Consider the following 115,343-nt stretch of genomic DNA (forward strand, 5'->3'; position numbering starts at 1 on the left):
CTCTTCAAAATCATTTCTTTTTTTAGGAAAAAAACTCCACTCCCTTTTATTACTGTAAAATACTGGATGAGTAGATATTAAATTTGTAGGGTGAATGCCTAAACCAATTCTGCAGTCGGCGGCTATACTAGTAAAATGACCAATTTTCGCATTTTTAATAGAAGTACTTCCCCCAACATATGTAAAATTACCAATAGACACATTAAATAATCTAGCAAATGGAAAGATATGATTCTCTAAAGAAAAAACACAATCTTCTGCTTTTGCTAAATAACCAAATTTCAAAGTTTTATTCTTTTTTTTAAGTTTATACCTTAATAATAACCACTGAAACCATTTAGTCATTGGATTAACAGCTATTAATTTAAAAATTTCCATTTATTTTATTTTTAATAAGAAATTATTATATCTATTACCATATCCTTTCCAAGATAGTTCTTGTGCAATATTTTTAGAATAAGAACGTTTCCCTTTTTGAGTTTCGGACAACTTTAATGCTTGATTAATACAAGTGATTAATGTATCAATCGTCAATTCAGGCATTTCTATAATCCATTTAGGATCATCAATGTACTCTTTAAGATCACGACCTCCAGTAAACTTAGAGCAAACTATAGGAAGACCACATACAACCGCTTGTAATTGTACTAAAGCTAAACCTTCCTCTCTTGATGGTAAAACAAATATCTTTGACTTTTTATAATAATTAATTAGTTCTTTCTGATCGACAGAATCAATATGTTTCATATTATCACTTACTGGAAAACTCATATCTACAATTGGTCCTACATGTAAAAATTTTACAACATTCATTCTATTTATTGCCTCCGTAATAAAATCACAACCTTTGCGATGACACCATTGTCCAACCATAATAATATCATAAACATCTTCATCATCTTCTAATTTTGTAGCATTGAATTCTGACAAATTTACACCATAAGGATTAACAAATATTTTCTGAATACTAGTATTGTTTTTTACAAAACTCTGTAAAACATGGTTAGAGGCAATAGAAATATAATCGGCTAATTCGTATCCTGCTAAATCTCTTTTCATAAACATATTCGGCATAGGATTTTTACCCTTTAATGCTGGATTTCCTTTAAGTACTTTTACCTGTTCTATAACATGACTTGTTCCTCGTTCCAAAATAACAGTAGCGTTATACTTTTTTTTTACGTATTTCAAAACATAAACATGCATCGGACTTAATCCAATAAAAACATCACAAGGTTTCATAATCCAAGCCGTAATAATATCAAAACAATAATGATATAAAAAAAGTACCCAATGAGCACGATTTGTAATTTTCAAAAGGACCAAAAAAGGTAATGCTAAAATAAAATAAGACTTACTACATTTTCTTTTCAACCCATATTTTAAAGCTCTATTAGTAGGGACATAAGAATAAAAATTAACTTCATGACCATGCTTTTCTAATTCTATGGCCAAATCCATAACATGAGAGCGTCCACCTGAAGAGGCTATATTTATTTTCATATTGTATATTATTTTCTTCTTAAAAAATATTTGTTATTACCTAATATTTCTTTAAAATCATTAATTCCATTTAAAATTAATTCCTTATTCATTTTTAAACCTATTAATTTACAAGCATTTGGAAATATTAAAAATGCCATCATTACATCTAACAAAAGACTCCCAAAAGCTACACCATTCAAGTTAAAATACTTCCCTAAAATAAATGAAATAATTACAGATATCAAGGCTGAAATAGCCCCGATTTTCACTAAGAAAAAGGGTTTATTCAAAGCTCTATAAACCATTCCTGATGTCCACCAAAATGAATTAAACAATATGCTTATTATAAAAATATTCCACATAATGATAGGAACTACTAATTCATTTTTTGTCCAGATCTCATAAAACCACAACCCGAAGACAGAAAGAAATAAAACACCAATAATTGCAATTACGAAAACAACAAATATAGATATTCTAAAGAGTTTTTGAGCTTTTTGAATATTACCTTGTGCATACTCATATTGAAATTCAGGAAAGACACTATTATTAACAATACTAAATAACTGATTTATTGTTCTACTTAAAGTTCTTACTGTATTAAAAATAACAACTCCTGCCGGTCCTATCACTATTCTAACAACTAGTGTGCTTCCTTGAAAAAATAAAGCCTGCCAAATTGGAGATAATAAATACCCCATACCAATTTTTGTAATATCTTTTATATATACATATTTTAACTTACCTTTAAATTCTTTCTTTAAACCAAGAATATTTGTTCCTCTTAAAGCATAATAAATATTAAAAATAAGTGTCATAATAAGTTGAGAAAAAGCAAATGGAATTACACCGTAACCAAGTTCTAAAACTAATAAACCTGCAATAATATTAAGAAAAGCTAATATTGTTATTAAATTTATACTGATGGTTGCTTTTCTGGCAGCAATAAAATAAGCACCAAAAAGTTGATTGTAAAAATTAATAAATCTGGCCAATGTTAAAATAGATACGGCCCAAATTGCGTCATCTTTCTTTATTAATAATCCATCAAATACTTCATAATACTCTAATAAAAATAAAACAAAACAACTTATTATAATTGCGAATAAAATTGTAAAACTAATAATAACTAAACCTGTTTTAAAAATATCTGCTGCTTTTTGTTTTGAGCCATTAAGATATTGCAACACAAAACTATTTGCAGCCGCAGTACCAAAACCAAAATCAGAAAAAGCTAGCATAGTTGGTATTATAGTTAATGTTAACCATTCTCCATAATAATCAACCCCCCATGCAGAAATAAAAAAAGGAACCAAAAATAACTGTTCTAAAACTCGAATTCCTTTTTGCAATCCTGTAGCAAATCCATTTTTTATAATATTTATTTTAAGTGAAGTCAGATTACAAATTGTTTAGGTTCAGGAAGCTGAATAACTCCAATTTTTTTTAATGCCTTTTTAGATAATAACGCATATAATCTCCCATAATTATTATTTAATTCTTTTGCTGTATAACATTCAACTTTAATTTGAGGATCAATTATTTTAGCCCATACCATAGCCGTACTGTTATAACCAATTATATTAGTAACCATCCTAGTAAGAACAACTTCTTCCGCACAAATCCTTTCCTCTAAAGGAATTGTATTTCCATCTACAATAATTTCTTTATTTTTCGAAGTAGCCACATATTTCTCAATATTCAAGGATTTTACCATTTTATCTAAATCAAAACCAAAACCTGAAATAAGCAAAGGTCGTTTTACTCCGTCACTAAAACATAGCTGTAAAACTTCTTTATTTTTATTATAAATTATAGGAATACTTATTTTCTTTGTCTCTTTAACAAATGAATTTTTCATATGGTTGAAAAATGGAAAATAACAAATATCTGGTTTATGCAAAAGTGCATATACATAAGCAAACGGAATGGTTAACCACGATTTTAGATTTTTACCTCTAAATGCAACTCGATATAAAATAGGCCCAAAAGTATCTGGAATCACTTCAGTTAAATGCACCGTTATCGGTCTACTATCATAAATCAAACTCCATAAATTCCGATATCTAATATAAGGAGCTATTGCAATGTCTTTTTTAGATAATTGCCCCATTGCAATTTTAAAAGATGAAAACAACTTATTTTTATCTTTCTCAATACAAAATTGTAAACTTATTTCATTTGTCAATAATTCATCAAATATACTTTTCATTGATTGCTTATCATTTCTAGCGTTCTCTAGAAAAAAAACTTTTACTGTAGACAATTTATTTTTATACTCCATCAATGGAGAATAAACTTCAAGCCAATCAGAATACTTGTCAATAAAAATTATACACTTCATATTAATTCCTTTTGTTACTATATTTTATTCTAAAGAGCTTTAAACCGAGAATAACGACTAATCCATTTCATTTAAACCTCAGAGATACCATTTTCCACCAACCAATTTGCATAATGAAAATCGTCCTCAACATTTAATTCTATACCTTCCGTTTTTGAAGCATTAACGATTTAAGTTAGCATAATAATTTATCATTTTCTTCATACCATCTTTAAATATTGAATTAGCAGTCCATCCCAAGTCATTATATATTTTACTTGAATCACCATAAATCCCATTTTGATCACCTGGAGTACCACTACCATACTCAACAGAAATATCATATGGTAAATTTAATTTAATCGTATTTATTATTCTTTCAACAGTTACTTTTTCACCATTAGATACATTATAAAAATCATAAATATCTCCTTTTTTTCTACCAATCGATAAAATAACAGCCTCCACTACATCATCAATATAAACAAAATCCCTAAAACGGTCTTTAGCCCCCTTAACAAAAATATGATTATCTTTTAAGGCTTGAGCTAAAAAAATACTTGCCATACCTTGTTTTAAATTGTCTAAATTTTGGCCAATTCCATATACATTAAATAACCTTAATGCAGTGGTCTTTATACCAAAACCTGAGTAAATTCTCATATAATGTTCACTTGCCATTTTTCCAATTGCATAAAAAGATTTTGGCTTCGTAAAACTTAACTCATCGACATATGGGTCTTCATGATCTCCATAAACGGACATTGAGCTAGCGTATATAAACTCCTTGCAACCAGTCTTTTTTGCAAAATCTAACAACATCACAGTAGACTGTGTATTTGTCTTTAAATCGTAAACAGGATCTTCAAAACTAACTTCACCTGAGCTTTGACCAGCAAAATGAATAATTATGTCAAACTTATACTCAACAAGTTTATCAATTATACTTACATCATATACGTTACCTTCTATAAATTCACAACCTTCTGGAATTACTTCTCTTTTACCAGTAGATAAATTATCTATAGTAACAACTTCATTTCCTTCAGATAATAACTTCTTCGCTATAGCAGACCCAATAAAACCTGCAGCACCTGTTACTAAAATTTTTTTCATAATCATAAAAATTATACTGTAGCAATATTGTGTTTAATTAACCACTTTTGACTTCTTTCTATATCTTCTAAAGTATGAACATCAAATGCCTCATCAATTTCATAATGTTTAACTTTATCTCCCATAAATCTCCAGGGTTGCTGACCAATATTCCTTTTTATTGTATTCAAATTTAACACCCAGAAATTATGACATAAAAAGTAACATGGCTCAAGATCTTGTCGATTTGTACTTATATTTACTCCACTGAAATCAAAAAAAGGGGTTAAATTACCATCTTCACCTATTTTTTTCGCTCTATAAGGATGATGATCCATTTCACGATAAACTGGCACACATGCAGTCAAGCTCTCATCTTTTAAAAGAGCATCTATACAACCATTTATCCATTCCTCTTTAATAGTCACTGTATTTGCTAATAAAACAACAAGAATATCAGGAATGGTCTGGTTATCAGACATAACCTTAAGAGCGTGATCAATAACATCAATATGTTGTGCAGTAGATGATGCTAATTCTGCTGGTCTATCTATAACCTCGAATTCATAATCAGAAGCTGCTTTCAAAATTTTATCACAATCACTACTCACCCAATATGAGTCAATATAATCCGATTTTTTTGACGCTATGCAAGGATAAGACAGCAATGGTTTCCCCAAAACGTCATAAACATTTTTATCCTTCATTGTATTATTTCCTCTTCCTGTTAGAAGAGCTGCTATCTTTTTTTTCATTTTTATAATAATATTACAATTAATCAAATGTCATTCACAGTGATTATATATAAATTCTAACAGATTACTCAGCTTGTTTCAAAATTTCATGACCTGCTTTTAATAAATCTACATCCTTTTTCATTAAAGCAACATCGCCTTGCATCATATCCTTAACTAAAGAAGATAAATCATGTTCAGGTACCCATCCTAATTTTTCTTTTGCTTTTGTAGGGTCTCCAATTAATAAATCTACTTCGGTTGGACGGAAATAAGAAGGGTCTACAGACAATACTTCTTTCCCAATTTCTATTTGATAATCTTTATGATTACAAGCAGTCACAAAAGCTTTCTCATCTACTCCCTCTCCTTTAAATTCTAATTCAATCCCTACTTCTCCAAAAGCCATACGCACAAAATCACGTACTGTAGTAGTAACACCAGTAGCAATTACCCAATCTTCAGCCTTGCCTGCCTGTAAAATCATCCACATCATACGCACATAATCTTTGGCATGTCCCCAATCTCGTTTGGCTTCTAAATTCCCTAAAAACACTTTTTCTTGTAATCCTAAGGCAATTTTAGCTACCGCACGTGTAATTTTACGCGTCACAAAAGTTTCCCCTCTTCTTGGAGATTCATGATTGAATAAGATTCCGTTACAAGCATACATATCATATGCTTCACGATAATTCTTTGTAATCCAAAACCCATAAATCTTCGCAACTCCATAAGGAGAACGTGGGTAAAATGGAGAATTTTCATCATAAAAACCTCTTTCATTTTTATTCTCAGGCATCCCGCCATATAACTCTGAAGTAGAAGCTTGATAAATTCTTGTTTTCTTTTCTAAGCCTAAAATTCGAACTGCCTCTAAAATTCTTAAGGTACCCAATCCATCAACATTCCCTACATACTCAGGCGTATCAAAAGAAACAGCTACGTGTGACATAGCTCCTAAGTTATAAATCTCATCAGGCTGTGCTTCTTGAATAATACGAGTTAAATTCATAGAGTCTGTTAAATCTCCATAATGTAACTTTAAGCGCTGATCAGGATCGTGCGGATCTTGGTATAAATGATCTATCCTATCGGTATTAAATAAAGAAGATCTTCTTTTAATTCCATGTACAATATATCCTTTTTCTAATAATAACTCTGCTAGGTAAGATCCATCTTGTCCCGTAATTCCAGTAATTAATGCTACCTTTTGATTTTTCATATTTATATTGTTAGTTGTTCGATATCCGTTGTACGACTATCGGTTTTACATCTTTACTTTTTTTATGTGGTCTACATTTTTTAAAAACCACTGATACGTTTTTGAAACCCCTTCTTCCAAATCTACTTGATGCTTCCAGCCTAAGTCATGCATTTTTGAAACATCCATTAATTTTCGTGGTGTTCCGTCGGGCTTTGAACTATCCCAAATAATCTCTCCTTTATGCCCTACGGTACGCTGAATTGTTTCTGCCAATTCTTTAATACTTAAATCAACCCCTGTACCAATATTATATAGATGGTCAGGTAAGGTATTTTCTAAAGCAAACACCACAGACTCTGCCATATCATTTACAAACAAAAACTCACGCATAGGAGTTCCTGACCCCCATAATTTCACAGGAGTGTGCCCATTTATTTTTCCTTCATGAAATTTACGTAGCATTGCTGGCAACACATGTGAAGTTTCTAAATCAAAATTATCATGCGTTCCATATAAATTTGTAGGCATTAAGCTTACATAGTCTAAGCCATATTGTTTTCGAATAGCTTCACAAGCTTTTACACCTGAAATTTTTGCTACCGCATACCACTCATTCGTAGGTTCTAATTCTCCAGTTAATAAAGAAGCTTCTTTTAATGGTTGCGAAGCTAAACGAGGATAAATACAAGAACTTCCTAAAAAAATAAACTTTTTAATTCCTAACTCAAAAGCACCGTTGATTAAGTTGTTTTGAATTAACATATTCTCCATAATAAACTGATAAGGATAGGTATTATTTGCTAAAATACCTCCAACCCTTGCAGCGGCATCAATCACCACTTCAATTTTTTCATACTCCAAAAAATCAGAAACAGCTTTCTGTTTTCTTAAATCTAATTCTGCACTTGTACGTCCAATTAAATTGGTATAACCTTTCTCACTTAAACTTCTCCAAATAGCAGAACCCACCATACCACGATGCCCTGCAATAAATATTTTTGATTCTTTGTTCATTTTTAAATCTACGAGTAAATAATTTCAATAAACGCCTAACAATAATTAAGTGTTATACTTCTTTTTCGATGCGCAATATACAAAAATTAACAAATTTTTAAGTAAGTATTTTTAGATAATTTTTAAAACAGAAATGAATTAAAAAAAAGGTTAATTATAATAAACTATTAATATTAACAAATCGAAGATTTGTTAATAAAACCTTTCATCTAACTTAAAACAGCATACATGTATAAAACACTTCGACAAGCTAGCAAAACAATATAAAATACATCGTCAGTATGAGCTTGTCGAAAACTTTACTAAGTAAATTTATAATTACTTTTTCTTTCCTTCTTTAACAGCAATTTCTTTACGTAAACCGCTACTTGAAAAACGATGGTCTCGACCATTATAATACAGTTCAATTCCTTTTTCAATACAATAAGCTTTTCCTGTAAAATCTTTGAATTCATATTCATCACCAACAATACGCACATCAAGCTTAAAAGATTTTAAAATATCTTCTAAATCTTGTTCCATTGTATAAGGTACAATTTCATCAACAAACTTACACCCTTTTAATTGGATATAACGTTCTACCACTGTTTGGATTGGCTTGTTTTTTTCAGGTCTATTAATTGAAGGATCTGTTTGTAATCCACAAATTAAATAATCACATTGACTTTTTGCTTCTTCCAACATTTTAATATGACCTGCGTGTAACAAATCAAATGTACTAAAGGTAATTCCTATTCTCATTCTTTATTTTTTTTAACGATTATGAATACAGTTTTAAGCTTTTTAATAAACTAAAATCAAATATAATCTTTACAATTCAATTTTCATATAAATATTTATTTTTTGAATTTAAACTTTTCTTTTTTTAATAAAAACTATCAATAAAACTTTTAGTAATTCTACTACTTCGCTCAATGATCAATAAAGTAACCGATTGGGTTTATTATTATGAAACCTTTATTGACTTTTCCATTGATGAATAGAACAATAACAATTCAGTTTATTACGCTTAATAATATTCCACCTCCAAACCATCACTTCGACTCCGCTCAGTGACCAATTCAATATTAGCCGTATATAGTTTAAAACTTAATTTTCATTTATAAATTTACACTTTTAGACTCTTAAACCTATAAACTATTCTACTCAAGACCAACTATAGATTCTGAATTACCACCTAGATTCCGCTCAATAACCAATATAAAATATCCGATTGGGTTTATTCTTTTAAAACATTCATTAACTTTTCCATTGATGAAAAGTTACAAAAATCTAGGCTTACGATAAAAGCGTTAAATTTATGGGTCATAGGCTAAATTTTAAGAACTCGTATGTAGAAATTTCAAAAGTAGATGATTACACCAACTCAAACAGCTTAAAATTTTACGCCTATTTCTCTGCAAATTTCAAACGCTTTTCTCGATAGGCCGATTACCAGTTCAAAGTTTAATTTTAGTTGTTAATTTAAACCTCTAAACTCTTCAACCTTTAAACTATTAGACTTGTAACCTTCCAACTCAATACCAACTCATAGATTCTCAATTACCTCCTAGATTTCATTAAATAACCAATACAAACTAACATTTTATAAAAACAACGGCCTACTTTTCATTTCTGTATGAATACAAGAAATTTGAAACGGCAAGCATTCAAAGAACGAAGTGGTCTAAATGCGAAAGTGAAGCATTTGACGTATTCAAAGAAATTAAAATAAGCCTAGATTTTTGGTTCTTTTCATCTAAGGAAAAGAACAATAACAATTTAGGAATTTCTGATGACTCCTAGTTGTTAATAATATTTCACCTTCCAATCATCACTTCGACTCCACTCAGTGACCGATATGACTTCAACTATTCAACCTTTAAACTCCAAACCAACTCAGAAACACTGAACCATCACTTCGACTCCGCTCAGTGACCCTTTCACGATAGGTCGCATATAGTTTAAAACTTAATTTTCATTCATGAATTTACACATTTAAACTCTTAAACCTTTGAACCTATAAAACATAACACCTTTCAACATCACCAAACAATACAAAAAAACTCAATAAAAAAGCTTATCACTTTCAAATTGAGTTTTTATACTTAATTTATTTATTTCAAGTAATTGTTGATGCTATATTTATCTTAATAATTTAGCACTAACGCTTAACTTAAAGCAACGATTCAAAGTATGTAATTGTTTTACCAAGACCTTCTCTTAATTCAATCTTAGGCTCCCAACCATTTAATTTTTCTTTTGCCAAAGAAATATCTGGTTGACGTTGCTTAGGATCATCTTGAGGCAATGGCATATGTATAATCTTAGATTTTGAATTTGTTAAAGAAATAACCTCTTGCGCTAATTCTAACATCGTAAATTCATGTGGATTTCCTAGGTTTACAGGCCCTAAAAATGATGGATCTGATCCCATCATACGAACCATACCTTCAACTAAATCATCTACATATTGAAAAGAACGTGTTTGCATACCATCTCCAAAAATAGTAATGTCTTCTCCTTTTAATGCTTGCACAATAAAATTAGAAACAACTCTTCCATCTGAAGGGTTCATATGAGGGCCATAGGTATTAAAAATTCTAATAATTTTAATCGCAACATTATTTTGAATATGATAATCCATAAACAACGTTTCAGCACAACGTTTTCCTTCATCATAACAAGAACGAATTCCTATAGGATTTACATGTCCCCAATAACTCTCTGGTTGCGGATGTACTGCAGGATCTCCATACACCTCACTAGTACTAGCTTGTAAAACTTTAGCTCCTACACGCTTAGCTAATCCTAAGGTATTAATAGCACCCATGACAGATGTTTTAATTGTTTTTATAGGATTGTGTTGATAATGCACTGGAGAAGCAGGACAGGCCAAATTATAAATCTCATCCACTTCAGCATAGTACGACTCTGTTATATCATGACGCACCATTTCAAAATATGGATTATCTAATAACTTTATAACATTACTTTTTGCTCCTGTAAAATAATTATCTAAGCAAATCACTTCATTACCTTCATTCAACAAACGTTCACATAAATGAGAACCTACAAAACCAGCACCTCCTGTAATTAATATTTTCTTCATATTACTTTTACTATTTAATTATTAAATACTGTTAAACCTATTCTTTCCCTATTTGGAAATATTCAAAACCTTTATCTTCTAATTTGAAGATATTGTATTGATTTCTTCCATCAAAAATAATAGGAGTATTTAATTGTGCTTTGATTTCCTCAAAATCAGGAGAACGAAACTCTTTCCATTCTGTTAATAAAATTAAGGCATCTGCATTTTGCAACACTTCATATTTAGAATTGCAGTATGTTAGATTTTCAACATCTTTTAAATAACACTCTTTAGCTTCCTCAATTGCTTTTGGATCAAATGCTTGAATTTTAGCACCTCTTTTCACTAACTCATTGATAACATAAATAGCAGGAGACTCTCTCATATCATCAGTTCCTGGCTTAAATGCCAATCCCCAAATACCAAATATTTTACCAGTTAAATCTTCTCCAAAACGTTTTACTACTTTTTGAGCAATTACTAATTTTTGTGCATCATTTACATCTTCAACAGATGAAATTAATTTAGCCTTGTACCCGTATTCTTCAGCAATTTTCTTTAAAGCTTTAACATCTTTTGGAAAACAAGACCCACCGTACCCTGCACCAGGATAAATAAAGCTGTAACCAATACGAGAATCAGATCCAATTCCTACTCTTACTTTGTTTGCATCTGCACCAACTTTTTCACAAATATTTGCAATTTCATTCATAAATGAAATTTTTGTTGCCAACATTGCATTTGCAGCATATTTTGTCATTTCAGCAGAACGAATATCCATTGCAATTAAGCAATCATGCGACATAAAAAATGGGTGATATAATTGTTTCATTTTGTCAAAAGCATAATCTGAATCAGCGCCAATCACCACACGATCAGGCTTCATAAAATCACTAATAGCAGCACCTTCTTTTAAAAACTCTGGATTAGAAACTACATCAAATTCCAAAGAAGACCCTCTCTCATCTAAAACTCCTTGAATTGTAGCTTTCACTTTATCAGCAGTTCCCACAGGAACTGTTGATTTATCAACCACAACTACTCGTTTCTGCATAGTTTCTCCTATTGATTTAGCAACAGCCAATACATATTGTAAATCAGCCGATCCATCATCACCCATTGGCGTACCAACAGCAATAAAAACAACTTCTGCATCTTTAATGGCTTCACCTAAATTAGTTGTAAAAAACAGGTTTCCAGCTTTTACATTTTTAAGAATCATTGGTTCTAAACCTGGCTCATAAATTGGTATGATTCCATTTTTCAATTTTTCGATTTTGTTTTCATCAATATCTACGCAGGTAACCTTATTACCCATTTCAGAAAAACAAGTCCCAGATACCAAACCAACGTATCCTGAACCAATAACTACTACTTTCATATATTAAATTTTTATTAAAGATGAACTATCTTTAGGGTTTAACAAAAATGTTTCTACACAAATATAACGAAACTTTTAAATTGAATCATTTTAAATTAAGGAAATATTAAACATTTATTCTTCCATTTCTTACTGTATTTTCAATAAATTAATGAATTCCTATCATATATATCCAAATTCAATCTAACACTAAAGGGTAAAATACCACCTAAAAAACTTGTTTTCTGTTAAAATAGCACAGTAAAAAATCACTAAAAAACTTTACTTTAGTTTCTTCATTTAATTTATTCAGTAATTATGACTAGCACATACAATACTTGGTATCACCCTTATAAAGTTGCAAAAGAATACCAAAAGAAAGTTGCCTATTTTAGTATGGAATTTGGAATCCATCAAGCTTTAAAAATATATTCTGGAGGTCTTGGTTTTTTGGCCGGCTCTCATATGCGTTCTGCATTTGAGTTGAAACAAAATATGATTGGAATTGGAATTCTTTGGAAATATGGCTATTACGACCAAGCTAGAAATGAAGACCAAACGTTACGAACTGATTTTATAGAAAAAACATATAACTTTTTAGAAGACACAGGTATTGAAGTTGAAGTTCCTTTACACGACAATCCTGGTGTAAAAGTACGTGCTTATGTACTAAAACCTGAAATATTTGGATGTGTACCGATGTATTTGTTAAGTACCGATGTTGAAGGAAACGACCACCTTTCAAGAACCATCACCAATCATTTATACGATTCTAATGAACTTACACGAGTTTCACAAAGTATTATTTTAGGTATTGGTGGTGCTAAAGTTGTTGAAGCGTTAGGTGGAGCGGATATGTATCATTTAAACGAAGGACACGCACTACCAGCATTTTATTATTTACGTGACAAAGGTGTTCCTAAAAAACAGTTTGCGTTTACTACACATACGCCTGAAAAAGCCGGAAATGAAGAACGTGATGGCCGCCATTTAAATCGTTGTGGGTTCTTTGGAAGAACTTTAGCTGAAGAAGAATTAAGAAAAGAAATGGTGAATGATGGTATGATTAACTACACCGTCTCAGCATTAAGAATGGCTAATATATCCAATGCCGTTTCTAAATTACACGCTATTGTTTCAAATAATATGTGGAAAGGTTTTGAAGGTGTTTCAGAAATTATTCCTATTACCAATGCACAAAATCAAACCTTTTGGCAAGATACCGATATTAAAAAAGCTTGGAAAAAGAAAAATGTAAAAGCTTACCAGAAAAGAAAAACAACTTTAAAATCTGAACTTTTTGATGAAGTGTTGAATCAAACTGAAAAGATTTTTGATCCTAATGTATTAACCGTAGTTTGGGCAAGGCGTTTTGCAGGTTACAAAAGAGCAGATATGTTATTGTACGATATCGAACGTTTTAAAAAGTTAATTTCTAATGAGAAATATCCTATTCAAATTATTTGGGCAGGAAAACCATACCCAAAAGATTATCAAGCTATAGAAACATTCAATCATTTAATAAACTTCTCTAAAAACACCAAAAACCTAGCTGTATTAATTGGGTATGAAATGGACTTATCCCGTAAATTAAAAATGGGATCAGATGTTTGGCTAAATACACCAAGAATTACGCGTGAAGCTTCTGGAACAAGTGGTATGACAGCTGCTATGAATGGCTCTGTAAATCTTTCTATCAATGACGGTTGGATTCCTGAATTTCAAAAAAATGGTGAAAATTGTTTTGTACTTCCAGAACTAGATTACAAATCTCCTGTTTGGGAACAAGATGAAAAAGATTGTGCCAACTTGTTTGACATTCTAGAAAATGAAGTTTTACCAACCTATTACAACCAGCCTAAAAAATGGCAACAAATAGTTTGGAATGGTATAGATGATGTACTTCCTGAATTTGGTAGTCATAGAATGGCTGATCAATATTATAAAGAATTGTACAAGTAATTTTATTCACATAATACTTTAAACCTAACAGGTTTTGAAAACCTGTTAGGTTTAAAACTTCTAAGTCTTTCGAAAAGATAATAACTAAAAGTCGCAGACAAGCTCAGACTTACATTGATACAATTGAAAAACGATCCGATTGAATTGTAAGTTTAAGTCCCTCTAAAAAACAACACTGTACTAATGGTCTTGATTACTATTTTTAAATCCAAAATCAAATTTCTTTCTTTTATATAGTACAAATCAAACCATAATTTCTCTTGCTGATCTTTTACCGAACTCGCATAAGGATGCATTACCTGTGCCCAACCTGTTAACCCTGGTTTTACCACGTGACGTAATGCATAGTAAGGTATTTGTTGTTCTAACTTCTTAACAAATTCAGGACGTTCAGGTCTTGGTCCAATTAAACTCATTTCGCCTTTTAATACATTTATAAATTGAGGAACCTCATCAATACGCGTTTTCCTTAAAATTCTACCAAAAGGAGTAATACGTACATCACCTTTTTTAGACCAAACTGCACCATTTTCCTCGGCATTAGAAACCATGGTTCTAAACTTTATAATTTTAAACTCATTTCCTTTTTGACCTACCCTATTTTGAACATAAAAAAGGGAGCCTTTATTAGATATTAAATTCAGTAAAAAAACAATAGGTATTAAAAACAATAAATAACAAATTCCTATCAAACTAAAAAAGATATCTAATAATCTTCTAAAGGCAAGGTATAAATTGTTTTGATGACTTTTACTAAATGAAAAATAATTGTAAAAATTAGCAACCAATTGATTTTCTGAAATTTTAAATGTTTCTGTCTCCAAAAAACTATCTACACTTTTTATATTTACCCCTTTCTCAAATAAGGTAATTAATTGTGCATTTATATTTTTATTATTGAAATCATTTATTGTTGAGCAAATTACTATTTCATTAATTCCCAACTTCACCACTAATTCTTCAATATTTACATTTTCAACAGCAAAAAACTGCTTATCTGGATGATTTTTTAATGCCGTATTGGAGACATAGCCCACAAACCTATTACTTTCATATTGTTCTACTTTCTCTAAAAGCGATGCAATTGCACCATCATTTCCAATTAGCAGAAAGTTTTTTAAAAATCTTGGTGAAAAAATAAATTGAATATAAAACAACCTATTTAAAACTACTGCTCCAAAAATAGTAAATGTAAAATAGACAATTTGTAATCTATTTGTTGGTAAAACGGGAGACACTTTAGGGGTAAACACAAAAATGAGTGCCGTAAAAGAAATGGTGAGCACCAAACTTCTCAAGGATAAATAATGATCACTTGCTGTTTTTAATCGAAATAATTCAAATATTTCCCCAAAAAAATAATAGTAAACAACTAGGACTACCAACCAAGTAACTACAGATGGACTTTTAAAGTTAAAATACTCAAAATTAAAATACAAGCTTAACAAATACAGTCCAGAAACCATAAACGCCACATCTAAAACACGTAAATATATTTTACGTTCAGAAATACTAAAATGAAAGTTATTTTTTTGAGGCATTTAATTTCTTCATGTAATAATTCAACATAATTATTTTACTATTTTTTTGAAAATTAATATGAAAATCAAATATATTGATTTCAAGCAATTGATTTTTTCAAATCTACGATATACAATCCAATTGTACCTAAAAAGTTTTAATTTATTACTAGATACTGATACCTTTCGTTTAGTATAAATTCCTAAGCTATCTTCAAGTCCGTAAGCGTTTATATTATTTTTAGTGATTTTTAACCACATTGCCCAATCTTGCCTTTTTTTAATCTTCGGAAAATAAATTTTACCCAAGGTTTTAACGTGATACATTGCTGTTAAACAACCAATATAATTATTAGTTAACAAATCACTGTATGTAACTTTTTCTTTTGCTTTTATAAATTTTGAAGACTTTCCATCTTCAGTGATTGAAACATACGAAGTAAAAGAGACAACATAATTATGTCTAACCATAAATTCCAATTGCTTTTCTAATTTCCTTGGTATCCATCTATCATCACTATCTAAAAAGGCAATAAACTCACCATTACATTTTTCAATACCTTTATTTCTTGCAATTGCAGGTCCTTTATTTTCAGGCAAAACAATCCTTTGTATTCGTGAATCAAGCTTAACAAAAGAATTAATGCTTTCTAATGAAGTATCTGTTGACGCATCATCTATAATCCAAAGTTCCCAATTGTCATATGTTTGTGTAATAACACTTTCTATGGAAGCTTTTATAAAACTACCAGCATTATAATTAGGCATTATTATTGAAATTAAGGGCTGTTTCATTTAGTTAATTGTTGAAATAAAACTTTGTGATTTTTTTTTTTCGGAACAAATTTTTTGATTGTCTTGAATTTGATAAGTTACATCATGTTGAAAATAACGTTCAATTTCTTTCCGTAGTATATTTATTTCTGCTGAAGAAATCTTTTGTTCAATTAAAAACAATAATTCTCCTTTTTGATGTTGTTGTACTTGATACGTGAAGTTCAATCCTTTCAAACCAATATTTTTAAAGATATAATAAAAATATAAACTCGGATAATCTTGTGTTTTCCCAACAACCATTGCTCCTTTTCTACCATTCACTTCTTCTAAAATAGGGTGATGCAATCCACAGCTACATTTTTTTTCTTTTGGAGCTAATGTAATATAATCTCCCAATCGGTATCTAATTATTGGAAATGAATGCATTTGCAAGTTAGTAACAATAATTTCATTATTTTCTTCTTCTACCAATACTCCTTCCATATTGATATGCATATTTCCTTTAGGGCATTCAAAAGCTATAATTCCAGTTTCGGCAGCACCATATTCACTAATCATTTTCATTCCAAATGCTTTTTGAATCTCTGATTGATAAGACTCCTGAATTTTTTCAGAAGTTCCTTTTACCATTTTCAACTGTTTTGGTTTTGAAATTTGATGTTCATTTATATATTTAGCAACACCATACACCATAGATGCATACCCATGCAGATATGCTGAATTTTGTAATTTAGTTACAAACGACTTTAACTCATCGTCCTTATAACTAAACAACCGAAACCTATTCTGTAACCAATCCAATAATTTTGTTTTCAATTTTGAAATTCCACCAAAATTAAAACCCCAAAAATAACCATTCCGTTCCCAAGGCTTTACATGATACCAAGAATATCCTCTAAAAATAGCTGCTCTATTAAAAGAATCTGCCTTTTCTTCCCTTTGAAATTGTAAAGACTCACCTGAAGTTCCTGATGTACTACAGGAAAACTTCTTTTTGAATTCTTTTTTGGTGTGAATTTCTTTATTAAAAGCAATCAATTCCTTTTTTGAAATACAAGGTAATCGCTTTAAATCATCTAAACTTTTAATATCTTCAGGAACAATTCCTGCATTTGTAAAAGCATTGAAATAAAAAGAAGAATGATGGTATGCAACACTTAACAACTCAATTAATTGATTCAATTGATAGGCTTCTAACTTCTCTAGCGACCAACTTTCAGCCTGTTTTAAAAACATAAAACGCTCATCTAAGGAAGGATTCCTAAGATATTGCCCTATTTTAAATAATACTTTCCAAAACATTACTTTAATATTTCATTCCATTGTTGTTGTACCTTGCCACTATCAAAACTCTCTACTAATTTTCTTGCATTTTTACTTATTGCAATTGCCTTTTCTTCATTTTTAAATAATTCTATTATTTTGCTCGTCATTTGTTGCACATTCTTTTTTTCTACTAACAAACCGGTTTCATTATCATCAATAAGATATGAAATACCTCCAACCTTAGTAGAAATAACAGGTAAACCTAACGCCATAGCCTCTAAAACACTTACCGGCGTATTGTCAATATTTGTAGTATTTATAAAAATATTGAAATCCTTCGACTTTTCAATCCAAGCTTCCTTTGAAAGATACCCTGTAAACTCAATGGAATTTATCAATCCTTTTTTTAATGCAATTTCTTTTACTTTTTTTAAAGAACCATCTTTATCTGCTCCAACCATACAAAGCGTTGCATTGGGGTAAGTTGATTTTAACAATTCTAATACCAATACAGCCATTGAAGGATTGTAAATAGCATCAAAGGCTCGTACCCACAATAATTTAGGCTCCTGAAACACATAATTTTGAAAAGAGTATTTCTTCAATTCAATAGCATTGGGTATAAACCTTGTTTGAAATCCCTTCCTTTGAAATTCCTCTAACAAGTAACTAGAAGGAGCAATATTTACATAAGCATTTTTAAAAATGAACTTAGATAACTTTGGATTATTTTGTAATCGTTTCGGCAAATTACCACCATGTAAAATTGGAACATAAGGAATTGAAAAACACCTTGCCAATTGTGAAATTACCAAGGCATAATAGAAATTCACAGTGCTATAGGTATCTATCAAAATATAGCTCGCTTTTAAATTTGATAATACACCCCAACACATATGCATCAATCTCATTATTCTAGAAGATTGATTTGAATAAATTTTCACATGAAAACCTTTAGCCATTAACAACTCACTTAACAAATTTAAAGTTGTTGGATTTGCCGATTTTAAATGATTCCCTATGTAAATAATTTTTTTCAAGCTCTTTTTAAACAAAGTTTTCAGATTCTTCTGAGCTGCTAAAGTTAATACTAATTAAACTCAAACCATATATAAATGCTGGAAAAGCAATCCTCATTGCCGAATGATTGATAGTTAAAAACCAGAACAATAAAAACGCACTTAAAAAAGCACGTGCTAAATACGGCTGGTTTAAAATATGGATTGCAGGAATTGTAATTAATATGATTAAAATAATGAGTCCAATCATTCCATGTTCACTTAACAATCTACTCACTTCGTTGTGTGAGGCGGCTACAATACCTTCTTCATCAACCCTATCATATTTTGACCCACCAACACCAATTCCAAAAAATGGATGTTCATAAAAATTATCCAACTCATTTTTAAAAAGATCAATCCTCCCTGTACTTATATCTTTTTTAGTGATACCTGCTGCATTTTTATTGGTATATCTATTCATTAACATACCTCCTGTAGCATCTACTGTGTACACAAATAATGCAATACTAAACAAAGAAACGAGTCCGGCATATTTTACAAATTGCTTTAGCTTATCCTTTCTAGCTAAAATAAAATAAAAAATAAAGGCCGTTAAAGCAATCAATGCCGTTAGCATCCCACCTCTTGACAAGGTAATTAACCCCCTGTATGACAAATACATAAACAACAATACATCAAAAGGCAAAGCAGAAAAAATACGCTTTTTAAAAAATAATAACACCGCTAAAATAAAAATACCCAACCCTAAAATTGTTGATACTTGATTTGGTCCGTACCCACCTGAAGCAGCGAAATTAGCTCCTCCTCCAAAAGAAATTTGACGTACATCTGGCGACTTAAAATATAACAAACTAAGCATAGAAATTACAGGTAGAAACATCACAAACAACATATGCAACAAGTTCTCTACTGAAATTTCTCTTTTATAAAAATATATCGCACAAATTCCCAATAAAAAAGGGCCGCTTAAATTAAACGCAATTGCTTTACGAATGGATTCATTAAACGGAATATCTATAAATGCAATACCTATTAAAAGTAATAATATATACAAAAGATAACTTACAGAAACATGATGCCGCTTTTGTTCTATATACAACCCTGTGGCTAAAAATAATAATACGGCATATTTTGGTAGTTCATAAAACAACATGCCCCCAGACATTCGAAATAATACCTCAGCACCTACCATATAAGCACTCCATAAAACCGCTTGATTTTGATCATTTTTAGACTGGACAATATTTCGAATAGCAATAACAACAATTAACAAAGAATAAACTTTACTTATAAGCCCTGACAATAGTAAAATTCCCAAACCTATATGGAATAAAGCTAATAGTAAATGACTACTTTTGTTCTTAATTTGCATTTGTATAAATCTTCATTAATTGCTTGATGTAGGCTTCTTTGGAATAATGCTTCTTCACATGATGATACAATTCTACTCCAAATTCGTCTCTTTTTGTGGCATTTGTTATTAATTCATTAATAGCTTTCGCAAGTGCTTCTTCATTTTCTTTAGGAACAACCAACCCATTTTTATTATTCGTAATTACACTTCCACAATCCCCTACATTTGTAACTACCACAGGTAATTTCTTCAACCCGTATTCTAATAACGAAACAGGCAACCCTTCTGAAGAAGATGCTAACACAGCTATTGTGGTCTGTGATAATATATGAGCAGTGTCTAAACAGCTTCCATACAAAAATACATGATTTTCTAAACGATGTATTTTAATAAACATTTTTATTTCTTCTGAATACCCATCTAAAAAATCTTTACCCACTAAATGTAGCGTCCACTCTTGATGCGATGTGTTTTTGATAGCAAAAGATTTTAATAAGTTTAAATGATCTTTTTGGGGTCGTAAATTTGCCATACAAACAATACGCTTTCCTTGTTCCCCTTTTAAAAATGTTGTTACTTTTTCACTTGGATTGAAATTGGCAAAATTTTGAATAAAACTTTGATTTCCAACTACTAAATATTTTTGATGCCATTTTAACAACAAACTATTCACTGCAATAGAGGCAGTAAAAAAACGAGAGAACCAACTTAAAGGAAATGTTGACCGCTTTGCTAATTCCTCACTTAATCCATAATGATCGTGCCAAATCAATTGTAACTTAGGGTTTAGTAACTTCATTACAAATCCCATAAAATAAGAAGAAGAATGTGCGTGTATAATGTTTATTTGATGATGACTTAAAAATTTATTTAATGTATAAATAGCTTTAAAATCAACAATGCTTTTTTTACCTAAAAATAAATATCTTGTACTGGAAGAAATCTTTTTCTTTAAATCACCCTCAGAACGTGTTGCACAGATATAGGATGTTATTCCTTCCTCAGCCAAAGCATTTGAAATATTTACAGCCATCATTTCTGCACCACCAGGTGTTAAGGAGTCTATAAGCTGTATGACTTTCAAGTTTTGTTTCATTAATTTCTCAATATTCTATCATTCAAGACTTGTTCCAAGGTATGTTTAATCTGAAATTACAAGTGTAATTTGAATTCCAATGTTTAAGATTCCCAGTCAGCTGGGAATGACGTTCAGTTTCTAATCAAGAGAATCCCAATCAAGTTTGAAATAACCTTAACAACTTTCCAATTTCCATCTCAAATTTCTCTAAGGTAAACTGCCAGGACCACTCAATCGCATTTAGTATTTGCTCTTTATATTTTCCTGAATTTTTAATATAATTTTCAATAACCCATACAATTTCATCCACATTTGCATTTACAATAGCTCCTCGATTCCCATTATCCAACATATATGGAATACATGACACTTTTGTTGTAACTGGCAAACATCCCCAAAACATAGCCTCAGCAACAACTTTTGGCCACCCTTCTGATTTTGAAATAAACACTAAAAAATGTGCTTGCTGATAAGCCTTTTTTACAACTTCTTTAGCCTTATTTCCATGTAAAACAACAATATCTTCTAAAGAATTACTAACAATATATGTTGAAAGTTTCACTCTTTCAACACCATCACCAAACATATCTAATTGTACCTTATAACCCTTTTTATGTAATTCATGTACCACATGAACGCTTAATAAAGGTTGTTTCCCTGGCACTAATCCGCCTACGTACATGAACTTTAGTACGTCTTTTTGGTCAGATACATCACATCGACTCTGCACAAGTTGACAATTAGAATCGCCATACTGAACTCGTTTCAGCATCTCATCATTAACTTCCTTGTTATAATTGCCAGGAATAAACGACCTGGTAATCTTATCATTGAACTCTACATCATGAGTCCCTTCGACAAGCTCTGGGTGATGTTCCATACTGTCAATCTGAGCTTGTCGAAGACTTTCAACTTTTTTAACTATATCAATTTCTTCCATTTCCTTTTCAGCGTAACTTGCAGTAAAAAAAGGAATTATATTCTTACTTTGATTCGGCCATTCCCCATAAACCAATACCTTACAATTTCTTGTTAAAAACGTTTTTGAAAGTATCCACTTCTGTAACTTATAACTCCAAGGCTGTTTACTTTTAGGGTCCCAATTCCCTGCATACTTAACTGTCTTAGGTTTCTTAGGAAATAACATTTGTACAAAACAACCTAACAACCCAATATTTCCGGGGCAACGCAAGTGAATATGATCTGCCCATTGCATCGCATTGTATATTTGAATACATATTTTAGGAATATAATAAATACTTTTTAAAACATTATAAACTGTTGTAAATGAAATTTCTTTTATGGGATAAACATTAATTTTACTATTAAATTCAGAAAGTAGTAATTCTTTATGGTATTCAATTGGTGAAACTATTCCTAATTCATCAATAAATTTAGACCAAATATTTATTTCATTCACATAAGGAGCATATGAATAATATTCATTTTCCTTATTTAAAGTAGGTGCATTTGTAATAATAATAAATTTCATTAAATATACCCTTTAGAACCTTTATTTGATATTTTAATAGCGGGAACACCTAACAAAACAGCACTCTCACTTGCATCTTCTGTTACTAACGAACAAGCCCCTATTAAAACATTATTAGATATTTTTATGTTACCGGCAACTACAGTGTTCGCTCCAATGTATACATTATCACCTATTTTTGGAACACCTCTATTTCTATCTAATCCCGAAACACCAATAGTTACACCCTGAGATATATTACAATTATCTCCAATTACTGTATTTGCATTTAAAATAACACTTCCAAAATGACCAATATAAAAGGAATGTCCAATTTGAACGGAAGCAGGAATTGAAATTCCTGAAATAATTTCTATTCCCTTTTGCCAAATTAATAACCCCACTAAACAAACTTGTCTAAAAACAGGAATATGAAGAGTTCTATAAGCTAAATTTGCTACTCTATATTGAAATATTGCCCAAAACCCTTGTGTAAAAAAAAGTATAGATATGAAATTTCCACCATACTTTTGATACTTTTGATAATCAGATTTTATCAATTTTAACACATTCATTTCTATTATATTTGCTTAGGTTTATTCAAAAATAATGAAAACCACCCTACCAATCTACCTAACCCTTCAGTAAACGCTTCTTTTCGTTTCTTTGTTGTAAATACATTTGTGAATCGAATTACAATTAGCAGTAATACAATAGCGCTCCATTTTAATCTTGCAATTATTCTTGGCTTAGGAAACTTTACTCTCCACACGTACCAACCATTGCGTACTACCATTTTCCCATATTGGTATTTATTGGGCCTACCATCCGGGTGATGATGGTGTTCTAATTGAGCTGCTGTATTTATATATAGTTTACCAATTTCAGCAATTCTTAAAGAAAAATCAGCGTCTTCATACAAACCATAACCTTCAAAATAAGTTGAAAATTGCAGTTTTTTAAATACTTCTATTCGATAAGAAGCGACCCCCCCCATTAATTGTTCAACTTCATATATTTTTCCAGATGGTGGTAAATAAGATACCGAACGGCCATTTGAGAATTCAGGCATAAATCCAGGCTTGGTATTATCAATTAACCTTAATTTATTTCGTAATATAAACCTACTTCCTTCTTTCCTAATGTAACCATCAAAACCATATTCGCTATTAGTTAATGCTCTATTTGACTTCAACCAACTTATTTCATTACTAATATAACCTCCAACGGCCAATGCTCCTGGATTATTACTATATGTCTCAATTAATTCTTCAAAATAATTATCAAACAAAATGATATCATCATCTAAAAAACAAACCACTTCACTATTTGTTGCTAATTTTGAAATACCAAAGTTCCTTTGCTTGGTTAACCCTCTCTCTTCTTTTGACACTAAATAATAACTGAGATTTCGGAACTTTTCTGCTTTTAATACATTCTTTGTTGCATCATCTAAAGAACCATCTACAATAATAATTTCATTGGGATACAATGTTTGTTTCCCAACTGAATTCAATAAAGTTATCAATGCTTTTGGACGTTGGTACGTACAGATGATTAGGCTAAATTTCATTTTTAAAAATCAAATAAATTTGAATAAAATAATTTTCTATAATTAAATAATTCTTCCATAATTCTCTATTATTTTGTTGCTTTTTCTTAAATTCAACTTCATTAATATCTTTATGAAATTCTAGCAATTTAGTTTCAAAATTATACTTGTTTACAAGAATACAATGCTTGCTCCAATCTATTATATGCTGTAAAGGTAAACGAATATCAGTATCTATAATAACAGGAATTCTTCCCATAGCCAATGTTTCATAAAACCGAATAGAAAAATTACCAGAACCTCTCAAACAAAATGTATAGGAATTTAATTGTATATTTTTATAAAATTCAAAGGTTGTTTTTTTTATCTCATCTTCTGTTCTTGCTCCTGCCCTATATTTCTTTCTATAGATAAAATTCGTTTCTATAAAATTTGACGCTTCAATCTTTTTTAAATATTTGAATCGCTTAATGCTTGAAGGATAAAAAGATTGATAATCACAATATTTTTTTCTAGCGAGCCTTCCAATATTAAGTTTTAAATAAAAAAAGAACTCTTTTAAATATTTTATCAAACTTCCATCTGCATTTCCAACAAAACCAATTTGTGGCTGCATTGTTTTTTCTAAAGGTTCAAATTCTTCTTGTAAACACTCATAAGGATCGGTGGTGTGTCCTGGTAAAACAAATGTTTGCTCATTTAACTTACTATGAAAACCTCCCAATCTAAATGTATATACATTTTTTTTTAGACTGATTCCAAAATCACCCGCACTATAAACCCATACTTTCTTTTGCAAATGACTAGCTTTCTCGATAAAGTTAAACAACCTTGCGGTGTTATTACTTTTATAATAATAGGATATATCTACTGGTACAATTACAATATCAGCATCAAAAATATTAGTAACAAGTTTATAATAACTTTCTATTTTCTTATTTTTAACAAACCATAAGTCAAATAAAAGAGGGAAAATTAATGACCTAAATTCTTCGTTTAAATATTTTTTATCTGTATAAATATTAAGCATTATTACTTACTTTTTTTGCCCAAACGATACTCGTATTCCACTTTTCTTGAAAAGACTTATAAAACGAAAATGGCATTTTAAAGTCGCCCTTAAAATATAACTTTAAAAATAATAAAGTTTTATAACCTTTCAATTGCTGCTTTGAATCATACTTTAATTTCAAAAGCATAATAGTTGGTGATGGCTTCGGTTGAATTACTTCATTATCCCAAGCCAATTTTGGTTTTATTCTAAAACCACCCATAGGCGCATGTAAATGACTAATATTTAAATTAGGAAAATAAATAATATCATATCCTTTATGACGTAATTGCATTCCAAAATCTGAATCTTCTCCATAACCAAATTCAAAAGCCATATCAAATACAACATCTTTTAAACAGCTTGATTTTACAAAACTAAATCCTGAACCAAAAATTGTAGTTTGATTTATTATTTTATATTTAATTTTCTCTTCAGGTTTTAAACAAGATGTTATCAATGAACAAATATTATACTTTTCAGAATAATTCATACCTTCACTAATTAGTCTACTTTCAAATCGTATATCATCATCTGCAAAAAATACCCATTCACTTTCAACTTGACTCAATGCTACATTCCTTGCATTACAAGCTCCAGGTTGGTGTGTAAAGGTATGTTTAATGGTAAAAGGCCAATCTTCATTAGTGAGATAATCTAATTCTGACTTACTATTTTTAATTGGGTTTTGCTCAACTATTATAACATTTTTAGGTAAGTACGTTTGTTTTTTTAAATCGCACAATACATTGTATAAATAATGTTTACGACCAATCGTAGGAATAATTACATCTATTGTTCCTTTATTAATATTTTTCACATTAGTATTAACATTAATAGCTTTTAAATTTACACATAAATTTCTCTTTGATTTTTTGAACAATGCTTGTAATAATGGAAACAACGAAATCTTCTTTTCATAAATGAATTCATTTAAAAACAATAAAAATAACCAACGTAATTTATAATGTTGCTTAACAAAAGTGTATAAACTAAATTTTGAACATTTTGGCGCAATGTTTTCATATTTTCCTTGTAGTAAGGATGGTTCAGAATAACAAAATAAACCACTAGGCATTGCTAATTTTGCCAATGAATTTAAAAAATAATCAAAATCTAAGGTTGGTTGAATTACCTTTTGTAGCGCATTTAAAACAGCGGCATGAATTACTCCTACAGTACTACTCATTTGCCAAGTTGGATACTTAACCGATTTATTAATGTTTATAAACGGAGATTGTTCAACATATCCTATCGCGTCTACAAAGTAATTATTTTCTGAAGGATTATACGAAAGCATCATTCTATGATGAGACATAAAATGATGTACATCTTCTAAATTTAAATTATCCTCATACAATTGATGACACCAAAAAATCAATTCTTCAGGAAATTCCTTCGCAATATCTATAAATATTTCAGCAATTTTATTGTTGTATTCAAACGGAACACTTCCTGTTTTATTGGATATAACTTTAGTTACCTTTAAATTATCGTGATAAATTACAATCATTTTATTCAATTAAAGCTTTATAAAATTCAATATTCTCTTTAACTATTTTATCAATGTCAAATTTGTCTTCAACGCGTACTCTGGCATTTTCCCCAATTGCCTTTCTTAACGCATTATTTTGTAACAAGTCAACAATTTTTGAAGCATATTCAATATGGTTATTGGGATGCACTAAAAAACCACTTTCACCATCAATAATCAATTCTTTTGCCCAACCAATATTACTATTTACAACAGCCTTTTGCATAGCCATAGACTCAATGGTTACCATTCCTAAAGTTTCTGCATAGGTAGGAAACACACATACATGTGCCTTTTTGATATAATCCTGAACGTTTTCATAAGGAACACTCCCTAAATAGGTTACATTTTGCAATAAATCATCTGAAAATTCTTTTTCTACTAAATTCCAAGTTGATGATGAATTAGTTTTGATATCTGGAGCATCTCCTCCTATTAAAACCAAATGCGCTTTAGGATAATTTTTAAATACATTTTTCATTATACTTGGAAGTTCCAACACTCCTTTCTTTCGAATAATAGTACCTAAATATAAAATAAGTCCGTCTTCAAATTTGCTTGTTGGAATTTTATCAAATTTATCCAATTCCAAACCATAATGTATAGTTTTAACTATCTTATTTTTAATATGAAACAAACGTTTCGAGACAATTCCTGCATAAGATGTTGGAGCAATAAATGCCTTTGCTTTTTTAATCGCTAATCGCTCAAACCAATAATTTTTTAACTTCTGTCTTCTCTTTTCCAAATAACAAAAATAAGTATCACTTCCGTGAAAGCGAATCACTACCGGAATTTTAAACTTCATAAAAGCTGTAATACCTGTCCAATCGGGCGCTTCTAATAAACTTATCTGCTCTTTTTCTATTATATCATTACAATAATCTTGAATATGTTTTCTATAAAAATACCATTTCCCAAAACGATAATTTTTGTTTTCTATCAAATGTATTGTTGCGCCTTGATCTATAAAGATTTTGCTGCTATTTTGAGCATATAAAAATACTGTTATTTCATGACCTTCTTCAACCAAACCTTGAACCAAATTTTTAATGCTTGAACCTAAACCTGCAGAATGACCTGTGTTTTTGTGTGGATACTCAGGAGTTAAAAAGGCTATTTTCATTCTAGTATTTCTTTTATAGCTTCCCAAGTCTTTAAAGATGCTTGAGCTGAGTTCTTTCCCGCAACAATTTCAAACCACTTCTTACCTTCATCTAAATTTGTCAAAGATCCATCTAAAATTAATTTAACCTGACCTTCTAATTCCTTTTTATCAGTACAAAAAACTACTGCCTTATCACTTGGCATACTTCTAAAATGCACATACTTATAATTTTGACCAATATCGCGAATACCTTTTTTTAATTGGGGTTGTTCGTAATTGTAATAAATACAAGGTTTATTATGTAAAACAAAGTCAAATACTGTTGATGAGCAAACATTGGTTACAAATTCACTATGTTCACATACATTATATAACATTTTAAAATCTTCCTTCGTTGGCAACACTTCATTCCATTGTTCACCTACTTGCTTCCAAATAGGATCTAATATTTTTATAATATCACTATACTCTTCAATCACTTCACCATATCTATCTGTAAAATCAACAGGGCATTTTCTATAAATAATCCCTAAATTATACTCTTTTGTATTTAAATTACGAACAGCAATTGCCAAATCTTCTAAATAATATTGATCTAATGGAGAAGTTGTTTCATCATCCCCTGAAAAACAAATATATTTTTTATTTATATCTAATTTATATTCCTTTAAAAACTCTTCTCGTGTTTGTAACAGTTGATCATCATAATGGGGTACGAATTGTGGAGTACCTGTAACAAAAACCTGTTCTTCTTTTACAAATGAATAATACTTTAAAATTTCCGACTTCATTAATTCACTCCAAACAATATAATAATCTGCATCCGCCACCTGCATGGCTTTGGGAACATTATCCCAAGAATATACAAATACTACTGTTGGTATATCTAAGTCTTTAGCTGCTAACAAAGCACTTATAGATTGTGTTGCTCTTTGTGTAGTACAAAAAACCAACGATGGTTTATGCTCAAGTAATTGCCTTTTACAATAAGCATATTTTGAAGTTTGTCGCTCTAACTTTTCTATTTTTTTTCGTACCATTACTAATCCTTTTTCAGAATTATTCAAACCTATAAGTAATCTTATAAAAAGAGTTTTTATACTGTTAACTAAACCTTTATAATTAAAAGGGAACTTATAAGTTTCATAAACTGTATCCTTAAATTTTCTCTGAGAAACATTTAACTCTATATGCTTTTTTGCTCTAGCATATAGTGGAGTTAAAGGATGAATTTTATGACTCTCTATTTTAACTTCATTAAAACCTAAATTATCTTTTAAAGAAAACACCGTATTATTCCAATAATAAATATCAAACCCCATTCGCTCTCCAACTTCCTTAAAATTGGTAAAAGCAAAATTTCTTAAACCAACACCATCAGGAAAAAATACAAATACTTTTTGTTTCATACTTTACTTCAAAATTTTAATATGTTTTACAAACTTACACTTTTATTGTAATTGTGTATTAAATTCTAGTGAGAACATATAACAGTAAGAGTTTATAGTATAAATAATGTAACTCAGCTCCTTTTCACAATTCTATTTAATTAGATTCTTTAAATTTTAGAAATATTAAAAATCAACAATGTAAACATAAAAGCAATGACAAACTCTTAATTTTTAAACGGACAAACAGCCATCAAACCTTTTTTTAGATTTTCAATACTTTTTAATAATGGTAAGCTAGGGTATGTTTCAAACAATTCGTTTAACTCTTCATAGGTATATTCAACAGTTCTAACTGTCGGTTTGTAAAAAGGTATAGCAACAGACTCCATGTAATCTTGATACTTTATATCATCTCCAAATACTTTATCTGAAAACTTTTGCCACACAGCAGGAATTTGATAGGCATGTGCAACTATAACTCCGTGTAACGATGCTGAAATATTTTTTTTACAACTTAATATTTCAATCGTTTTGGCTTCAACATCATTGGTCATTAAATCTATTATGAAAACATCACTACTTCCTTTAAACCAATCTTTTACAAGATGCATATCATTATAATGCGGAATAATACCATACTCATATTTCTTTTGAATATTTGGATTAAAATAACTTGGCATTAACAATGCTGGATCACCGTAAATTTCAGGAACTTCAAATCCTTGAGCTATGAGATGTTTTCTTGTTTGCGGTCCTCTTACGGCTAAAAAATGTGCGTAAGAAATTGTATACTCTTTAGAAATTATTCCACTCCCCCAAACAATACAATTCTTATTAATATGGGTTAAAATACTTCCCACAGTAACATAAATTGACGAAAACCAATTAAAAATTGAAAATGCAGATGGTTGCACCCACCTTACCTCTTTACCTGAAATTTTCTCAACTAAATATCGACCAATTAAATCACCATAATTTTGAAACTTTTTTCGCTGAATTTTAACTTCATCCCACCAAAAAAGCCTGAGTTTATTTTGAAACCACATGGTGTTTTATACTTTTTTATTTTTCAATTTATCTCTTTGCACCAACTCAATCGGCAAAATATCTTGATTTTTATACTTTAATGCTTTAAATACAGCATTTAAATCTCTAGATAATTTACGAAGGCCCATTGGCTCTAAAGAAGCTGCATGGTCAGTACCTTTCCAAGTCCTATCAATTGTATAATGCCGCTCTATAATAGAAGCTCCCAACGTAAAGGCTGCAATATCAACTGCAATTCCTAAATGATGACCTGAAAAACCAATGTGTTTTACTTTATCTTTATAATTTTCCAGTAACAATTTAATATCTAACAAACAAACATCTTCAAAAGGTACTGGGTAACCAGAAGTACAATTATATAATACAACATCCTTACTTCTTCTATGTTGAATAAAAAATTGAATCAATTCTTCAATTTCTTTTTTAGTGGTCATTCCTGTTGAAATATGAATTTCTCCAAAATAATGATCACAAAGCCACCCTAACATCTCAAAATTATTGTTACATGCAGAAGGAATTTTTATAAATGACGGATTTAAAGATGCTATTTCCTTGGCGGAAGTTACATCCCAAACAGATGTTGAGTATACAATCCCAATCTCTTCACAATAATTCTTTAATTCAGCATGTTGCTGAACACTAAATTCTAAATATTCTCTATGCAAACCATAAGTTTCACCATACGAATTTAAAGGATTTGGATGAGGTTCATGATACTGTTTTTCTGTTAATAATTCTTTGTTATTCCTTTTTTGAAACTTAACAGCATCAACATCACAGAATATCTTTGCAACTTTAATTAGCTCTTTAGCTATTTCTATATCTCCTTTATGATTGCAACCTATTTCAGCAATTACAAAGGGTTTTGAATAATTATTTATCTTCATTTATTTAACTTACTCTTTTTATAGCTATTGTTTAACCATTTTATCTAGAACAATGGAAATTACCACTTGATACAATTATACTCTACTATTCTCATATATTCACTTAATGTGAAAACGAGAACTACTTAAAAAACCTCTTATTATAATTTAAAATAAACTCACAAGCTTCACGTATTGCACCACTTCCAGAATTCATAGTTAAAACAACATCAGCGTGTTCTTTTACAACAGTTGTAGCATTGTTAGGAGTTAAAGACCACCCCACACTGCACATATTTGCCAAATCATTTACATCATCACCAACATAGGCAATATTACCTAATTTAATATTATTATCAAGTATTATTTTTTTCACCAAAGCATATTTATCTTTAACACCTAAATACACCTCATTGATCTTTAGCTTTTGCATACGTTGAGCTACCAGTTCAGATTGTTCTGATGTCATCACTAAAACCTCAACTCCTAACTCCCTAAGAATTTCTAAGCCCATTCCATCACGCATATCAAAACTTTTTGTATGTTCTCCTTCTTTTGTATAGGTTATTGTACCATCTGTAAACACGCCATCTACATCCAATATCAAATGAGACACTTTAGCACTTTCTTTTTGTTGTTTCAATCTATTAATTAGTAAAGCCTCTACAATTGTCCAATCTGTTTCTGAATCAATTTCATACAATGATTCTTCAGGCATCTCAACAATCCCAATATTTCCACTTACTCTATTTTTTGAAGTTAAAAAAGTCTCTTTTGTAGTACAATAAACCGCTCCATTTTCTATCAACAAACCTTCAAAATCTTGCCTACGTGGACGCTTAAACACATCATAATTTATAGGTTTTCCTTCACTACTCCATGTAAATCGATGTGTATTTACCACTGTCAAAGAAGAATCATATCCATCCTTTTCAATTTTACTAAGTGTTTTATTAATATCTTGAGAAGTAGTTAAAGGCGATGTTGCCTGCAACAAGCAAAGTTTATCAAAATTATTGTTTAATTGCTCACTAAACTCAACTAATACACTTTCAGTTGAAGCAGTATCACTAGCATTTTCAGTGTTTCTCAAAAGCGCTTTAACTTTGTTTGTCCATTTATATTGACTCTCTACAAAGGCAATAATTTCTTTATCATCAGTAAAAATAAAAACTTCATCCAAATCTGAAAAAATAGCTGCTTTTAAAACCCAAGTAAACAAAGGTCTACCAACCATTTTACGTTTATTCTTATTTGGAATACCTTTCGAGTTTTTTCGTAATGGAATGAAACCTATTTTTTTCATGGTGCTAACATTAATTATATTGCAATTAATTGCTAAAATACACTTTTTTTTCAGATGAAATTATCTGTTTTTAAGATATAAATAACTCTTACTTTTTAGTTTTACTATTAAAAAAAACACTAATTTCTGAAGTGAAAATTTCAGCACCTATAGAAAACATATGCGTGTGATCTCTAAAAAATAAATTGTTTTTGTAATCGTCACATATTGTATCATACACAATTAAATGTTCCTCTGTATTTATTAATTTTTTAAAACGCTTTAAAAAATCCGTATCAAACTCTTGATAAGCAGGTGTAAAGACAAAATATAAATCTATATTATGCGTTTTACATGTTTTTTGCATTGATTTAAAAGACTTTAAGTAATCAGGATTTTCTTTAGTTATATCATAACCTTTAGGTTTTTTAAAAAAAGCTAAAGTGTCAGTTGATCTAGCCTTTAATAATTTTGAACCGTGTGAGGTCATAATATTTATTGGATAAACTATTTTTGGTTTTAAAGAAAAATCTTTCCGATCAATTTTTAATGAATATAAAAACTTAGAAATATAACTTTTTTTATTACTTTTTATTAATTTATCATTTATCCAGCTATAATTTTTTAAGGGAGATAACCTATCGTATCTAAATTTTAAAGAATTTTCGATTAAAAATTGATGCCCATTGTCAATTACTAATAAAACTTTTTTAGGCTTTTTATTATGTAATAAAAGAGCTTCAAGAATAAACTCATGAAACGTAACATTTGACCCTCTATACGACAAATTATAAGTACTTAATCCTGTTTGATCTTCAAGTTGTTTTGCCGAAATATTATTTGCACCTCTTGACGAGCCAATAATGACTAAATCCTTTTCCATTTCTCCATCAAGAATTAATTGTAGCCTTTTATCATATTCCTTATTTGGTGCGTTATGTATAAAATAATACAGTCCTTTCTCTAATGTAAAAAAAATAATTCCAAATACTAAAATATATTTTAAAAACAACTTCATATTAAAACTGAAAATAAATAAATTCTTGTTGCGTAGCTGAACTAAAAATAAACACTAACCCTATTATTAGCATATAAAAAAACCATCTTAGTATTCTAGATTGTTTTGTTAAAAATACTGCTATTGCATAGTATTCTCGTCTTCCAATCCATTCAATTAATAAAAAAAAGATAATTAACACTAGCAAGTTTGTTGGTCTAACTTCTGGTAAAGTTAATAGACTTGAACTAAACAAACCTTTTAAATAAAGCCATGCATGACTTAAGTTTTCTGCTCTAAAAAAAACCCAAGCAATTACGGTTAAACCAAATGTCAATCCCATTTTAAACAACTCAGTAAAACTAGGTAAAATACTATTTTGAGCGACTATATCAAGATTGTTTCTATTACTCTTAGTTAATAATAATGGTAAAAAATATAACGCATTTAGGACTCCCCAAACAACAAAAGTCCAATTAGCTCCATGCCAAAACCCACTTACTAAAAAAATAATAAACGTGTTACGTACTTTAATCCAAACACCTCCTTTACTTCCTCCTAGCGGAATGTATAAATAATCTCTAAACCATGTTGATAATGAAATGTGCCAACGTCGCCAAAACTCAGCGATATCGCGTGAAAAATAGGGAAATGCAAAGTTTTGTTTCAAATTAAAACCAAATAATCTTGACGTTCCAATTGCAATGTCAGAGTATCCTGAAAAATCACCATATATTTGAAATGTAAAAAACAAGGCTCCTATTAACAGTGTACTTCCTGAGTATTCTGAAGAATTATTAAATATCTGATTTGCAAATTCAGCACAATTATCTGCTATAACTACTTTTTTAAAAAAACCCCAAAGTATTTGTCTACAACCATCAACAGCTCTACTATAATAAAATTGTCGTTTTTTATAAAATTGTGGCAATAAATTAGTAGCACGTTCAATTGGTCCTGCAACTAATTGCGGAAAGAAACTTACAAATGCTAAGAATGAAATAATATCTTGTGTTGGTTCTAACTTTCGTTTATAAATATCTATCGTATAACTAAGTGTTTGAAATGTATAAAAACTAATCCCAACTGGTAAAATAATATCTAAGGTATTAGGTTGTATGCTACTTCCAAAGAAAGTGAATGCTTCTACAAAGTTATCTACAAAAAAATTGTAGTATTTAAAAAAGCCTAAAAACCCTAAGTTTACTATAATACTTGTCCATAATAATAGTTTCCGTTTACCTTGTTTCTTTTCTTTTATTAGTTGTAGGCCCATACTATAATCTAATAAAGAACTAAATATTATTAAAGATAAAAAACGCCAATCCCACCAGCCGTAAAACACATAACTAGCAACTACTAATAATACATTTTGAAATTTTAAATTTTTATTAGTTACAAACCAATACAGTAAAAATACAATTGGTAAGAAAACAGCAAAATCTAAGGAGTTAAAATACATCTAAGTTTAATATTTTAAGGGTTTTAAATTTAATATAGCTTTAATAGTTTTAGACTTTACTGGTTGTCTATATTTTAAAATTTTCGGCAATTTAAAAGGTGTTGAGAAAACTACTACTACAAAAGATTTAAAATAAGACCAATCTTTTAAAGCGTACTTTTTAAAATTATGCCATAATGTTTTTATCACCTTTTTAGTTGGATTTGGGTAATAAACTATATAATAGCGTAATGTATTTTTTAATTGTCGCCCAAACCTAAAGTAATTGCGACCTTGTTGTTTACGTTTTTCACCATCAATACGATGGTTTACTTTTATATTTGGTTCATATAAAATATCATACCCCAAATCTAAAACCTCTAATGCAACTGCCGTCTCTTCTCCATAGATATCAATCCAAACAGGAAAACCATTTGTTGCTTCATACACATCTTTTTTTATAGCAAATCCACAACCTATAAAATCGTTTGTAAAATACGATTCTAAAGTTTTACTATTTTTTAACGCTACTTGATCTGCTTCAAACAAACCTCTTACTTCCTGAAAAGCAATAATACCCAAATTAGTATTAGCTGTAAAAGCTTGTTCAACTTGTAGAATCAAATTTGGGGTTAAAGGGTGTGCATCATCATCCAATCCAATAAAAATAGTTCCTTTTGCCTTTTTGTATAATGCACATCTTGCCGGTGATGCACTAATACTATCTTTAACAATAATCCATTTTACCCAATCAAAATTGGCAATAATTACTTCGGTTTTAGAGCAACCATCAATAAACACTAATACTTCATGTATAGATACATCTATTAATACTTTTAACTTATTTAAAGTTAAAGCCAAATCTTCGGGCCTGTTCTTAGTGACTATTAAAAATGAAATCTGCATTTTAGTTCATTTCCGCATAAACGGTTATATAAAGGTTATCTATACTAGGTTGCAAAGTAGCACGATTATAATGCGCTTGCATAAAATTGGTGTTAAAATCTTGTGCTTGTTGTCTTAAAGCATCATCATTCAATGCATTTTCTATATGCTGTACAATTTCGTTTACGTTTAAAGGGGCATCAATTAAAAAACCATTTTTATTGTGTTCAATAACTTCTTCCGTAACATTCCCAGGATTTGTTTGTATAGGAAAAGCACCCATTGACATGGCTTCTAGCAACGCATTTGGCATACCATCTGATATACTATTAGCAATATAAATACTACTAGTACCCATTAATTCTAGCAGTTTTTTATTTTGTATAAAATGATATCTGGAATAAACTTTTATTTGCAATTTTGAAAGTATTTTAGATGTTATTATTTGCTGTTGAATGCAATCATCAGCACTATAAATTACGATTTTCTTGTTTAATAATAACCGCTTTGAAACCAACGCTAAAGCTTCTAGCACTATTGAAGCTTTACCAACTCCATCATCATATCCTTTAATTAATATCGTATTTCGCTCTGTAACTAATTTAATTTTTGTTGTGTCTATAGTTAATCCTCCATTACCAGGGAATACACCTAAAAATTGATTTTTAAATCCGTTTTTAGTAGCTAAATTATAATCGCGTTTACAGTCTGTAATTAAATAGTTTACACGTTTGTAAAAACGATCTAACTGATGCTTTGATACTCCTAATTGTTTGAAGTAATACACATCACTTCCCCAAGAGGAATAGATTAACGGAATGGTATTTTGTTCCATTATTGGTAAAATAGGCAATCCTGATAATTGCATTTCAAAACAATGCACAATATCTGGTTTAATAGAGTTTAAAGCATTTTTAAAAGCCTTCTCAATATTATTTTCATTACTTTTTTGAATGATTTTATACAGTTTCGGAAACTTACTTTTAATGGTGCTTCTAAACGGGAAATCCCATTTCAATTTCCATCCCTTAATTTGTATTACCCAATCTACTTTAGGTGACTTTGGACCACCATCAGTCACATCAAACCAATAAACATCGTAGCCTGAATCTTTCAATTGGTTTACCCATTGAAAAAAGTGATGATTTGGTATGGCGACCATTAATAGTTTCATTATTATAATTTAAAAAAGGGTTTAAATTTAGTATCTCCTTTTTTAATCACTTTAAAAACAGCATAGAATAAACGAATGCGAGTCAATTTTATTTTTAATTTAAAATTATAACCTAAATGTTCTTCATTTATAAAATTCAAACACTGTTGCGCAGCTTTAAAATTACGTTCTGCCAATGCTTGTCTAAAAAAACCTAACGTCATTTTTAGAATAGCTAGTTTTATTTTTTTTGTTTTTGATAAGTTTAAAACAGTATGTTTTGCTTCAAAATAAGACTGTAATCCATAAACTACATTCGTATAAAAACTATTAGTTGAAGATTCCGATCCAACACGATAATAGATTAAGGGTTGATTAACTATTGCATAACTTTTATTATTGAAAAGTGCTCGCGCATATAACTCATGGTCTTCAAGAATATGTAAGTCTTCACGAATTGGTAAATAAGGTTTTAAACTTGTTGTTTTCCAAAGTGGAGCAACCATCATCATAGGAAAAGTACCTGTTGTAAAATCTACAAATATATTAGTACTTTGTTTTATGCTTGGTTGATTAGCCTTAGTAAATAATTGAGTATTAAAATCGCCTGAAAATTCTTGTAATTGACAGACTACAAAATCGCTATCACAAATAACATTTATTTTTAACTGTAAATGTTCTGGATGCATTACATCGTCACTATCAAAAAACTGAATATAATCCCCTTTAGCTTTAGTTATAGCAAAGTTTCTGCAAGCACTCGGTCCTTTAGTACTATTTTCTGGGCGCTTAAATAATTGAAATCTAGAATCGTTTACGGTTAAGGCAGTAGTTACTTCGATTGTATTATCTGTACTTCCATCATCCACAATAATACACTCCCAATTAATATATGTTTGTGCTATAATAGACTGAAGAGTTTCTTCTATTAAATGTGCTCGATTATATATTGGAATGATGATGGATATCATTATCTAAATACTACTATTTTTAATATGTAAAACTGTGACTTGAAACCATCTATTGTTGTCATTTTTGGACTCGAATAAACGTATTGTAAATTCATGTAATATTTAATAACGTCTTTTATGCGCTTTGCTAAATTAGTTTCAAATCTTAAACCTGCGTAAAAAGCCCATAAGGCTTTTTTTGCTATAGTCTTATTAAATTCAGCATCAACACTAATCATATTGTTCTTTGCTAATTTTAAACATTGATAACGATAATAAAACACATCGTATAATTTTTGCTTTGTAATATTTACTTTTGCACTTATTTGACTATCATGACCATCTCCACTTCTTATAGTTGCTAATACTTTATCAATAATTACAACTTTAAGTGTTTTTATCGCCAACATGCGTATATGAAACTCATTATCTTGGTAGCGCATAATCGTATCATCAAATAATGGTTTTCCTTTTAAAAAAGATGTTTCCCACATAAAACCAGAGGTTTGAATCTCTATGTTTTCCATTGCATAGTTATAAAAAAGGTTTTTACCATTATCATATTCAAACTTACTTTTCCTAAACTCTGTTAATTGATAATTAGCATAATTATTTTTATGGATAACAGCATTTATATCTGAAGTAAAAGCGTTTGTTTTTTCCTCTAAAAAAATAGGTTGCATAATGTCGTCACTATCAAACCAATTAATATACTCACCTTTTGCTAACGTGCAACCGTAGTTACGACAACTGTTAGCTCCTTTTACTAAATGGTTTGGTCGTTTATAAAATTGAATATTTTTATTTTTAAGTGTATATGCAGCAATGGTTTGTTCCGTTGCATCTGTACTCCCATCATCCACAATAATACACTCCCAATTAGTATAGGTCTGTTTTAAAATAGAATCTAAAGTATCTTTAATAATAGCTTCCCTATTAAAAACTGGGATGATTATGGAGATTAAATATTTACTCATAAAAAATTTAGCTAAGCTTTCGTTTAATTATTATTCTATGAAATGCCTTCCTTTATTTATATTTGTGTTTCTACTTAGTTCTATATCTTTTTTTAAACCTTTTATCATTCAAAATGAATTTTTCAACAACAGTAAAAGTTGCATCCGTTGAACCATCATCAATAATTATACGCTCCCAATTTTCAAAAGACTGCTGTTTAATTGAATTTAGCGTATAGAAAATTATTTTCTCTCTATTATAACAAGGCAAAACAATTGATATCATAATTTTGTTTTTACAATTAAAATTTCACCTCTATCGAAAATAATATTTGTAAAAAAACTTAAAACAAGAAAAAATTTACGCTTTACATTTATTTCTTTTTCAAGCAAAAGCACAAAAAAAACATTTACTGCATATTTATAATTTTTTCGCTTCATCAAAACTTTATAACTTGATACAAAATAATTAATTAAATATATTTTTTCTTCTTGATGAATACTCTTACTTAATTCTTTATAAATTAAATGTCTTGCTCGAAAATAATTCCAAAATTTCTCTTTTGGATTTGTTGTTGATATTCTATTATCATGATATCTAATAAAAACTAAGGGCTGTTCTACAAAATAAAATAATTTTTCTATAGAAAAAATTTTACAATAAAACTCCCATTCTTGAGATGCTTGTAATGTTTCATTAAAACTTAGAACATTATCTATTAAAAAAAATTTTGCCCATAATGTAGATGGTGTAAAAACTACAAACTCTTCCTTTAAATATTCTTTAAATGGGTCCTTTTTATATGCTTTTACTGGACGTAACCCATAAAACCTTCTTAGATCTTTATTAAAATTTAATGTTTGACATATTGAAAACTTAAAACCTGATTTCAATAATGAAGTAACTTGAATATTTAACTTTTCAAAATGCATCAAATCATCACTATCAAACCAATTGATATACTCCCCTTTACTCAACTCAAAACCGTAATTACGGCAAGCATTCGCTCCTTTTGGCCTATATGCTGGGCGGTGGTGGTACTGAAAACGAGTATCTTTTTTACAATACTCTTGTAATAGCTCATTTGTGTTATCTGAACTTCCGTCATCCACCACAATGCACTCCCAATTAGTATATGTTTGTGCCAATACACTATCTAAGGTTTCACCTATTAAATGTGCACGATTATAGGTAGGGATAATGATGGATACTAAAGGGTTCTCTCTCATACAATATAAACTCAAAATACGCGTAAAAATAGGGATTCTAATCGAATCTAAAAATGAAATGGTGTAGATTTTAAACAACAATTATCATATTAAAAAACTTCTTGATGTAAATATTACATATAATCTTTTTTTAAAAAAACAAAATTATACACGTATTTCCATCTCAAAAACAAAAAATCAAGAATTTTAGTTCTTTTTTTCAATGCTATATAGTTTAATATGCATGCGTATACAATTTATGTTAGATACGCATGCAAGTAGGTGTTAGATGCGCATAGTTTTGAATTTGTATGCGCATACAATTCAGTTTATATATTATTGCTTTATTAAAAAATGATGTTATTCAGTTGCAAAAACACACAAACTCACTAAATGTCAATTCATTAAATAACTTTTCAACATAAAAATGTTAATTACTAAATTAAGTAAAAGACTATTTAGGTTTAAAAACTAATTATTTTTGATATGTCATACAGAGTGTATGATTTTATTTAATAATTTTTAAAATTTAATACAATGAGTATCAAATTTAAAACGGTGCAAATGGTGAATCCGCAAGACATCACTGCACCAAGAAAGTTTTATGCAAAGGCTGCTAAGGCCAGCATAACAGATTTAGATGAGTTAGCAGAATTAGTTGCTTTCAATTCATCAATGAGTAAAACAGATTGCTTTGCAGTTTTAATGGGTCTTGAAACCTTTGTGGTTAGAGAGCTTGAACATGGCAGAAATGTTCGTTTAGGGCAATTAGGCACCTACAAAATTGGACTGCAATCGGAAGGTAGAGATACCGAGGAAGAAGTTGATTTTACGGCGATTAAAAAAGCTAAAATCAATTTTACACCTGGTGTTGGTATTCGTAAAATGTTAAAACATTTAGAATACAAAAAAGCCCAAAATCAATCCGCATAGATTTTGAGCTTAGCTTACTAAAAACTCTGAGTGTTTACGCACTCGGAGTTTTTTTATTTAATAATTTAATCAAATTTACAGGAACAGTATGTTTATCACCAAATATTATTTAATATATTTTGCAAAAGTTTGTTAACAAAAGTTAATAAAAAATCCGCAAAACCCTAATTTTTAACGATTTTTAGGTTCAAATGGTGAACGTATTATATACCGATATTTTAAAAAAATGTTTACGTTTGAAGGGTAATGAAAGTTTTCAAGTAGGTTTATGCTAAAACACCACAAGAAGTATCATCACAACAAATTACCAAAGGCAAAGTCAATTACCGCTCAAGTCCCTTGTTTAAGGAAATGTACAAGGAGTAATATTAAAGTTTAAGAAGGTTTAGCTTAAAAGTTTAGGTAGTGTTTACCTTTAGTTTTATTTATCTCTCTACTGTTTATAATTTCTGGGATTATACTTTTTATTAATTTAAACTCATTATAATAAAATTTAGCCTTATTGAATTGAAACTTCAACAAAAGTTTTACTATCAGTTTTAAATATTTATTTTGTTGACTGCTTGTTTGATTATTAACATTCACATTAATATTTGCCCAATTATATTTCAAGACTCTTTCTTTTAATAACAACTGCTCTCTATATGTAGGTTGTGTTGACTTAGTTCTAAATTCTCTATCATGTAATACAAAAGTATTTGGAACTATTCCAACTTTAAGTTGATGATACAAAACTCTTTGGCAATAATTATCATCTTCCCCATAATGAAAAAAAATTGGATCAAATCCCCCTACTAATTCTATTGTATTCCTTGGAATCAACCAAGCTGCAGCATTTACAAAAGGAACTTCATAAATATATTTTGAATATTTTTGGTTAACTGCATCAAACAAAAATTCCCTATTTCTTAAAGCATAATTTGAAAAATTAATATCTAAGCCATCATTACTACCATTTAAATGTATAGGACTCAATATCCCATAGTTTTTATTTTCTTTATGGATTTTAATTAATGATTCAATAGTATTGGTTTCCAAATAAGCATCTTGATTTAATAAGAAAACATACGCAGCACCCTGATTTAATGCATAGCTAATCCCAATATTATTAGCTTTTCCAAAACCTAAGTTTTCATTTTTTTCTATTAAATGAACTTTTGGAAATTTCTCTTTAATAAATGAAACTGTATTGTCTAATGAATTATTATCAATTATAACTGTATTACAATCTTTAGGTATAGAATTTAAACATTGTTCTATCCATTGTATTCCATTATATGTTACAATAACTATATAAATCATAAAAGTCATTAAAATTTAAATAAATTTTACGTTCTTATAAATCACTTAACAAATATTTATAATCAATTTTATTTTTCTTTAACCAAGTTCTAGTCATATTGTCATTAAATCCATCCAGCAAACTTCCAAAATCAAATAAATAAATATTGTAATCATCATTGTACAATCTTTTCATTAAAGGTCTACCTGAACACCCCATTGCAATAACGATCACACAAAAAGAATCTATTTTAATTAATTCATTTTTTGCTTCAGAATATATCCTTTCTATTTCACTATAAGCATTCTTTTCAGGTGTTTCAATATGCATAACATTACCGAATAACTTATTAAGAACATCATTTTTTAAATATTTATTTCCAATAAATAACTTCGTATGTATCTTTAAATTTTTCAAGAAAATTTTTGCCCTTTCAATATTATTTGAAGCATTAAAATGTAGAGCGATTGGACTAAAAATATTTTCTCCTATAAAAAATTGAAATGTATTCATTAATAAAATTTGAGCTTCTTTATCTTTAACTAAATGATTTCCGATGAACATTCCTTCTTCATATCCATATCTTTCCGAATGTATTGCTAAACATTTATGTACATTTTCTCCTTTACATTCAAAAGCTTCCTTCATTTCTATAGCTAATTGTAAGTTTGGATTTTGAAAAGAATCCATCTTCATATTCATTAAAAAAACATCTCCATCTCCAAATCTCATATATACCCCTTTTTGCTGATTAACTATACTATTTTCAACAACATCAAGAGTCTGAGAAGTATTAATTATGCGAATTGAACTTAAATTTAAGATATCTTCTCTTATGTTCTTTCTAAAAATAGTCTTAAATACTTTATAGAAATATGAAATAAATAAATTTAATATTTTTATTAAACAACTTTTGATTCCCATACTGAATGTAAATAAACTTTAGAATGCTTAGGTAAGCGCTTTGTACGTTTAGTATAATCTCCCTGTTCTAAACTAAAAGTGAAACAATTTTTAATAGTATATAGCGTTTCAGTTTGAGATCTCCCTACCCACAAATTAATATTGTAAACACCAGGTATAAACAACAACTCTTTTGATTCAATTGAAATTTTTAATACTGAATTATTAGTAGCTGTTTGAATATATAAACCACTATCTTCATTTATTAAATGTGATATTAATTCTTGTTTATCATTAAAAATATCAAGTGCAAAAGAAAGGTCTTTGATATCTTCAAATATTTTCACATTAAATTCAATCTTAAAAACATCACCTAACATCAATGATTCTCCATTTTTAAGAAGTGAATTATCAGTACTTAAAACTTTCAAATTACTTAATTTCACTTTACCTAAAATATTATTATGAATCATATATTCCTTTTTTAATCTCTCTCGACATATTACACTATAATGCTCTATACTTTCAGCAACTTCTCCTTCATAAACTAGTTTTCCGTTATCTAAAACCACAACCCTACTGCATAAACTTTGCACAGCCGTCATATTATGACTTACAAACAACACCGTTCTCCCTTCACCTTTAGAGATATCTTGCATTTTACCAATGGCTTTCTTTTGAAATTCTGCATCACCAACAGCCAATACTTCATCAATCACTAAAATATCTGGTTCTAAAAAAGCTGCTACAGCAAATGCCAAACGCACGGTCATACCACTGCTGTATCTTTTGGTAGGGGTATCTATATAACGCTCACAACCTGAGAATTCTATAATCTCGTCTAACTTCGCATTGATTTCGGCCTTGGTCATCCCTAAAATAGCGCCGTTTAAGTAAATATTTTCCCTGCCTGTGAGTTCAGGATGAAAACCTGTACCCACTTCCAATAAGGAGGCTATCCGTCCTTTAGATTTGATACTTCCAGTTGTTGGTCCAGTTACCTTAGACAGTATTTTTAACAAGGTAGATTTACCCGCACCATTTTTCCCAATAATACCAAGTACTTCTCCTTTTTTAACTTCAAAATTAATATCTTTTAATACCCAAACATATTCAGAAGTTCCTTTTGAACTACGATCATTTACATCGCCTATTTTTAAAAATGGATCTTCTTTTCCTCGTATTTTATGCCACCACCTATTTAAATCGTGACTAATAGTACCTGTTCCCACTGTTCCCAATCGGTACTGCTTACTAAGGTTTTCTATTTTTAGGATAACTTCGTTCATTTTATTCACTTGTTATTAGTGAGACGGTTTTTCGTAAGACGTGAGACGGTTTTTTTTTGTGAATCGTCTTCTCACTTCTCAACGCTGAGCTCCACGAAGTAAAACTTTTCACTTTTCACTTCTCACTAAATTACTTATTACTCAAATAATTTCTAAATCCAATTATTAATCTCTTAACATCATTTGTTAGATCTTCAAATATCTCATTTTTCTCAATAAACCCCAATCGTACCGCAATCAAATATTGAGTATCTAATTCAGACAAAGAACCTAATGCAATATGCAAAAATTGAATAAACTCTTTATCGCCTTTTCTACCTGCTCCTTCAGCAATGTTAGAAGGAACTGAAACTGCAGCTCTCCTAATTTGACTTGTCAATCCAAATTTTTCAGTATCTGGAAATAAATAAGAGATGGTATACACTTGTTCAACCAAATCCATACTTTTTTTCCAAACATCCAACTCTTTATGATTCATCTTCTTCACTTTTTTAATATCGTGAGACGGTTATTCGTGAAACGTGAAACAACATTTTGTGAGACGTCTTCTCACTGCTGAGCCCGCGAAGCAAACCTCTTCACTTCTCACTTCTCACTTCTCACTTCTCACTTCTGAGCCTCGCGAAGCCCCCCTAAACCGTATCAATAAAATTCTTTTCTGCTTTGTTAAAAATAATAATTCCAGACAGTAAAATCACAGTTGTACTAATTAAAGTATACACAAACATATTTGTATTAAACTCTCCAGTATTCAATAACATATATCGTACAGCTTCAATTACAAATGATAACGGATTGTATTTTACAATCCATGCATATTTTGGTAGTTTTTCCACAAAAAAGGAAACTGGATACATAACCGCCGAAACATACATTAACAATTGCAATCCGAAACCTATTAATATTTTTAAATCTCTATATTTTGTAACCATTGATGAAATAATCATTCCTAAGCCTAAACCTAATAGTCCCATAATTAGCACCATTAAAGGAAATAATACTACATAACTATTTAAACTAATTGGTGCGCCATTCATATAAAAATATAAGAAAAATGCAGCAAATATAAATAGTTGAATACTAAATTTTAACAGGTTAGAAATAACCACAGATAAAGGCATAATCATACGTGGAAAATAAACTTTCCCAAAAATACCTGCGTTAGACGTAAACGTACTAGAAGTAGCATTTAAACATTCTTTAAAATAATTCCAAATAGTAATTCCTGCCAAATTGAATAAAAACGGAGGCACTGTTCCGGTTGAAATATTGGCTACATTGTTAAAAATCAATGTAAATATTACCGAAGTAAATAAAGGCTGAATTAAATACCATAATGGTCCTAATATAGTTTGCTTATACACCGTAACAATATCGCGTTTCACAAATAAAAACAATAAATCACGGTATTGCCAAACTTCCTTTAAATTTAAAGAAAGTAAATTATTTTTAGGAGTGATTTCAAATAACCATTCGTCTTTTGTATGTTCACCACTTTTAAGCATGCAATTATTTCTATAAATTTATGAAACGTTTAATCAGTTTATTTTAAAACGCAGGTAAATATAGCTGTTTACAAAGGATTTTAAAAATTTAGTTTAGATGGATTTTAACTGAAAATTTAGCAGAATTGTAGCACTTTTATCAATTCAAAATACACCTTGTACTGAAATTTAAACATCAAATTAACAATTAAAGAAACGCAAAAACAAACTTAATGTTAAATAGCACTTTAAGTTAAGTATTCAACTTTAAATACCGTTCAACAAAAGCTTGCACACCATCTTCTAAATTTGTAGACGGTTTAAATTGAATATAATCATACAAACTTTGCACATTAGCATAGGTAGATTGCACATCACCTGGTTGCATTGGTTTGAACTTAATTTTTCCTTTTTTACCCAAAGCTTTTTCTATGGCTCTTACAAAATCCATCAATGCTACCGGACTGTTATTTCCTATGTTAAATAATTGATATGCTTTTGAACTTTTAGAAGTAACTGGGTTTTTAGGATCAAATAACGGATTATTTTCTTTTGGAGCTAAAGGAATCAAACGTTTTACACTTTCAACAATATCACCAACATAGGTAAAATCTCTACTCATATCTCCATTATTAAATACTTCAAACTCCTTATCTTCAACCATTGCTTTTGTAAAAAGATGCAAAGCCATATCTGGCCTTCCCCAAGGTCCATACACCGTAAAAAAGCGTAAACCTGTACAAGGAATATTAAATAAATTAGCATAGGAATGCGCCATCATTTCATTGGCTTTTTTACTAGCAGCATACATAGCTAAAGGATGGTCCGTTACATTATCTTCATGAAACGGCACTTGTTCACTTAAACCATAAACAGAACTTGATGATGCAAATATTAAATGCTCTACAGGGTACGATCTGCAACTTTCTAAAATATTTAAAAAACCTGTAATATTACTATCAACATAAACATGAGGATTCTTCAAAGAATACCTCACTCCTGCTTGCGCCGCTAAATTTACTACAACATCAAATTGCTGATTTTTAAACAAGGTTTTTACATTTTCTAAATCTGTTAAATCTAGTTTTATAAACGCTGTATTTTCAATTTCAAGAAGTGTATTGTATGAAATTTCATCTACATTAAAACCTAAATCTTTCAAACGTGCTAATTTCAAATTTGGATCGTAATAATCATTTATGTTATCTAACCCAACCACGTGATATCCCGATTTCACTAGTAATTTGGCTAAATGATACCCAATAAAACCAGCCATTCCGGTAACAAGCACCTTTTTTATTTTTTGTTCATTCATGGTTTAAATTTTATTTTGAACCTCGACTGGTGAAATACGATTTGAGCCGTTTAGCAATATGCATTTTACCATAATATGTTTTTAAATATATTTCTCTTTTCAAAGCATCTTTTTGTGACAAACAAGCTTCATAGTAAATTAATTTCAAAGGCAACCTATACTTTGTTGAACTTACATTTCCTTTTTGATGTTGCTCAAATCGTACATTCAAATCTTTGGTATAACCTACATAATAATTACCATCTTTTTCACTTAGCAGCACATATGTATAATAAAAATCACCTACATTTGAATGTATTTCACTGGTTAAAACCAGCCATTCCGGTAACTAATACTTTTTTCATAAAAAACACTTCCTTTTTATTCTTTGGCAAAAATAGAATTAATTCATTAAAGCAGTTAACATCTCTTCTATTTATTTTAAAATAGTACCTAGCTAAATCAAATTAACTCATTAAATTTGAGTACCAAATTCAAATTAACATGAACAAACAATTAATTGAATGCGTTCCAAACATTAGTGAAGGACGCAATATGGAAAAAATAAATGCTATTGCTGCTGTTGTTGAAACGGTTGAAGGGGTAAAATTATTGGATATAGACCCAGGAAATGCAACCAACAGAACCGTAATTACATTTGTTGGTGAACCTAAAAATGTGGTTGAAGCTGCTTTTTTATTAATTCAAAAAGCTTCCGAATTAATTGATATGCGCACTCAAAAAGGTGAACATCCACGTTTTGGAGCAACAGACGTTTGCCCGCTTGTTCCCATTTCAGGAATTACTTTAGAAGAAACGGCCGTTTACGCACATCAATTAGGTGAACGCGTTGGTAAAGAGTTAGGTATTCCAGGTTATTTTTATGAAGTAGCAGCAAAAGAAGAAAAACGAAAAAACTTAGCCAGTTGTAGAGCCGGGGAATATGAAGGATTGAAAGAAAAATTAGCAAATCCGGATTGGAAACCAGATTTTGGACCTTCAACATTTAATGAACAGGTAGCAAAAGCTGGTTGTACAGCTATCTCTGCGCGTGATTTTTTAATTGCCTATAATATAAATTTAAACACAACTTCAACCAGAAGAGCTAATGCTATTGCTTTTGACATACGTGAAGCTGGAAGAATTAAACGTGAAGGAAATCCTTCCACCGGAAAAAAAGTTTTAGACGCCAATGGTGAACCAGTGCGAATTCCGGGGAAATTAAAAGCTGTAAAAGGTATTGGTTGGTATATTGAAGAATACGGAATTGCTCAAATTTCATACAACTTAACCAATATAAATATTACTGCTATGCACGTGGCATTTGACGAAACTGTTAAAGCCGCAACAAAAAGAGGTTTACGTGTTACAGGATCTGAATTGATAGGGCTAATTCCGCTACAAGCAATGTTAGATGCCGGAGATTTTTTCTTAAAAAAACAACAACGTTCTTTAGGAATTTCAGAAGATGAAAAAATAAAAATCGCGGTAAAATCGTTGGGATTAGATGATTTAAAACCATTCAACCCAAAAGAAAAAATTATTGAATACTTGCTAGAAGACACCTCTAAAAAATTGGTTGATTATAGTTTAAAAGATTTTGCAGAAGAAACTGCTGGCGAATCTATGGCGCCAGGTGGTGGTTCTATTGCAGCAACCGTTGGTGCTTTGGGTGTTTCTTTAGGTACAATGGTTGCCAACTTATCTGCTCATAAAGCCGGTTGGGATGACAAATGGGAATTTTACTCAAACTGGGCTGAAAAAGGACAAGCATATAAAAATAAATTATTGTTTTTAGTAGATGAAGATACCAATGCTTTTCATAAAATTATTGACGGATTTAGATTGCCAAAAACAACTTCAGAGGAAATAGAATTAAGAAAACAGGCCATAGAAAATGCCACAAAATACGCTACTGAAATTCCATTTCAAGTAATGAAAACCGCTTGTAACTCTATGGAAGTTATGCAAGCAATGGTTAAAGATGGCTTGCAAAGTTCACTTTCTGATGCTGGCGTAGGTGTTTTATGTGCTAGAACAGCAGTAATTGGAGCTTATTTTAATGTACGTATTAACGCTAAAGACATTAAGGATCGTTCATTTGCTGAAGCTATTTTAAAAAAATCTAAAACTATTTATGAAAAAGCAATTGCAATTGAAACTGAGGTAATGCAGTATATTGATGAGCAAATGTAGACTGTTTATTCAGAATAAAATATTGTTTTGTCATTCTAAGTGATAACGGAGAATCTCACATTTCATTAAAATAAAGATTCTTCATTGCGTTGCACTACATTCAGAATGACAGGTTGTACATAAAACAAAAAAAAGATGCTTATTTTATGAGCATCCCTTTTATAATATATTTCTAAAATACAATTTACCTTTCTATAGTTACAAGCTATTTAAACTTGCTTTTATAGTTTCAATTTTTGCTAAAGCATCTGCTTCTTTTTTACGTTCATTTGCAATTACTTGCTCTGGCGCATTGTTTACAAAACGCTCATTGCTTAATTTCTTTTGAACAGATTTTAAGAAACCTTCATTGTATTTTAACTCTTCCTCCAATTTCGCTTTTTCAGCTTCCACATCAATAGCATCACCCATTGGAATAAAATATTCATTTGATTTTACTCTAAAACTTAATGCACCATCAACTTTTTTATCTACATAATTAACTGATGTTAAATTCCCTAATTTTTTAATTACTGCATCAAAATCTGTATTTATTTGATCTTTATTTAATACAGAAAATTCAATTTCATTTTTAAAAGCAATATTTTTTTCTTTTCTAATATTTCTAATTCCTGAAATAACTTCTGAAGCCACTTTAAAGTTTTCAATAATACTTTCGTTTACGGCAGTCATTTTTGGGTATTCAGCAATAATTAAGGCATCTTCAGGAGTTCTATCTGAAATATGTTGCCAAATTTCTTCAGAAATAAATGGCATATACGGATGCAATACTTTTAAATTGTCTTCTAAAAATGAAATTACTGCTTTTAAGGTTACCGCATCAATTGGTTGTTGATACGCTGGCTTTACCATTTCTAAAAACCAAGAAGAAAAGTCGTCCCAAATTAATTTGTAAATATGCATTAAAGCCTCACTTACTCTGTATTGGTCGAAAGATTTTTCTAACTCTACCAATGTTTGTTGAAACTTCGCTTGATACCACTCAATGGCAATTTTAGCCGATTGTGGTTGTTCAATAGAATCTGAAACTTCCCATCCTTTAATCAATCGGAAAGCATTCCAAATTTTATTTGAGAAATTTCGTCCTTGAGCACATAAATCTTCATCAAACAACAAATCGTTCCCTGCTGCAGAACACAACAACATTCCAACGCGCACACCGTCTGCACCATACTTTTCAATTAACCCAATTGGATCAGGTGAATTTCCTAATGATTTCGACATTTTTCGTCCTTTACCATCACGTACAATTCCAGTGAAATATACATTGGTAAAAGGTTTTTCGTTTTTAAATTCGTATCCAGCAAAAATCATACGAGCTACCCAAAAGAAAATAATATCTGGTCCGGTAACTAAATCGTTTGTTGGATAATAATAACTTATTTCTTCATTATCAGGATTTCTAATTCCATCAAAAACAGATATTGGCCATAACCAAGAAGAAAACCAAGTATCTAACGCATCAGGATCTTGAGTTAAATCTTCAACCTTAAACTCCTTCCCTACTTTTTCTGAAGCTAATTTTGCAGCTTCCTCAATAGTTTTAGCAATTACAAAATCTTCAACACCTTCTCCATAAAAATAAGCTGGAATTTGGTGTCCCCACCAAAGTTGACGAGAAATATTCCAATCACGAATATTTTCTAACCAGTGCTTATATGTACTGTTATAATGTTTTGGAAAAAAGTGAATTTCTTCATCTTCTAATACTGCTTTTAAAGCTGGTTCTACAATAGTTTCCATTTTTAAAAACCATTGTGCAGAAATTTTTGGTTCTATAACTACTTTTGTTCTTTCAGAAGTACCAACCTTATGCATATGTTGTTCTACTTTCACCAAACAACCTATTTCTTCTAACTCTTTAGTAATTTCTTTACGAACCACAAAACGATCTTTTCCTTCATAATGCATTCCAAAAGAATTTAAGCTTGCATCATCATTAAAAATATCAATCACTTCTAGGTTGTGTTTTTCACCCAACACTTTATCATTTTGATCGTGTGCTGGTGTTACTTTTAAACAACCAGTACCAAATTCAATATCAACATACTCATCTTCAATAATAGGAATTACTCTTCCAACTATAGGAACAATAGCTTTTTTACCTTTTAAATGTGTAAAACGTTCATCATTTGGATTGATACATATTGCAGTATCACCTAAAATAGTTTCAGGACGCGTAGTTGCAATTGTTAACAGCTCATCACTACCTTCAATTTTATAATTTAAATAGTATAAATTCCCTTGTTTTTCTTCAAAAATAACCTCTTCATCAGACAAGGTTGTTTTTGCCGAAGGATCCCAATTTACCATTCTATACCCTCGGTAAATTAATCCTTTGTTGTATAAATCAATAAAAACACTGGTTACAGCTTCACTTAAATCTGCATCCATGGTAAACTTTGTACGTTCCCAATCACAAGAAGCTCCTAACTTTTTAAGTTGTTCTAAAATTATACCTCCATGCTCATCTGTCCAATCCCAAGCGTGTTTTAAAAACTCGTCTCTTGTTAAATCAGCCTTTTCAATTCCTTGCTCTTTTAATTTAGCAACAACTTTTGCCTCAGTAGCAATAGATGCGTGATCTGTACCAGGCACCCAACAAGCATTTTTACCTTTTAAACGTGCGCGTCTAATTAATACATCTTGAATTGTATTGTTTAACATATGTCCCATATGCAAAACTCCCGTCACATTTGGAGGTGGAATTACAATGGTATAAGGTTCCTTTTCATTAGGTGTTGAATGAAAATAATCGTTTTTCATCCAGTAGTCATACCACTTGTTTTCTACGTCTTGTGGATTGTATTTTGTTGCTAAACTCATTTTTGGTCTAATATTTGTAATCTAAGTTTGCAAATGTACAATTATAAGCATTAACATAAAATATTTTGAAAGCATAAAAAAATAACTAACTTTACATTTTAAAATAAATAATAATGAAAAAAATAATGACACTTTTATTTGTTGGATTATTGACAATCTCAATGAATGCACAAGAAAAACAAGTAACTGAAACTGTTATAGATCCAAATGCTCCTGTATTTGAATTTGAATCAGATGTAATTGATTATGGGAAAATAGCATTGAATGCTGATGGTGTTCGTGTTTTTAAATTTAAGAACGTAGGAAAATCGCCTTTAGTTATTTCAAGAATACAATCTAGTTGTGGATGTACGGTGCCAAAAAAACCTACAGAGCCAATTATGCCAGGTTCAACAGGTGAAATTGAAGTTAAATACGCTACAAATAGACAAGGAGGATTTTCAAAAATGATTACAGTTTATTCAAACGCTACTGAACCTTCAAAAAGATTACGTATTAAAGGAATCGTATTAAAACCTGAATCTCCAGTAACAAAAGAAAAATCAGCCGTGTCTTCAAAATAACACATTGATTTACAACTTATAAAAAAGACTTTCTGAATAGAAAGTCTTTTTTATTTTAGCATATCTTTTAAACGGAAACTATATTCATAATCCTTTCCAAATCTTTCAACCACAACTGTTACTTTTGTATTTTCCTTTTCATAAAAATATTGAACTATTTCTTCCAGTTTTAAATCAAATGTATACTTACCATTAATTTTTATTAGTACATCTCCTACTCTAATACCCGCCAATGCCGCAGGTGAATTTGGTCGTAATTTTTGAATTTTATAGGTTGGTTTAAATGTATATTTAAAACTAGTATCTAATGTAACTGTTACATTTGATGCGTTTGGATTGTTACTATACGTGTTTAAAGTATTTGGTTTTGCCTTTTCTTTTACCAATCTTTTACCATTGTGCACTAACTCAATACCGCTCATATTATAACGAAAAGGATCTTTAAACTTTCCACCTTTTTTTAGTAAAAGTCTATTATTTCTGTAATCAAAAGTTACAACAAAACGATTTAAAATAGTACCTCCTAAGCTTCCATTTCTACCTTTAAATTTTAATGCGTGTGCAACTGATAATGAATCAGGGTATGAAACTGTTGGATTTTTTAAGGTAAAATCACCAATATGCAAACTTTCTATCATAGTACGTTTCCCATAAATAGCACCACTTAAACCTTCACCTAAAAAATCGTTAAAATATTTGGTTGGAGCAACAATATCTGGATGTGTATTTTCAAATAACCACATAGCATCACTTCCACCAGAATCAATTAATAATTTAACATTTACCTTTTTTGTAGGCGCTTCCTTTAATACAACTCCAACATTTATATAAGGTTTCATCATATTAAATTCAATTGGGATAACTTCACATTTTCTACATAGTTTATCTTTATACCCTTCTGAAGTAAAAAATGTTAACCGTTTAGAACTGTAATTAATTCGCACAATAAAGTCTTTAAGCAACTCATAACCAATAATTCCGTGAATGGTAATTCCTAATTTCGAAGACAAATCAAAACTATCATTAAAAACCACGTACAATTTTTGTTTGTTACTTTTAATAGCTCCAAATTTTAATTCGTTTCCTCTTGATAAAATAGCTTCAACTGCTCCATCTTGCCCCAAACCTTGCAACTTTAATTTTTCAATATTTCTAAGATTTAAAGAGTCGGTTGGATTTAAATTGAACAAAATTGTTGAACCAACACCAGAATCTAATATAAAGTTAAGCTCTCTTCCATTTACCTGAATTGGAATAACAATTAAGTTACTTAACATTTTAAATGAAACGTTTTGTTTGTGGGTGCCTTTTGGCATTAAAAATTTTCTTTGCGCCGTTGAGCTCAATGAAAACAAGAAGATTAAACTTATAAATAATGTATGTTTGTAAATTTTTATCAAGTATTTAAGGTATAATGGATTAATTTAACATTATAATTTTATTTTCTATAGTTTTTATGAAAACTTTAACCTTTAACAATTCGTTAAAAAAAGCAACTATTGTGGATTAATTTTTGCAAATTTGCAGGGCATCTAACTAAACTTCAGAAACATGCCGAAAATTTCAAATACTGGTAAAAATATGCCAGAATCACCAATACGAAAGCTTGTTCCTTTTGCTGAAAAAGCAAAGCAAAATGGCATTGAAGTTTTTCATTTAAATATTGGACAACCTGATGTTAAAACACCACGTTGCGCATTAGATGCTGTTAAAAACAACACTATAGAAGTACTTGCTTATAGCAACACCGATGGTTCAGAAAGCTACCGAGAAAAATTAGCAAATCATTATTTTTCTAAAAATAATATAAAAATAAAAGCAGAAGATATTATTATTACCACAGGTGGCTCTGAAGCTTTATTATTTTCATTGGGTAGTATTACAGATCCCGGTGATGAAATAATTATACCTGAACCATTTTATGCCAATTACAACGGATTTTCTTCATCTTTAAGTGTAAATATTGTACCAATTACATCAAAAATTGAAGATAACTTTGCACTACCTGATGTTGAAGGTTTTGAAAAATTAATTACACCTAAAACAAGAGCTATTTTAATTTGTAATCCTGGTAACCCTACAGGATATTCGTATACAAAAGAAGAAATACAACAACTAGCTGCATTGGTAAAAAAACACGATATTTTTTTAATTGCAGATGAAGTGTATAGAGAATTTATTTATAATGAAGGAGCAAAACACCATTCAGTACTAGGAGATTTTGGTTTAGAACAGCACGCTATTTTAATAGATTCTGTTTCTAAACGTTACAGTATGTGTGGTGCTCGAATTGGTTATTTAATTTCAAGAAATGAAGAAGTTTTATCAACTGCCAGAAAATTTGCACAAGCACGTTTAAGTCCGCCAACATATGCACAGTTAGCTAGTGAAGCTGCTTTAGACACTCCAAAATCGTACTTTGATGAAGTAATTGAAGAGTATAAAAGCCGAAGAGATTTATTAATAGAAGAGTTAAATAAAATAGAAGGTGTAAATGCCACTAAACCAATGGGAGCTTTTTACTGTATTGTAGAATTGCCTGTTGCAAATGCCGAAGATTTTTCACAATGGTTGTTAGAAAAATTTTCAGACAACAACCAAACTGTAATGGTAGCTCCGGCTGCTGGTTTTTATACAACACCAGGTTTAGGATTAAATCAAGTTCGTATTGCATACGTACTAAAAAAAGAAGATTTAATACGTTCTGTAGAACTTTTAAAAATTGCACTTTCAAAATACAACAACATCTAATTGAAAATTCAAGAAAACATATCTTTAAAACCTTATAATACCTTTGGTATTGATGTACAAGCTAAACAATTTGTAAGTATTTATTCTTTTCAGGAATTAAAAGAAATTGTAGCCACTAAAAAAGAATTGTTTTTGTTAAGTGGCGGAAGCAATATGCTACTTACACAACCAATAAATAAGCTTGTTGTTCATTTAAACTTAAAAGGAATTATTGTAAACGACACAGAAAAAGACTACGTATTTGTAACTGCTGAAGCTGGTGAAAATTGGCACGATTTTGTGGTTTGGTGTATTTCACAAAATTATGGTGGATTGGAAAATTTATCTCTAATCCCTGGGAATGTAGGCACCTCTCCTATTCAAAATATTGGCGCTTATGGTGTTGAAATAAAAGATACGTTTCATCAATTAGAAGCTTTGGAAATAGCCTCGGGAAAATTAAAAACATTCACTAAAGAAGAATGTAATTTTGGATATCGAAATTCTGTTTTTAAAAATGAATTGAAAGGTCGCTATATTATTACTTCTGTTACGTTTAAACTTACTAAAAACAACCACAATTTTAATATTTCATACGGTGCTATTAAAGACGGTTTAAAAGATATTGAAAACCCAACATTGAAAGAAATTTCAGATGTAATTATTGCCATTAGAACAGCTAAATTACCTGATCCTGAAAAAATTGGAAACAGTGGTAGTTTTTTTAAAAACCCTGTGATTGATTTAAAAGCTTTTAAAATATTACAAGAAAAATATCCAAATGCACCGCATTACATAGTTTCAGAAAATGAAATAAAAATTCCTGCTGGTTGGCTTATAGAACAATGTGGATTTAAAGGAAAACGCTTTGGTGATGCTGGAGTTCACAAAAATCAAGCATTGGTTTTGGTAAATTATGGCAATGCAACCGGAGAAGAAATTTACAGCTTAGCGCAAAACATTCAACAAACAGTACAAGATACTTTTGGTATTTCTTTAGAAATTGAAGTGAATGTGATTTAGTTAGCTATTTTTTTGAATGAAATTCAAAAACTATACAATCAATCCTTTTAAAGTTGCAATAACATAGTCTATATCTTCTTTAGTTATAAACTTGCTAAATGAAAAACGCACCGAAGTTTTTTGCGCCTCTGTTTCGTTTAAAATAGTATGCAATACGTGTGAACCTTTATTGCTTCCACTTTGGCAAGCACTTCCACCAGAAACCGCAATTCCTTTTAAATCTAAGTTAAATAGCAACATTGCATATTCCTTTGGAAAGCGAACATTTAAAATAACATAACTGCTTTTATCACTGTTTTCTGAAACACCATTAAATTGAAGTCCCTCAAAATTCACTTTTAATTCTTCAATAAAATAACTTTTAATAGCTTGTATTTGAGTAGTTTCTACGTCAATATTTGCAGTAGCAATTGTGAGCGCTTTTTCCATTCCTAAAATACTATGTACATTTTCAGTACCAGCTCTAGCGCCTTTTTCTTGTTCACCACCGTGTAACATAGGAAAAATACCAAAACCTTTTTTTACATACGCAAAACCAACACCTTTAGGTCCGTGAAATTTATGTGCACTTGCCGCAAAAAAATCAATAGGAGTTTTTTGAACATCAATAGCATAATGTCCAATTGCTTGTACAGCATCACAATGAAAAAAAGCATTGTTTGCAATACATAAATCAGAAACTTTTGCAACATCTAACAAATTGCCAATTTCATTATTAATGTACATTAAACTCACCAATAGTTGTTCATTAGGTTGTTGTAATAATGTTTCTAAATGCTGCATATTTATATTTCCTTGCGCATCAACATCAACCCAATTTACTTTTATATGGTATTCTTTCACTAAATTTTCTATAGTATGCAACACTGCATGATGTTCTATTTTTGATGAAATAATAGTAGTAACACCTAAATTTTTTACAGCATTTTGAAGCACTAAATTATCTGCTTCACTTCCACCGGCAGTAAAAATAATTTCATTTGCCGAAGCATTTAAACATTTAGCTATATTTTTTCGCGCTGTTTCTACAGCTGATTTCGCCTTTCTACCAAACTGATGTGTTGATGATGGATTTCCATAATTAGTCATCATAGCCTTCGTAATAGTATCCATTACTTCAGGTAATATTGGTGTAGTTGCAGCGTTGTCTAAATAGATTTGTTTCATCAAAACAAAAGTAATTAAAATAGTTGGCATCAATTAGTGTAGAATTACTTAAAACAATTATTTTTGTTGCATATATACAAAAGACATGAAAAAACTATTGACACTTTTTATTGCATTCACAATCGTTTCTTGTAACGATGGTGATTTTAGCGTTCCAGATTTTGATTTTGAAGATGAAGTGTATGGATGTTGGGACAATAATATTGTGTATGTTACCAACTCTTCTGGTACTGAAGCAATGGTTATCACCTTAATTGATGATGAATTAGGAACTGAAGTTGGTACAGCTACTTATGATGTTTCTTCAACGCGTGAAGTTGTATATCGTATTTTTAATGATGGTATTGACGGTAATTATTTTTGCCAAGCTATTCCTCCAACAACACCAACAGTAACCACTGAATTAATTGCTGAAAGTGGAACAATTTCAATTACCACTAGCGAAGTTTATGATGAAGATGACGACACCGAATTAACTGGTTACAGCTACTTAATTACATTCTCTCATTTATTATTTTATGAAGATGATGGTGACCGTATATTTTTTGAAACTTTAGCGTTTGGTGATGAATTCGAAGTGGATATTGACGATTAATTTTTAGGGTTTTGGTATACATACACTTCTGTAGCTCCTAAACCATATTTTTTATAGGAAGCCTCATAATATTGTACAGGGTAATTTTTGAACATATATTCTAATTCACTTTTTAGCACACCAGCACCTACTCCGTGAATAAAAACAATTTTTGGTATTCGGTTTCTAATTGCAAACTCTAATTTGTGTTTGGCGTGATCCATTTGAATGGTTAACATATCATAATTATCTAAGCCTTTTACTGAAGCTGTTAAATTATGAATATGCAAATCAACTTCCATAGGAGGTTGTTTCTCTGGCTTCACATCAGTTTTAAATTTTATAGTTTTTTTCTTTGCTGAAAACTCTTCCTTTTGCCTCAAAAGAGCTTCATTTGAAATATCACTGTATTTAGAAAGGTCGGCCTGATTTTGTTTAATAACCACCAATTCTTTTGGCGCAAACTCAAATGGAAAACCATCTGAAGTTTCCAAAACAATTTTAGTTGGATGCACTTCAATTACCTTTCCAGTAATCACATCATCAATCACAGATACCTTATCTCCAATATTAAAACCCATTTTTTAACTTTATATTAATTTTTTAGAAATATAAACGTATTACTAATTTTTTATACTTGTGCAAAGTTACGCGCATGAATGAAACTATTTCAACAAATACCAAAGATTTTTTTATAACAGCCTTTAAAGAATTGCAAATTTCTGAAAACAAACTAGTATTACTAGAATCTATTGCTACGGCAATAGTGCAAACTTTAAAACAAAATAAAACTGTAAACCTAAATTATATTTCTACAAACAATAGCCAACGTAGCCAAATTTCACAGGTTTGGAGTACTTATGCTGCACACTATTTTAAGCTATCAAACATCAATAGTTTTTCAGGCGGTACAAATGTGACTTCATTTCATAGAAAAACAGTTAAAACACTTCAAAAAGTTGGTTTTACTTTTAAAATTATAGAATTTTCTCACCAAAATCCAACGTATGCAATTGGGTATCACAATTACATTAAACCAATATTGGTATTTTCAAAATTATACAATCATGACTTAAATCCGTCTCCATTTTTTGCAATTACAAATAATGCCTTTGAAATAATTCCAGAAGCCATTCAACAATTTGAAATGCCTTTCAACAACATAAACAACTTTGAACACAGTATCAATAAAGCAGAAGAATATGCAGCATTAAATAAGCAAATAGCTGGGGAAATACATTTTATTTTCCATAGAGTATCAGCGGCTCTTTAATTTTTTGTATTTTAGATTTTTCAAAATAAAAATGCACCCATAATTCTAAAAAACATGAACGAAACTCAACCTAAAAATTACCTAATTGAATCTATTCTTATCACTATATTTTGTTGTCAACCTTTTGGAATTGTAGGTATTGTATTTGCTAGTCAAGTAAATTCAAAATTTGCAGTTGGTGACTATGCAGGTGCTGCTCACGCTTCAAAAGAAGCCAAAAAATGGACAAAATGGGGATTCATTTCTGGATTGGTAGTTGCCACATTGTTTGTGTTAATTTATGGCGCTATTATATTCTTTGCATACCAAAATGGAGAATTTAATGACTTTTAAACATATTGTTGCGGCTGTTCTTATTGTAGCACTTGCCTCTATTTATGTTTTTATTAACCCTAGCGAAGTTGATTTTTTACCCAAATGTCCGTTTTATTTAACAACTGGATTTTATTGCGCCGGCTGCGGAAGTCAACGCGCTACACATCAATTATTGAATTTTAATTTTTTAGGAGTACTTCAACAAAATTTATTATATGTTTTTGGTTTAGGTGTACTCTTGTATCATTTTAGTGTAATTAGTGTGAATGCTATTTTTAAAAAACACTATTACAATTACATATACCACCCTAAAACACCCATAATTATACTTGTTATTATAATTGTATTTTGGATATGTAGAAATATACCTATGTACCCTTTTAATTTATTAGCACCAAAATAACTCTTTTTAGAATACTTTTTAGCTTTATTAAAACGTACCAACTACTCCAATTGTACCTACACCTGCTTTTAAATTCCAAGAAACCATTTTCTCTTTTTTGTGAAGATACATATCATTTTTGTGAAAATAATTATCAATACTATCAACCACAACAATACTAATTACACCACCCAAAACCACATCAGTTAACCAATGAGCGCCTTCCCACAAACGAGAAATAGGAGCTATTAATCCAACAGCGTAAATTCCACCTTTTACCCAAAGATTATCAAATTGCTTGGCTATAGCGTGTGAAGCGGTTATTGACAACATAGTATGTCCTGAAGGAAACGAATGGTAAGAACCTTCTCTGCTAAACGGTTTAAAAACATTGCTACCAACACCTTCAGAAGGACGTGCTCTACCAACAACATTTTTTGTAATAGTTTGAATAAAACCAGAGGCTACTGCTGACGTTACAATAAGAATCCCTGCATCTCTCCAAGCGTCATTTTTTGCAAGTAAACCATAGGCATAAATTCCGCTAGTAATCATAAAAAAGTTTTGAGGACTTCCGTAATACCACCCAAATTGCTTTAAAAAATTAGGTGCTGTTTCACCTTGTTCTATAAAATATTCTGAAGTTTGCTCATCATACATATACAAAATTACAGTTCCGGCAGCAACACCTCCAAAGGTAAGCCAATCTTTCTTTTTCCATCGAAGTGGTTGTGTATAGGTATGCTTTAAACCTCCCCACATTTTTACACCATCTTTTTTAATATCGCTCCAAAGATTTCCGTCTAAGTCAGATTTATTTTCCTGACTATAAACCAAATGCATACAGCTTATAAAAAGTAATACTAGTACAAATCCTTTTTTCATTTACATTAGGTAAAAAAAAATTACTTCATTTTTCAACAAAGTAATTTTTAAATAGTTTTTATAAAATTTTTATTCAAAAGTAGTCTCTAAATTAATATAATCCATAAACTCTTTTTTTACTGCAGGATCTTTAAACTTACCACCAAATTCAGCAGTAACAGTGCTACTTGCAATATCTTTAACACCTCTAGAATTTACACATAAATGTTTTGCATCAATTACACAAGCTACATCTTTTGTTCCCATTGCTTCTTGCAAAGCTTGCACTACTTGCATTGTTAAACGCTCTTGTACTTGTGGGCGTTTTGCATAATGATCAACAATTCGGTTCATTTTAGACAAACCAATTACTTTTCCGTTTGAAATATAAGCTACATGTGCTCTCCCAATAATTGGCAATAAGTGGTGCTCACAGGTAGAATACACCGTAATGTTTTTTTCTACCAACATTTCACCATAATTATAATTGTTATCAAAAGTTGATAATTTTGGTTTATTTGCAGGGTCTAAGCCTCCAAAAAGTTCGTTTACAAAAGCTTTTGCCACTCTTCTTGGTGTACCTTTGATACTATCATCTTCCAAATCCATACCTAAAGTATCCAAAATATCTCGAACGCTCGCTTCAATACGATTTCTTTTTTCTTCGTTTGAAATATCAAACGCATCAGCTCTTAAAGGCGTTTTAGCAGAAGATCCAATGTGATCATCTCCCATTTCATCTATTTTATCTATCATTATGTTTTTTGATTCAAACATTCTTTTTCTTTTATTTAACGTGCAAATTTACAACTTTGTTTTAAAGTTATACGGTGATTTTAAGTAATTCTTCTAAACTACAAGCTTGTTGTTCACCTGTTTGCATATTTTTTAATGTATATATATTATTCTTAACTTCATCTGCACCTACTAAAACAACAAAAGGAATTTCTCTTCTATTTGCATAATTCATTTGTTTTTTCATTTTAGCATTTTCAGGGTATAATTCTGATTTTATGTTTAATTTTCTAAGTTCAGCTAAAGCTTTCATACAAAATGCAGCTTCTGTTTCTCCAAAATTAATAAACAACACTTTTGGCTTTGGCAATTCAACAGCATCAAACAAATTCAACTCTTCTAAAACCAAATAAATACGATCTAATCCAAATGAAATACCTACACCGCTAACATTTTTTAAACCAAAAATTCCGGTTAAATCATCATATCTACCTCCACCACCAATAGAACCCATTTTTACACCGTCAGGCGCAGAAACTTCATAAATAGCACCTGTGTAATAATTTAAACCACGCGCTAAGGTTACATCTAAATCTAGTTTTGCCGATTGCAATCCTAAAATTTCAATATTATCAACTACAAAACGTAATTCTTTTACACCTTGTAATCCTTCTTCAGACTCCGCAAGCATTTCTTGCAACTGCGTAATTTTTTCTTGATTACTACCATTAAAATGAAATAATGGTTGTACTTTTTCAATAGCTGCTGTTGTGATTCCTTTTGAAATCATTTCTTTTGTAACTCCTTCTGCACCAATCTTATCTAACTTATCTAAAGCTACTGTAAAATCTATTAATTTATCTTTAGCACCAATAATTTCGGCAATACCAGCTAAAATTTTACGGTTATTCAACTTGATAGTCGTACCAGTTAATTTTAACTTACTAAAAACTTCATCATATAATTGTACAAATTCTACTTCTTGCCACAAACCTTTGCTTCCAACTACATCTGCATCACATTGGTAAAACTCTCTAAATCTTCCTTTTTGAGGTCTATCTGCACGCCAAACTGGTTGCATTTGATATCTTTTAAAAGGAAATTCAATGTCGTTTTGATGTTGCACAACATAACGCGCAAACGGAACTGTTAAATCATATCGCAATGCTTTTTCAGAAATTTTAGGCGTCAACTTATTACTTTCTTTGGCTTGTAATAGCGTCTCATCAACCTTTTTTAAATAATCTCCAGAGTTTAAGATTTTAAAAATTAAACGATCGCCTTCTTCTCCATATTTCCCCATTAAGGTTCCATAATTTTCAAAGGAAGGTGTTTCAATAGGTTGAAATCCAAAAGTTTCAAACACTTGTTTTATACTTGCAAAAATATAATTACGTTTTGCAACTTCAGTAGGTGAAAAATCACGAGTTCCTTTTGGTATAGTTGGTTTTTGTGCCATTTAAAAAAATTAGTTTGCAAATATCAGAAATAAAAAAAACTATTTAAAGTTTTTCAAGCATTGATTTTTCCATTATTGTTAATGGAATATCCTTTTCAAAGGATGATTTTGTAGGAAATGAGACCAACATCAAAAAAACTAAGATACCTACCAATATAAAATAAAAACTATTGTTTGTATACAAAACAAAAATAACACACAACAATGCTGGAAATTCTAATAAGGCCATTCTAAAAATATGTGCCGTACTAAATTTAGCTCCTTTTTTAGGTAAACTAGCTTTTTCTGGAATTTTATTTAGCAGCTTGGCATAGATAAATTTACTAGACAAATTTCCTATGTATGCAATAATTATTGCTAAAAACAGAAATGCTTTATCCTCTTGATACGAAAAAAATAGTTCTTCTTTTAATGTATAACTTACATAACCTGAAAAGCCTAAAACACCAATTAATAAAAAAATGTGAATAATTTGTAAAGACTTTATAAAGTTTTTTGATTCTTGCGAAATACTCATTTTATTGATTTTGAAGGTTTAAATAATTTGAAAACTTTAAACAATAGCCATAAAATAATTACCACTAAAACAATTGCAACTATTGGTAAAAATATAGCAAAAACAGCCATTACAATTGATGTTCCTGTTTCAACAGTTGAAATTACAGGGTTTGCAACACCAGCTGTTGTAGCTGTTGAAGCTAAACGTGTAGTACTTGTTGAACCTTTTATGGCTGTAGCAGTTCCTCCACCAGCAATTATAGCTAATGCCCAAGTAATAGTTGGGTCTAAATTTGAAACGGTTGCTACCATTACTGCTGTACCCGCAACTGCTGCTAACGGAACAGCAATAGTATCTAATAAATTATCGAGCCAAGGAATAAAATAAGCTAAAATTTCAACCACTGTTGCGATTCCTAAAATTAAAATTGAAGTTGAACTTCCAACCCATTCCCACGTTTCATTTAGTGGAATAACACCATAAAAAGAAGCCAAACTTAATGCAAATAGCGGTACAAAAATTCGAAAACCTACTGAAGCGGCTAATCCAATTCCTATAATAATACTTATAATGGTTTCAGGTGTTACATTCATTTTTAGTTGTTTTTAAAAATAGCATTTGCCTTTTCTAAATCTTCAGGAGTATCAATACCAATTGCAATTTCATTGGTTTCAACCATTTTCACTTTTAAACCGTTAGCTAAAAAACGTAAATTTTCTAATTTTTCAGTTGCTTCCAGCTCATTTATTGGCAACTGCGTAAATTTTAAAAGCGCTTCTTTTCTAAATGCATAAATACCAATATGTTTAAAATATGTTGCTGTTGATTTTTCTCGTGGATATGGAATAGGAGATCTTGAAAAATACATGGCAAAGTTATACTCATCAGTCACTACTTTTACATTGTTTGGATTGTGAATATCTGCTTCATCTTCCATTTTAATTTTTAAAGAAGCAATGGCTATTTCTTTTTGAGCATCGCTTTTAAAAACATCTAATAAATTGTACAATGCATCTTTTTGAATAAAAGGTTCATCACCTTGTACGTTTACCACAATATCAACATCTAAATTTGCTACAGCTTCAGCAATACGATCGCTTCCAGACTCATGCTCTTTTATACTCATAATTGCTTTTCCGCCGTTAGAAACAATTTCATTAAAAATAATTTCACTGTCCGTAACTACATAAACTTCTGAAAATAAATTTGCGTTTTTTGCAGCTTCATAGGTTCTTAAAATAACGGTTTTCCCGGCTAAATCTTTCATTAATTTCCCTGGAAAACGACTCGCTTCAAAACGAGCTGGTATCATTGCTATTACTTTCATCTTTAATTTTTAATATGTAAATCTTTCAAACGGTTGATACTTGCATTTAGTTCAAAACCAAGTAATAAAATTATGGAGTTCAACCACACAAATAACATTAACACTAATAAAGTTCCAATAGAGCCATACAACTCATTATAGGTAGAAAATTTGACTACATAAATGGCAAATAAACGAAACATTACAATGGTTAATAAAGTGGTTAAAATAGCACCAGGTAAATATGTAAAATCTTTAGATTTTTTGGTTCCGTATTTGTACAAAAATGAAACTGAAACCAAAATTAAAACTAAAAAGAAGATTCCTCCACCTATTTTCACCCAAAAACCTTCGTTTTGCACCCAACCTTTTTCTGTTAAATCGTGGATTCCTATGGCAAAATATACATTTATTGCTATTGAACTTATTAGTATTGCAGACAAAATTAATGCCATTGCCATTGATACCATATATTGTTTAATAATATTGCGCATTTCTTTAATATGGTACGAATATTCAAAAGCTCCTAAAACGGCATTTACACCGTTAGTCATTAAAAAAATTGAGGCTACAAAACCAAATGATAGTAACCCTCCGTACCTATTGTTTGCAATATCTGAAATTACACTGCTCACCACTCCACCAGTATTTGGTGGTAATAAGCTTTCAATAGTTTTTATAAAATCTACTTGAAATCCTTCAATAGGAACAAAAGGAATTAATGTTAAAATAAATAGCAAAAAAGGAAATAAAGCCATAAAAAAACTAAAGGCAATACCACCTGCTCTAGCCGTTAAAGCACCTCTAACTATTCCAATAATATACATTTCTAAAACATCATATAAAGACAAACCGTGTAATCCTGGAATTTTAATTTTTTTCCCGAATACAACCAATGAACTTAATATTGGAATAGTAGCTAATTTGTCTTCAACAATTTTTGTCATGTTTATTTTACTCCAACCTTACATCAAATGATTCTAACAAACCAATTACATTCTCTTTTGAAAATAATGCCTTTTTAATGAAGTTATTTGTTGGATTTATATTAAAATTATAAGCTGAACTAAAGTTTGCTTTTTCTAATTTGGTTCTATTAAAAACGGCATTTCTTAAATCACAATTATCAAAAACACCTTTTGAAATATTAGCTTCAGTAAAATCTACTTCTTGAAGATTACAATTTACAAAACTAATATTTGGAACGTTTAACTGATAAAATGACGATACATTTAACTGACAATCTTTAAAGTTTAAGGCTAATAAAAATGGGTCACATTTGTTAAATTTGAGTCCTAACATTTTACACTCTATAAAAGTAACTGTTTTAAATGCAGTATTGCTAATGTCTGCATTGCTAAAATTACAATTGATAAATTCACATTCAATAAAACCTATGTTGGAAGCATAAATTCCAGAAAAATTACAATTTAAAAAAGTACAATTATCATATTCACCTTTTACAATTACTTTTTTAGTAAAATCTATTCCTTTAAATGTTTCATCATCAAAATAAGCAGCCATTCTAATTATTTTACAGCTTTTAAACTTAAATCCATATTGTATACAGAATGTGTTAAAGCACCTGAAGAAATAAAATCTACACCACATTCAGCATATTTTCTTGCAGTTTGCAAATTAATACCACCTGAAGATTCAGATTGACATTGATCTCCAATTAATTCAACCGCTTTACGCGTATCTTCATAATTAAAATTGTCTATTAATATTCTATGAATACCACCACAAGCCAATATTTTTTCAATTTCCTCTAAACTTCTAGCTTCAACAATAATTTTTAAATCTAAATTATGCTCTTTCAAATACTTTTTAGTTTTTTCAATGGCTTGCGTAACACCTCCTGAAAAATCTATATGATTATCCTTTAACATAATCATATCATACAATGCAAACCGATGATTAACTCCTCCACCTATTAAAACAGCCCATTTTTCAATAGCTCTAATTCCTGGTGTTGTTTTTCTAGTATCTAACACTTTTGTTTTTGTACCTTCTAACAAATGCATAAATTTATTTGTTTTGGTAGCAATGGCACTCATACGTTGCATTATATTTAACACTAAACGTTCTGATTTTAAGATTGATTGCGAACTTCCTTCAACATAAAAAACAATATCTCCAAATTGAACAGCTTCTCCATCATTTATAAGTGTTTCAACTTGTAAGGTAGCATCTACATAATTAAACACTCTTTTTGCCATTTCAACTCCAGCAATAATTCCGTGATCTTTCACTAGTAATTTAGCTTTACCTGTGGCTTCAGCAGGAATACAAGCCAATGAACTATGATCGCCATCTCCAACATCTTCTCTAATGGCATTTGCAATAATAATATCTAATTCTTTTTCAAATTGTTCTTTCGTAATCATTTCTATTTTGCATTTTTAGATATACAAAAATAACTTTTTTATTTTCAAAAGATTCATCTTTAATTCTTTTTATATTTGCCAAATGAAAATTAAATTATTGGCCATTGGTAAAACCGATGATAAAAATTTACAGCTACTTATTGAACGCTATCAAAATAGATTGAAACACTATATTAATTTTCAATTAGAAGTGATTCCAGACATTAAAAATGTAAAGAATCTAAGTGAAGTTCAACAAAAAGAAAAAGAAGGCGAACTAATTTTAAAAAAATTGGCTGCTACAGATCAATTAATTTTATTGGACGAAAAAGGAAAAGAATTTAGATCTTTAGAATTCTCTTCTTTTCTTCAAAAAAAAATGAATTCAGGTATTAAGCAACTAGTTATAGTAATTGGTGGACCTTACGGTTTTTCAAATGCTGTGTACAAAAAAGCACAAGGAAAAATATCTTTATCAAAAATGACTTTTTCTCATCAAATGATTCGCTTATTTGTTGTTGAACAATTGTACCGAGGTTTTACCATTTTAAAAAACGAACCATACCATCATGAGTAAATTAAAATTGGTGTTTGCCACTAATAATAAAAATAAATTGAAAGAAGTTCAAGCAATGTTAACCAATTTTGAAATTGTTAGCTTGGCTGAAATTAATTGTTTTGATGATATTCCTGAAACTGCAAAAACATTAGAAGGTAATGCTATTTTAAAAGCAAATTATATTACTAAAAAGTATGGTTTAAATTGTTTTGCCGATGATACTGGATTAGAAGTTGAAGCCTTAAATAATGAGCCTGGTGTTTTTTCAGCAAGATATGCTGGCCCAGAAAATAATGCTGAAGCAAATATGACTAAGCTGTTGCTGGAGCTTGGTGAAAATACCCACAGAAAAGCACAATTTAGAACAGCTGTTGCACTAAATATTGAAGGAGAACAGTTTGTATTTGAAGGTATTTGTACAGGAGAAATTTTAACAAAAAAAACTGGAAATAGCGGATTTGGATATGATCCAATTTTTATGCCTACAGGATATCAAAAATCTTTTGCGGAAATGAATATAACAGAAAAAGGAGCCATTAGCCACAGAGGAAAAGCCATTGAACAATTAGTTAACTTTTTAAATAATTACGCTTGTTAACTCCTTTAAAATCATATAAAAACACATTTGCTCTTTTACTAATTGTATTACTTGTTAGTACGTTTTTAAATATTAGTTTAGGCTCAGTAAACATTCCGTTGAAACAGTTGTTTTTAACTTTGATAAATGGTGACGTTGAAAAAGAAGCTTGGCGAACCATTATATTAAACTATCGTTTACCAAAAGCAATTACAGCAATTATTGTAGGCTCAGGATTGTCAATTAGCGGACTGTTAATGCAAACATTGTTTAGAAACCCATTGGCTGGTCCGTTTGTGTTAGGAATAAGTTCAGGTGCTAGTTTAGGAGTTGCCATTTTAATTTTAGGTGCCTCTTTTTTAGGAGCAAATATTACCAGTTATGCATTCACCAATTTTGGCTTAGCAATTGCCGCCAGTGCAGGTGCTTTTTTAGTACTTGCAGCCGTAATGTTAGCAGCCTTAAAAGTGCGCAATACCATGTCTATTTTAATTATTGGTTTAATGTTTGGAAGCATTACCTCCTCTGTAATAAGTGTATTGGCATATTTTAGTAGTGCTAGTGAATTACAACAATATATGTTTTGGAGTTTTGGAAGCTTAGGAAATTTAAGCTGGAAAGAAATATCAGCTTTACTTAGTATTTTTATACTTGGAATTACACTAGTTACCTTTATTATAAAACCATTAAACAGTTTACTGTTAGGTGAAAACTACGCCAAAAGTATGGGCGTAAATGTAAAACTAACAAGAAACATAACTTTAATAGCAACTAGCTTACTAACAGGTGTAATTACAGCTTTTTCAGGACCAATTGCATTTATAGGTTTGGCTGTACCACATTTAACAAAACTATTGTTTAATACTTCAAATCATAAAACATTATTACCTGCTGTAGCAATTTGTGGCGCCATAATAATGTTGCTTTGCGACAGTATTGCACAAGTACCTAACAGTGAATACACACTTCCAATTAATGCCATTACATCTTTATTTGGTGCGCCTATTATAATTTGGTTATTAGTACGTAAAAGAAAGATTTATTATTAATGAAACAAACGACTAAACATATTATAAAAACTGCTAATTTAAGTATTGGTTACGCCTCTAAAAAAGAAGTAAACACCATTGCTTCTAATTTAAATATTGAATTAGAAAGCGGAAACCTTGTTTGTTTATTAGGTAAAAATGGTATTGGTAAATCTACCTTATTAAGAACACTAACCAAAGTACAACCTGTGTTAGAAGGAGAAGTTTTTATTAATGATAAAAAGTTAGAAGATTTAACAAATCCAGATCTTGCAAAAACATTGAGTTTAGTTTTAACAGAAAGATTGCCAGATTCTAGCTTAACCGTGTATGAATTGGTTGCTTTAGGAAGACAACCTTTTACCAATTGGATTGGCTATTTAACAACCAATGATTTACAAATCATTCAAGCATCATTTGAACAAACAAACACGCAACATTTAATGCAAAAAAAGTGTTTTGAATTAAGTGATGGTCAACTTCAAAAAGTTATGGTTGCCAGAGCACTAGCTCAAAACACACCTATAATTGTGTTAGACGAGCCAACGGCTCATCTAGACTTACATCACACCATAAACACTTTTACCCTATTAAAAAAGTTAGCTAAAGATTTCAACAAAACCATTATTGTTTCAACACACGAAATAAATTTGGCTTTGCAAATTGCAGATGAACTTTGGTTAATGTCCCCATCAAAATTTACCGCCGGAAAAACCGAAGATCTTATTGAAAACAACAATTTAAATCAACTTTTTGACTCCAAACTTATTAGCTTTAACAAAAGTTTAAAACAGTTTACTATTAACAACAGCTAACTATTTTATTAAATTTGATACATCAGCCACATATTATGAAACACTTTTTTTCTTTTTTATTTATTTTCACTTTTGTTTTTTTTACAAACGCCCAAATTTCAACCAATAAAATTGAAATTGTAACAGGTGAACTTTCGAAAAAATATGCTGAAATTATTGCTGAAGATGACTTAAAAACTCTTTTATACATAGTAGCTTCTGATGAATTTGAAGGTAGAAACACAGGAGAACCTGGACAAAAATTAGCGGCAAATTTCTTAAAGGATTTTTATAAGAGTAAACATATTGCTTCTCCTTTAGGTGACTCAACGTATTTTCAAACCATTCCTACTAAACACTTAAAACCAGGTTTAAAACCTTCAGAAAATGTTGTGGCATTTATTGAAGGAACAGAAAAGCCAGAAGAAATAATTGTAGTTTCGGCACATTATGACCATCTTGGAATGACAGAAGAAGATATTTATAACGGAGCCGATGATGATGGATCAGGTACTGTGGCTTTATTAAAAATTGCAGAAGCATTTCAAAAGACAAAAGATGAAGGAAATGGAGCTAAACGTTCAATTTTATTGTTACACGTTACCGGAGAAGAAAAAGGATTGTTAGGCTCAAAATATTATGTGAACTCCCCTATTTTTCCTTTAAAAAATACAGTTGCCAATTTAAACATTGATATGATTGGAAGAGTGGACGATGCACATAAAGATAATCCTGATTTTGTTTATGTTATTGGCTCAGATAAATTAAGTACGGAGCTACATCTAATTTCAGAAGAAATAAATAAAAATTTCTCCCAATTAACATTGGACTATACTTATAATGATGACAATGACCCAAATCGGTTTTATTACAGATCTGATCATTATAATTTTGCCAAGAACAACATTCCTATAATTTTTTATTTCAACGGAACACATCAAGATTATCACAAACCATCAGACACTCCTGACAAAATCAATTACAATATATTAGCTAAACGAACCAAATTGGTGTTTTTTACCGCTTGGGAATTGGCAAATAGACCTGAACGAATTACCGTGGATAAATAGTTTATGATGTTTAGTGGTTTAAGAATGTAAAAGTTTTCATAGAAAAAAACGTTTTTCTTTTTACTGTCATAACCAGTTCATCTTGGCATCTAGCCCTTTAAAATAGAAATAAGGTGTTTTAAACTTCAATGAGAAAGATTACCACGTCGCTACCGCTTCTCGTAATGACAATATTTTGGTTGTTTGGTTTAACTATTAACAATGAATTGTCATACTGAACAAAGTGAAGTATCTCACGAAACAAGTAACCAGTCAGAATAAGTTTTAAACTTCAATAAAATAGATTCCCTTATACGAAAGAATGACAATTTTATTTGAAAAATTTCATCTAAATGAATGAGACCCTGAATCAAGTTCAGGGTGACGATTTCACAGGAATAACAAAATAGTTTTAATGGATAATTTTAAACAATAATTCCTTTAAAATATCTTTTGCAGGAAGCGCATTGGCTCCTACTCCTTTTGACTTTACATCAGCATCTCGCAATAAACCAATAACTTGAGAAACCTTACGCATTGGATAATTTCGTGCTGCAACCACGTAATCAGAAATAAAATAAGGGCTTACCTTCAATGCTCGTGCTGCGCTATTTTTTGATTTATCTTGTAAACTATGAAAAATAAGTAGTTGTGTAAAAAAACTGTTCAATAACGAAATTGTCATAATTAAAGGATTTGCCTTTTGGTTTTGTCCAAAATAATTAATAATGGTATTTACCTTTAACACATCTCTTGCTCCAACAGCTTTACGCAGTTCAAAATTATTATAGTCTTTACTTATTCCAATATTTTCTTCAATATCTTTAGCGGTAATAGTAGATCCTGCTGGTAATATAACTAACAGCTTATCTAATTCATTGCTAATTTTACTTAAATTAGTTCCTAAAAACTCTACCAACATTAAATTGGCTTTGGGTTCAATTTTATATTTTTTACCTGCCAAAACTCTATTGATCCATTCAGGAACTTGATTCTCATAAAACTTTGCGCTTTCAAACACCAGTCCATTTCCGCTTTTACTAATAGCTTTATACAAAGCTTTGCGCTTGTCAATTTTTTTGTATTTATAACATAATACCAAAACCGTTGAAGGTTGTGGGTTTAATGCGTATGCAGCTAAATTCTCAATAGTTCTAAATAAATCTTGGGCTTCCTTTACAACAATAACTTGGCGTTCAGCCATCATAGGAAATCGCTTGGCATTATCAACCACCTCATCAATAGTTACATCTCTACCATATAAAACCATTTGGTTGAAACCTTTTTCTTCTTCAGATAAAATATTGGTCTCAATATATTCCGATATTTTATCAATATAATAAGGCTCTTCACCCATTAAAAAATAAATAGGCTTAATATTTCCATTTTTTATATCTGAAACTATTTTAGCAACATCACTCATTTCATAAAAAAATTTAGCATTTTTGCTGTATGCAGCCATTGAATTTGCCCACATATACATTCAAAATCAAAAGTAAAGAAAATAACTATGCTATTTTTGATATCATACGAAAAAAATATATGGTTTTAACTCCTGAAGAATGGGTTCGTCAACACATTGTTCATTATTTAATTGAAGAAAAAAAGTACCCTATTTCATTAATTGCTGTTGAAAAAAAACTCACAATCAATAACTTAACAAAAAGAACCGATGTTTTGGTTTTTAACACATTAGGACTTCCTGAAATTATTGTTGAATGTAAAGCGCCTTCAGTAAAAATTACGCAAGCAACTTTTGATCAAATTGCCCGGTATAATTTAAAATTAAAAGCCAATTACTTAATTGTAACTAATGGATTAACGCATTATTTTTGTAAAATGGATCTTGAGAATGAATGTTATGTATTTCTAGAAAATATTCCTAACTACGCTAATAATTCATAAAATTTGAATTTAATTCTATCTTTTAAAGTAAGTTTGCACTTGTGAAAATAGCCATTGTCATCTTAAATTGGAACGGTAAAAAATTACTAGAACAGTTTTTACCTTCTGTCATAAAATTCAGCAAATATGAAGGCGTTGAAATTTATGTAGCAGACAACGCATCAACCGATGCTTCTGTTCAATTTATTACTGAAAACTTTCCAACTGTTAAAATTGTACAAAACAAACAAAATGGCGGCTATGCAAAAGGTTATAATGATGCTTTACAACATATAAATGCAGCTGTTTATGCCTTGATAAATTCTGATATTGAAGTTTCCGAAAACTGGTTGCAACCTATTATTTCAACTTTTGAAAACGAGCCAAAAACAGCTATAATTCAACCAAAAATATTAGATTTTAAAAACAAAACTAGGTTTGAATATGCAGGTGCCGGTGGCGGTTTTATTGATGCCTTTGGATATCCTTATTGTAGAGGCCGTTTGTTTGATACCATTGAAAAAGATACGGAACAATTTAATGATACTACAGAAATTTTTTGGGCTTCTGGAGCTTGTTTTTTTATTAGAGCCAAAGTATTTCATGAATTACAAGGTTTTGATGAAGACTACTTTGCACATCAAGAAGAGATTGATTTGTGTTGGAGAGCTCAAAACTTTAATCACACTATAAAATATGTAGGAACTTCAACAGTTTTTCATGTTGGAGGTGCAACATTGAAGGAAGAAAGTCCAAGAAAATCTTTTTTAAATTTTAGAAACAGTCTTTTTTCATTGGTGAAAAATATACCAACAAATAAATTGATCCCTGTTATATTTGTACGGCTTATTTTAGATGGTGTTGCTGGTGTAAAATTTTTGTTAGAATTGCGTCCTATTCATACATTGGCAATTATTAGAGCTCATTTTAGCTTTTACCATTATTTACCAAAAATGCTAAAAAAGAGAAAAAAATCTCATCAAAAAAACACTTATTATAAAATTAAAAGTATTGTTTGGAACTATTTTATTGAAGGAAATAAAACATTTTCAGACTTATAAATTATCAATACTTCCTTTTCCTTCACGAATTACTTCTATTTCACCTTCAGACAAATCAATTACGGTAGAAGGTACATTATCACCATAACCTCCGTCAATAACAACATCAACAATATCTTGCCATTTTTCATAAATTAATTCAGGATCAGTTGTATATTCAATAATATCATCTTCATCATGAATTGAAGTAGATACAATTGGATTTCCTAAATGTTTTACTAACTCTCTTATAATATTATTGTTTGGCACTCTAATACCAACGGTAGATTTATTTTTAAAAACTTTTGGCAAGTTATTATTCCCTGGTAAAATAAAGGTATACGGTCCTGGAAGCGCTCTTTTTAAAATTTTAAATGTTGCTGTGTCAATTTGTTTAACATAGTCTGAAAGGTTACTTAAATCTGAACAGATAAACGAAAATTTAGCTTTCTGTAATTTTACTCCTTTAATTTTAGCAATTTTTTCTAAAGCTTTATTATTAGTAATATCGCAACCCAAACCATACACAGTATCTGTAGGGTAAATTATTAAACCTCCCTTTTTTAAAACTTTTATAACCTTTTCAATATCACGCTCGTTAGGATTTTCATTGTATAATTTTATAAACTGTGCCATGATTTTTTATTTATAATTTATGCCCTTAAATTTAAGGTGAAATATACAAGAAACTTGTATAATACGTTAAAAAAATTATTGCTAAACGCTAAAGTAGTTTATTACAAAAAAAATCCCCTTTCTATTTTTTATTTGAAAGGGGATTTTTAATCTTATTTTTTTGCTGTTAAACTTTTTCAATTAACCTAAAGCCTTCTCCGTGAATGTTTAAAATTTCAACATTTTCGTCTTGTTTTAAATATTTTCTCAGCTTTGCAATATAAACGTCCATACTTCTAGATGTAAAGTAATTATCATCTCTCCATATTTTTGTTAAAGCCAACTCACGTGGCATTAAATCATTTTTATGAACAGCCAACATTTTTAACAATTTACTTTCTTTTGGAGACAGTTTTTGAACATCTCCACCTTGATAAGATAAGTGACGTAATTTTGAATTAAATTCAAATTTTCCAATCTTAAATTCAAAGGCATCTTCTTCTGTACTTTTTTCAGATTCTTTACGTTGTAAAATAGCTTTAATTTTATACAACAATACTTCAGAGTCAAAAGGCTTATTTAAATAATCATCAGCTCCAGCTTGATAACCTTTTAAAACATCTTCTTTCATTGTTTTTGCCGTTAAAAATATAATTGGCACTTCAGAATTGGTAGACCTAATATCTTTAGCTAAAGAAAAACCATCTTTTCTTGGCATCATAACATCTAAAATACAAATATCAAAGTCATCATTTTTAAACATAATCAACCCTTCTAATCCGTCTTTTGCGTGTGTAACGTTATAATCATTTAACGTTAAATAATCTTTTAATACTGTTCCAAAATTAGGATCGTCTTCAACTAATAAAATTTTATTGTTTTCCATATTATTTAAATTAAAGGGAGTTTAATTGTGAAAGTGCTTCCTACTCCTTTTTCACTTTCTACAAATACTTCACCTCGATGAATTTCTACTATTTTTTTCACATATGAAAGTCCTAAACCGTGTCCTTTCACATTATGAATATTTCCTGTTTCTTCTCTATAAAACTTTTTAAAGATATGTTTTTGAACACTTTTGCTCATTCCAATACCTTTATCTTGTATCATAATTACAATTTCCTTAGCGGTATTTTCTGTAATTATTGTTATTTCTGGTGCTTCTGTAGAATATTTAATTCCATTTTCAAGCATATTTACAATTATGGTGTTTAAATGAAATTCGTTCCCATTTACTTCAGTTAAACTAGCTTCTAATTTTAATTTTATAAAACCGCCTCTATCATTCACCATTAAATCAACGTGCGTTACAGCTTCTTCAATAATGTCATGAATATCTACAACTTCTTTGCTTACATTTAATTGGTTTTTCTCCAATTTAGAAATACGCAACACATTTTCTACTTGCGTATGCATTCGCTTATTTTCATCACGAATCATTTTTACATAGCGCTCTACTTTTTCTCTGTCATTAATAATTTTCGGGTTTTTAATGGCATCTAATGCTAAATTTATTGTTGCAATAGGTGTTTTAAACTCGTGGGTCATATTATTAATAAAATCTGTTTTTATTTCAGAAATTTGTTTTTGTCTAATTAACTGATACAACGCGGTAACAAAAGCCAAAATAATTATTAAAATAAAGAAAACTGATAAAGCTAATATTTTTGAAATAGAAGCTAATATGAAATTTTTCTTTTCAGGAAAAGTTACATACAATTGAAAATCACTTACTCCATTTGCATTTACAAACATTGGAACCATGTAACTTTTACCAACTTCTTTTCTAAAATAGCCCGATTTTAGCTGAGTTGCTAAACCATTGCTATAAACACCATATTTAAAATTGGTTTCAATTCCTTTTCGCTTCAATTCTCTATCTAATCGAACCATTATTTCATTATTACTCACTCTTTTATGAATGGGTAATTTACTTGTATAAACATCAAATAAAGGTTCAATATTTGCTTTTTCAGCACGAACAAATCTTCCTGTTTTTATCATTCGTTCAACAGGAGGATTTATTAAATTGTTATGGTTGTCTAAGCTTTGATCTTTAACAACTACAATTTCTTCTTTACTAAAAATTTCTTTAAAGTAAACCGAATCATTTTCAAAGAACTCTGTAGGCACTTTATAATTTTGCTCTATAATACTTTGCGAAAATGTAAATCGCTCATTATTAGTAGTATCTACTTTTTCAAAAATAAATTTAATAACATCAGATTTTTCAACCTGCTCACCTTCTTTATAATTTTCAACAAATTTTTGATAGAAATTATCAAATTCACGTTGACCAATATCTTCAGAAACCTTTGCTAATACAAACTGTACGTTTGCTGTAAATTGTTCTTCGGTAATTTGAACAGTGTTTTTAATCCAAAAAACTTGTACTGAAATGATCCCAATTAAAGCAGTACTCATTAAAACAATAATCAGCAAAAATATTTTTTTCCTCATTAATCCAAAATTAAACTTTTAGTAGCTAAAAAAGGTTTTTTTAACGCTTATTAACAAACAATTTATTTTTTTAACAAATTCTTAAGAATATCTGCAAATTTAGTTTAATTTCATCAATATGTCAAAAATAGTTTTTACTTGCTCTTTTGTAGATTTTAAAGCATTGTTATAAATTACAAAATCAGACTTTTTAATTTTAGCTTCATCTCCTAATTGATTTTTTATTCTGGTTTCCACAGCCAACCTATCCACACCATCTCTTCGCATTACTCGTTGCACGCGTTCTTCTAAATTAGCGGTAACAGTAATAACGTAATCACATTGCTTATAACTACCGCTTTCAAATAAAATAGCCGCTTCATACATTACAATTTCAGCATTTGTTTGTGCTAAAAAATTTGCAAAATGATCTTTTACTTTAGGATGCACCAACGCATTTAATTGTGCAAGTTTACTAGTATTATTAAAAACAATTTGAGCAATAAATGCACTGTTTAAAACTCCGTTTTTATAAGCATTATCTCCAAACAATTTTGTAATCTCTTGTATAAGATCTGCATTTGAGTTCATTAACTTTTTAGCTTCAACATCGGCAATAAAAGTTGCAACACCTAATTCTTTAAAAAAATTTAATACGGTGCTTTTTCCGCTTCCAATACCACCTGTTAACCCAATTACTTTCATGCTATTAATTTTGGATTAAAAACTCTATTTGGTTTGGTTGTATTTCAAGAGAATGAATAAACTCACTTTTTTGTTGAATTACAGGAGTTAAATATTGAATTAAGGTATCATTTTTATATTGGTTATAATCAAAAACTACAGACACACTATTTTCATTAATTTTATTAAAGTGTGATAAACCAACTCTATAAACAACTTCAATTTCCTTTGGAAAAGGATTGATTGTAACATTTTCGGGCTCATTGATAAAACGTACTGGAATTTTAAAAACACCTTCAGTAAACTTATCTACTTTCCCCAAAACATGCACCGATTTATTTGAGACTTTTAAATTTAATTTTGCTGCAGGTATATCTAATTTTAAATCTGCCTCAATAGTTTGATGTACATCTGCTAATTCTAATGGCATTGTAAAAATTTCAGAAATAGAATCAATTTTCTTTTCTGGTCCTGTTATTACAATTGAATCTGGAATTAGTTTTAAGTCTTCAATAAAATTATAACCTAATTTAAATTTCACATCAACATTTGGTTTAACCACAACTTTTTTTGAAATATTTCTACCTAAATCAAAAAATATAGTGTCTTGCAAAACATCAACAACAGTTGTTTCATTTGAAACCTGTTTATTTAAATAAGAAAGTTGTGTATTTGGCAATAAAAAACTTGTTCCTTTATTACTTATTAATCCATTTAAATTAAATGCTATTTTATGTGTTCTAATTTTATAATTTATTAAGGTAAAACCAGGCGCATTTATAGAAATTTCAACTTCTGAAATTGGTTTGTTTTGCACTAATTTATCTACAGGTAAATTTTCATATTCAACTTTAAATATAGCCGTAGATGTATAATTTTTAGACAGCGCTATTAACAACCAAATAATTGATGTTAATACCAAGAAAAACAAAAAAACCTTTAATTTACGATTGTTTTTTAAATTTAAATTTGAAATTTTCTGAGCTGTTTTCATACGTTTTACAAAACTTAAATATACAAAAAAAGTGAGCCATAAGCTCACTTTTTATAATAGAACTATTTGTTCTTATTTTTTTTCTACTGGAGCTTGTAATTTTTTACTTAACTCCATAGATACAGCAGAACGTTCAAATTTCATTTTACCTGCACCTGTTTCAATAACTACTGTATTATCGTGATCTACAATATCTACAATTTTTCCGTGAATACCACTTGTAGTAATTACTTTGTTTCCTTTTGCTAATTCAGCTTGGAATTTCTTTTCATTCTTTGCTTTTTTCATTTGAGGTCTAATCATAAAAAGATAGATCACCACAAACATTAATAAAAAAGGTAACATTCCTTGAATTGAAAACCCTTCTGCTTGTAAAAAAATTGCTGTGTACATTTATTTTTATTTATATAATTTTAATTATTAACTTTTTGCAGTTACAGTTCCTTTAATACGGATAACTTCTGTAATTTTTTCTGCATTTGATTTTACGGTGATAGATTTATTTTGTTTCCCTACTCTGTTAGCTGAATTAAATTCAAATTTAATTTCACCAGTTGCACCAGGAGCAATAGCTTCTTTGGTCCACTCAGGAGTTGTACAACCACAAGAAGGTTTTACATTAGTAATAATCAAATCTACTTTTCCTGCATTGGTAACCTTAAACGCACCTTGTACTTTTTCACCTTCAGTAATAGTTCCAAAGTCATACTCTTTTTGATCGAACTCAATAATTGCTGAACCTAAATTTAATTTAGCATCTCTTTCTTTTGCTAATTCTAAATTTGACGAGTTAATTTTAGCTGATGGTTTGTCTTCACAAGCCATAAAAAATGCTGCTAATAATACGATACTTAATACGATTCTTTTTTTCATTGTGATAAAACTTTTTGTAAAAATAAAAAATTACATTAATCCTCTACCTATTTTATTTAATCTTTTTGAAGCCATTAAATCTTTTAAAATTTTATCTAAAACTCCATTAATAAAATAACTACTTTTTGAAGTAGAATAATCTTTAGATATTTCAATATACTCATTTATAGTAACACGTGTTGGAATTGAAGGGAACTTCATAAATTCAGCCATTGCCATTTTTATCAACAACATATCCATTTCTGCAATACGGTCAATATCCCAATTTGGTGTTTTCTCTTCTATTTCTTTTTCGTACTCTGAATGATTTAAAACTACTTTTCGAAACAAGTCTACAACAAACTTTTTATCGTCTTCGTCTTTATATAACTTCCCAAAAATTAAAGGTTTTGTAGCACTTAATCCGTTTAAAGATTTCACAATCCAAGTATTGACAAAAGGAATATCATCAACCCAAGTAATAGTTTTATCTTCAAAATAATCGGCTAACTTATCATTTGGCGCAACAATTTCTTTAAACATAGCTAACACAAACTCTTTATCTTCCTGAAAGTTTGTAGTTTCAGAACTCATATAAGAAGCATACAACTCACTTTCTTTAGTTAGTTTCCATATTTCTTTTATATACTCATCATCTAACTCCCAGTTATGTAAGTTATGTGTTTCAATAAAATCTTTTAATGATGCGCTTTCTGCAATCACATCAAAAACTTGATTCTTAATAAATTTTTTGTTTGGCGATTTTTCTTCGGAAGTTGCTAAAAACTTTTTTTGAGAAATTTGGATATGCTTTTTTTCTAAATCTCTTACTTCAACTAACAAACTAAGTAATAGTGCATACAAATCATACATTTTATCTATACTGTGGTATAGAAATTTTTCCTCTTTCACTAGGTTGTCACTTTTAGACTGTAACAATGCGTAAGCTGACTGCATTACTTTAACCCTAATATGTCTTCTGTTTATCATTTAAAAGAACTTTGTTTTTAACTTTGCAAAAGTACTATTAATTTTTCTAAATCTATGGTAGTTTTTAATTTTTTAACCAAAGTTAAATCTATCTTAATTATTGTTTAAATAAAATTATAATACTGTATATTCGTGCATTAAAAATTGAAGTTACTTACAACTTTATGAAAGCCTTAAAATACCTAAATAAATACTTTGTAAAATACAAATACCGCTTAATCCTAGGCGTTTTTATTACCTTCTGTTCTAAATATTTAGCACTTGAAGTTCCACAACTTATTCGAAAATCTTTAGATGCAGCAAATGATTATAATAATGGCATTATTACAGATTTAGAGGTTGTTAAAGGAGACCTTTTAAACAACATTTTATTAATTATAGGTGCAGCATTGCTTTCTGGTTTCTTTACTTTTTTAATGAGACAACTTATAATTGTTACTTCAAGGTTGATAGAATTTGATTTGAAAAATGAAATTTATCAGCAATATCAACGCTTGTCTATTAATTTTTACAAAAAAAATAGAACCGGTGATTTAATGAATCGCATTAGCGAAGATGTAAGTAAAGTTCGTATGTATTTTGGGCCTGCAATTATGTATACTATAAATATGTTGGTACTTTTTATAGTTGCCATATTTAAAATGTATAGCATAGACAAAACATTAACTTTTTACACCTTAATGCCTTTACCTGTTTTATCGCTATCTATTTATGTTTTAAGTAGAGTTATTAATAAACGAAGTACAATTGTACAGCAATACTTATCAAAACTAACGGCAAATGCTCAAGAAACCTTTTCAGGAATTAGTATTATAAAATCCTACGGAATTGAACCAAAAGTAATGACTGAATTTGGAAGCTTGGCAGATACAACTAAAGAAAAAAACATTGACCTTTTTAAAGCTCAGGCTTTATTTTTTCCTTTAATGATATTGTTAATCGGGTTAAGTAATATTTTAGTTATTTACATTGGTGGTTTACGTTATATTGAAGGTGCAATTACCATTGGTGTAATTGCTGAATTTATTATGTATGTAAATATGCTTACGTGGCCTGTGGCAGTTGTTGGCTGGGTAACCTCAATTGTTCAACAAGCTGAAGCGTCTCAAAAGCGTATCAATGAGTTTTTAGAAGTGAAACCTGAAATTGTAAATGTAAACGAAACGCCAACACCTATTAATGGAACTGTTGAATTTAAAAATGTTTCTTTTACTTATGATGATACTAACATCACAGCTCTTAAAAACATTTCATTTAAACTTCCACAAGGTAAAACTCTTGCTATATTAGGAAATACTGGTAGTGGAAAATCAACTATTATTAGTTTAATTGCAAGGTTGTACGATGGTGATTCTGGAGAGTTAACTATAGACAATACCAATATTGAACAACTCAATTTAAACAACTTACGCCAAAGCATTGGTTTTGTTCCGCAAGAAGCCTTTTTATTTTCAGATACTATTAAAAAGAACATTGCATTTGGTGAAGAAAATGCCGCCGACGAAAAAATTGAACAAGCAGCAAAAGATGCATATATTCATCATAATATTATAAATTTTAATCACGGATACGATACTTATGTTGGTGAAAGAGGTGTTACTTTATCAGGAGGTCAAAAGCAACGAATTTCTATTGCAAGAGCCATTATTAAAGATCCTCAAATTTTAATTTTTGACGATTGCCTGTCTGCTGTAGACACTGAAACTGAAGAAATTATTTTATCTAATTTATATAAAATTAGTAAAGATAAAACCACCATAATTGTAAGCCATAGAATTTCATCTATAAAAAATGCAGACAGCATAATTGTGTTGGATAAAGGCGAAATAATTCAAGAAGGTACACATACTGAGTTAGTTAATAAAAAAGGCTATTATAAAGAATTATATGAGCAACAACTTTTGGAAAAAGAAATATAAAAAAGAATAAAAAAGTCAAATTATTTTATAGATTTGTGGGTAAATCGAATATAAAGATTATTAAATAGAAAGTTAATTATGAGCGACAACGAACATTTAGAACAAGAAGAAATTTTTTCTCAAGTTCTTAGAGCAGGAAGAAGAACTTACTTTTTTGATGTAAGAGCTACGAAAGCTGAAGATTACTACTTAACAGTTACAGAAAGTAAAAAATTCACACATGACGATGGGTCTTTCCATTACAAAAAACACAAAATTTACTTATACAAAGAAGATTTTCAAGAATTTAATGAGATGTTAAAAGCAGCAACTGATTATATTTTAGAAGAAAAAGGTGAAGAAGTTATTTCTGAACGTCACCAAAAAGATTTCAAAAGATCTTCTGATGAAGGAGAAGTAGCAAGTACAGAAAGTTTTACTGATGTAAATTTTGAAGATATTTAATTTTTACAACATCCATAAAAAAAGCCGTTTTCAAAATTTGAAAACGGCTTTTTTTATGCACTTATTTTTTTACACTAAGCTAATACTTGCTGTACCTTATCTGCAGCTTCTTGAAATTCTGTAGCTGAAATTACATCCAACCCACTTTCATCAATTAAATTTTTAGCTTCAATAGCATTTGTACCTTGTAAACGAACAATAATTGGCACTTTAATAGCATCTCCCATATTTTTATAAGCATCAATTACACCTTGCGCTACTCTATCGCAACGTACAATTCCACCAAAAATATTTACCAAAATAGCTTTTACATTATCGTCTTTTAAAATAATTCTAAAAGCAGTTTCAACTCGTTTTGCATCAGCAGTACCACCAACATCTAAAAAGTTAGCAGGTTCACCACCTGATTGCTTAATTAAATCCATTGTACTCATTGCTAAACCAGCACCGTTAACCATACAACCAACATTTCCATCTAAATCTACATAATTTAAACCAGCAGCATTTGCTTCTACTTCAATTTCATTCTCTTCACGTAAATCTCTTAATTCTGCTAAATCTTTGTGACGGAACAATGCATTATCATCTAACGTAACTTTAGAGTCAACAGCTAATATTTTATCATCAGACGTTTTTAAAACCGGATTAATTTCAAACAATGAAGAATCTGACTTTACAAAGGCTGTATACAATGATGAAACAAACTTGATCATTTCTTTTAAAGCATTACCAGACAATCCTAAGTTAAAAGCAATTTTACGAGCTTGAAATCCTTGTAAACCTAGTAACGGATCAATTTCTTCAGTAAATATTAAATGAGGTGTTTCTTCAGCAACAGTTTCAATATCCATTCCTCCTTCAGTAGAATACATAATCATATTTTTACCTGTTGCTCTGTTTAACAACACAGACATATAGTATTCTTCAGGTTCATTATCACCAGGATAATATACATCTTCAGCAATTAAAACCTGACTTACTTTTTTACCTTCTGCAGAAGTTTGCGGTGTTACCAACATCATTCCAATAATATCATTAGCTATAGAAGCAACTTCGTCTAAATTTTTAGCCAACTTAACACCTCCACCTTTTCCACGTCCACCTGCATGAATTTGAGCTTTAACAACCCACCAACCAGTACCAGTTTCTTCAGTCAATTGTTTTGCTGCAGCAACTGCTTTCTCTGGGCTATCGGCAACTATTCCGCGCTGAATTCTAACGCCAAAACTATTTAATAATTCTTTTCCTTGATATTCATGTAAGTTCATTAGTAGTAAGTTATTTTATTAATATTCACAAATATATATAAATCAAACTTATTTTTTATATGGAATTTTAAAAAGTTGACAACTACTTATTTTAACTGTTTTTACCAACCTTCAATATTAATTACACCAGCTAAATATTTTTACAAACTACTTGTGAATTTTGTGCTGATGTAAACAAATAACCCTTCATTTAAATTCATATAATTAACATTATTTTAAGAGGAATTGTATAATATGTTAAATATTTTTGCTTTTAACCTAAAGCAACCATTCTTCAATGAAAAAATATCTAATTGTTTATTTCTTTTGTATTTTTTCATTTGTAACTGCCCAACAAACAAAAAAATCTGTAAATGCTTCTAGAGCGGAAAAAGCGCCCATAATTGATGGTGTTTTAAACGATGATGTTTGGAAAAATGCCGACATTGCTAAAGACTTTGTAATGTTTAAACCTGGAGATGGTACAAAAGAACGCAACAACAAAAAAACAGAAGTAAAAATTACATATGATGATGAAGCTATTTATTTTGGCGCAACATTATATGATGATACTCCAGAACAAATACCAATGCAATTTACCAGTAGAGATGACATTGGAAATGTTGACTGGTTTTTAATTAGTTTAAACCCTTTTAACGACAGCCAAAACGATTTTGAATTTTTGGTTATGAGTACAAACTCACAAGCTGACGCAAAAGTTTTTGCAAATGGAAATGAAGATTTTAGTTGGAATGCTGTTTGGGATAGTGAAGTAACTATGAATGAAGATAGTTGGGTTATTGAAGTAAAAATACCCTATTCACAGTTACGTTTTTCAAACTTACCTATTCAAACTTGGGGAATTAATTTTCACCGTAGAATTAATTATTTAAACGAACAATATTCTTGGAATTATATTGATAAAAGCAAAGGTGAAATTTCCATTTACGCAGGTTTAATTACTGGTATTCAAAATATTAAACCTCCATTACGTTTAAATTTGTACCCGTACACATCGGGAACCGTTTCGTCTTATGATAGCGACACAAGATTTGATGCTAATTTTGGATTAGACATAAAATATGGTTTAAGCGAAAGTTACACATTAGATGTTACTTTGATTCCTGATTTTGGGCAAACTGCTTTTGATGAAACCGTTTTAAATTTAGGTCCGTTTGAACAACAATACTCTGAAAAAAGAGCTTTTTTTACAGAAGGAACCGAGCTTTTTGGTAAAGGTGATTTATTTTACTCTAGAAGAATAGGAAACGCACCTGTTGGCTATTATGATGTTGAAGATAATTTGGCAGAAAACGAAACAATAGTAGACAACCCAACAAATGTAAATATGATCAACGCTGTAAAACTCTCGGGGAGAGATAAAAGTGGTTTAGGTGTTGGTTTTTTTAATGCTATTACAGAAAAAACTTCAGCAAAAATACAAGATACCATTACCGGTACTATTAGAAAAGAAGTAACCGAACCACTTACCAATTACAATGTTTTTGTAATTGATAAACAGTTTAATAAAAATTCATCGGTAAGTCTAATCAACACCAATGTTTTAAGAAATGGTAGTTTTAGAGATTCCAATACAACCGCGTTGCTTTTTGATATTTCTAACAAAGCAAACTCGTACAATGTATCTGGAAACATTAAAATGAGTAATGTTTATGAAGCTAGCGCAAATACTGCTGGTTTTGCTGGTACAATGCGTTTAGCTAAAATTTCTGGAAATTACCAATATTATTTCCGCTACTCAAGAAGCGATGATAATTTTGACATTCAAGACTTTGGATTTCAACGGAGAAATAACTACTCAAACTTTTACTCAGGTGTTTCCTATCAAATATTTGAACCTACTAAAGTTTTTGAAAGATATAGAATTAGGTTTAATACAAGTTTAAGATATTTAAGTGAACCCAATTCCTATACAGGTAATGATGTTGAGTTAAATGCATTTTTTCTTACTATTAACCGTCTTGCATATGGTGCAAATATTGAAGCTAACATTGGTGACCAATATGATTATTTTGAACCAAGAGTTGAAGGTCGTTATTTTAGACAAAAAGGAGTTATTGAATCTGGCGCGTGGATTTCAACTGATTTTAGAAAAAAATTAGCCGTTGAAGCAAATATCAACTATGCAAAAAGATACACTTTAGACAATTATTATGCAGGAATAGAAATTGAGCCTCGCTATCGTTTCACTGATAAATTTCAAGTTATTTATGCATTTCAATTTAGTAAATTAATAAACGAACAAGGTTATGTAGATGAGCTAGATGACGAAAGCATTATTTTTGGAACAAGAGACGTAAAAAACATTGTAAACACATTAAGCGGAAAACTAAGTTTTAACACCAAATCTTCCTTATCACTTTCATTTAGACACTATTGGTCTCCTGTTCAATACGAGAATCAATACTTTGTTTTAAATGACGATGGCACGTTAAGCAATGCTAGTTATAATGAAAACAACGATATAAATTATAATATTTGGAATTTAGATTTTAGTTACACGTGGCAATTTGCTCCTGGAAGCTTTTTAACCGCTTTGTACCGTAATTCTATTTTTAATGAAGATGATTTGTCATACATAGATTTTGGAGAGAACTTAAACAATTTATTTAACGAGCCCATTAACAATATAATATCTCTTAAAGTTATCTATTTCTTAGACTATAACAAAATGAAAACGTGGTTGTAAATTCCCTTTAATTGTTTAATTTCACACCCTTAAGTTATACTATGATTGAAGCAAAAAATATTCACAAGTTTTACGGAGATTTAGAAGTCTTAAAAGGTGTAGATTTAACCATTGAAAAAGGAGAAATTGTTGCAATTGTAGGCCCATCTGGAGCAGGAAAAACAACGCTCTTGCAAATTTTAGGCACTTTAGACCAGCCTTCAAAGAAAAAAGATGCCAACTTAAGCATTCACAATAAAAACTTGTTAAACTTAAAGGATAATGCCTTGTCTAAGTTTAGAAACAAACACATTGGATTTATTTTTCAGTTTCACCAACTATTACCAGAATTTACAGCTTTAGAAAACGTATGTATTCCAGCATTTATTTGTAATACCTCTAAAAAAGAAGCCGAAAAAAAAGCCAAAGAACTGTTAGAATTCTTAGGACTTTCAAACAGAATAAACCACAAACCAAATGAACTTTCGGGAGGAGAACAACAGCGCGTTGCGGTAGCAAGAGCCTTAATCAACAATCCTGATGTGATTTTTGCTGATGAACCAAGTGGGAATTTAGACTCAACATCAGCCAAAAATTTACACGAGTTGTTTTTTACACTTCGTAAAAAATTCAACCAAACTTTTGTTATTGTGACCCACAATCTTGAATTAGCCGAAATGGCAGACCGTAAATTAGAAATGAAAGACGGAAAAATAATAAATTAATCTTTTGAAATGACAGGAATTATTAGCGCAATGCAAGAAGAAATTCAGGCTTTGTTAAACCAACTTGAAAATGTTTCAACCACAAAAAAAGGAATGCGCGAATACTATTGCGGTACTTTATTTAATAAAAAAGTAGTTTTAGTTTTCTCAAGGTGGGGAAAAGTGGCCTCGGCAGCAACAACCACACAATTAATTAACGATTTTAATATTGATGAAATTATATTTACTGGAGTTGCCGGCGGAATTAAAGAACATTTAAATATTGGAGATGTTGTAATTGGAAAACACCTTTACCAACACGATTTAGATGCACGCCCATTTTACAACCAATTTGAAATTCCTATTTTAAAAAACAAGTATCTTGAAACTAAAGATACCACAAACCTATTAAACGCAACACATAATTTTATTGATTGCTACGGTGAATTTGTTTCTAAAACAGAAGCTGAAGTTTTTGATATTTACGCTCCAAAAGTAATTTTAGGTGACATTGCAAGCGGTGATCAATTTATTTCAAGCCTTGAAAAAATAGCACATTTAAACAAATTATTACCAACTACAACTTGTGTTGAAATGGAAGGTGCTGCTGTAGCTCAAATTTGTTACGAATACAATATGCCTTTTTCAATTATTAGAATAATTTCAGACAAAGCAAACGACAATGCTACCATAGATTTTGCAAGATTTGCCAATACAATTGCTAGCAATTATGCACTTGGAATTTTAAAAAACTATTTTGCTTAAGTCACTTTGAATTTTATATCTTTGAAAAACTTTACTTGAATAATGCAATTTAAGCATCCTGAAATTTTATATGCACTGCTACTACTTATCATACCGATAATCGTTCATTTATTTCAATTGCAACGCTTTTCAAAAGTTCCTTTTACCAACGTAAAATTTTTAAAAAATATTGAGCAACAAACACGTAAAAGTGCACGCCTAAAAAAGTGGCTTGTTTTACTTACAAGAATGCTTGCTTTTACTTGTTTAATTTTTGCTTTTGCTCAACCTTATTTTTCTAAATTTTCGAGCAAAGAAAATTTCAACACTAACATATATTTAGACAACTCTTTTAGCATGCAAGCAAAAGGAGAAAATGGTGAACTACTAAAAAATATTGCACAGCATATTATTGAAAACAACCAAAATACAAACAATAATATTACGGTACTTACAAACAACTCTAATTTTCAAAATTTAGATGAGAACAGTTTAAAAAATGAACTCATAAATATTAAATACACTCCAAATAATTTAGATTTAAATACTGTTTTACTTCAACTAAATAAGCGAAAAACTCTTAAAACCAATACTTTAAATAAAAATATTATAATATCTGATTTTCAAGTTTCTACAAATAAAAATAAAATCGATTTTACAAATGTAAACAGTACTACTCAACTACTTCAAGTAACACCTAGTAACAATACCAATATTTTTATAGATAGTGTTTTTATTACAACAAAAAATATTGAAGAAATTACCGTAAATGTACGTATTAAAAGTAGTAAAATTTCAAATTTAAGTGTTCCTGTATCTTTGTTTGAAAGCGAAAAACTTGTTGGAAAATCAACAGCACAATTTAAAAATAATCAATCTAAAACTATTCAATTTACCATTCCAAACACCACAACATTTAATGGTAAAATTACACTTGTAGATAATTTTTTAACCTTTGATAACGACTTTTATTTTAGTGTTTCAGCACCCTCAAAAATAAACGTTTTAAGCATTGGTAAAAGCAGTTCTTTTTTAGCTAAAATTTATACTGAAAACGAGTTTAATTTCACCACTACTCCATTACCTAATTTAAACTATAACACGCTTCAAAATCAACATTTAATTTTACTTAATGAGTTGGAAAATATTCCGCAAGAATTGGTAGATAACTTACTAAGTTTCTCAAAAAATGGAGGAAGCATTGTGATAATACCGGCAATTAATAGTAATTTAAATTCGTACAATTCATTTTTAAAGACGTTGCAAATTGGAACAGTAACAAGCAAAATAGAACAAGAGCATCAAATTACAACTATCAACTATTCGCATCCTTTAATAAAAGATGTTTTTGAAAAAAAAGTAACCAATTTTCAATACCCAACAGCTTCAATTTATTTTGAAAACGCATTTTATGCAAGTACTGATATTCTTAAATTTGACCATAATTCAACATTTATTTCTTCAACAGATTTTACAAATAGTTCTGTTTATTGGGTAGCTTCTCCTTTAGAAAAAAATACTAGCAACTTTACCCAATCATCTTTAATAGTTCCCGTATTTTATAATTTTGCAAAACAAAGTTTACATGCTTCTCAATTGTATTATACCATTTCGCCAACAACTACCATTGACGTTGCAACAAGTATAGAAAAAGACGAAGTTTTAACCGTTTCTAATACCAACACAAAGTTTATTCCTTTACAAACTATTTCACAAAATAAAGTACGACTTCATTTTGAAAACAATATTTTAAAAAGTGGATTTTACACTATATTTAGAGGTGAAAACGCTATAAAAACTATTGCTTTTAATTACAATAGAACTGAAAGCAATTTAAATTATTTGAATGTTGCGCCGCTGATTGCGCAAAACGAAAAAGTTTCCATGGCAACTTCTTTAGAAGCTGTTTTTAAAAATATTCATGATGAACAAAAAATCAATTGGCTTTTTAAATGGTTTTTAGCATTTTCTGTGCTATTTTTGTTCATTGAAATGCTGATATTAAAATATTTCAATATATGATACTACTTCTCAAATCTGCTACTATTATTGACAAAACAAGCCCTTTTCATCAACAAATAAAAGATGTTTTAATTGAAAATGGGAAGATTACCAAAATTTCTGACACTATTGAAAACACTAACAATATTAAAGAAATCAACTTAAAAAACCTCCATATTTCACAAGGTTGGTTTGACACAAGTGTATGTTTTGGAGAACCTGGTTACGAAGAAAGAGAAACTATTGAAAACGGGTTAAACACAGCTGCAAAAAGTGGTTTTACCGCAGTTGCAGTAAACTCTAATACTTTTCCAATTGCAGACAATAAAGCAACCATTCAATACATTAAAAATAAATCTTACGGATTTGCAACAGACCTCTACCCTTTTGGAGCCTTAACAAAAGGATACGAAAGTAAAGATATTGCAGAGCTATTTGACATGAAAAATTATGGCGCTATTGCCTTTGGTGATTACAAAAAACCAATTTCAAACGCCAACTTAATGAAAATTGCACTTCAGTACACTCAAAATTTTGATGGCTTGGTAATGAGTTTTCCTCAAGATAATTCCATTGCTCAAAACGGTTTGGTAAACGAAGAAGAAAACAGTACTAAATTAGGTTTAAAAGGAATACCTGCACTTGCTGAAGAAATGCAAATTGCTAGAGATTTGTTCATTTTAGAGTATACAGGTGGAAAATTACACATTCCAACTATTTCAACAGCAAAATCGGTAAACCTAATAAAAGAAGCTAAAAAGAAAGGATTAAATGTGAGCTGTAGTGTTGCTGCGCATCATTTAGCACTAACAGACAGTGAACTGAAGGAGTTTAATTCTAACACGAAAGTTTTACCTCCTTTAAGAACAGAAAGAGATACAGAAGCACTTATAAACGGTGTTAATGAAGGAGTTATTGATATGATTACAAGCGATCATAATCCTATTGATATTGAACATAAAAAAGTAGAATATCGAAATGCAAAATTTGGAACAATTGGCTTAGAAAGTTTATTTGGAGCATTAAACAACATATTAGACACAGAAGTTTTAATTGACTGCTTAACAACAAAACCAAAACAGGTTTTTAACATTGAAAGTTCTTCAATACAAGAAGGTGAACTGGCTAATTTAACGCTGTTTAATCCTGAAGAAGCATTTACTTTTACTGAAGATGCTATTTTATCTACTTCAAAAAATGCTATCTTTTTAAATAAAAAATTAAACGGAAAAGTATACGGAATTATTTCAAACAATAAAGCGGTACTTTAAACAATACACACACTAACTTAAAAATTACATATGCAAAATAACACAGTAGAAGAAGGTAAAACAATGGCAATTATATCCTATTTATGGTGGATTGGTTTTATAATTGCTTTTATTTCAAACAACTCAAAGAAAAACGCATTTACATCTTTTCATATTCGTCAATCAGTAGGCTTATTATTATTGAATTTTGTAACAGGGTTTGCCTATAAATTTGGTTTTGGTCTGTTAGGATTTTTATTATTAGCAGCTACATTTGTTCTTTGGGGAATTGCTTTAATTGGAGCTTTTAATGGTGAAGAAAAAGAAGTTCCTGTTTTAGGAGATAAATTTCAAGACTGGTTTAAAGCTATTTCATAAATTCAACTTAACATTATTTCATGGAACAATTATCACTAAAATATATAGAAAGAGCACCAATAACTGCTACAGAAACACCTTCAGTACTTATTTTATTACACGGTTATGGTAGCAACAAAGAAGATTTATTTTCGTTTGCACAAGAACTACCTGATGAATTACATATTATTAGCGTACAAGCTCCACAAACCTTAGGCTTTGGAAGTTATTCTTGGTTTACCATTCACTTTAATGATACACAAGGTAAATTTTCTGATATTCCAGAAGCTATTGAAGCAAGAGAATTGGTAGCTACTTTTATTAAAGAAGTGCAAGAAAAATACCAAGTAAAACCTGAAAACACCTATTTACTAGGATTTAGCCAAGGAACTATTTTAAGTTATTCGGTAGCATTAAACTACCCTGAAATTATTCAAAAAGTAATTGCTTTAAGCGGTTATGTTAATCCTGAATTACTTCCTAAAGATGTAAATTTAAAAGACTATTCAGCATTAGACTTTTTTATATCTCACGGAAATGTAGATCAAGTAATTCCGGTTGAATGGGCTAACAAAGCACCAGAATTTCTAAAACAACTACACATAAAACATAGTTACCAAGAATATCCGGTAGGACACGGAGTTGCTCCAAAAAACTTCTTCGATTTTAAACTATGGATTGAAAATCATTTAGCAAAAACAACAAACTCTTAAAAATTAACAATGGAAATATTAGGTATTGATATAGGTGGAACTGGGATAAAAGCGGCAATTGTAGACACAACTACAGGTAAACTTATTACTGAAAGACATCGCATACCAACACCAAAACCCGCTACGCCAGAAGCCGTTGCAAACACCATTCAAGAAATGATCCATTTTTTTAAATGGGATGGTTTAGTAGGTTGTGGATTTCCAACACCTTTGCAACACGGTACTTGTTTAAGCGGTGGAAACTTACACGAAGACTGGAAAGGCACAAATGTTAGAACCCTATTTCACCAAAAAACAGGCAACCAATATAGTGTTGTTAACGATGCAGATGCTGCCGGATTGGCCGAAATAGGATTTGGAGCTGGAAAAAATGTTGAAGGTGTAGTAGTAATGATTACTTTAGGAACAGGTATTGGATCTGCAATATTTTTAGATGGAAAATTGCTTCCTAATACAGAATTTGGACACGTACTTTATAAAAACGGTGAAATATTTGAAAAGTATGCAGCAGATTCTGCACGTAAAAAATATGATTTAAGCCGTAAAGAATGGGGAGACAGATTACATGAATATTTTGAGCATATAGAACTTTTATTATCTCCAGATTTATTTATAATTGGTGGTGGTGCAAGTAAAAAAATAGAAAAATTTGAATCTCGAATAAATATTAGAACACCATTTGTCCCTGCACAATCTGAAAATGAAGCCGGAATTATTGGCGCGGCGTTGGCAGCTAAATATAACATTGTTTAAACCTTAACAATCTTTGATTGCAATTACACTATGAACTTTTTTGATGTTTTAGACCTTTTAGGAACCATTGCTTTTGCAACTTCTGGTGCTTTAACAGCTATTAACAAAAAGTTTGATCCGTTTGGTGTTTTTATTGTTGCTTTTGTAACCGCATTAGGTGGAGGTACGCTGCGTGACGTATTAATTGGAAGAGCTCCGGTAGGCTGGATGTTAGAAACTTATTATGTATACACCATATTAGCTACCGTAGTAATTACAATTATTTTCAGAAAACAAATAAAATTTTTAACAAAGTCAATGTTTTTATTTGACACCATTGGGTTGGGTATATTTACCATTATTGGTACACAATTAGGAGTAGAATCTCATTTTAATCCAATTATTTCTATTGCTTTGGGAACAATGACAGCTGCTTTTGGAGGCGTAATAAGAGATATTCTATGCAATCAAATTCCTGTTATTTTTAGAAAAGAAATTTATGCAACTGCAGCTATTATTGGTTCTATTACCTTCTTAATTTTAAATATGTTTAAACTTGATATTAACATCAATTATGCAATCACCACATCCATTGTTATTATAATCAGATTGATTGCCGTGAGGTTTCATTTATCGTTACCAACATTTTACACTAAAAATTAAGCATGCAGTTTTCACAGTTTAAACAAATTATTCCAAAAATAAGTCAACACCCTGTTGGCGGTTTGGAAGCGCAGTTTAAATTAGCTCCCGAGCTTAGAAAACAATTTTCGGAAACTCAAATAAAAAACAAACACCCAAAATTTGCAGGTGTATTGGCATTATTTTACCCTAGCAGTAACAACGAAACACACTTTTTACTTACAAAAAGAGCTAGTTATAAAGGAACACATTCAGCACAAATAAGTTTTCCTGGCGGAAAACATGAGCAAAAAGACACCTCATTACAACAAACAGCTTTAAGAGAAACCTATGAAGAAGTTGGAGTTACAACCAATGAAATTACAATTATAAAGGAAATGACGAATGTTTATATTCCTCCTAGTAATTTTTTGGTAACACCTTATATAGGATTCAGCAACAACTCACCTATTTTTACAAAAAATCATGAAGTAGAAGAATTAATACCAGTATCACTTGATGATTTCTTACATAACACTACTATTTCAAACACAACACTATCTACATCTTACGCTACAGAAATTACAGTACCCTGCTTTAAACTAAACAGTTATATTGTTTGGGGTGCCACTGCAATGATGTTAAATGAAATAAGGGAACTCTTAAAAAACATCTAACTTTTTTTTAGTAAGTTTGTGCAACCAAATAAATAAAACCAAACCAACTCTAATGTTTAAAAAGAACCCTTTTGGGCACATTCTATTTATAAAAAAATGGCTCATTCGATTTTTTGGAGTCGTATCGCACGGACGTTACCGTCGTTTTAATAAACTTCAAATTGAAGGGTCAGAAATTATACGTTCTCTACCTGAAACCAATGTTTTATTTGTATCAAATCACCAAACATATTTTGCTGATGTAGCAGCCATGTTTCACGTATTTAACGCTGCTTTAAATGGTAGAGATAACACCATAAAGAACATTGGATATATTTGGAAACCAAAATTGAATATTTACTTTGTAGCGGCCAAAGAAACTATGAAAGCTGGTTTATTGCCTAAAATATTTGCTTACGCAGGCTCTGTTTCTATAGATAGAACTTGGAGAAGCAAAGGACAAGATATAAACCGACAAGTAAAAATGTCTGACATTAGTAATATTAGTAAAGCTTTAGATGATGGTTGGGTGATTACTTTTCCTCAAGGAACAACTACACCTTTTAAACCTATTAGACGCGGAACAGCTCATATTATTAAACAATACAAACCTATTGTGGTTCCCATTGTAATTGATGGTTTTAGAAGATCGTTTGATAAAAAAGGATTGAATATTAAAAAACGTGATGTGCTTCAATCTATGGTTATTAAAAAACCAATGGAAATTGATTACGAAAATGAAACATTAGATGAAATTGTAAAAAGAATTCAAATTGAAATTGAACAAGATCCAGCTTCTTTAAAAGTAATTTCTCCTGAAGAATACAAGCGTTTAGAAGATGAATTAAATGCAAAACGAAAATTCTGGAGCTAATAAGCTAATAAAAAATAAACATAAAAAAACCTGTGAAATAATTTCACAGGTTTTTTTATTATAATTACTAGCGTAAACTTTAAAAAAGTACGCAATTGTAAAATTAGTTTCCTTTTTGGTAATCTAGTAAAAACTGAGCCAAACCACTATCTGTTAAAGGGTGTTTTAATAAACCTGTAATAGAAGATAAAGGTCCTGTCATAACATCAGCTCCAATTTTTGCACAATCAATTACGTGCATTGTATGACGAATTGAGGCTGCTAATATTTCAGTTTCAAATCCGTAGTTGTCATAAATTTGTCTAATTTCAGAAATTAAATGCAATCCATCTGTTGAAATATCATCTAATCTACCTAAAAACGGAGATACATATGTAGCACCTGCTTTTGCAGCCAATAAAGCTTGACCAGCAGAAAATACTAAAGTAACATTTGTTCTAATTCCTTTATCTGAAAAATATTTACAAGCCTTTACACCATCAGCAATCATAGGTAATTTTACCACAATTTGAGGGTGCAATGCTGCTAATTCCTCACCTTGTTTTACCATTCCATCAAAATCAGTTGCAATAACTTCTGCAGAAACATCTCCATCAACAATTTCACAAATAGCTACATAATGTTTTAAAATATTTTCTGCACCTGTAATTCCTTCTTTAGCCATTAATGACGGATTTGTTGTAACGCCGTCTAAAATACCTAAAGCTTGTGCTTCTTTAATTTGTTCAAGGTTTGCTGTATCAATAAAAAATCTCATGTCTTATGTTTTAAATAATTTAGTAAAAAATACTTTTATGCAAAAGTACTTAAATCATTATAATTTATAATGATTCATTAATAACTTTTCATAAACTTTATCGGGCAATATTTTCTTAAGTACAATAGAAAATTTCTGCATAAAATCTCCCACTTTGTAATGTATTTTTGGTTTTGAAGTATTAATTACTTTGTAAATAGCTTTTGCCATTTCAATTGGATCTCCTCCACTATCTACATGCGCATCCATTAAATCTAAATTTTCTTGATACACTTTTTTATAAGGTGAATTTTCAAATACTGGTGTATGATAGCGACCTGAAGCAATATTTGTAGCAAAATCACCTGGCGCTACATTGGTTACTTCAACCCCAAAGTTTTTTACTTCCATTCTTATAGCCTCGGTTACAATTTCTAAAGCGCCTTTGGTTGCAGAGTAAATACCTCTAAAAGGCAAGCCCATATAACCAGCAATTGAAGTAACATTTATAATTAAACCACTTTGTTGCTTTCTCATTTGAGGTAAAACAGCTTTCATTACATCAATAGCTCCAAACAAATTAGTATCAAAAACCTTACGCATTTCTTGGGTAGGTGTTTCTTCAATAGGCCCTGTAATTCCCATACCGGCATTGTTTATTAAAACATCTAATTGTCCTTCTTTTGAAATAACTTCGGCTACAGCAGCTTCAATAGTTGCACTATTGTTCACATCTAAGGCCACTAATGGAAAGGAATGATTTTTTATTTTGTCAGGATTTCTACTTGTTCCATAAACAACAAAACCTTTATCAGTTAAAAATTCACCTACAGATTTTCCTATTCCTGAAGAACCTCCAGTAATTAACACTACTTTTTTCATTAAAATAAAACTAAATTGATTAATTGAAAATTCTTATAATTTCGAATTCAAAAGTACATGAAAAGATTGAAATGTGCGTAAATTGCTTTGTTTAAAAGCTTCAAAAAAGTGCATAAAAAAAGGCAAGCTACCTACATCACACTGCTACAACCTAATACCTTTGCTGCGTTCCCGCCCTGGAGGATTCAAAGGGAGCTAGTTGTGTAGGACTTGCCGGATGCAAATTTACAATCATTTTTTAGTATACACAATCATTTTTTTTATATTTTTATGTAACATTTTTAAACTTCTGCTAACTAATGCATTAGTAAGAAATCAATTATTAAACTTTAATTTAACATCTTCTACTAAATGTGTATTTAGTATATTTGTTATTCAAAAATCAACTAATTTAAAATTATGGAAAACCAAAAATCATCTTCAACAAGCATTATGTTAAACTACGGTTTAATTTTAGGATTCATTTCAATAATATTAGCTTTGGCAAACTTTGCTTTTGGTGATATTTATGAGCCACATTGGAGTATGCAAGTTGTTAGTGGAGCAGCATCAATTGTTTTAATTGTATTAGGTCTTAAAAAACTAAAGGAAAATAACAATAACCTTTTAAGTTTAGGAGAAGCATTAAAAACAGGTTTAGGTATTGCGCTTATTTCAGGGCTTGTTTACATTGTTTACTTTTACGTATTTGTAAACTTTATTGAACCAAATTATTTTATGAATCTTGGAAAAGTTCAAGAAGCTGCAATGCTAGAAGCTTACCCAAACTGGTCTGATGAACAAATGGAAGCTTCTTTAGAAATGGCTAAAAAAATGTCTGGCTTTGGAATGATTTCAGCAATTGTAATGATTATGAGCTTATTCTTTGGGTTTGTTATATCATTAATCGCTGGTTTAATTATGAAAAGAAGCGAAGAAGACAACGAATAATAAAGCACAACATACATGAATATATCAGTAGTCATTCCACTATTGAATGAAGACGAGTCTTTAAATGAATTATACGATTGGATTGCAAAAGTTATGCAATCCAATCGTTATTCTTATGAAATACTTTTTATTGATGACGGAAGCACAGATAACTCTTGGAACGTTATTACAAGCTTATGTGAAAAAGATAAAAATGTAAAAGGTATTCGTTTTCTTCGAAATTATGGAAAATCACAAGCCTTAAACGCAGGTTTTAAAGAAGTTAAAGGTGATGTTGTAATTACAATGGATGCTGATTTACAAGACAGTCCAAATGAAATTCCTGAATTGTACAACTTAGTTGCAAACGAAGGTTTTGATCTAATTTCGGGTTGGAAAAAGAAACGCTACGACTCTAAAATCCGAAAAAACATTCCATCAAAGTTATTCAATGCTGCGGCCAGAAAAACTTCAGGATTAAAATTACACGATTTTAATTGTGGTTTAAAAGCCTATAAAAATGTTGTAGTAAAAAATGTTGATGTACGTGGTGAAATGCACCGTTACATTCCTGTACTTGCAAAAAATGCAGGATTTACTAAAATTGATGAAAAAGTAGTAACGCATCAAGCTAGAAAATATGGCGTAACTAAATTTGGAATTGATAGGTTTATAAATGGTTTTTTAGACCTTATTACCATTTGGTTTTTATCTACATTTGGAAAAAGACCAATGCATTTATTTGGTTTATTAGGAACTATTATGTTTCTATTTGGGTTTTTATTTGCTTTTTATTTAGGAATAGACAAATTGTTTTTAAATCCTAAAGGCATATTAATTACACAAAAACCAATATTTTACATAGCTTTATCAACAATGATTATTGGAACACAATTTTTTTTAGCCGGTTTTTTAGGCGAAATAATTCTAAGAACAAAATCGGACACAAACCGATATGCAATTGCAAATAAATTAAATTTATAACAATTTAGTTAAAAGCCTTTTTTATTTGAATATTAAAGGTGAATAACGTTATTTTTGTAAATATCAAAAAAACAAATAAAGACATGACTATTTTAGAAAAAGCACAATTATGGTTATCAGATACTTTTGATACTGATACACAACAAGAAATTAAAGAGTTAATTGAAAACGACAAAGATAAATTAGCGGATAGTTTTTATAAAAGTATGGAATTTGGTACTGGTGGAATGCGTGGTGTTATGGGTGCAGGAACAAACCGAATTAACAAATACACGCTTGGAAAAGCAACTCAAGGTCTTTCAAATTATTTAATAGAAACGTTACCTAACAAACAGCTAAGTGTTGTAATTGCTTTTGACTGCCGTCATAATAGTCAATTATTTGCAAAAGTAGTTGCTGATGTGCTTTCAGCTAATAATATAAAAGTGTATTTATTTGAAGATTTACGCCCAACTCCTGAACTTTCATTTGCAGTTAAACACCTAGGATGTGATGCCGGTATTGTATTAACAGCTTCTCACAATCCACCAGAATATAATGGTTATAAAGTATATTGGGGAGATGGCGGACAAATTGTACCACCACACGACAATAAAATTATAGCAAAAGTAAATGAACTAGATTTTTCTGAAATTAATTTCAACGCTAATGAAGATTTAATTGAAGTTATTGGTAAAAAAGTAGATGATGCCTTTGTTGATGCTTCAGTAAAAAATGTTGCGTTTAACACAAAAGGAAAAGAAAATTTAAAAGTTGTATTTACTTCATTACATGGTACATCAATTGTTTCTATTCCAGATGCTTTAGCAAAAGCAGGCTATACAGATGTGCATATTGTTGAAGAGCAACGCATTCCAAACGGAGATTTTCCAACCGTAGCTTCACCTAACCCTGAAGAACCTGCAGCTTTAAAAATGGCTACAGATTTAGCAGAACAAATTCAAGGAGATATTGTAATTGGTACAGATCCTGATTGCGACAGATTAGGAATTGCTGTTAGAGATTTAGAAGGTAACATGAAGTTGTTAAACGGAAACCAAACAATGTGTTTAATGACCAACTTTTTAATTAAAAAGTGGAAAGAAGCAGGTAAATTAAACGGAAAGCAATTTGTAGGTTCTACCATTGTTTCTACCAATTTAGTAAATGAAATTGCTGAAAGCTATGGTGTTGAAACAAAAGTAGGATTAACCGGTTTTAAATGGATTGCAAAAATGGTGCGTGAAGCCGAAGGAACACAAGACTTTATTGGTGGTGGTGAAGAAAGTTTTGGGTATATGGTTGGAGACTTTGTACGTGATAAAGATGCTGTAACTGCAACAGTTTTAGCTTGTGAAATTGCAGCTGAAGCAAAAGCAAAAGGAAGCTCTATGTACCAAGAATTACTACAAATTTATGTAGATAATAACTTTTATAAAGAACATTTAATTTCTTTAGTTAAAAAAGGAATGGATGGTGCACAACAAATTGCACAAATGATGGTTGATTTACGTGAAAACCCAATTTCAGAAATTGATGGTTCTAAAGTAAATTTTGTGTACGATTATGAAGCTTCAACAAAAAACAACTTATTAACCAACACAGTTGAAACTATTGATATTCCAAAATCAAATGTATTAATTTACGAAACTGTAGACGGAACTAAAGTAGCTGCAAGACCAAGTGGAACTGAACCAAAAATTAAATTTTACTTTAGTGTAAGAGGCGAATTATGTTGCATTGAAAAAGCAAAAGAAGTTGAAGCCGAATTAGACACTAAAATTCAAAGAATAATAAAAGAGATGAAACTTTCTTAATGAATTATTTCAAAAAGATTTTAGCATACGCAAAACCTTACCTTAAATATGCATACTTAAATGTTGTTTTCAACATTTTGTATGCCATATTTAATGTACTTTCAGTATTAGGTTTTATTCCTGTTTTAGGTATCCTTTTCGGAAAAGAAGAACCCGTAAATGTAAAACCTGTTTACAGCGGCATTGCCAGTTTGTACGACTATGTTTCTGGTTCTTTAAACTACAAAGTTACCGAATTGATGGATAACGGAGGAATAGATAAAGCATTGCTCTTTATTTGTATCTTATCTTTTAGTTTATTTTTCTTTAAAAATTTATTTCGCTATTTAGCCTCTTTTGTACTTGTGTTTTTACGTAATGGCGTAGTAAAAGATTTAAGAGATAGTTTGTATAAAAAAATAGTAGAATTGCCTCTCTCCTATTTTTCAGAAAAGAAAAAAGGTGATATTATTGCTCGTATGACTTCGGATATTCAAGAAGTAGAAGTTTCTTTTTTAACCTCTTTAGAAACTGTTGTACGTGAACCACTAACCATTATACTTACACTTATTTCAATGTTTGCCATTAGTGCTAAACTTACATTATTTGTATTTATATTATTACCGGTTTCGGGATTTATAATTTCAGCGGTTGGTAAACGGTTAAAAGCAAATTCACTTTTGGCACAACAAGAAACTGGTAATTTTTTATCGTTTATTGAAGAAACTTTAACAGGTTTAAGAGTAATAAAAGGTTTTAACGCAGAAGATAAAATTGAAAAGAAATTTACAGATTCTACAACAAAGTTTAGAAATTTAATGACAAGTGTTTTACACAGAAAAACATTGGCTTCACCAATGAGTGAGTTTTTAGGATCTGCTACCATAATTGCAATTTTATGGTTTGGTGGTCGTCTTGTATTAGGTGAAAACAGTGACATGAAACCTCAAGAATTTTTTGGGTACATAGGTTTGTTTTATTTAGTTTTAAATCCAGCTAAAGCAATTTCTACAGCATTTTATAATATTCAAAAAGGAAATGCCTCAGCCGAGCGTATTTTAAAAGTTTTAGAAACAGAAAACACTATTATTGATAAACCCAACGCACCTGAAAAAGAAACTTTTGAAAAAAGTATTTCTTTTGAAAATATTTCTTTTAAATACAAAGATGAATATGTTTTAGATAATTTTTCTTTAACTATTGAAAAAGGGAAAACAGTTGCTCTTGTGGGGCAATCTGGAAGTGGAAAATCAACCTTAGCAAATTTAATTACCCGTTTTTACGATGTGAATAAAGGTGCTATAAAAATTGATGATGTCAACATAAAAGATATCACTCAAAAATCATTAAGAGGTCTAATGGGAATTGTAACACAAGATTCTATACTATTTAATGATACAATTAAAAATAATATTTGTTTAGGTGTTACAAAAGCAAGTGACGAAGAAGTTTTAGAAGCTTCAAAAATTGCAAATGCTTATGAATTTATTAAAGATTTACCTCAACAATTTGAAACTAATATTGGCGATAGCGGTAACACGCTTTCTGGTGGACAAAAACAACGTTTAAGTATTGCAAGAGCCGTGCTTAAAAATCCTCCAATTATGGTGTTAGATGAAGCAACTTCTGCATTAGATACTGAAAGTGAACAATTGGTACAAAAGGCCTTGGAAGAAATGACTAAAAACAGAACTTCCTTAGTAATTGCGCACAGGTTATCTACTATTCAAAAAGCCGATTTAATTGTGGTTATGAAAAAAGGTAAAATTGTAGAACAAGGTAAACATGAAGATTTATTAGCTCAAAAAGGTGAGTACTTCAAATTGGTTACTATGCAATCTTTTTAACTGTAAAGCCAAGAGCTTTAGTCCTAAAAAACTAAGCTCTTTTTAACCCTAACTTTTTAGCTCTTTCAAGCATAAATTCGTAAGCTTCATCATAATCATTGCTAATTTTACCATCTAAAATAGCTTCTTTAATAGTATCTTTTAGTTGCCCAATTTCTCTACAAGGCTTTAAATTAAAGGTCTTCATAATTAATTCACCCGAAATTGGTGGCTGAAAATTTCGCACGTGATCCCGTTCTTCAACTTCTTTAATTTTTTCTCGAACTATTTTAAAATTTTGATGATATCTCTTAAATTTTGCAGGGTTTTTAGTAGTAATATCTGCTTCACATAACGTCATTAAACTATCAATATCTTCACCTGTATCAAAAATTAAACGCCTAACGGCTGAATCTGTAACATCAGATGCTAACACAATTGGTCTTGAACTTAAAAACACCATTTTTTGAACAAACTTCATTTTTTCATTCAAAGGCATTTTTAACCGTTTAAACAATTTATATACCATTTTTGAACCTACAAATTCATGTGCATGAAATGTCCACCCTAAACTTTTATCAAATTTTTTGGTTGGTGCTTTTCCAATATCGTGTAATAAGGCAGCCCAACGCAACCATAAATCGTTGGTGTGTTCTGAAATATTATCTACCACTTCTAAGGTATGATAAAAATTATCTTTATGCTTTTGACCTTCAATTTCATCAACACCTTTAAGTGCAGTTAATTCAGGTAAAATACGTTGTAATAAATTTGTTTTTTCTAACAACAAAAAACCAACCGACGGAATTGGTGATGCTATAATTTTATTCAATTCAGTAACAATACGCTCTCGAGTAATAATATCTATTCTTTCTGAATTTCTAGTAATTGCATTTAATGATTCCTCTTCAATATTAAAATTTAACTGCGTTGCAAAACGTATTGCACGCATCATTCTTAACGGATCATCAGAATACGTAATATCAGGATTTAGTGGTGTTTTTATTACTTTATTTTCTAAATCTTGTATACCATTAAATGGATCTAATAAAGCACCAAAATTATTCTCGTTTAAACTTAAAGCCAATGCGTTAATTGTGAAATCTCTTCTATTTTGATCGTCTTTTAAAGTACCGCTTTTTACAACAGGATTTCTGCTCTCTTCAGTATACGATTCTTTGCGAGCTCCAACAAACTCAATCTCAATGTTTTGATAACGCAACATTGCCGTACCATAGGTTTTAAAAACCTGTACTTTAGGTTTATTTGGCAACAAATTAGCAACTTCTAATGCCAATTCAATTCCACTTCCAATTGCTACCACATCAACATCTTTATGCGAGCCTCTTTTTAAAAAATAATCACGTACAAAACCACCAATTACATAGGTTTCTAATTGTAAATTTATGGCTGCTTGTGAAATATAATTGAAAATTGGATGCGTTAAGGCATCGTTATAAGTGTTGTTGTTTGACATATTTTTTAATCACTCAGTTTTAACACATTTAAAATACACACTTTCAAATTTATTAAAGTGCATTTTAATGCAAATTTACGCTCGAAGCACAATAATTTCTCCGTTATCAGCTACTTTTAAAATAGTAGAAGATTTATCGCTTACAACTTCGCGCTGCAAATCTACAATATAGTCTACCTTATCCAAAACTACTTGACTTATTTCTTTAAAACTTTTGGGGGTATTTTCTCCGCTAATATTCGCCGAAGTAGAAACAATTGGTTTTCCAAAAGCAGTAATTAATTGTTTGCAAAAGTCGTTTTGAGGTATTCTAATTGCAACTGTATTATCACTTGCCACCACATTTTTTGCCAATCCTACGGGATTGTTATAAATAATAGTGGTTGGATTTTTACTATTTTTCAATAAATTCAATAATTCTTCAGAAATGGAAGGTATGTAATGTTGTAACATTTGAATTCCATCAACTAAAATAATAAGGCTTTTACTTTCTGAACGTTGTTTAATTTCAAAAACTTTAGCTACTGTTTTAGTTGAAGTTGCATCACAACCAATTCCCCAAACCGTATCTGTAGGGTATAATAACACTTTTGATGCTGAAAGTGCTTGTAGGCTATTTGATAGTTCTTTTTTCAATTTATTTGATAGATAAGTTAGCTTTTAAGAATTTTCTCAGACCAATTTTCAAAATACTTTAACTTATTTTTAGAACATTGATCTAAACTTTGTAAACATATAAAAAGTGTATTACTATTACTTTGAGCTTTGTTTAGTAACATTTTGTAATACAACAAAGGTTTTTTATAAGATTGAATGTAAATAAGCTGGTAATCATCTTTTAAAACACAGGTTTTATTTTTAATCTCAATATGATTTATAAGACTTTGTGGAGTAAATTGCTTATTGGTTCTAAAACGGTGTTTTACATTCTCTAATTCGTGATTCCTATTTTTACTAAAGTAGTTTTCAAAAGTAGATTTTCTAAAAGGAAATGGAGTATGATGAAATTTATAATACTTTTTAAAGCCAGCTAATTTAGCTCCTTTTTGTTGCGCTAATTTATGACCTGCTTTTCGCTCTTTTTTTGAGCCTTTTATAAGATTCTTTGCTTTTTTTACCAGCCTATCTTCTTCAAACAACAACCACTTACCTCTTAAAACGGGAACATTATTTATAAAAAAATCGGTTAATTTCACCGGTTTAATCAAAAACATATCATCATTAAAATAAATAAAATGTTCAGCTAAGTTTGGTATTTTATATAATTGGGTTTCTATTGGCCTACAATTAAATGTGGGTAAAAAATCTTCATATCCGGTAAATATTTCTTTATGATCTACTATAGAAACATTCGCATATTTATCTTTTGTTTTTTCTGAAGTTAAAAAAGCAGGTATTTGATTATCAGTTACTATAAATATATTTCGAATAAAAGGAGCAAATTTTAGTATAGAATCAACCGTAAATTTTATCTCATCTACTTGATCAAAACGAGTTCTAAACTTTTTACAACTACTCGCATCACCAGAAATATATGGAGCCATCGTTTTAATATGTTGTTCGTCTTCACCATCAACCCAAGTTATAACAACATCTACAGGCATTTGTATTTTATCATTTTCTATCATTCAAACGTAACTTTACTCAATTGTTATAATCTTTTGACCTTTTGGAATTTTTGGTAATATAAAATAATTTCCAATAATTTTATTATACGATTCAGGATAAAAATCTTTTCTACCATCTGAAGGATAAAAAGTCATTTCTCCAAAAATAATTTGATTCTTTATGGAATAAAAGTCTACTCGAACAAAAGGAAAATTTGCTGCTAATTTTTCAGCTAAAGGAATCATTTCCTCAAAATTATTTGGCTTTTCAATTTCTTCAGAAATGGATTTATCAACAGAGACATATCTAAAAGGCAATTTATTAAAAGTTAAATCATAAAAACCTCGTTTATGATTTTGACTTCTATCTAAATGTACTTCTACAAATTTTGCAACTCCATTGAAACAATAAAATTTATAATCTATAAGTGAGGACCTTCCTTCTTGCTCAATAAATTTTTCAGCAATTATTTTTGGTTTAACATCTTTATAAGCCCATTCTTGACCCGTTCTATAGTATTGATTTGTGCCTAACCATTTTTTAAAACGTTTACGACAACTAATTAAATTCAATGCAGATTTGTCTTCACAAATTAAATTATGACTACTTGAGTGAACTGCTTTAATTACAAATTTATTTGGTAATTTATCAAAATCTACTTCTTCTGGCTTTGTGTATACTCCATAAATTTCATTAAGATATTTTGCACCAATTTTTTGTTCAACATAAGCTCTAACTTCATATTTATCAACCAACTGATTTAGTATTTTTGGTCTATAAAAAACTTTATACCATTGAATTTTAGCATTAAATTCAACGGGGTTTTCAAAATTCAATTTCTTTCCAGTAAAATATTCGTACAAAAAAGGCACATATATTTTTGATGGCAAAAATGTCATTTTCTTTAATTGCCTTAAACCAAATTTTCTTAACTTTTTAAACATACACCTTTAAAGTATTTCTGCAAAAATAGCAAAAAAAAAAGGAGCCCTACAATAGCGACTCTTTTTGGTTTGTTTTTCGAAAGATTTACAATTGAATAATTAACTGTAAAAGCAACATTTGATAATAAGTTTTACATTGTCAAAATATTTAGAACTTACGCTAATGTTCTCTTAAGTGCAATTTATGACTAACTATTTTAACCTTAAAAAATACACCTTATGCATCATTTATTTGCTTAGACAGCCAAGTTGTAATAAATTTTAATTTCTTTGGAGAACAATTATTTAAACTTTGTAAACACATAAACAATTTATTTTGTTGCTTATTACCACACCAAAACACAAATTTATACCATAAAAACGGCTTTCCATACGATCCAAAATATACCAATTGGTAATCCTTTTTAAGTATCGCATTATTATTCATAATTTCAAGATGATTCCCTAAACCTTGTAATGTAAATTGCGTATGATGCCTAAATTTATGTTTTGCATTTAAAAGTTTCATGTCTGGGTTTTCCTTAAAATAAGCATCAATTGTAGACTTTTTTAAAGGTGCTGGTGTGTGGTCAAATTTATAATACTTTTGCACCCCTAACTTTCTAGCTATATTTTGCTGACTTCTTTTAAATCCGTAAGTTAATTGTTTGGGGTTACCTCCAAACAATTCTCTAATTTTATAAACAATATTTTTATGCCAAATATTAGAATCATAATTTCTCCATTCACCTCTTAACACTACTTTCCCTTCCCTAAAAAAATCTGAAGGAGTCGTTTTTTTGATTAGAAAAAAATCATCATTAAAATATATAAAATTTTCAGCAAGTCCAGGAATATTGGTAATCATTGTTTCAATTGGAAGACAATTAAATGTTGGCAAATACTCTTGGTAGTCTATAAAAATATCTTTGTGATCAATAATTTTTACACTATTGTACTTTTGCGTATTGTTATGTTTTAAAAAACCAGGAATTTGATTATCAGTTACTACAAATATATTTCGAATGTAAGGAGCAAATTTTAAAATTGAATTTACTGAGAATTGAATTTCATCTACTTGATCAAAACGTTCTCTAAAACTCTTTTTTTTTAGCTTTGATGTATCCGAAACAAAAGGTAACATCTTTTTTTTGTGAAGTTCATCGTTACCGTCAACCCAAAGAATTACGGCATCTATTGGATAATCAACATTCATAAAATTTAACTGTAATTTCTAACAAAACTACTAATTATAAAATAAAAAAAGCCACTAAAATAGTGGCTCTTTTTATATAAAATGTTAAAGTTTTAAACTGCTACATCATTATCTCTTAATGCTTCATTTAAAGATGTTTTTTTATTGGTACTTTCTTTACGCTGTCCAATAATCATAGCACAAGGAACATTGAATTCTCCTGCTGGAAATTGTTTTTTATAACTTCCAGGTATCACAACAGATCTAGCAGGTACTCTACCTTTTATTTCTATTGGCTCTGGTCCAGTAACATCAATAATTTTTGTACTCATCGTTAAAACTACTCCTGCTCCTAAAACAGCTTCTTTTTCTACATGAACTCCTTCAACAACAATACAACGTGAACCAATAAACACATCGTCTTCAATAATTACTGGTGCCGCTTGTAAAGGTTCTAAAACTCCACCAATTCCAACTCCACCACTTAAGTGTACGTTTTTACCAATTTGAGCACAACTACCAACAGTTGCCCAAGTATCAACCATAGTTCCTTCATCAACATACGCTCCAATATTTACATAACTAGGCATTAAAATAGTTCCTGCAGAAATATATGCTCCGTAACGTGCAACTGCATTTGGCACTACACGAATACCTTTTTCTTGATAACCTGTTTTTAAAGGAATTTTATCATGATATTCAAAAATACCAGCTTCTAATGTTTCCATTTTTTGAATTGGAAAATACATTACTACTGCTTTTTTAACCCATTCATTAACTTGCCATCCATCTGCAGTTGGTTCAGCAACACGCAAACTACCACTATCTAATAACCCAACAACTTCACGTATGGTGTTTTGAGTTTTTTCTTCTTTTAATAAGGCTTTATTTTCCCAAGCTTCTTCTATAATTTTTCTAATCGCTTCCATATTCTAAATTTTCAATAATAAAGCAAATATAAAATTTAAAATATGTATTTAAACCTAAATGAGTAAATTTGCACACTTTTAATAATTATGTTAACATTTTGGCACGAATTTTAGCTTTAGATTACGGAACAGTACGTACAGGAATTGCTGTTACAGATGAATTACAAATAATTGCATCTGGACTTACAACGGTTGATACTAAAAAAATATTCTCTTTTTTAACTTCGTACCTTAAAAATGAAAACGTAGAATTATTTGTTGTTGGTGAACCCAAACAGCTAAACAATACTGCAAGTGAAAGTGAACAATTTATTAAACCATTTATTGAAAAACTTAAAACAACTTTCCCTAAAATACCCGTTAAACGTGTAGATGAACGTTTTACTTCAAAAATGGCTTTTCAAAGCATGATTGACAGTGGATTGAAGAAAAAACAGCGTCAAAACAAAGCATTAATTGACGAAATTAGCGCAACTATTATTTTACAATCTTACCTGCAGCAAATTTAATTTTAACGAGTGTTAAAATTATTCTAAATAATTAACGCTGTTCCTTGTTTTAAGAGGCGCATCGTTTTTCTTTTAACTATTAATTCGTACTTTTGCAGTCCAAAAAATAAAAAATGATTTTACCAATTATAGCATACGGTGATCCTGTTTTAAGAAAAGTAGGAGTTGATATTGACAAAGATTATCCAAATCTTGCTGAGTTACTAGAAAACATGAAAGAGACTATGGAAAACGCGCAAGGTGTTGGGTTAGCTGCTCCTCAAATAGGAAAAGCTATTCGATTATTTCTTGTAGACACTTCTCCTTTTAGTGCTGATGAAGATTTAGACGAAGAAGAACGCACTTTTTTAGCTGGTTTCAAAAAAACATTTATCAATGCTAAAATTACAAAAGAAGAAGGTGATGAGTGGGCTTTTACTGAAGGTTGCCTTAGTATTCCTGATATTAGAGAAGATGTTTTTAGAGAAGAAACTATTACTATTGAGTATTTAGATGAAAATTTTGAAAAACATACCGATGTTTTAAGTGGTTTAGCTGCTAGAGTTGTTCAACACGAATACGATCACATTGAAGGAATTTTATTTACAGATAAAATTTCATCACTAAAAAAACGATTAATTAAAAAGAAATTAGAAAATATTTCAAAAGGAAAAGTAAATTCTGATTATAGAATGAAATTTCCTACATTAAAAAGAAGATAAATATATATGGAATTAAAAGACATTGTAGCCGTAAACGGAAAACCAGGATTGTATGAAATTAAGGCACAATCTAAAGGAGGAATTATTGTAGAATCTTTAATTGACGGGAAAAAATTCCCAATTACTGTTACACATAACTTAAGCGCTTTAAATGAAATTGCTATTTATACATATGAAGAAGAAGTTCCTTTACGTATTATATTAAAAAGCATTGCAGAAAAAGAAGGTGGAAAACAAGCTTTAAGCCATAAAGAAAGTGGAAAAGTTTTAACTTCATATTTTAGAGAAGTTTTACCAAATTTTGACGAAGAACGTGTATATACTTCAAATATTAAAAAAGTAATACAATGGTATAATTTATTAGCATCTAAAAACTTTGACTTTGCTACTATTGAAGAAGAAGAGTCTGAAACTGAAGAAGCTTAAAAAATGAATACAAGAGAACAGCAACTGCAAGCATTTGGTCGATTATTAGACATTATGGATGAGTTGCGTTCTAAATGTCCGTGGGATAAAAAGCAAACTTTTCAATCTCTAAGACACTTAACTATTGAAGAAACATATGAATTAGGCGACGCCATTCTTAATAACGATTTCGAAGAAATTAAAAAAGAACTAGGCGACGTGCTACTTCATATTGTTTTTTACGCCAAAATTGGTTCTGAAACAAACAATTTTGACATTGCTGATGTTGCCAATACAATTTCTGAAAAATTAATTTACCGTCATCCACACATTTATGGAGATGTAGAAGTAAAAGATGAAGAAGAAGTAAAACAAAATTGGGAACAACTTAAATTAAAAGAAGGCAAAAATTCGGTTTTAGAAGGAGTTCCAAAATCGTTACCAGCTATGGTAAAAGCCAACAGAATACAAGATAAAGTAGCTGGAGTTGGCTTTGACTGGGAAAAACCTCAACAAGTTTGGGAAAAAGTTCAAGAAGAATTAGCTGAATTAAATGCAGAAATTGAAAAAGGAAACACTAATGCTATTGAAGCTGAATTTGGCGACGTATTGTTTTCAATGATCAATTATGCTCGTTTTATTAAAGTAAATCCTGAAAACGCCTTAGAACGAACGAATAAAAAATTCATTAACCGTTTTCAATATTTAGAAGCCGAAGCAAAAAAAATAAACAAATCACTTCAAAATATGTCGCTTGAAGAAATGGATGTATTTTGGAATGCTTCAAAAAAAATCTACAAATAACGCTTCTTGGTTATTCATAATTAATTTGTATTTTCAATTTTAATTTGAACAAAATAATGCCTTTGTGCGATTATTTTAAGATAATTAAAATCAAATTGTAATTTTTAAATTTAAATTATGCAACTTAAAGCCAACAATCCAGAAGAATATATTTCCCAAATTCCTGATGAAAGAATTCCCTATTTTGAAAAACTTAGGAAAACAATTCTAGAAAATATTCCTAAAGGTTTTGAAGAGCAAATGAATTATGGAATGATTAGCTATGTAGTTCCAAAATCAATATACCCTGCTGGCTACCATTGTAATACAGAGTTACGGCTTCCATTTGCAAACATAGCTTCTCAAAAGAATTTTATTGCCTTATACCATATGGGAATTTATGCAAACCCAACATTACTTGATTGGTTTATAGCTGAATACCCAAAACATTGTAAACGAAAATTAGATATGGGAAAAAGCTGCATTCGGTTTAAAAAAGCTGAAGAAATTCCGTTTGCTTTAATAGGTGAATTAATGCAAAAAATGACGGTCACTGAATGGGTTGAGTTGTACGAAAAAAACACAAAAAAATAATGAAGAATATTTTAATAATTACCGGAGGAAGCAAAGGTATTGGATTGGGTTTAGCAAAGGAATATCACAAAAATGGTTATCGAATTATTTCCATTTCAAGAAGTAAAATTGAAAAGTTATATGCTGTAGAACAATACCAGTGCGACATTACAAATATTGAAAAGATTCAAGAAACTTTGGTTGAAATATTTTCTCAATTAGACAGAGTTCGCACTAAAAATATTACACTAATAAATAACGCAGGTAATTTAGGAGCTGTAAACACTATAGAACATATTGAACCATCTGACATTCAATATACAATTAGCGTAAATTTAATTGCTCCATTAATAATAAATTCTCAATTCATTAAACTTTCTAAAGAGTTTAATTGTAAAAAACAAATTTTTAATATTTCATCTGGGGCAGCAATAAATGCTTATGAAAGTTGGGCTATGTATTGCACTTCAAAAGCAGGTGTTGATATGATGACAAAGGTAATTTCAAAAGAACAAAAAGAACTTAAAAATGGTGTTAGTATGGTTTCTATTTACCCAGGAATTGTTGATACAGACATGCAAGCGCAAGCCAGAAACACACCTAAAGAGAATTTTAAATCTGTACAACGTTTTATTGATTTTTACGAACAAGGAGAATTGTTTACACCGTCACAAGTTGCAAAAAAAATATACCATTTAGATGTTACTGGAGAACTTAAAAACGGACGAATTTTAGATGTGCGTAATTTTTAACTCATTATTAAAAGCATAAAAAAAGCAGCCAATTGGCTGCTTTTTTTATTTTAGAACTTCTTAGCATTTTTTACCTTTTGTTTGGTAAGTGCAATATCAATTACTTCTTTCATTTCAGAAACATAATGAAATTTCAATCCTTTTAAGTAAGAGTCTTTAATTTCTAAAACATCTTTCTCATTATCCTTACATAAAATAAGTTCTTTAATATTTGCTCTTTTAGCTGCTAATATTTTTTCTTTTATACCACCAACAGGTAACACTTTTCCTCTTAAAGTAATTTCACCTGTCATAGCTAATTTAGATTTTACTTTACGTTGTGTAAACACAGAAACCAAAGAGGTTAACATTGTAATACCTGCACTTGGTCCATCTTTTGGTGTTGCTCCTTCAGGTACGTGAATATGAACTTTATACTCATCAAGTAGCTTTTGTGAAATACAAAACTCATCAGCATTTGCTCTAATATATTCCATTGCAATAGTTGCAGATTCCTTCATTACCTTTCCTAAATTTCCGGTAATGCTCAATCCTTTTCCTTTTGAAATAATAGATTCAATAAACAAAATATCTCCACCTACACTTGTCCAAGCTAATCCAGTAACTACACCGGCAACATCATTAGTTTCATATTTATCACGTTCTAAATGAGAAGCTCCTAACACTTTTTCAATAGTTTCAACCGTAATTTTCACATCATAAGCTTCTTCCATAGCAATTGATTTTGCTGCGTAACGCACCATTTTAGCAATTTGCTTTTCTAAACCTCTAACTCCAGACTCACGTGTATAAGCAACAACAATTTTCTCTAATTCTTTTTTCCCTATTGAAATATGCTCTTTTGTTAATCCGTGCTCTTCTAACTGTTTTGGTAACAAGTGACGTTTAGCAATTTCTACTTTTTCTTCAATTGTATACCCAGAAACATTAATAATTTCCATTCTATCTCTTAATGCCCAAGGAATTGTAGACAAACTGTTAGCTGTAGCAACAAATAACACTTTTGATAAATCGTAATCTAACTCTAAATAGTTATCGTAAAACGTAGTATTTTGTTCAGGATCTAGCACTTCTAACATTGCTGAAGAAGGATCACCATTATGACTTGAACTTGCTAATTTATCAATCTCATCCAATACAAATACTGGGTTTGATGTTCCTGCCTTCTTCAAATCTTTTATAATTCTACCTGGCATTGCACCAATGTATGTTTTTCTATGCCCACGTATTTCAGCTTCATCACGCACACCACCTAAAGACATACGCACATATTTTCTACCTAAAGATTCAGCAATAGATTTCCCTAAAGATGTTTTACCAACACCTGGAGGACCGTATAAACAAATTATTGGCGATTTCATATCTCCTTTTAACTTTAAAACAGCCAAATGCTCAATAATACGTTCTTTTACCTTTTCTAAACCAAAGTGATCTCGGTCTAATATTTTTTGTGCACGTTTCAAATCAAATTGATCTTCAGAAAATTCATTCCAAGGTAATTCTAACAATAAGTCTAAATAATTACGTTGTACAGAATATTCAGCAACTTGCGGATTCATACGTTGTAAACGACCTAACTCTTTTTCAAAAGCATCTTTTACAACCTTACTCCATTTTTTATCCTTTGCTTTTTTGCGCATTTCATCTAATTCCTCATCATATGAAACACCGCCCAACTCTTCTTGAATTGTTTTTAACTGTTGATGTAAATAATACTCACGTTGTTGCTGATCCATATCAGAACGTGTTTTTGAATGAATATCATTTCTTAATTCAAGACGTTGCAATTCAGCATCCATCCTTTTTAAGGTTAATAAAGCGCGATCTTTTAAATTGGTAGTTTCTAATAATTCTTGCTTCTCCTCTACTTTTAAATTCATATTAGAAGAAACAAAGTTGATTAAAAATGGTTTACTCTCAATGTTTTTAATTGCAAATGAAGCTTCAGACGGCAAGCTAGGGTTTTCCTTAATAATTTTAACCGCCATTTCTTTAATCGAGTCAATAATAGCATTAAACTCTGGCTCCTTCTCTTCTGCTCTATCTTCAGCGCGCTCTTTAGTAGTTGCTTGTAAGTAAGGCTCTTCTTGCACAAATGCATCAATTTCAAAGCGTTTTTTACCTTGAATAATCACTGTCATATTTCCGTCAGGCATTTTTAACATACGTAAAATACGTGCAACGGTTCCAACTTTATAAATATCATTTGTTGAAGGATCTTCAACTCCTTCATTTTTTTGTGCAACAACACCAATTATTTTATTTCCTTTATTGGCTTCTTTTATTAATTG

Annotated in this window: 114 protein-coding genes, 1 other RNA gene and 1 pseudogene (2 of these 116 cut by a window edge); 41 read left to right on the plus strand and 75 right to left on the minus strand. The window is 30.1% G+C overall.

Going from position 1 to position 115,343, the window contains the following annotated elements; genetic code table 11:
* The 11 genes from ACFQ5N_RS10330 to ACFQ5N_RS10380 form a co-directional block, all read right to left on the minus strand.
* Positions 1 to 378, minus strand: the 5' portion of a protein-coding gene (locus ACFQ5N_RS10330; RefSeq protein WP_386809422.1) for a CatB-related O-acetyltransferase. The gene continues 288 nt to the left of window position 1, outside the view; 378 of the gene's 666 nt are visible here — the first part of the coding sequence; its start codon is at positions 376 to 378; its stop codon lies beyond the left edge, outside the window.
* Positions 379 to 1,503: a glycosyltransferase family 4 protein gene (locus ACFQ5N_RS10335; RefSeq protein ID WP_386809423.1), complete on the minus strand. Its 1,125-nt coding sequence runs from the start codon at positions 1,501 to 1,503 to the stop codon at positions 379 to 381.
* Positions 1,504 to 1,511: 8 nt separating this feature from the next.
* Positions 1,512 to 2,837: a lipopolysaccharide biosynthesis protein gene (locus ACFQ5N_RS10340; protein WP_386809424.1), complete on the minus strand. Its 1,326-nt coding sequence runs from the start codon at positions 2,835 to 2,837 to the stop codon at positions 1,512 to 1,514.
* 44 nt (positions 2,838 to 2,881) lie between these two features.
* Positions 2,882 to 3,829, minus strand: coding sequence for a hypothetical protein (locus ACFQ5N_RS10345; protein WP_386809425.1), 948 nt, complete (start codon positions 3,827 to 3,829; stop codon positions 2,882 to 2,884).
* 162 nt (positions 3,830 to 3,991) lie between these two features.
* Positions 3,992 to 4,924 carry an NAD-dependent epimerase/dehydratase family protein gene (locus ACFQ5N_RS10350; protein WP_386809426.1) on the minus strand — a complete coding sequence of 311 codons (933 nt, stop codon included), beginning with the start codon at positions 4,922 to 4,924 and terminating at the stop codon, positions 3,992 to 3,994.
* An 11-nt stretch (positions 4,925 to 4,935) separates the two neighbouring features.
* Positions 4,936 to 5,658, minus strand: a complete 723-nt coding sequence (locus ACFQ5N_RS10355) for an acylneuraminate cytidylyltransferase family protein (protein ID WP_386809427.1) — start codon at positions 5,656 to 5,658, stop codon at positions 4,936 to 4,938.
* Positions 5,659 to 5,722: 64 nt separating this feature from the next.
* Positions 5,723 to 6,859 carry a GDP-mannose 4,6-dehydratase gene (gene gmd, locus ACFQ5N_RS10360; protein ID WP_386809428.1) on the minus strand — a complete coding sequence of 379 codons (1,137 nt, stop codon included), beginning with the start codon at positions 6,857 to 6,859 and terminating at the stop codon, positions 5,723 to 5,725.
* A gap of 45 nt (positions 6,860 to 6,904) precedes the next feature.
* On the minus strand, positions 6,905 to 7,855 hold the full coding sequence (locus tag ACFQ5N_RS10365; RefSeq protein WP_386809429.1) for a GDP-L-fucose synthase family protein: 951 nt from the start codon (positions 7,853 to 7,855) through the stop codon (positions 6,905 to 6,907).
* A 318-nt stretch (positions 7,856 to 8,173) separates the two neighbouring features.
* Entirely contained in the window at positions 8,174 to 8,596 is a 423-nt protein-coding gene (locus ACFQ5N_RS10370; RefSeq protein WP_386809430.1) for an adenylyltransferase/cytidyltransferase family protein, read from the minus strand.
* A 1,414-nt stretch (positions 8,597 to 10,010) separates the two neighbouring features.
* A complete protein-coding gene (locus ACFQ5N_RS10375) occupies positions 10,011 to 10,946 on the minus strand; it encodes a UDP-glucuronic acid decarboxylase family protein (protein ID WP_386809431.1) in 936 nt (311 codons plus the stop codon).
* A gap of 37 nt (positions 10,947 to 10,983) precedes the next feature.
* Positions 10,984 to 12,309, minus strand: a complete 1,326-nt coding sequence (locus tag ACFQ5N_RS10380; protein ID WP_386809432.1) for a UDP-glucose dehydrogenase family protein — start codon at positions 12,307 to 12,309, stop codon at positions 10,984 to 10,986.
* 297 nt (positions 12,310 to 12,606) lie between these two features.
* Here ACFQ5N_RS10380 and glgP point away from each other — a divergent pair, with 297 nt between their 5' ends.
* On the plus strand, positions 12,607 to 14,250 hold the full coding sequence (gene glgP / locus ACFQ5N_RS10385) for an alpha-glucan family phosphorylase (protein WP_386809433.1): 1,644 nt from the start codon (positions 12,607 to 12,609) through the stop codon (positions 14,248 to 14,250).
* 152 nt (positions 14,251 to 14,402) lie between these two features.
* On the opposite strand, the gene ACFQ5N_RS10390 is transcribed toward glgP, so the two are convergent.
* From ACFQ5N_RS10390 to ACFQ5N_RS10505, 24 genes are all read right to left on the minus strand, one after another.
* On the minus strand, positions 14,403 to 15,791 hold the full coding sequence (locus ACFQ5N_RS10390) for an exopolysaccharide biosynthesis polyprenyl glycosylphosphotransferase (protein ID WP_386809434.1): 1,389 nt from the start codon (positions 15,789 to 15,791) through the stop codon (positions 14,403 to 14,405).
* Between the two features lie 30 nt (positions 15,792 to 15,821).
* Positions 15,822 to 16,565 (minus strand): glycosyltransferase family 2 protein, encoded by a 744-nt coding sequence (locus ACFQ5N_RS10395; protein ID WP_386809435.1) that lies wholly within the window; start codon positions 16,563 to 16,565, stop codon positions 15,822 to 15,824.
* Positions 16,566 to 17,849 (minus strand): phenylacetate--CoA ligase family protein, encoded by a 1,284-nt coding sequence (locus tag ACFQ5N_RS10400; RefSeq protein WP_386809436.1) that lies wholly within the window; start codon positions 17,847 to 17,849, stop codon positions 16,566 to 16,568. It lies immediately after the preceding gene.
* The gene (locus ACFQ5N_RS10405) at positions 17,849 to 18,853 is read right to left on the minus strand and encodes a glycosyltransferase family 4 protein (RefSeq protein WP_386809437.1); all 1,005 of its coding nucleotides are present in this window, start codon (positions 18,851 to 18,853) and stop codon (positions 17,849 to 17,851) included. The genes ACFQ5N_RS10400 and ACFQ5N_RS10405 overlap by 1 nt, the downstream gene beginning before the upstream one ends.
* A gap of 7 nt (positions 18,854 to 18,860) precedes the next feature.
* Positions 18,861 to 20,207 (minus strand): O-antigen ligase family protein, encoded by a 1,347-nt coding sequence (locus ACFQ5N_RS10410; RefSeq protein ID WP_386809438.1) that lies wholly within the window; start codon positions 20,205 to 20,207, stop codon positions 18,861 to 18,863.
* Positions 20,197 to 21,273: a glycosyltransferase gene (locus ACFQ5N_RS10415; protein WP_386809439.1), complete on the minus strand. Its 1,077-nt coding sequence runs from the start codon at positions 21,271 to 21,273 to the stop codon at positions 20,197 to 20,199. The genes ACFQ5N_RS10410 and ACFQ5N_RS10415 overlap by 11 nt, the downstream gene beginning before the upstream one ends.
* A gap of 151 nt (positions 21,274 to 21,424) precedes the next feature.
* The gene (locus tag ACFQ5N_RS10420; protein WP_386809440.1) at positions 21,425 to 22,759 is read right to left on the minus strand and encodes a glycosyltransferase family 4 protein; all 1,335 of its coding nucleotides are present in this window, start codon (positions 22,757 to 22,759) and stop codon (positions 21,425 to 21,427) included.
* Complete coding sequence (locus ACFQ5N_RS10425; RefSeq protein WP_386809441.1) at positions 22,759 to 23,313, minus strand: serine O-acetyltransferase; 555 nt, start codon at positions 23,311 to 23,313, stop codon at positions 22,759 to 22,761. The genes ACFQ5N_RS10420 and ACFQ5N_RS10425 overlap by 1 nt, the downstream gene beginning before the upstream one ends.
* A 5-nt stretch (positions 23,314 to 23,318) precedes the next feature.
* Positions 23,319 to 24,311 carry a glycosyltransferase family 2 protein gene (locus ACFQ5N_RS10430; protein ID WP_386809442.1) on the minus strand — a complete coding sequence of 331 codons (993 nt, stop codon included), beginning with the start codon at positions 24,309 to 24,311 and terminating at the stop codon, positions 23,319 to 23,321.
* Positions 24,301 to 25,320, minus strand: coding sequence for an exostosin domain-containing protein (locus ACFQ5N_RS10435; RefSeq protein WP_386809443.1), 1,020 nt, complete (start codon positions 25,318 to 25,320; stop codon positions 24,301 to 24,303). The genes ACFQ5N_RS10430 and ACFQ5N_RS10435 overlap by 11 nt, the downstream gene beginning before the upstream one ends.
* Positions 25,313 to 26,854 (minus strand): glycosyltransferase family 2 protein, encoded by a 1,542-nt coding sequence (locus ACFQ5N_RS10440; protein WP_386809444.1) that lies wholly within the window; start codon positions 26,852 to 26,854, stop codon positions 25,313 to 25,315. The genes ACFQ5N_RS10435 and ACFQ5N_RS10440 overlap by 8 nt, the downstream gene beginning before the upstream one ends.
* A 1-nt stretch (position 26,855) precedes the next feature.
* On the minus strand, positions 26,856 to 28,001 hold the full coding sequence (locus ACFQ5N_RS10445) for a glycosyltransferase family 4 protein (RefSeq protein ID WP_386809445.1): 1,146 nt from the start codon (positions 27,999 to 28,001) through the stop codon (positions 26,856 to 26,858).
* Positions 27,998 to 29,392 (minus strand): UDP-glycosyltransferase, encoded by a 1,395-nt coding sequence (locus ACFQ5N_RS10450; RefSeq protein WP_386809446.1) that lies wholly within the window; start codon positions 29,390 to 29,392, stop codon positions 27,998 to 28,000. The genes ACFQ5N_RS10445 and ACFQ5N_RS10450 overlap by 4 nt, the downstream gene beginning before the upstream one ends.
* 206 nt (positions 29,393 to 29,598) lie before the next feature.
* Complete coding sequence (locus tag ACFQ5N_RS10455) at positions 29,599 to 30,420, minus strand: polysaccharide pyruvyl transferase family protein (protein ID WP_386809447.1); 822 nt, start codon at positions 30,418 to 30,420, stop codon at positions 29,599 to 29,601.
* A 6-nt stretch (positions 30,421 to 30,426) separates the two neighbouring features.
* Complete coding sequence (locus tag ACFQ5N_RS10460) at positions 30,427 to 31,308, minus strand: N-acetylneuraminate synthase family protein (protein ID WP_386809448.1); 882 nt, start codon at positions 31,306 to 31,308, stop codon at positions 30,427 to 30,429.
* 121 nt (positions 31,309 to 31,429) lie between these two features.
* Positions 31,430 to 32,593, minus strand: a complete 1,164-nt coding sequence (locus ACFQ5N_RS10465; protein WP_386809449.1) for a cytidylyltransferase domain-containing protein — start codon at positions 32,591 to 32,593, stop codon at positions 31,430 to 31,432.
* Between the two features lie 88 nt (positions 32,594 to 32,681).
* Entirely contained in the window at positions 32,682 to 33,590 is a 909-nt protein-coding gene (locus ACFQ5N_RS10470) for a hypothetical protein (RefSeq protein ID WP_386809450.1), read from the minus strand.
* A gap of 1 nt (position 33,591) precedes the next feature.
* Complete coding sequence (locus tag ACFQ5N_RS10475) at positions 33,592 to 35,031, minus strand: MBOAT family O-acyltransferase (protein ID WP_386809451.1); 1,440 nt, start codon at positions 35,029 to 35,031, stop codon at positions 33,592 to 33,594.
* Positions 35,032 to 35,037: 6 nt separating this feature from the next.
* Positions 35,038 to 35,916: a glycosyltransferase family 2 protein gene (locus tag ACFQ5N_RS10480; RefSeq protein ID WP_386809452.1), complete on the minus strand. Its 879-nt coding sequence runs from the start codon at positions 35,914 to 35,916 to the stop codon at positions 35,038 to 35,040.
* A gap of 1 nt (position 35,917) precedes the next feature.
* Entirely contained in the window at positions 35,918 to 37,069 is a 1,152-nt protein-coding gene (locus ACFQ5N_RS10485) for a glycosyltransferase family 4 protein (protein WP_386809453.1), read from the minus strand.
* 2 nt (positions 37,070 to 37,071) lie between these two features.
* The gene (locus ACFQ5N_RS10490) at positions 37,072 to 38,019 is read right to left on the minus strand and encodes a glycosyltransferase family 2 protein (protein WP_386809454.1); all 948 of its coding nucleotides are present in this window, start codon (positions 38,017 to 38,019) and stop codon (positions 37,072 to 37,074) included.
* Positions 38,019 to 38,975 (minus strand): glycosyltransferase family 2 protein, encoded by a 957-nt coding sequence (locus ACFQ5N_RS10495; RefSeq protein WP_386809455.1) that lies wholly within the window; start codon positions 38,973 to 38,975, stop codon positions 38,019 to 38,021. Before ACFQ5N_RS10495 ends, ACFQ5N_RS10490 begins: the two co-directional genes overlap by 1 nt.
* A gap of 70 nt (positions 38,976 to 39,045) precedes the next feature.
* Positions 39,046 to 39,240: a glycosyltransferase family 2 protein gene (locus ACFQ5N_RS10500; RefSeq protein WP_386809456.1), complete on the minus strand. Its 195-nt coding sequence runs from the start codon at positions 39,238 to 39,240 to the stop codon at positions 39,046 to 39,048.
* Positions 39,237 to 40,184, minus strand: a complete 948-nt coding sequence (locus tag ACFQ5N_RS10505; protein ID WP_386809457.1) for a glycosyltransferase family 2 protein — start codon at positions 40,182 to 40,184, stop codon at positions 39,237 to 39,239. The genes ACFQ5N_RS10500 and ACFQ5N_RS10505 overlap by 4 nt, the downstream gene beginning before the upstream one ends.
* Before the next feature lie 516 nt (positions 40,185 to 40,700).
* On the opposite strand from ACFQ5N_RS10505, the gene ACFQ5N_RS10510 reads away from it, so the two are divergent.
* Complete coding sequence (locus tag ACFQ5N_RS10510) at positions 40,701 to 41,096, plus strand: HU family DNA-binding protein (RefSeq protein ID WP_386809458.1); 396 nt, start codon at positions 40,701 to 40,703, stop codon at positions 41,094 to 41,096.
* Positions 41,097 to 41,486: 390 nt separating this feature from the next.
* Here the strand turns inward: ACFQ5N_RS10510 and ACFQ5N_RS10515 are convergent, their stop codons facing one another.
* The 7 genes from ACFQ5N_RS10515 to ACFQ5N_RS10545 all read right to left on the minus strand — a co-directional run bounded on the left by ACFQ5N_RS10515 (position 41,487) and on the right by ACFQ5N_RS10545 (position 47,631).
* Entirely contained in the window at positions 41,487 to 42,398 is a 912-nt protein-coding gene (locus tag ACFQ5N_RS10515; RefSeq protein ID WP_386809459.1) for a glycosyltransferase family 2 protein, read from the minus strand.
* A 34-nt stretch (positions 42,399 to 42,432) separates the two neighbouring features.
* On the minus strand, positions 42,433 to 43,302 hold the full coding sequence (locus tag ACFQ5N_RS10520; RefSeq protein ID WP_386809460.1) for a GT-D fold domain-containing glycosyltransferase: 870 nt from the start codon (positions 43,300 to 43,302) through the stop codon (positions 42,433 to 42,435).
* A complete protein-coding gene (locus ACFQ5N_RS10525) occupies positions 43,281 to 44,570 on the minus strand; it encodes an ABC transporter ATP-binding protein (RefSeq protein ID WP_386809461.1) in 1,290 nt (429 codons plus the stop codon). The genes ACFQ5N_RS10520 and ACFQ5N_RS10525 overlap by 22 nt, the downstream gene beginning before the upstream one ends.
* Positions 44,571 to 44,700: 130 nt before the next feature.
* Positions 44,701 to 45,048, minus strand: coding sequence for a four helix bundle protein (locus ACFQ5N_RS10530; RefSeq protein ID WP_386809462.1), 348 nt, complete (start codon positions 45,046 to 45,048; stop codon positions 44,701 to 44,703).
* A gap of 154 nt (positions 45,049 to 45,202) precedes the next feature.
* The gene (locus ACFQ5N_RS10535; RefSeq protein WP_386809463.1) at positions 45,203 to 46,075 is read right to left on the minus strand and encodes an ABC transporter permease; all 873 of its coding nucleotides are present in this window, start codon (positions 46,073 to 46,075) and stop codon (positions 45,203 to 45,205) included.
* A 232-nt stretch (positions 46,076 to 46,307) separates the two neighbouring features.
* Positions 46,308 to 47,369, minus strand: a complete 1,062-nt coding sequence (locus tag ACFQ5N_RS10540; protein WP_386809464.1) for an NAD-dependent epimerase/dehydratase family protein — start codon at positions 47,367 to 47,369, stop codon at positions 46,308 to 46,310.
* Between the two features lie 10 nt (positions 47,370 to 47,379).
* Positions 47,380 to 47,631, minus strand: a complete 252-nt coding sequence (locus ACFQ5N_RS10545; RefSeq protein ID WP_386809465.1) for a GIY-YIG nuclease family protein — start codon at positions 47,629 to 47,631, stop codon at positions 47,380 to 47,382.
* 221 nt (positions 47,632 to 47,852) lie between these two features.
* On the opposite strand from ACFQ5N_RS10545, the gene ftcD reads away from it, so the two are divergent.
* Entirely contained in the window at positions 47,853 to 49,544 is a 1,692-nt protein-coding gene (gene ftcD, locus ACFQ5N_RS10550) for a glutamate formimidoyltransferase (protein ID WP_386809466.1), read from the plus strand.
* A gap of 198 nt (positions 49,545 to 49,742) precedes the next feature.
* Here ftcD and ACFQ5N_RS10555 read toward each other — a convergent pair whose 3' ends face one another.
* Positions 49,743 to 52,370 (minus strand): valine--tRNA ligase, encoded by a 2,628-nt coding sequence (locus tag ACFQ5N_RS10555; RefSeq protein ID WP_386809467.1) that lies wholly within the window; start codon positions 52,368 to 52,370, stop codon positions 49,743 to 49,745.
* 113 nt (positions 52,371 to 52,483) lie between these two features.
* On the opposite strand from ACFQ5N_RS10555, the gene ACFQ5N_RS10560 reads away from it, so the two are divergent.
* Positions 52,484 to 52,933 carry a DUF1573 domain-containing protein gene (locus ACFQ5N_RS10560; RefSeq protein WP_386809468.1) on the plus strand — a complete coding sequence of 150 codons (450 nt, stop codon included), beginning with the start codon at positions 52,484 to 52,486 and terminating at the stop codon, positions 52,931 to 52,933.
* Between the two features lie 50 nt (positions 52,934 to 52,983).
* Here the strand turns inward: ACFQ5N_RS10560 and ACFQ5N_RS10565 are convergent, their stop codons facing one another.
* Positions 52,984 to 54,249 (minus strand): PDZ domain-containing protein, encoded by a 1,266-nt coding sequence (locus tag ACFQ5N_RS10565; RefSeq protein WP_386809469.1) that lies wholly within the window; start codon positions 54,247 to 54,249, stop codon positions 52,984 to 52,986.
* 235 nt (positions 54,250 to 54,484) lie between these two features.
* Between ACFQ5N_RS10565 and ACFQ5N_RS10570 the strand changes: the two genes are divergently transcribed.
* Both ACFQ5N_RS10570 and murB read left to right on the plus strand, forming a co-directional pair.
* Positions 54,485 to 55,684 carry a pyridoxal phosphate-dependent aminotransferase gene (locus ACFQ5N_RS10570; RefSeq protein ID WP_386809470.1) on the plus strand — a complete coding sequence of 400 codons (1,200 nt, stop codon included), beginning with the start codon at positions 54,485 to 54,487 and terminating at the stop codon, positions 55,682 to 55,684.
* Positions 55,685 to 56,686, plus strand: coding sequence for a UDP-N-acetylmuramate dehydrogenase (murB, locus tag ACFQ5N_RS10575; protein WP_386809471.1), 1,002 nt, complete (start codon positions 55,685 to 55,687; stop codon positions 56,684 to 56,686).
* 30 nt (positions 56,687 to 56,716) lie between these two features.
* Here the strand turns inward: murB and ACFQ5N_RS10580 are convergent, their stop codons facing one another.
* Entirely contained in the window at positions 56,717 to 57,853 is a 1,137-nt protein-coding gene (locus ACFQ5N_RS10580; RefSeq protein WP_386809472.1) for a cysteine desulfurase family protein, read from the minus strand.
* A gap of 85 nt (positions 57,854 to 57,938) precedes the next feature.
* On the opposite strand from ACFQ5N_RS10580, the gene ACFQ5N_RS10585 reads away from it, so the two are divergent.
* Positions 57,939 to 58,448 carry a hypothetical protein gene (locus tag ACFQ5N_RS10585; protein WP_386809473.1) on the plus strand — a complete coding sequence of 170 codons (510 nt, stop codon included), beginning with the start codon at positions 57,939 to 57,941 and terminating at the stop codon, positions 58,446 to 58,448.
* On the opposite strand, the gene ACFQ5N_RS10590 is transcribed toward ACFQ5N_RS10585, so the two are convergent.
* A complete protein-coding gene (locus ACFQ5N_RS10590) occupies positions 58,445 to 59,008 on the minus strand; it encodes a DNA mismatch repair protein MutS (RefSeq protein WP_386809474.1) in 564 nt (187 codons plus the stop codon). The two genes, ACFQ5N_RS10585 and ACFQ5N_RS10590, sit on opposite strands and share 4 nt — an antisense overlap.
* A gap of 74 nt (positions 59,009 to 59,082) precedes the next feature.
* Between ACFQ5N_RS10590 and ACFQ5N_RS10595 the strand changes: the two genes are divergently transcribed.
* Genes ACFQ5N_RS10595 through ACFQ5N_RS10605 form a run of 3 tightly spaced genes read left to right on the plus strand, consistent with a single transcriptional unit; the run spans position 59,083 to position 60,418 of the window.
* Positions 59,083 to 59,700: a hypothetical protein gene (locus tag ACFQ5N_RS10595; protein ID WP_386809475.1), complete on the plus strand. Its 618-nt coding sequence runs from the start codon at positions 59,083 to 59,085 to the stop codon at positions 59,698 to 59,700.
* 54 nt (positions 59,701 to 59,754) lie between these two features.
* A complete protein-coding gene (locus ACFQ5N_RS10600) occupies positions 59,755 to 60,033 on the plus strand; it encodes a CD225/dispanin family protein (protein WP_386809476.1) in 279 nt (92 codons plus the stop codon).
* Positions 60,023 to 60,418: a DUF2752 domain-containing protein gene (locus ACFQ5N_RS10605; RefSeq protein WP_386809477.1), complete on the plus strand. Its 396-nt coding sequence runs from the start codon at positions 60,023 to 60,025 to the stop codon at positions 60,416 to 60,418. Before ACFQ5N_RS10600 ends, ACFQ5N_RS10605 begins: the two co-directional genes overlap by 11 nt.
* A 27-nt stretch (positions 60,419 to 60,445) precedes the next feature.
* Here the strand turns inward: ACFQ5N_RS10605 and ACFQ5N_RS10610 are convergent, their stop codons facing one another.
* The 9 genes from ACFQ5N_RS10610 to nadC all read right to left on the minus strand — a co-directional run bounded on the left by ACFQ5N_RS10610 (position 60,446) and on the right by nadC (position 67,650).
* The gene (locus tag ACFQ5N_RS10610) at positions 60,446 to 61,282 is read right to left on the minus strand and encodes a phosphatase PAP2 family protein (protein ID WP_386809478.1); all 837 of its coding nucleotides are present in this window, start codon (positions 61,280 to 61,282) and stop codon (positions 60,446 to 60,448) included.
* Positions 61,283 to 61,351: 69 nt separating this feature from the next.
* Positions 61,352 to 62,038 (minus strand): GTP cyclohydrolase I FolE, encoded by a 687-nt coding sequence (gene folE, locus ACFQ5N_RS10615; RefSeq protein WP_386809479.1) that lies wholly within the window; start codon positions 62,036 to 62,038, stop codon positions 61,352 to 61,354.
* A gap of 46 nt (positions 62,039 to 62,084) precedes the next feature.
* Positions 62,085 to 63,455 carry a histidine--tRNA ligase gene (gene hisS / locus ACFQ5N_RS10620; RefSeq protein WP_386809480.1) on the minus strand — a complete coding sequence of 457 codons (1,371 nt, stop codon included), beginning with the start codon at positions 63,453 to 63,455 and terminating at the stop codon, positions 62,085 to 62,087.
* 43 nt (positions 63,456 to 63,498) lie between these two features.
* The gene (locus ACFQ5N_RS10625) at positions 63,499 to 63,972 is read right to left on the minus strand and encodes a hypothetical protein (RefSeq protein ID WP_386809481.1); all 474 of its coding nucleotides are present in this window, start codon (positions 63,970 to 63,972) and stop codon (positions 63,499 to 63,501) included.
* On the minus strand, positions 63,969 to 64,547 hold the full coding sequence (locus ACFQ5N_RS10630; protein ID WP_386809482.1) for a DUF4126 domain-containing protein: 579 nt from the start codon (positions 64,545 to 64,547) through the stop codon (positions 63,969 to 63,971). Before ACFQ5N_RS10630 ends, ACFQ5N_RS10625 begins: the two co-directional genes overlap by 4 nt.
* A 2-nt stretch (positions 64,548 to 64,549) precedes the next feature.
* A complete protein-coding gene (gene kdsB / locus ACFQ5N_RS10635) occupies positions 64,550 to 65,281 on the minus strand; it encodes a 3-deoxy-manno-octulosonate cytidylyltransferase (protein ID WP_386809483.1) in 732 nt (243 codons plus the stop codon).
* Between the two features lie 2 nt (positions 65,282 to 65,283).
* The gene (locus tag ACFQ5N_RS10640; RefSeq protein WP_386809484.1) at positions 65,284 to 66,207 is read right to left on the minus strand and encodes a YihY/virulence factor BrkB family protein; all 924 of its coding nucleotides are present in this window, start codon (positions 66,205 to 66,207) and stop codon (positions 65,284 to 65,286) included.
* Between the two features lie 7 nt (positions 66,208 to 66,214).
* Entirely contained in the window at positions 66,215 to 66,784 is a 570-nt protein-coding gene (locus ACFQ5N_RS10645; protein WP_386809485.1) for a pentapeptide repeat-containing protein, read from the minus strand.
* A gap of 5 nt (positions 66,785 to 66,789) precedes the next feature.
* Positions 66,790 to 67,650 (minus strand): carboxylating nicotinate-nucleotide diphosphorylase, encoded by an 861-nt coding sequence (nadC, locus tag ACFQ5N_RS10650; protein WP_386809486.1) that lies wholly within the window; start codon positions 67,648 to 67,650, stop codon positions 66,790 to 66,792.
* Positions 67,651 to 67,732: 82 nt separating this feature from the next.
* Here nadC and rlmH point away from each other — a divergent pair, with 82 nt between their 5' ends.
* From rlmH to ACFQ5N_RS10675, 5 genes are read left to right on the plus strand one after another with little or no spacing between them, the layout of a single operon-like run.
* Complete coding sequence (gene rlmH, locus ACFQ5N_RS10655) at positions 67,733 to 68,206, plus strand: 23S rRNA (pseudouridine(1915)-N(3))-methyltransferase RlmH (RefSeq protein ID WP_386809487.1); 474 nt, start codon at positions 67,733 to 67,735, stop codon at positions 68,204 to 68,206.
* Positions 68,199 to 68,786 carry a non-canonical purine NTP diphosphatase gene (locus tag ACFQ5N_RS10660; protein ID WP_386809488.1) on the plus strand — a complete coding sequence of 196 codons (588 nt, stop codon included), beginning with the start codon at positions 68,199 to 68,201 and terminating at the stop codon, positions 68,784 to 68,786. The genes rlmH and ACFQ5N_RS10660 overlap by 8 nt, the downstream gene beginning before the upstream one ends.
* Positions 68,780 to 69,814: a FecCD family ABC transporter permease gene (locus ACFQ5N_RS10665; protein WP_386809489.1), complete on the plus strand. Its 1,035-nt coding sequence runs from the start codon at positions 68,780 to 68,782 to the stop codon at positions 69,812 to 69,814. The genes ACFQ5N_RS10660 and ACFQ5N_RS10665 overlap by 7 nt, the downstream gene beginning before the upstream one ends.
* Positions 69,814 to 70,608 carry an ABC transporter ATP-binding protein gene (locus ACFQ5N_RS10670; RefSeq protein WP_386809490.1) on the plus strand — a complete coding sequence of 265 codons (795 nt, stop codon included), beginning with the start codon at positions 69,814 to 69,816 and terminating at the stop codon, positions 70,606 to 70,608. The genes ACFQ5N_RS10665 and ACFQ5N_RS10670 overlap by 1 nt, the downstream gene beginning before the upstream one ends.
* 35 nt (positions 70,609 to 70,643) lie before the next feature.
* The gene (locus tag ACFQ5N_RS10675) at positions 70,644 to 71,657 is read left to right on the plus strand and encodes a M28 family metallopeptidase (RefSeq protein WP_386809491.1); all 1,014 of its coding nucleotides are present in this window, start codon (positions 70,644 to 70,646) and stop codon (positions 71,655 to 71,657) included.
* A 391-nt stretch (positions 71,658 to 72,048) separates the two neighbouring features.
* Here ACFQ5N_RS10675 and holA read toward each other — a convergent pair whose 3' ends face one another.
* On the minus strand, positions 72,049 to 73,059 hold the full coding sequence (holA, locus tag ACFQ5N_RS10680; protein WP_386809720.1) for a DNA polymerase III subunit delta: 1,011 nt from the start codon (positions 73,057 to 73,059) through the stop codon (positions 72,049 to 72,051).
* A gap of 29 nt (positions 73,060 to 73,088) precedes the next feature.
* Between holA and ACFQ5N_RS10685 the strand changes: the two genes are divergently transcribed.
* Entirely contained in the window at positions 73,089 to 73,541 is a 453-nt protein-coding gene (locus tag ACFQ5N_RS10685) for a type I restriction enzyme HsdR N-terminal domain-containing protein (RefSeq protein WP_386809492.1), read from the plus strand.
* A gap of 41 nt (positions 73,542 to 73,582) precedes the next feature.
* A complete protein-coding gene (locus tag ACFQ5N_RS10690; RefSeq protein ID WP_386809493.1) occupies positions 73,583 to 74,581 on the plus strand; it encodes a glycosyltransferase family 2 protein in 999 nt (332 codons plus the stop codon).
* On the opposite strand, the gene ACFQ5N_RS10695 is transcribed toward ACFQ5N_RS10690, so the two are convergent.
* The 8 genes from ACFQ5N_RS10695 to nusB all read right to left on the minus strand — a co-directional run bounded on the left by ACFQ5N_RS10695 (position 74,576) and on the right by nusB (position 81,134).
* Positions 74,576 to 75,196 carry an L-threonylcarbamoyladenylate synthase gene (locus ACFQ5N_RS10695; RefSeq protein WP_386809494.1) on the minus strand — a complete coding sequence of 207 codons (621 nt, stop codon included), beginning with the start codon at positions 75,194 to 75,196 and terminating at the stop codon, positions 74,576 to 74,578. The two genes, ACFQ5N_RS10690 and ACFQ5N_RS10695, sit on opposite strands and share 6 nt — an antisense overlap.
* A gap of 166 nt (positions 75,197 to 75,362) precedes the next feature.
* On the minus strand, positions 75,363 to 76,061 hold the full coding sequence (locus tag ACFQ5N_RS10700; RefSeq protein ID WP_386809495.1) for a response regulator transcription factor: 699 nt from the start codon (positions 76,059 to 76,061) through the stop codon (positions 75,363 to 75,365).
* A 5-nt stretch (positions 76,062 to 76,066) separates the two neighbouring features.
* Positions 76,067 to 77,635 (minus strand): sensor histidine kinase, encoded by a 1,569-nt coding sequence (locus ACFQ5N_RS10705; RefSeq protein ID WP_386809496.1) that lies wholly within the window; start codon positions 77,633 to 77,635, stop codon positions 76,067 to 76,069.
* Between the two features lie 99 nt (positions 77,636 to 77,734).
* Positions 77,735 to 78,319 (minus strand): dephospho-CoA kinase, encoded by a 585-nt coding sequence (gene coaE, locus ACFQ5N_RS10710; protein ID WP_386809497.1) that lies wholly within the window; start codon positions 78,317 to 78,319, stop codon positions 77,735 to 77,737.
* Positions 78,320 to 78,323: 4 nt separating this feature from the next.
* Positions 78,324 to 79,292: a hypothetical protein gene (locus ACFQ5N_RS10715; RefSeq protein ID WP_386809498.1), complete on the minus strand. Its 969-nt coding sequence runs from the start codon at positions 79,290 to 79,292 to the stop codon at positions 78,324 to 78,326.
* Between the two features lie 72 nt (positions 79,293 to 79,364).
* A complete protein-coding gene (gene yajC, locus ACFQ5N_RS10720) occupies positions 79,365 to 79,685 on the minus strand; it encodes a preprotein translocase subunit YajC (protein ID WP_386809499.1) in 321 nt (106 codons plus the stop codon).
* Between the two features lie 27 nt (positions 79,686 to 79,712).
* Positions 79,713 to 80,165: a DUF1573 domain-containing protein gene (locus ACFQ5N_RS10725; protein ID WP_386809500.1), complete on the minus strand. Its 453-nt coding sequence runs from the start codon at positions 80,163 to 80,165 to the stop codon at positions 79,713 to 79,715.
* A gap of 30 nt (positions 80,166 to 80,195) precedes the next feature.
* The gene (nusB, locus tag ACFQ5N_RS10730) at positions 80,196 to 81,134 is read right to left on the minus strand and encodes a transcription antitermination factor NusB (RefSeq protein ID WP_386809501.1); all 939 of its coding nucleotides are present in this window, start codon (positions 81,132 to 81,134) and stop codon (positions 80,196 to 80,198) included.
* A gap of 164 nt (positions 81,135 to 81,298) precedes the next feature.
* Between nusB and ACFQ5N_RS10735 the strand changes: the two genes are divergently transcribed.
* The gene (locus ACFQ5N_RS10735) at positions 81,299 to 83,053 is read left to right on the plus strand and encodes an ABC transporter ATP-binding protein (RefSeq protein WP_386809502.1); all 1,755 of its coding nucleotides are present in this window, start codon (positions 81,299 to 81,301) and stop codon (positions 83,051 to 83,053) included.
* A 78-nt stretch (positions 83,054 to 83,131) separates the two neighbouring features.
* Entirely contained in the window at positions 83,132 to 83,497 is a 366-nt protein-coding gene (locus ACFQ5N_RS10740) for a PUR family DNA/RNA-binding protein (RefSeq protein ID WP_386809503.1), read from the plus strand.
* A 74-nt stretch (positions 83,498 to 83,571) separates the two neighbouring features.
* Here the strand turns inward: ACFQ5N_RS10740 and sucC are convergent, their stop codons facing one another.
* Positions 83,572 to 84,765 carry an ADP-forming succinate--CoA ligase subunit beta gene (gene sucC / locus ACFQ5N_RS10745; RefSeq protein ID WP_386809504.1) on the minus strand — a complete coding sequence of 398 codons (1,194 nt, stop codon included), beginning with the start codon at positions 84,763 to 84,765 and terminating at the stop codon, positions 83,572 to 83,574.
* Between the two features lie 277 nt (positions 84,766 to 85,042).
* Here sucC and ACFQ5N_RS10750 point away from each other — a divergent pair, with 277 nt between their 5' ends.
* From ACFQ5N_RS10750 to ACFQ5N_RS10805, 12 genes and pseudogenes are all read left to right on the plus strand, one after another.
* On the plus strand, positions 85,043 to 87,454 hold the full coding sequence (locus tag ACFQ5N_RS10750) for a DUF5916 domain-containing protein (protein ID WP_386809505.1): 2,412 nt from the start codon (positions 85,043 to 85,045) through the stop codon (positions 87,452 to 87,454).
* Positions 87,455 to 87,495: 41 nt separating this feature from the next.
* A complete protein-coding gene (locus tag ACFQ5N_RS10755; RefSeq protein ID WP_386809506.1) occupies positions 87,496 to 88,158 on the plus strand; it encodes an ABC transporter ATP-binding protein in 663 nt (220 codons plus the stop codon).
* Positions 88,159 to 88,167: 9 nt separating this feature from the next.
* Complete coding sequence (locus ACFQ5N_RS10760) at positions 88,168 to 88,902, plus strand: 5'-methylthioadenosine/adenosylhomocysteine nucleosidase (RefSeq protein WP_386809507.1); 735 nt, start codon at positions 88,168 to 88,170, stop codon at positions 88,900 to 88,902.
* A gap of 42 nt (positions 88,903 to 88,944) precedes the next feature.
* Positions 88,945 to 89,169, plus strand: a pseudogene (locus ACFQ5N_RS10765) (BatA domain-containing protein); the annotation flags it as partial.
* Positions 89,170 to 89,238: 69 nt separating this feature from the next.
* Positions 89,239 to 90,903 (plus strand): hypothetical protein, encoded by a 1,665-nt coding sequence (locus ACFQ5N_RS10770; protein ID WP_386809726.1) that lies wholly within the window; start codon positions 89,239 to 89,241, stop codon positions 90,901 to 90,903.
* A complete protein-coding gene (locus ACFQ5N_RS10775; RefSeq protein WP_386809508.1) occupies positions 90,900 to 92,153 on the plus strand; it encodes a dihydroorotase in 1,254 nt (417 codons plus the stop codon). The genes ACFQ5N_RS10770 and ACFQ5N_RS10775 overlap by 4 nt, the downstream gene beginning before the upstream one ends.
* Before the next feature lie 30 nt (positions 92,154 to 92,183).
* On the plus strand, positions 92,184 to 92,510 hold the full coding sequence (locus ACFQ5N_RS10780; RefSeq protein WP_386809509.1) for a DUF4870 domain-containing protein: 327 nt from the start codon (positions 92,184 to 92,186) through the stop codon (positions 92,508 to 92,510).
* 20 nt (positions 92,511 to 92,530) lie between these two features.
* Positions 92,531 to 93,202: an alpha/beta hydrolase gene (locus ACFQ5N_RS10785; RefSeq protein ID WP_386809510.1), complete on the plus strand. Its 672-nt coding sequence runs from the start codon at positions 92,531 to 92,533 to the stop codon at positions 93,200 to 93,202.
* Between the two features lie 9 nt (positions 93,203 to 93,211).
* Positions 93,212 to 93,955: a polyphosphate--glucose phosphotransferase gene (ppgK, locus tag ACFQ5N_RS10790; RefSeq protein WP_386809511.1), complete on the plus strand. Its 744-nt coding sequence runs from the start codon at positions 93,212 to 93,214 to the stop codon at positions 93,953 to 93,955.
* Positions 93,956 to 93,985: 30 nt separating this feature from the next.
* Positions 93,986 to 94,597 carry a trimeric intracellular cation channel family protein gene (locus ACFQ5N_RS10795; RefSeq protein ID WP_386809512.1) on the plus strand — a complete coding sequence of 204 codons (612 nt, stop codon included), beginning with the start codon at positions 93,986 to 93,988 and terminating at the stop codon, positions 94,595 to 94,597.
* Between the two features lie 2 nt (positions 94,598 to 94,599).
* On the plus strand, positions 94,600 to 95,232 hold the full coding sequence (locus ACFQ5N_RS10800; RefSeq protein WP_386809513.1) for an NUDIX hydrolase: 633 nt from the start codon (positions 94,600 to 94,602) through the stop codon (positions 95,230 to 95,232).
* A gap of 52 nt (positions 95,233 to 95,284) precedes the next feature.
* Positions 95,285 to 96,085 carry a lysophospholipid acyltransferase family protein gene (locus ACFQ5N_RS10805; protein WP_386809514.1) on the plus strand — a complete coding sequence of 267 codons (801 nt, stop codon included), beginning with the start codon at positions 95,285 to 95,287 and terminating at the stop codon, positions 96,083 to 96,085.
* A gap of 103 nt (positions 96,086 to 96,188) precedes the next feature.
* Here the strand turns inward: ACFQ5N_RS10805 and fsa are convergent, their stop codons facing one another.
* The 3 genes from fsa to ffs form a co-directional block, all read right to left on the minus strand.
* A complete protein-coding gene (gene fsa / locus ACFQ5N_RS10810) occupies positions 96,189 to 96,842 on the minus strand; it encodes a fructose-6-phosphate aldolase (protein WP_386809515.1) in 654 nt (217 codons plus the stop codon).
* A gap of 57 nt (positions 96,843 to 96,899) precedes the next feature.
* Positions 96,900 to 97,703, minus strand: coding sequence for an SDR family oxidoreductase (locus ACFQ5N_RS10815; protein ID WP_386809516.1), 804 nt, complete (start codon positions 97,701 to 97,703; stop codon positions 96,900 to 96,902).
* A 117-nt stretch (positions 97,704 to 97,820) separates the two neighbouring features.
* An RNA gene (ffs, locus tag ACFQ5N_RS10820) (signal recognition particle sRNA small type) lies at positions 97,821 to 97,919 on the minus strand.
* Between the two features lie 183 nt (positions 97,920 to 98,102).
* Between ffs and ACFQ5N_RS10825 the strand changes: the two genes are divergently transcribed.
* The 4 genes from ACFQ5N_RS10825 (at position 98,103) to ACFQ5N_RS10840 (ending at position 103,218) form a co-directional block, all read left to right on the plus strand.
* On the plus strand, positions 98,103 to 98,633 hold the full coding sequence (locus tag ACFQ5N_RS10825) for a DUF4199 domain-containing protein (RefSeq protein ID WP_386809517.1): 531 nt from the start codon (positions 98,103 to 98,105) through the stop codon (positions 98,631 to 98,633).
* Between the two features lie 15 nt (positions 98,634 to 98,648).
* Positions 98,649 to 99,596 (plus strand): glycosyltransferase family 2 protein, encoded by a 948-nt coding sequence (locus ACFQ5N_RS10830; protein WP_386809518.1) that lies wholly within the window; start codon positions 98,649 to 98,651, stop codon positions 99,594 to 99,596.
* Positions 99,597 to 99,679: 83 nt separating this feature from the next.
* Complete coding sequence (locus ACFQ5N_RS10835; protein ID WP_386809519.1) at positions 99,680 to 101,392, plus strand: phospho-sugar mutase; 1,713 nt, start codon at positions 99,680 to 99,682, stop codon at positions 101,390 to 101,392.
* The gene (locus tag ACFQ5N_RS10840) at positions 101,392 to 103,218 is read left to right on the plus strand and encodes an ABC transporter ATP-binding protein (protein WP_386809520.1); all 1,827 of its coding nucleotides are present in this window, start codon (positions 101,392 to 101,394) and stop codon (positions 103,216 to 103,218) included. Before ACFQ5N_RS10835 ends, ACFQ5N_RS10840 begins: the two co-directional genes overlap by 1 nt.
* 31 nt (positions 103,219 to 103,249) lie before the next feature.
* On the opposite strand, the gene ACFQ5N_RS10845 is transcribed toward ACFQ5N_RS10840, so the two are convergent.
* From ACFQ5N_RS10845 to ACFQ5N_RS10870, 6 genes are all read right to left on the minus strand, one after another.
* Positions 103,250 to 104,674 carry a CCA tRNA nucleotidyltransferase gene (locus ACFQ5N_RS10845; protein WP_386809521.1) on the minus strand — a complete coding sequence of 475 codons (1,425 nt, stop codon included), beginning with the start codon at positions 104,672 to 104,674 and terminating at the stop codon, positions 103,250 to 103,252.
* 75 nt (positions 104,675 to 104,749) lie between these two features.
* Entirely contained in the window at positions 104,750 to 105,310 is a 561-nt protein-coding gene (locus ACFQ5N_RS10850; protein WP_386809522.1) for an L-threonylcarbamoyladenylate synthase, read from the minus strand.
* 17 nt (positions 105,311 to 105,327) lie between these two features.
* Positions 105,328 to 106,302 carry a stealth family protein gene (locus tag ACFQ5N_RS10855; RefSeq protein ID WP_386809523.1) on the minus strand — a complete coding sequence of 325 codons (975 nt, stop codon included), beginning with the start codon at positions 106,300 to 106,302 and terminating at the stop codon, positions 105,328 to 105,330.
* Positions 106,303 to 106,314: 12 nt separating this feature from the next.
* On the minus strand, positions 106,315 to 107,181 hold the full coding sequence (locus ACFQ5N_RS10860) for an ATP-grasp fold amidoligase family protein (RefSeq protein WP_386809721.1): 867 nt from the start codon (positions 107,179 to 107,181) through the stop codon (positions 106,315 to 106,317).
* 262 nt (positions 107,182 to 107,443) lie between these two features.
* The gene (locus ACFQ5N_RS10865) at positions 107,444 to 108,421 is read right to left on the minus strand and encodes a Stealth CR1 domain-containing protein (protein WP_386809524.1); all 978 of its coding nucleotides are present in this window, start codon (positions 108,419 to 108,421) and stop codon (positions 107,444 to 107,446) included.
* A 92-nt stretch (positions 108,422 to 108,513) separates the two neighbouring features.
* Positions 108,514 to 109,329, minus strand: coding sequence for a 2,3,4,5-tetrahydropyridine-2,6-dicarboxylate N-succinyltransferase (locus ACFQ5N_RS10870; protein ID WP_386809525.1), 816 nt, complete (start codon positions 109,327 to 109,329; stop codon positions 108,514 to 108,516).
* 98 nt (positions 109,330 to 109,427) lie between these two features.
* On the opposite strand from ACFQ5N_RS10870, the gene ruvX reads away from it, so the two are divergent.
* From ruvX to ACFQ5N_RS10900, 6 genes are all read left to right on the plus strand, one after another.
* Positions 109,428 to 109,838: a Holliday junction resolvase RuvX gene (gene ruvX, locus ACFQ5N_RS10875; RefSeq protein ID WP_386809526.1), complete on the plus strand. Its 411-nt coding sequence runs from the start codon at positions 109,428 to 109,430 to the stop codon at positions 109,836 to 109,838.
* Between the two features lie 113 nt (positions 109,839 to 109,951).
* Positions 109,952 to 110,539, plus strand: coding sequence for a peptide deformylase (def, locus tag ACFQ5N_RS10880; RefSeq protein WP_386809527.1), 588 nt, complete (start codon positions 109,952 to 109,954; stop codon positions 110,537 to 110,539).
* Between the two features lie 6 nt (positions 110,540 to 110,545).
* A complete protein-coding gene (locus ACFQ5N_RS10885) occupies positions 110,546 to 110,965 on the plus strand; it encodes a DUF5606 family protein (protein WP_386809528.1) in 420 nt (139 codons plus the stop codon).
* 3 nt (positions 110,966 to 110,968) lie between these two features.
* Complete coding sequence (gene mazG / locus ACFQ5N_RS10890) at positions 110,969 to 111,748, plus strand: nucleoside triphosphate pyrophosphohydrolase (RefSeq protein ID WP_386809529.1); 780 nt, start codon at positions 110,969 to 110,971, stop codon at positions 111,746 to 111,748.
* Between the two features lie 117 nt (positions 111,749 to 111,865).
* Positions 111,866 to 112,321 (plus strand): DUF1801 domain-containing protein, encoded by a 456-nt coding sequence (locus ACFQ5N_RS10895; RefSeq protein WP_386809530.1) that lies wholly within the window; start codon positions 111,866 to 111,868, stop codon positions 112,319 to 112,321.
* Complete coding sequence (locus ACFQ5N_RS10900; RefSeq protein WP_386809531.1) at positions 112,321 to 113,052, plus strand: SDR family NAD(P)-dependent oxidoreductase; 732 nt, start codon at positions 112,321 to 112,323, stop codon at positions 113,050 to 113,052. The genes ACFQ5N_RS10895 and ACFQ5N_RS10900 overlap by 1 nt, the downstream gene beginning before the upstream one ends.
* 50 nt (positions 113,053 to 113,102) lie before the next feature.
* Here ACFQ5N_RS10900 and lon read toward each other — a convergent pair whose 3' ends face one another.
* Positions 113,103 to 115,343 carry the 3' portion of an endopeptidase La gene (lon, locus tag ACFQ5N_RS10905; protein ID WP_386809532.1) on the minus strand. The gene runs 213 nt beyond the window's last position, so 2,241 of the gene's 2,454 nt are visible here — the last part of the coding sequence; its start codon lies beyond the right edge, outside the window — the gene reads right to left on this strand; the stop codon is at positions 113,103 to 113,105.

Origin of the sequence: Lutibacter holmesii, from assembly GCF_042679665.1 — a bacterium.
Taxonomy (GTDB): Bacteria; Bacteroidota; Bacteroidia; order Flavobacteriales; family Flavobacteriaceae; genus Lutibacter; species Lutibacter holmesii.

Coding starts and splice junctions, on each gene's coding strand:
- ACFQ5N_RS10830 (WP_386809518.1), top strand. CDS start 98,649: ATGAATATATCAGTAGTCATTCCACTATTGAATGAAGACGAGTCTTTA.
- ACFQ5N_RS10670 (WP_386809490.1), top strand. CDS start 69,814: ATGAAACAAACGACTAAACATATTATAAAAACTGCTAATTTAAGTATT.
- ACFQ5N_RS10430 (WP_386809442.1), bottom strand. CDS start 24,311: ATGAAATTTAGCCTAATCATCTGTACGTACCAACGTCCAAAAGCATTG.
- ACFQ5N_RS10410 (WP_386809438.1), bottom strand. CDS start 20,207: ATGCAAATTAAGAACAAAAGTAGTCATTTACTATTAGCTTTATTCCAT.
- nusB (WP_386809501.1), bottom strand. CDS start 81,134: ATGATAAACAGAAGACATATTAGGGTTAAAGTAATGCAGTCAGCTTAC.
- ACFQ5N_RS10565 (WP_386809469.1), bottom strand. CDS start 54,249: ATGCCAAAAGGCACCCACAAACAAAACGTTTCATTTAAAATGTTAAGT.
- ACFQ5N_RS10475 (WP_386809451.1), bottom strand. CDS start 35,031: ATGTATTTTAACTCCTTAGATTTTGCTGTTTTCTTACCAATTGTATTT.
- holA (WP_386809720.1), bottom strand. CDS start 73,059: ATGAGTGATGTTGCTAAAATAGTTTCAGATATAAAAAATGGAAATATT.
- ACFQ5N_RS10685 (WP_386809492.1), top strand. CDS start 73,089: ATGCAGCCATTGAATTTGCCCACATATACATTCAAAATCAAAAGTAAA.
- ACFQ5N_RS10740 (WP_386809503.1), top strand. CDS start 83,132: ATGAGCGACAACGAACATTTAGAACAAGAAGAAATTTTTTCTCAAGTT.
- ACFQ5N_RS10840 (WP_386809520.1), top strand. CDS start 101,392: ATGAATTATTTCAAAAAGATTTTAGCATACGCAAAACCTTACCTTAAA.
- ACFQ5N_RS10700 (WP_386809495.1), bottom strand. CDS start 76,061: ATGGAAAACAATAAAATTTTATTAGTTGAAGACGATCCTAATTTTGGA.
- ACFQ5N_RS10860 (WP_386809721.1), bottom strand. CDS start 107,181: ATGACATTTTTGCCATCAAAAATATATGTGCCTTTTTTGTACGAATAT.
- ACFQ5N_RS10660 (WP_386809488.1), top strand. CDS start 68,199: ATGAGTAAATTAAAATTGGTGTTTGCCACTAATAATAAAAATAAATTG.
- ACFQ5N_RS10445 (WP_386809445.1), bottom strand. CDS start 28,001: ATGAAAATAGCCTTTTTAACTCCTGAGTATCCACACAAAAACACAGGT.
- ACFQ5N_RS10775 (WP_386809508.1), top strand. CDS start 90,900: ATGATACTACTTCTCAAATCTGCTACTATTATTGACAAAACAAGCCCT.
- mazG (WP_386809529.1), top strand. CDS start 110,969: ATGAATACAAGAGAACAGCAACTGCAAGCATTTGGTCGATTATTAGAC.
- ACFQ5N_RS10845 (WP_386809521.1), bottom strand. CDS start 104,674: ATGTCAAACAACAACACTTATAACGATGCCTTAACGCATCCAATTTTC.
- ACFQ5N_RS10495 (WP_386809455.1), bottom strand. CDS start 38,975: ATGAGTAAATATTTAATCTCCATAATCATCCCAGTTTTTAATAGGGAA.
- ACFQ5N_RS10870 (WP_386809525.1), bottom strand. CDS start 109,329: ATGGAAGCGATTAGAAAAATTATAGAAGAAGCTTGGGAAAATAAAGCC.
- ACFQ5N_RS10500 (WP_386809456.1), bottom strand. CDS start 39,240: ATGATATCAATTGTTTTGCCTTGTTATAATAGAGAGAAAATAATTTTC.
- ACFQ5N_RS10805 (WP_386809514.1), top strand. CDS start 95,285: ATGTTTAAAAAGAACCCTTTTGGGCACATTCTATTTATAAAAAAATGG.
- gmd (WP_386809428.1), bottom strand. CDS start 6,859: ATGAAAAATCAAAAGGTAGCATTAATTACTGGAATTACGGGACAAGAT.
- rlmH (WP_386809487.1), top strand. CDS start 67,733: ATGAAAATTAAATTATTGGCCATTGGTAAAACCGATGATAAAAATTTA.
- ACFQ5N_RS10530 (WP_386809462.1), bottom strand. CDS start 45,048: ATGAATCATAAAGAGTTGGATGTTTGGAAAAAAAGTATGGATTTGGTT.
- ACFQ5N_RS10450 (WP_386809446.1), bottom strand. CDS start 29,392: ATGAAACAAAAAGTATTTGTATTTTTTCCTGATGGTGTTGGTTTAAGA.
- kdsB (WP_386809483.1), bottom strand. CDS start 65,281: ATGAAAGTAATAGCAATGATACCAGCTCGTTTTGAAGCGAGTCGTTTT.
- ACFQ5N_RS10895 (WP_386809530.1), top strand. CDS start 111,866: ATGCAACTTAAAGCCAACAATCCAGAAGAATATATTTCCCAAATTCCT.
- ACFQ5N_RS10825 (WP_386809517.1), top strand. CDS start 98,103: ATGGAAAACCAAAAATCATCTTCAACAAGCATTATGTTAAACTACGGT.
- ACFQ5N_RS10900 (WP_386809531.1), top strand. CDS start 112,321: ATGAAGAATATTTTAATAATTACCGGAGGAAGCAAAGGTATTGGATTG.
- fsa (WP_386809515.1), bottom strand. CDS start 96,842: ATGAGATTTTTTATTGATACAGCAAACCTTGAACAAATTAAAGAAGCA.
- ACFQ5N_RS10795 (WP_386809512.1), top strand. CDS start 93,986: ATGAACTTTTTTGATGTTTTAGACCTTTTAGGAACCATTGCTTTTGCA.
- ACFQ5N_RS10400 (WP_386809436.1), bottom strand. CDS start 17,849: ATGTTTTGGAAAGTATTATTTAAAATAGGGCAATATCTTAGGAATCCT.
- nadC (WP_386809486.1), bottom strand. CDS start 67,650: ATGATTACGAAAGAACAATTTGAAAAAGAATTAGATATTATTATTGCA.
- ACFQ5N_RS10785 (WP_386809510.1), top strand. CDS start 92,531: ATGGAACAATTATCACTAAAATATATAGAAAGAGCACCAATAACTGCT.
- ACFQ5N_RS10585 (WP_386809473.1), top strand. CDS start 57,939: ATGAAAAAACTATTGACACTTTTTATTGCATTCACAATCGTTTCTTGT.
- yajC (WP_386809499.1), bottom strand. CDS start 79,685: ATGTACACAGCAATTTTTTTACAAGCAGAAGGGTTTTCAATTCAAGGA.
- ACFQ5N_RS10355 (WP_386809427.1), bottom strand. CDS start 5,658: ATGAAAAAAAAGATAGCAGCTCTTCTAACAGGAAGAGGAAATAATACA.
- ACFQ5N_RS10510 (WP_386809458.1), top strand. CDS start 40,701: ATGAGTATCAAATTTAAAACGGTGCAAATGGTGAATCCGCAAGACATC.
- ACFQ5N_RS10630 (WP_386809482.1), bottom strand. CDS start 64,547: ATGAATGTAACACCTGAAACCATTATAAGTATTATTATAGGAATTGGA.
- ACFQ5N_RS10480 (WP_386809452.1), bottom strand. CDS start 35,916: ATGCAGATTTCATTTTTAATAGTCACTAAGAACAGGCCCGAAGATTTG.
- ACFQ5N_RS10590 (WP_386809474.1), bottom strand. CDS start 59,008: ATGGGTTTTAATATTGGAGATAAGGTATCTGTGATTGATGATGTGATT.
- ACFQ5N_RS10460 (WP_386809448.1), bottom strand. CDS start 31,308: ATGAAGATAAATAATTATTCAAAACCCTTTGTAATTGCTGAAATAGGT.
- hisS (WP_386809480.1), bottom strand. CDS start 63,455: ATGGCACAAAAACCAACTATACCAAAAGGAACTCGTGATTTTTCACCT.
- ACFQ5N_RS10735 (WP_386809502.1), top strand. CDS start 81,299: ATGAAAGCCTTAAAATACCTAAATAAATACTTTGTAAAATACAAATAC.
- ACFQ5N_RS10440 (WP_386809444.1), bottom strand. CDS start 26,854: ATGATTGTAATTTATCACGATAATTTAAAGGTAACTAAAGTTATATCC.
- ACFQ5N_RS10435 (WP_386809443.1), bottom strand. CDS start 25,320: ATGCTTAATATTTATACAGATAAAAAATATTTAAACGAAGAATTTAGG.
- ACFQ5N_RS10345 (WP_386809425.1), bottom strand. CDS start 3,829: ATGAAGTGTATAATTTTTATTGACAAGTATTCTGATTGGCTTGAAGTT.
- ACFQ5N_RS10505 (WP_386809457.1), bottom strand. CDS start 40,184: ATGAGAGAGAACCCTTTAGTATCCATCATTATCCCTACCTATAATCGT.
- ACFQ5N_RS10380 (WP_386809432.1), bottom strand. CDS start 12,309: ATGAAAGTAGTAGTTATTGGTTCAGGATACGTTGGTTTGGTATCTGGG.
- ACFQ5N_RS10640 (WP_386809484.1), bottom strand. CDS start 66,207: ATGACAAAAATTGTTGAAGACAAATTAGCTACTATTCCAATATTAAGT.
- ACFQ5N_RS10335 (WP_386809423.1), bottom strand. CDS start 1,503: ATGAAAATAAATATAGCCTCTTCAGGTGGACGCTCTCATGTTATGGAT.
- ACFQ5N_RS10350 (WP_386809426.1), bottom strand. CDS start 4,924: ATGAAAAAAATTTTAGTAACAGGTGCTGCAGGTTTTATTGGGTCTGCT.
- ACFQ5N_RS10800 (WP_386809513.1), top strand. CDS start 94,600: ATGCAGTTTTCACAGTTTAAACAAATTATTCCAAAAATAAGTCAACAC.
- ACFQ5N_RS10370 (WP_386809430.1), bottom strand. CDS start 8,596: ATGAGAATAGGAATTACCTTTAGTACATTTGATTTGTTACACGCAGGT.
- ACFQ5N_RS10855 (WP_386809523.1), bottom strand. CDS start 106,302: ATGATAGAAAATGATAAAATACAAATGCCTGTAGATGTTGTTATAACT.
- ACFQ5N_RS10535 (WP_386809463.1), bottom strand. CDS start 46,075: ATGCTTAAAAGTGGTGAACATACAAAAGACGAATGGTTATTTGAAATC.
- ACFQ5N_RS10605 (WP_386809477.1), top strand. CDS start 60,023: ATGACTTTTAAACATATTGTTGCGGCTGTTCTTATTGTAGCACTTGCC.
- ACFQ5N_RS10705 (WP_386809496.1), bottom strand. CDS start 77,635: ATGAGGAAAAAAATATTTTTGCTGATTATTGTTTTAATGAGTACTGCT.
- ACFQ5N_RS10760 (WP_386809507.1), top strand. CDS start 88,168: ATGACAGGAATTATTAGCGCAATGCAAGAAGAAATTCAGGCTTTGTTA.
- ACFQ5N_RS10455 (WP_386809447.1), bottom strand. CDS start 30,420: ATGTGGTTTCAAAATAAACTCAGGCTTTTTTGGTGGGATGAAGTTAAA.
- ACFQ5N_RS10865 (WP_386809524.1), bottom strand. CDS start 108,421: ATGAATGTTGATTATCCAATAGATGCCGTAATTCTTTGGGTTGACGGT.
- sucC (WP_386809504.1), bottom strand. CDS start 84,765: ATGAACTTACATGAATATCAAGGAAAAGAATTATTAAATAGTTTTGGC.
- ACFQ5N_RS10375 (WP_386809431.1), bottom strand. CDS start 10,946: ATGAAGAAAATATTAATTACAGGAGGTGCTGGTTTTGTAGGTTCTCAT.
- ACFQ5N_RS10725 (WP_386809500.1), bottom strand. CDS start 80,165: ATGAAAAAAAGAATCGTATTAAGTATCGTATTATTAGCAGCATTTTTT.
- ACFQ5N_RS10470 (WP_386809450.1), bottom strand. CDS start 33,590: ATGAAGTTGTTTTTAAAATATATTTTAGTATTTGGAATTATTTTTTTT.
- ACFQ5N_RS10490 (WP_386809454.1), bottom strand. CDS start 38,019: ATGATATCCATCATCATTCCAATATATAATCGAGCACATTTAATAGAA.
- ACFQ5N_RS10485 (WP_386809453.1), bottom strand. CDS start 37,069: ATGAAACTATTAATGGTCGCCATACCAAATCATCACTTTTTTCAATGG.
- ACFQ5N_RS10675 (WP_386809491.1), top strand. CDS start 70,644: ATGAAACACTTTTTTTCTTTTTTATTTATTTTCACTTTTGTTTTTTTT.
- ACFQ5N_RS10580 (WP_386809472.1), bottom strand. CDS start 57,853: ATGAAACAAATCTATTTAGACAACGCTGCAACTACACCAATATTACCT.
- ppgK (WP_386809511.1), top strand. CDS start 93,212: ATGGAAATATTAGGTATTGATATAGGTGGAACTGGGATAAAAGCGGCA.
- ACFQ5N_RS10540 (WP_386809464.1), bottom strand. CDS start 47,369: ATGAATGAACAAAAAATAAAAAAGGTGCTTGTTACCGGAATGGCTGGT.
- ACFQ5N_RS10835 (WP_386809519.1), top strand. CDS start 99,680: ATGACTATTTTAGAAAAAGCACAATTATGGTTATCAGATACTTTTGAT.
- ACFQ5N_RS10365 (WP_386809429.1), bottom strand. CDS start 7,855: ATGAACAAAGAATCAAAAATATTTATTGCAGGGCATCGTGGTATGGTG.
- ACFQ5N_RS10715 (WP_386809498.1), bottom strand. CDS start 79,292: ATGAAAACAGCTCAGAAAATTTCAAATTTAAATTTAAAAAACAATCGT.
- ACFQ5N_RS10755 (WP_386809506.1), top strand. CDS start 87,496: ATGATTGAAGCAAAAAATATTCACAAGTTTTACGGAGATTTAGAAGTC.
- ACFQ5N_RS10770 (WP_386809726.1), top strand. CDS start 89,239: ATGCAAGCAAAAGGAGAAAATGGTGAACTACTAAAAAATATTGCACAG.
- ACFQ5N_RS10465 (WP_386809449.1), bottom strand. CDS start 32,593: ATGAAAAAAATAGGTTTCATTCCATTACGAAAAAACTCGAAAGGTATT.
- ftcD (WP_386809466.1), top strand. CDS start 47,853: ATGAACAAACAATTAATTGAATGCGTTCCAAACATTAGTGAAGGACGC.
- def (WP_386809527.1), top strand. CDS start 109,952: ATGATTTTACCAATTATAGCATACGGTGATCCTGTTTTAAGAAAAGTA.
- ACFQ5N_RS10560 (WP_386809468.1), top strand. CDS start 52,484: ATGAAAAAAATAATGACACTTTTATTTGTTGGATTATTGACAATCTCA.
- ACFQ5N_RS10425 (WP_386809441.1), bottom strand. CDS start 23,313: ATGAATGTGTTAAAATTGATAAAATCTGATTATCAAAAGTATCAAAAG.
- folE (WP_386809479.1), bottom strand. CDS start 62,038: ATGTTTGAATCAAAAAACATAATGATAGATAAAATAGATGAAATGGGA.
- coaE (WP_386809497.1), bottom strand. CDS start 78,319: ATGAAAGTAATTGGGTTAACAGGTGGTATTGGAAGCGGAAAAAGCACC.
- ACFQ5N_RS10645 (WP_386809485.1), bottom strand. CDS start 66,784: ATGGCTGCTTATTTTGATGATGAAACATTTAAAGGAATAGATTTTACT.
- ACFQ5N_RS10595 (WP_386809475.1), top strand. CDS start 59,083: ATGAATGAAACTATTTCAACAAATACCAAAGATTTTTTTATAACAGCC.
- glgP (WP_386809433.1), top strand. CDS start 12,607: ATGACTAGCACATACAATACTTGGTATCACCCTTATAAAGTTGCAAAA.
- ACFQ5N_RS10515 (WP_386809459.1), bottom strand. CDS start 42,398: ATGATTTATATAGTTATTGTAACATATAATGGAATACAATGGATAGAA.
- ACFQ5N_RS10815 (WP_386809516.1), bottom strand. CDS start 97,703: ATGAAAAAAGTAGTGTTAATTACTGGAGGTTCTTCAGGAATAGGAAAA.
- ACFQ5N_RS10520 (WP_386809460.1), bottom strand. CDS start 43,302: ATGGGAATCAAAAGTTGTTTAATAAAAATATTAAATTTATTTATTTCA.
- ACFQ5N_RS10525 (WP_386809461.1), bottom strand. CDS start 44,570: ATGAACGAAGTTATCCTAAAAATAGAAAACCTTAGTAAGCAGTACCGA.
- ACFQ5N_RS10610 (WP_386809478.1), bottom strand. CDS start 61,282: ATGAAAAAAGGATTTGTACTAGTATTACTTTTTATAAGCTGTATGCAT.
- ACFQ5N_RS10570 (WP_386809470.1), top strand. CDS start 54,485: ATGCCGAAAATTTCAAATACTGGTAAAAATATGCCAGAATCACCAATA.
- ACFQ5N_RS10625 (WP_386809481.1), bottom strand. CDS start 63,972: ATGAGTATTTCGCAAGAATCAAAAAACTTTATAAAGTCTTTACAAATT.
- ACFQ5N_RS10600 (WP_386809476.1), top strand. CDS start 59,755: ATGAACGAAACTCAACCTAAAAATTACCTAATTGAATCTATTCTTATC.
- ACFQ5N_RS10395 (WP_386809435.1), bottom strand. CDS start 16,565: ATGAAACAGCCCTTAATTTCAATAATAATGCCTAATTATAATGCTGGT.
- ACFQ5N_RS10695 (WP_386809494.1), bottom strand. CDS start 75,196: ATGGCACAGTTTATAAAATTATACAATGAAAATCCTAACGAGCGTGAT.
- ACFQ5N_RS10750 (WP_386809505.1), top strand. CDS start 85,043: ATGAAAAAATATCTAATTGTTTATTTCTTTTGTATTTTTTCATTTGTA.
- ACFQ5N_RS10555 (WP_386809467.1), bottom strand. CDS start 52,370: ATGAGTTTAGCAACAAAATACAATCCACAAGACGTAGAAAACAAGTGG.
- ACFQ5N_RS10780 (WP_386809509.1), top strand. CDS start 92,184: ATGCAAAATAACACAGTAGAAGAAGGTAAAACAATGGCAATTATATCC.
- ACFQ5N_RS10420 (WP_386809440.1), bottom strand. CDS start 22,759: ATGAAATTTATTATTATTACAAATGCACCTACTTTAAATAAGGAAAAT.
- ACFQ5N_RS10390 (WP_386809434.1), bottom strand. CDS start 15,791: ATGCCTCAAAAAAATAACTTTCATTTTAGTATTTCTGAACGTAAAATA.
- ACFQ5N_RS10885 (WP_386809528.1), top strand. CDS start 110,546: ATGGAATTAAAAGACATTGTAGCCGTAAACGGAAAACCAGGATTGTAT.